86 protein-coding genes and 1 tRNA gene (1 of these 87 running past the window's edge) are annotated in these 82,723 nt (G+C 69.0%); 45 read left to right on the top strand and 42 right to left on the bottom strand.

The features are described 5' to 3' along the window. Window positions 1-168: 168 nt before the first annotated feature. Both VGU03_RS12520 and VGU03_RS12515 read right to left on the bottom strand, forming a co-directional pair. On the bottom strand, window positions 169-522 hold the full coding sequence (locus VGU03_RS12520; protein ID WP_327480972.1) for a hypothetical protein: 354 nt from the start codon (window positions 520-522) through the stop codon (window positions 169-171). A gap of 98 nt (window positions 523-620) precedes the next feature. Then, the gene (locus tag VGU03_RS12515) at window positions 621-1,040 is read right to left on the bottom strand and encodes a hypothetical protein (protein WP_327480970.1); all 420 of its coding nucleotides are present in this window, start codon (window positions 1,038-1,040) and stop codon (window positions 621-623) included. 250 nt (window positions 1,041-1,290) lie between these two features. Here VGU03_RS12515 and VGU03_RS12510 point away from each other — a divergent pair, with 250 nt between their 5' ends. Beyond that, complete coding sequence (locus VGU03_RS12510) at window positions 1,291-2,238, top strand: integron integrase (protein WP_327480968.1); 948 nt, start codon at window positions 1,291-1,293, stop codon at window positions 2,236-2,238. 64 nt (window positions 2,239-2,302) lie between these two features. On the opposite strand, the gene mfd is transcribed toward VGU03_RS12510, so the two are convergent. From mfd to VGU03_RS12485, 5 genes are all read right to left on the bottom strand, one after another. Next, a complete protein-coding gene (gene mfd, locus VGU03_RS12505; protein WP_327480966.1) occupies window positions 2,303-5,947 on the bottom strand; it encodes a transcription-repair coupling factor in 3,645 nt (1,214 codons plus the stop codon). Between the two features lie 207 nt (window positions 5,948-6,154). Further along, window positions 6,155-6,757: a GNAT family N-acetyltransferase gene (locus VGU03_RS12500; protein ID WP_327481000.1), complete on the bottom strand. Its 603-nt coding sequence runs from the start codon at window positions 6,755-6,757 to the stop codon at window positions 6,155-6,157. A gap of 253 nt (window positions 6,758-7,010) precedes the next feature. Continuing rightward, window positions 7,011-8,393: a PhoH family protein gene (locus tag VGU03_RS12495; protein WP_327480964.1), complete on the bottom strand. Its 1,383-nt coding sequence runs from the start codon at window positions 8,391-8,393 to the stop codon at window positions 7,011-7,013. A 120-nt stretch (window positions 8,394-8,513) separates the two neighbouring features. Continuing rightward, entirely contained in the window at window positions 8,514-8,975 is a 462-nt protein-coding gene (locus VGU03_RS12490) for a peroxiredoxin (protein WP_327480962.1), read from the bottom strand. A 130-nt stretch (window positions 8,976-9,105) separates the two neighbouring features. Then, window positions 9,106-9,693 carry a glycine cleavage system protein R gene (locus VGU03_RS12485; protein ID WP_327480998.1) on the bottom strand — a complete coding sequence of 196 codons (588 nt, stop codon included), beginning with the start codon at window positions 9,691-9,693 and terminating at the stop codon, window positions 9,106-9,108. 146 nt (window positions 9,694-9,839) lie between these two features. Here VGU03_RS12485 and dapA point away from each other — a divergent pair, with 146 nt between their 5' ends. Beyond that, window positions 9,840-10,733 carry a 4-hydroxy-tetrahydrodipicolinate synthase gene (dapA, locus tag VGU03_RS12480; protein WP_327480960.1) on the top strand — a complete coding sequence of 298 codons (894 nt, stop codon included), beginning with the start codon at window positions 9,840-9,842 and terminating at the stop codon, window positions 10,731-10,733. 41 nt (window positions 10,734-10,774) lie between these two features. Then, window positions 10,775-11,350, top strand: a complete 576-nt coding sequence (locus VGU03_RS12475; RefSeq protein WP_327480958.1) for a hypothetical protein — start codon at window positions 10,775-10,777, stop codon at window positions 11,348-11,350. Between the two features lie 104 nt (window positions 11,351-11,454). Here VGU03_RS12475 and fdxA read toward each other — a convergent pair whose 3' ends face one another. Both fdxA and VGU03_RS12465 read right to left on the bottom strand, forming a co-directional pair. Continuing rightward, window positions 11,455-11,778 (bottom strand): ferredoxin FdxA, encoded by a 324-nt coding sequence (gene fdxA / locus VGU03_RS12470; RefSeq protein ID WP_327480956.1) that lies wholly within the window; start codon window positions 11,776-11,778, stop codon window positions 11,455-11,457. 187 nt (window positions 11,779-11,965) lie between these two features. Further along, window positions 11,966-12,041, bottom strand: a tRNA-Glu gene (locus VGU03_RS12465). 178 nt (window positions 12,042-12,219) lie between these two features. Between VGU03_RS12465 and pcnB the strand changes: the two genes are divergently transcribed. The 4 genes from pcnB (at window position 12,220) to panC (ending at window position 15,842) form a co-directional block, all read left to right on the top strand. Next, window positions 12,220-13,560: a polynucleotide adenylyltransferase PcnB gene (gene pcnB / locus VGU03_RS12460; protein WP_327480954.1), complete on the top strand. Its 1,341-nt coding sequence runs from the start codon at window positions 12,220-12,222 to the stop codon at window positions 13,558-13,560. Window positions 13,561-13,564: 4 nt separating this feature from the next. Further along, window positions 13,565-14,047 carry a 2-amino-4-hydroxy-6-hydroxymethyldihydropteridine diphosphokinase gene (folK, locus tag VGU03_RS12455; protein ID WP_327480953.1) on the top strand — a complete coding sequence of 161 codons (483 nt, stop codon included), beginning with the start codon at window positions 13,565-13,567 and terminating at the stop codon, window positions 14,045-14,047. Between the two features lie 89 nt (window positions 14,048-14,136). Continuing rightward, window positions 14,137-14,985 carry a 3-methyl-2-oxobutanoate hydroxymethyltransferase gene (gene panB / locus VGU03_RS12450; RefSeq protein WP_327480952.1) on the top strand — a complete coding sequence of 283 codons (849 nt, stop codon included), beginning with the start codon at window positions 14,137-14,139 and terminating at the stop codon, window positions 14,983-14,985. Window positions 14,986-14,996: 11 nt separating this feature from the next. Next, complete coding sequence (gene panC / locus VGU03_RS12445; protein WP_327480951.1) at window positions 14,997-15,842, top strand: pantoate--beta-alanine ligase; 846 nt, start codon at window positions 14,997-14,999, stop codon at window positions 15,840-15,842. 43 nt (window positions 15,843-15,885) lie between these two features. Here the strand turns inward: panC and VGU03_RS12440 are convergent, their stop codons facing one another. Further along, entirely contained in the window at window positions 15,886-16,329 is a 444-nt protein-coding gene (locus VGU03_RS12440) for a DUF2147 domain-containing protein (protein WP_327480949.1), read from the bottom strand. A gap of 156 nt (window positions 16,330-16,485) precedes the next feature. Here VGU03_RS12440 and apbC point away from each other — a divergent pair, with 156 nt between their 5' ends. From apbC to VGU03_RS12420, 4 genes are all read left to right on the top strand, one after another. After that, a complete protein-coding gene (gene apbC, locus VGU03_RS12435) occupies window positions 16,486-17,580 on the top strand; it encodes an iron-sulfur cluster carrier protein ApbC (RefSeq protein ID WP_327480948.1) in 1,095 nt (364 codons plus the stop codon). Beyond that, complete coding sequence (locus VGU03_RS12430) at window positions 17,577-18,119, top strand: NADPH-dependent FMN reductase (RefSeq protein ID WP_327480944.1); 543 nt, start codon at window positions 17,577-17,579, stop codon at window positions 18,117-18,119. Before apbC ends, VGU03_RS12430 begins: the two co-directional genes overlap by 4 nt. Before the next feature lie 155 nt (window positions 18,120-18,274). Then, entirely contained in the window at window positions 18,275-18,841 is a 567-nt protein-coding gene (gene dcd, locus VGU03_RS12425; RefSeq protein ID WP_327474548.1) for a dCTP deaminase, read from the top strand. A 98-nt stretch (window positions 18,842-18,939) separates the two neighbouring features. After that, the gene (locus VGU03_RS12420) at window positions 18,940-19,431 is read left to right on the top strand and encodes a hypothetical protein (protein ID WP_327480943.1); all 492 of its coding nucleotides are present in this window, start codon (window positions 18,940-18,942) and stop codon (window positions 19,429-19,431) included. A 62-nt stretch (window positions 19,432-19,493) separates the two neighbouring features. Here the strand turns inward: VGU03_RS12420 and VGU03_RS12415 are convergent, their stop codons facing one another. Together VGU03_RS12415 and VGU03_RS12410 are read right to left on the bottom strand one after the other, a co-directional pair. Continuing rightward, the gene (locus VGU03_RS12415; RefSeq protein ID WP_327480941.1) at window positions 19,494-19,913 is read right to left on the bottom strand and encodes an HIT family protein; all 420 of its coding nucleotides are present in this window, start codon (window positions 19,911-19,913) and stop codon (window positions 19,494-19,496) included. Then, on the bottom strand, window positions 19,910-20,578 hold the full coding sequence (locus VGU03_RS12410; protein ID WP_327480939.1) for a dienelactone hydrolase family protein: 669 nt from the start codon (window positions 20,576-20,578) through the stop codon (window positions 19,910-19,912). The genes VGU03_RS12415 and VGU03_RS12410 overlap by 4 nt, the downstream gene beginning before the upstream one ends. Window positions 20,579-20,747: 169 nt before the next feature. Here VGU03_RS12410 and rimO point away from each other — a divergent pair, with 169 nt between their 5' ends. The 3 genes from rimO (at window position 20,748) to VGU03_RS12395 (ending at window position 23,411) form a co-directional block, all read left to right on the top strand. Continuing rightward, entirely contained in the window at window positions 20,748-22,085 is a 1,338-nt protein-coding gene (rimO, locus tag VGU03_RS12405; RefSeq protein WP_327480937.1) for a 30S ribosomal protein S12 methylthiotransferase RimO, read from the top strand. A 6-nt stretch (window positions 22,086-22,091) separates the two neighbouring features. Next, window positions 22,092-22,889, top strand: a complete 798-nt coding sequence (locus VGU03_RS12400; RefSeq protein ID WP_327480935.1) for a DUF3025 domain-containing protein — start codon at window positions 22,092-22,094, stop codon at window positions 22,887-22,889. A gap of 117 nt (window positions 22,890-23,006) precedes the next feature. Beyond that, on the top strand, window positions 23,007-23,411 hold the full coding sequence (locus VGU03_RS12395; protein WP_327480934.1) for a YidH family protein: 405 nt from the start codon (window positions 23,007-23,009) through the stop codon (window positions 23,409-23,411). Here VGU03_RS12395 and greB read toward each other — a convergent pair. From greB to VGU03_RS12380, 3 genes are all read right to left on the bottom strand, one after another. Further along, window positions 23,396-23,902: a transcription elongation factor GreB gene (greB, locus tag VGU03_RS12390; protein ID WP_327480932.1), complete on the bottom strand. Its 507-nt coding sequence runs from the start codon at window positions 23,900-23,902 to the stop codon at window positions 23,396-23,398. The genes VGU03_RS12395 and greB overlap by 16 nt on opposite strands. Continuing rightward, window positions 23,899-25,158, bottom strand: a complete 1,260-nt coding sequence (locus tag VGU03_RS12385; protein ID WP_327480930.1) for a hypothetical protein — start codon at window positions 25,156-25,158, stop codon at window positions 23,899-23,901. The genes greB and VGU03_RS12385 overlap by 4 nt, the downstream gene beginning before the upstream one ends. 104 nt (window positions 25,159-25,262) lie before the next feature. After that, complete coding sequence (locus VGU03_RS12380) at window positions 25,263-25,670, bottom strand: helicase HerA-like domain-containing protein (RefSeq protein ID WP_327480929.1); 408 nt, start codon at window positions 25,668-25,670, stop codon at window positions 25,263-25,265. A 139-nt stretch (window positions 25,671-25,809) separates the two neighbouring features. Between VGU03_RS12380 and VGU03_RS12375 the strand changes: the two genes are divergently transcribed. Then, window positions 25,810-27,297: a transglycosylase SLT domain-containing protein gene (locus tag VGU03_RS12375; RefSeq protein WP_327480927.1), complete on the top strand. Its 1,488-nt coding sequence runs from the start codon at window positions 25,810-25,812 to the stop codon at window positions 27,295-27,297. 412 nt (window positions 27,298-27,709) lie between these two features. On the opposite strand, the gene asd is transcribed toward VGU03_RS12375, so the two are convergent. Continuing rightward, the gene (gene asd / locus VGU03_RS12370) at window positions 27,710-28,561 is read right to left on the bottom strand and encodes an archaetidylserine decarboxylase (RefSeq protein ID WP_327480925.1); all 852 of its coding nucleotides are present in this window, start codon (window positions 28,559-28,561) and stop codon (window positions 27,710-27,712) included. 99 nt (window positions 28,562-28,660) lie between these two features. Here asd and prmB point away from each other — a divergent pair, with 99 nt between their 5' ends. The 9 genes from prmB (at window position 28,661) to VGU03_RS12325 (ending at window position 37,714) form a co-directional block, all read left to right on the top strand. Beyond that, window positions 28,661-29,581 (top strand): 50S ribosomal protein L3 N(5)-glutamine methyltransferase, encoded by a 921-nt coding sequence (gene prmB, locus VGU03_RS12365; RefSeq protein ID WP_327480923.1) that lies wholly within the window; start codon window positions 28,661-28,663, stop codon window positions 29,579-29,581. An 18-nt stretch (window positions 29,582-29,599) separates the two neighbouring features. Beyond that, window positions 29,600-30,136: a GNAT family protein gene (locus VGU03_RS12360; RefSeq protein WP_327480921.1), complete on the top strand. Its 537-nt coding sequence runs from the start codon at window positions 29,600-29,602 to the stop codon at window positions 30,134-30,136. Between the two features lie 63 nt (window positions 30,137-30,199). Next, window positions 30,200-31,288 carry a chorismate synthase gene (aroC, locus tag VGU03_RS12355; RefSeq protein ID WP_327480919.1) on the top strand — a complete coding sequence of 363 codons (1,089 nt, stop codon included), beginning with the start codon at window positions 30,200-30,202 and terminating at the stop codon, window positions 31,286-31,288. A 21-nt stretch (window positions 31,289-31,309) separates the two neighbouring features. After that, entirely contained in the window at window positions 31,310-32,317 is a 1,008-nt protein-coding gene (locus VGU03_RS12350) for a D-glycerate dehydrogenase (RefSeq protein ID WP_327480917.1), read from the top strand. A gap of 29 nt (window positions 32,318-32,346) precedes the next feature. Beyond that, window positions 32,347-33,378: an aspartate-semialdehyde dehydrogenase gene (locus VGU03_RS12345; protein WP_327480915.1), complete on the top strand. Its 1,032-nt coding sequence runs from the start codon at window positions 32,347-32,349 to the stop codon at window positions 33,376-33,378. Window positions 33,379-33,380: 2 nt separating this feature from the next. Beyond that, window positions 33,381-33,677, top strand: coding sequence for a hypothetical protein (locus tag VGU03_RS12340; RefSeq protein WP_327480913.1), 297 nt, complete (start codon window positions 33,381-33,383; stop codon window positions 33,675-33,677). 160 nt (window positions 33,678-33,837) lie between these two features. Beyond that, entirely contained in the window at window positions 33,838-36,174 is a 2,337-nt protein-coding gene (locus VGU03_RS12335; RefSeq protein WP_327480911.1) for a FimV/HubP family polar landmark protein, read from the top strand. Window positions 36,175-36,332: 158 nt separating this feature from the next. Beyond that, window positions 36,333-37,100, top strand: a complete 768-nt coding sequence (truA, locus tag VGU03_RS12330) for a tRNA pseudouridine(38-40) synthase TruA (RefSeq protein ID WP_327480909.1) — start codon at window positions 36,333-36,335, stop codon at window positions 37,098-37,100. Next, the gene (locus VGU03_RS12325) at window positions 37,097-37,714 is read left to right on the top strand and encodes a phosphoribosylanthranilate isomerase (protein ID WP_327480907.1); all 618 of its coding nucleotides are present in this window, start codon (window positions 37,097-37,099) and stop codon (window positions 37,712-37,714) included. The genes truA and VGU03_RS12325 overlap by 4 nt, the downstream gene beginning before the upstream one ends. Here VGU03_RS12325 and VGU03_RS12320 read toward each other — a convergent pair. Next, window positions 37,711-38,601, bottom strand: coding sequence for a LysR family transcriptional regulator (locus VGU03_RS12320; protein WP_327480905.1), 891 nt, complete (start codon window positions 38,599-38,601; stop codon window positions 37,711-37,713). The genes VGU03_RS12325 and VGU03_RS12320 overlap by 4 nt on opposite strands. 125 nt (window positions 38,602-38,726) lie before the next feature. Here VGU03_RS12320 and trpB point away from each other — a divergent pair, with 125 nt between their 5' ends. The 3 genes from trpB (at window position 38,727) to accD (ending at window position 41,695) form a co-directional block, all read left to right on the top strand. Beyond that, entirely contained in the window at window positions 38,727-39,938 is a 1,212-nt protein-coding gene (gene trpB, locus VGU03_RS12315) for a tryptophan synthase subunit beta (RefSeq protein ID WP_327480903.1), read from the top strand. After that, the gene (gene trpA, locus VGU03_RS12310; protein ID WP_327480901.1) at window positions 39,935-40,735 is read left to right on the top strand and encodes a tryptophan synthase subunit alpha; all 801 of its coding nucleotides are present in this window, start codon (window positions 39,935-39,937) and stop codon (window positions 40,733-40,735) included. Before trpB ends, trpA begins: the two co-directional genes overlap by 4 nt. A gap of 90 nt (window positions 40,736-40,825) precedes the next feature. Further along, entirely contained in the window at window positions 40,826-41,695 is an 870-nt protein-coding gene (accD, locus tag VGU03_RS12305; protein WP_327480899.1) for an acetyl-CoA carboxylase, carboxyltransferase subunit beta, read from the top strand. A gap of 351 nt (window positions 41,696-42,046) precedes the next feature. Here the strand turns inward: accD and VGU03_RS12300 are convergent, their stop codons facing one another. Both VGU03_RS12300 and VGU03_RS12295 read right to left on the bottom strand, forming a co-directional pair. Beyond that, complete coding sequence (locus VGU03_RS12300; protein WP_327480897.1) at window positions 42,047-42,589, bottom strand: phosphatase PAP2 family protein; 543 nt, start codon at window positions 42,587-42,589, stop codon at window positions 42,047-42,049. Further along, window positions 42,567-43,724: a glycosyltransferase family 1 protein gene (locus tag VGU03_RS12295; protein WP_327480895.1), complete on the bottom strand. Its 1,158-nt coding sequence runs from the start codon at window positions 43,722-43,724 to the stop codon at window positions 42,567-42,569. The genes VGU03_RS12300 and VGU03_RS12295 overlap by 23 nt, the downstream gene beginning before the upstream one ends. A gap of 405 nt (window positions 43,725-44,129) precedes the next feature. On the opposite strand from VGU03_RS12295, the gene VGU03_RS12290 reads away from it, so the two are divergent. After that, complete coding sequence (locus VGU03_RS12290) at window positions 44,130-44,447, top strand: hypothetical protein (protein WP_327480893.1); 318 nt, start codon at window positions 44,130-44,132, stop codon at window positions 44,445-44,447. 41 nt (window positions 44,448-44,488) lie between these two features. Here VGU03_RS12290 and VGU03_RS12285 read toward each other — a convergent pair whose 3' ends face one another. Then, window positions 44,489-44,761 (bottom strand): hypothetical protein, encoded by a 273-nt coding sequence (locus VGU03_RS12285; protein WP_327480891.1) that lies wholly within the window; start codon window positions 44,759-44,761, stop codon window positions 44,489-44,491. A gap of 71 nt (window positions 44,762-44,832) precedes the next feature. On the opposite strand from VGU03_RS12285, the gene gltX reads away from it, so the two are divergent. From gltX to VGU03_RS12245, 8 genes are all read left to right on the top strand, one after another. Further along, entirely contained in the window at window positions 44,833-46,248 is a 1,416-nt protein-coding gene (gene gltX, locus VGU03_RS12280) for a glutamate--tRNA ligase (protein ID WP_327480889.1), read from the top strand. A gap of 15 nt (window positions 46,249-46,263) precedes the next feature. Then, window positions 46,264-46,536, top strand: coding sequence for a hypothetical protein (locus VGU03_RS12275; RefSeq protein WP_327480887.1), 273 nt, complete (start codon window positions 46,264-46,266; stop codon window positions 46,534-46,536). Window positions 46,537-46,639: 103 nt separating this feature from the next. Beyond that, window positions 46,640-47,092, top strand: coding sequence for a transcriptional repressor (locus tag VGU03_RS12270; protein ID WP_327480885.1), 453 nt, complete (start codon window positions 46,640-46,642; stop codon window positions 47,090-47,092). 240 nt (window positions 47,093-47,332) lie between these two features. Continuing rightward, window positions 47,333-47,755, top strand: a complete 423-nt coding sequence (locus VGU03_RS12265) for a MerC domain-containing protein (protein ID WP_327480883.1) — start codon at window positions 47,333-47,335, stop codon at window positions 47,753-47,755. Between the two features lie 47 nt (window positions 47,756-47,802). Then, window positions 47,803-48,786, top strand: a complete 984-nt coding sequence (locus tag VGU03_RS12260) for a cation diffusion facilitator family transporter (protein WP_327480881.1) — start codon at window positions 47,803-47,805, stop codon at window positions 48,784-48,786. Window positions 48,787-48,890: 104 nt separating this feature from the next. Further along, the gene (locus tag VGU03_RS12255; RefSeq protein ID WP_291195728.1) at window positions 48,891-49,052 is read left to right on the top strand and encodes a 30S ribosomal protein THX; all 162 of its coding nucleotides are present in this window, start codon (window positions 48,891-48,893) and stop codon (window positions 49,050-49,052) included. A 145-nt stretch (window positions 49,053-49,197) separates the two neighbouring features. After that, complete coding sequence (locus VGU03_RS12250; RefSeq protein ID WP_327480878.1) at window positions 49,198-49,665, top strand: hemerythrin domain-containing protein; 468 nt, start codon at window positions 49,198-49,200, stop codon at window positions 49,663-49,665. A gap of 8 nt (window positions 49,666-49,673) precedes the next feature. Next, entirely contained in the window at window positions 49,674-50,477 is an 804-nt protein-coding gene (locus VGU03_RS12245) for an isochorismatase family cysteine hydrolase (RefSeq protein WP_327480877.1), read from the top strand. Window positions 50,478-50,579: 102 nt separating this feature from the next. On the opposite strand, the gene hutI is transcribed toward VGU03_RS12245, so the two are convergent. The 3 genes from hutI to VGU03_RS12230 are packed head-to-tail and all read right to left on the bottom strand — an operon-like array spanning window position 50,580 to window position 54,844. Then, the gene (gene hutI, locus VGU03_RS12240; RefSeq protein ID WP_327480876.1) at window positions 50,580-51,809 is read right to left on the bottom strand and encodes an imidazolonepropionase; all 1,230 of its coding nucleotides are present in this window, start codon (window positions 51,807-51,809) and stop codon (window positions 50,580-50,582) included. Continuing rightward, entirely contained in the window at window positions 51,806-53,236 is a 1,431-nt protein-coding gene (locus VGU03_RS12235) for a chloride channel protein (protein ID WP_327480874.1), read from the bottom strand. Before VGU03_RS12235 ends, hutI begins: the two co-directional genes overlap by 4 nt. Before the next feature lie 42 nt (window positions 53,237-53,278). Further along, window positions 53,279-54,844, bottom strand: coding sequence for a bifunctional GNAT family N-acetyltransferase/carbon-nitrogen hydrolase family protein (locus VGU03_RS12230; protein ID WP_327480872.1), 1,566 nt, complete (start codon window positions 54,842-54,844; stop codon window positions 53,279-53,281). Between the two features lie 100 nt (window positions 54,845-54,944). Between VGU03_RS12230 and VGU03_RS12225 the strand changes: the two genes are divergently transcribed. The 3 genes from VGU03_RS12225 (at window position 54,945) to VGU03_RS12215 (ending at window position 58,063) form a co-directional block, all read left to right on the top strand. Next, entirely contained in the window at window positions 54,945-56,324 is a 1,380-nt protein-coding gene (locus VGU03_RS12225; RefSeq protein WP_327480870.1) for a formimidoylglutamate deiminase, read from the top strand. Between the two features lie 88 nt (window positions 56,325-56,412). Beyond that, window positions 56,413-56,574, top strand: a complete 162-nt coding sequence (locus VGU03_RS12220) for a hypothetical protein (RefSeq protein WP_327480868.1) — start codon at window positions 56,413-56,415, stop codon at window positions 56,572-56,574. Between the two features lie 229 nt (window positions 56,575-56,803). After that, the gene (locus tag VGU03_RS12215; RefSeq protein ID WP_327480866.1) at window positions 56,804-58,063 is read left to right on the top strand and encodes an MFS transporter; all 1,260 of its coding nucleotides are present in this window, start codon (window positions 56,804-56,806) and stop codon (window positions 58,061-58,063) included. 67 nt (window positions 58,064-58,130) lie between these two features. Here the strand turns inward: VGU03_RS12215 and VGU03_RS12210 are convergent, their stop codons facing one another. Both VGU03_RS12210 and VGU03_RS12205 read right to left on the bottom strand, forming a co-directional pair. Beyond that, window positions 58,131-59,372 (bottom strand): ectonucleotide pyrophosphatase/phosphodiesterase, encoded by a 1,242-nt coding sequence (locus tag VGU03_RS12210; protein WP_327480864.1) that lies wholly within the window; start codon window positions 59,370-59,372, stop codon window positions 58,131-58,133. A 98-nt stretch (window positions 59,373-59,470) separates the two neighbouring features. Then, window positions 59,471-60,715 (bottom strand): ectonucleotide pyrophosphatase/phosphodiesterase, encoded by a 1,245-nt coding sequence (locus VGU03_RS12205; RefSeq protein ID WP_327480862.1) that lies wholly within the window; start codon window positions 60,713-60,715, stop codon window positions 59,471-59,473. 46 nt (window positions 60,716-60,761) lie between these two features. Here VGU03_RS12205 and VGU03_RS12200 point away from each other — a divergent pair, with 46 nt between their 5' ends. Continuing rightward, window positions 60,762-61,181, top strand: a complete 420-nt coding sequence (locus tag VGU03_RS12200) for a hypothetical protein (RefSeq protein WP_327480859.1) — start codon at window positions 60,762-60,764, stop codon at window positions 61,179-61,181. Window positions 61,182-61,199: 18 nt separating this feature from the next. On the opposite strand, the gene VGU03_RS12195 is transcribed toward VGU03_RS12200, so the two are convergent. The 11 genes from VGU03_RS12195 to VGU03_RS12145 form a co-directional block, all read right to left on the bottom strand. Next, complete coding sequence (locus tag VGU03_RS12195; protein ID WP_327480857.1) at window positions 61,200-61,727, bottom strand: methylated-DNA--[protein]-cysteine S-methyltransferase; 528 nt, start codon at window positions 61,725-61,727, stop codon at window positions 61,200-61,202. Continuing rightward, entirely contained in the window at window positions 61,724-63,259 is a 1,536-nt protein-coding gene (locus tag VGU03_RS12190) for an AlkA N-terminal domain-containing protein (RefSeq protein WP_327480855.1), read from the bottom strand. Before VGU03_RS12190 ends, VGU03_RS12195 begins: the two co-directional genes overlap by 4 nt. A gap of 97 nt (window positions 63,260-63,356) precedes the next feature. Beyond that, a complete protein-coding gene (locus tag VGU03_RS12185; RefSeq protein WP_327480853.1) occupies window positions 63,357-63,773 on the bottom strand; it encodes a DUF6326 family protein in 417 nt (138 codons plus the stop codon). A 37-nt stretch (window positions 63,774-63,810) separates the two neighbouring features. Beyond that, window positions 63,811-64,536, bottom strand: a complete 726-nt coding sequence (locus VGU03_RS12180; protein WP_327480851.1) for a DUF4386 domain-containing protein — start codon at window positions 64,534-64,536, stop codon at window positions 63,811-63,813. A 9-nt stretch (window positions 64,537-64,545) separates the two neighbouring features. Further along, window positions 64,546-65,247 (bottom strand): hypothetical protein, encoded by a 702-nt coding sequence (locus VGU03_RS12175; protein WP_327480849.1) that lies wholly within the window; start codon window positions 65,245-65,247, stop codon window positions 64,546-64,548. 123 nt (window positions 65,248-65,370) lie between these two features. Then, window positions 65,371-66,354: a hypothetical protein gene (locus tag VGU03_RS12170; protein WP_327480847.1), complete on the bottom strand. Its 984-nt coding sequence runs from the start codon at window positions 66,352-66,354 to the stop codon at window positions 65,371-65,373. Continuing rightward, window positions 66,351-67,208 (bottom strand): ABC transporter ATP-binding protein, encoded by an 858-nt coding sequence (locus VGU03_RS12165; protein WP_327480845.1) that lies wholly within the window; start codon window positions 67,206-67,208, stop codon window positions 66,351-66,353. Before VGU03_RS12165 ends, VGU03_RS12170 begins: the two co-directional genes overlap by 4 nt. After that, complete coding sequence (locus tag VGU03_RS12160) at window positions 67,205-67,579, bottom strand: GntR family transcriptional regulator (protein ID WP_327480843.1); 375 nt, start codon at window positions 67,577-67,579, stop codon at window positions 67,205-67,207. The genes VGU03_RS12165 and VGU03_RS12160 overlap by 4 nt, the downstream gene beginning before the upstream one ends. Window positions 67,580-67,582: 3 nt before the next feature. Then, entirely contained in the window at window positions 67,583-67,903 is a 321-nt protein-coding gene (locus VGU03_RS12155) for a hypothetical protein (RefSeq protein WP_327480841.1), read from the bottom strand. A 408-nt stretch (window positions 67,904-68,311) separates the two neighbouring features. Then, the gene (locus VGU03_RS12150) at window positions 68,312-69,973 is read right to left on the bottom strand and encodes an amidohydrolase (protein ID WP_327480839.1); all 1,662 of its coding nucleotides are present in this window, start codon (window positions 69,971-69,973) and stop codon (window positions 68,312-68,314) included. A 149-nt stretch (window positions 69,974-70,122) separates the two neighbouring features. Then, complete coding sequence (locus VGU03_RS12145) at window positions 70,123-70,707, bottom strand: FMN-dependent NADH-azoreductase (protein ID WP_327480837.1); 585 nt, start codon at window positions 70,705-70,707, stop codon at window positions 70,123-70,125. 117 nt (window positions 70,708-70,824) lie between these two features. Between VGU03_RS12145 and VGU03_RS12140 the strand changes: the two genes are divergently transcribed. From VGU03_RS12140 to VGU03_RS12130, 3 genes are read left to right on the top strand one after another with little or no spacing between them, the layout of a single operon-like run. After that, complete coding sequence (locus VGU03_RS12140) at window positions 70,825-71,802, top strand: LysR substrate-binding domain-containing protein (RefSeq protein WP_327480835.1); 978 nt, start codon at window positions 70,825-70,827, stop codon at window positions 71,800-71,802. A gap of 43 nt (window positions 71,803-71,845) precedes the next feature. Continuing rightward, window positions 71,846-72,991: a pyridoxal phosphate-dependent aminotransferase gene (locus tag VGU03_RS12135; RefSeq protein ID WP_327480833.1), complete on the top strand. Its 1,146-nt coding sequence runs from the start codon at window positions 71,846-71,848 to the stop codon at window positions 72,989-72,991. Further along, window positions 72,979-73,794, top strand: a complete 816-nt coding sequence (locus VGU03_RS12130; RefSeq protein WP_327480831.1) for an amidohydrolase — start codon at window positions 72,979-72,981, stop codon at window positions 73,792-73,794. Before VGU03_RS12135 ends, VGU03_RS12130 begins: the two co-directional genes overlap by 13 nt. A 99-nt stretch (window positions 73,795-73,893) precedes the next feature. Here VGU03_RS12130 and arsC read toward each other — a convergent pair whose 3' ends face one another. The 4 genes from arsC to VGU03_RS12110 are packed head-to-tail and all read right to left on the bottom strand — an operon-like array spanning window position 73,894 to window position 77,475. Next, window positions 73,894-74,244: an arsenate reductase (glutaredoxin) gene (gene arsC / locus VGU03_RS12125; protein ID WP_327480829.1), complete on the bottom strand. Its 351-nt coding sequence runs from the start codon at window positions 74,242-74,244 to the stop codon at window positions 73,894-73,896. 12 nt (window positions 74,245-74,256) lie between these two features. After that, window positions 74,257-75,684 (bottom strand): pseudouridine synthase, encoded by a 1,428-nt coding sequence (locus VGU03_RS12120; RefSeq protein ID WP_327480827.1) that lies wholly within the window; start codon window positions 75,682-75,684, stop codon window positions 74,257-74,259. Further along, window positions 75,681-76,541: an SMC-Scp complex subunit ScpB gene (scpB, locus tag VGU03_RS12115; protein WP_327480825.1), complete on the bottom strand. Its 861-nt coding sequence runs from the start codon at window positions 76,539-76,541 to the stop codon at window positions 75,681-75,683. Before scpB ends, VGU03_RS12120 begins: the two co-directional genes overlap by 4 nt. A 31-nt stretch (window positions 76,542-76,572) precedes the next feature. Further along, entirely contained in the window at window positions 76,573-77,475 is a 903-nt protein-coding gene (locus tag VGU03_RS12110) for a ScpA family protein (RefSeq protein WP_327480823.1), read from the bottom strand. 775 nt (window positions 77,476-78,250) lie between these two features. On the opposite strand from VGU03_RS12110, the gene VGU03_RS12105 reads away from it, so the two are divergent. Continuing rightward, window positions 78,251-78,619 (top strand): PilZ domain-containing protein, encoded by a 369-nt coding sequence (locus VGU03_RS12105; protein ID WP_327480821.1) that lies wholly within the window; start codon window positions 78,251-78,253, stop codon window positions 78,617-78,619. A gap of 56 nt (window positions 78,620-78,675) precedes the next feature. Here the strand turns inward: VGU03_RS12105 and VGU03_RS12100 are convergent, their stop codons facing one another. Continuing rightward, window positions 78,676-80,361 carry an AMP-binding protein gene (locus VGU03_RS12100; protein ID WP_327480820.1) on the bottom strand — a complete coding sequence of 562 codons (1,686 nt, stop codon included), beginning with the start codon at window positions 80,359-80,361 and terminating at the stop codon, window positions 78,676-78,678. A gap of 186 nt (window positions 80,362-80,547) precedes the next feature. Here VGU03_RS12100 and VGU03_RS12095 point away from each other — a divergent pair, with 186 nt between their 5' ends. Continuing rightward, window positions 80,548-80,898 carry a hypothetical protein gene (locus VGU03_RS12095; RefSeq protein ID WP_327480819.1) on the top strand — a complete coding sequence of 117 codons (351 nt, stop codon included), beginning with the start codon at window positions 80,548-80,550 and terminating at the stop codon, window positions 80,896-80,898. 129 nt (window positions 80,899-81,027) lie between these two features. Here VGU03_RS12095 and acnA read toward each other — a convergent pair whose 3' ends face one another. Continuing rightward, window positions 81,028-82,723 carry the 3' portion of an aconitate hydratase AcnA gene (gene acnA / locus VGU03_RS12090; protein WP_327480817.1) on the bottom strand. Its footprint extends 983 nt past the window's final position, so the window shows 1,696 of its 2,679 coding nt (coding positions 984-2,679); the start codon falls outside the window, past its right edge; its stop codon occupies window positions 81,028-81,030.

The raw sequence follows: 82,723 nt of genomic DNA, 5'->3' as shown, positions 1-82,723 counted from the left end.
TAGGAATGCCACGAGATGCAAGCATGACGTAGGCGATGAAGTTGCCGAGAACCGCGTAAACGCCAACGATTGCAAATAGTAGAAGGTAGGCAATCATGCAGACTCTGATGCTCTGACGTCTAACGCTGGAGTTAAGCGGCGGCGAAGCCGTCCGCCTTGAATGACGGGTTAGGCTTGGTTGGATTGGCGATACCAAGCCAGTTGCTCTCGATTGATGTGGTCGCCGCCATCGGGGTAAACAATGATGATTTCGATGCCAGGCGGCAAGGCCGAAAGCAGCTGTGCGCCAGAAAGCTTGACTTTGGGCCATCGAATTCTTTCCAGGCTGGACTCATCCTCAGAAACGGTGACGCAGTAGCGGCCTTCTGTGGGTGACTTGGTAAGGAACCATTCGGGTCCTTCACCCGGATGGCGGTCCGATCTAACCACTAGGTAAAGAGCAGCTGCTCTGAGAACTGGTAGCACCAAGTCAATGTTGCGTTCGGCTCGAGACTGCTGAAAGGCAACTTTTAGAGGTGACATTCTGGTGTCCATCCCATAAGCCCGAGCTGCTGCGGATTGAAGCCTAACGCTGGAGTTAAGCGGCGCGCGGCCTTTCGCGCGTCCGCTTGGACGAATTGTTAGGCCGCTGCCAAGCGAGGCAGGCCAAGCATGAAAAGCAGCCATGCCACCAGCGCCCATGCGGCGAAGGTGGCAGCGCCGGCGACCTTGTGGCGCGCGACGTGCTCGGGCCCGGCCTCGCGCTGCTGCGCTGCCTGCGCGAGCCTAAGCTGCCACGCGATGGCCCCGAAGACTAGGAGCGCTACGACGGCGGCGGCGAGCCCAAGCGGGTGAGCGCTGGGCAGGAAGCCACGCAGATACCCCCCATGATTGGGGAGGGCAGCTTCCCAGTTGGCCGGGATCGAGGCACCACTCTCCCGCACTGCTTCAGCAGGCCTTGATGCCAAGAACGCTATGACCAGGTAGAAACTCGCGAACAGCGGAACCGCGAGCAGCGGCTCCAGCACGTAAGCCCATGGAAATGGAAGACGCTTGAACATGGTGCGGCGGACTCTCCTTAGCGGCCTAACTCAAAGTAGGTTTCGGATTGGGGTGTAATCGCGCAGCCTAACCGCTGATTGCCTACATCCCGCTTCTGTTCGAGCCTACAACAATCAACGACTTCCACATCTACCCGCAGCCTAATCCGGCAACTTAATCTCACCGCCTTTGACGGGCGGGAGATGAGCGTTGGCATCCTTTCACGCGGTGGACGGCGCTGCAAGCACGTTGCCCACGCAGCAACCGCGCTTGCTGGATCGGGTCCGGCAGCGGGTTCGGCGGCTCGGCTTGGCCCGCAGGACGGAAGAGGCCTACATCGGTTGGGTCCGGCGGTTCATTCTTGCCAATGACAAGCGGCATCCGGCCGAATTGGGGGCGCCGGAAATCGAGCGGTTCCTCACCAGCCTGGCGGTGGAGGGCAGCGTTTCGGCGTCCACCCAGAACCAGGCACTGTCGGCCTTGTTGTTCCTTTACAAGCAGGTGCTTGGGGTCGAGCTGCCCTGGCTGGATGGGATCGAGCGGGCGAAGAAGCCACAGCGGCTGCCGGTGGTGCTGACGCGGAAAGAGGTCGCCGCGTTGTTGGGCGAGCTCGCGGGAACGCCATGGCTGATGGCGAGCCTGCTCTACGGCTCGGGTTTGCGCCTGATGGAATGCGTGCGCCTGCGCGTGAAGGACGTGGACTTCGCCAAGACCGAACTGATCGTAAGGCAGGGCAAGGGCGGCAAGGATCGGCGCACTATGCTGCCCACCGCGCTGATCGCGCCGTTGCAGGCGCAGGTGGAGGAAGCCCGGCGCATCCACCTGCGTGACCTGGACGCGGGATTCGGGCGCGTCTGGCTGCCGGATGCCCTGGCGCGCAAGTATCCGCAGGCCAATGTCGAGTGGGGCTGGCAGTACGTGTTCCCGGCGTCGGTGCGCAGCCACGATCCGCGGGACGGGCAGGAGCGGCGGCACCACCTGGATGAGTCGCGCCTGCAGCGGGCGGTCAAGCAGGCGCGCGTGCGGGCGGGGCTGGCCAAACCTGCGACGTGCCATACGTTGCGGCATTCCTTTGCCACGCACCTGCTGGAAGACGGGTATGACCTGCGCACGATCCAGGAGCTGCTCGGGCATGCCGACGTGTCCACGACGCAGATCTACACGCATGTGCTCAATCGCGGCGGGCGCGGGGTGGTGAGCCCGCTGGATCGGGGGTAGGAGCCTCCCGAGCGCTGCCCCTCCCTCGGCCCTCTCTCCGTAGGGGAGAGGGAGCAGGGCGTGATCAAGCGGGGCGGCGGGCGCCGAGCTGTACCAGCACTTCCTGCGCGGCGCGGATGCGCTCGGTGGCGCCAGGGAGGTCGAGGGCGATCTTGAGCTTGTCCTGGCCGTCCAGCTTGTAGACGCGCGGCTGGCCCTGGATCAGGCGGATGAGCGCCATCGGGTCGATGTCGGGCTTGTCGCGGAAGGTGATGCGGCCGCCGCTGGCGCCCAGGTCGAGCTTGCGTATGCCCAGCGGCGTGGCCATCAACTTCAGGCTGGACAGGGCGAACAAGGTCTTGGTCGGCTCGGGCAGCAGGCCGAAGCGGTCGATCATCTCCACCTGCAGGTCGCGCAGCTGGTCCTCGTTCCTCGCGCTGGCGATGCGCTTGTAGAGGGTCAGGCGGGTGTGCACGTCGGGCAGGTAGTCGTCCGGGATCAGCGCGGGCAGGTGCAGCTCGACCTCGGTCTCGTGCTCGGAAGACAGGTCGAAGTCGGGGACCTTGCCGCTCTTCAGGGCGCGTACGGCGCGGTCGAGCAGCTCGGTGTAGAGGCCGAAGCCGATCTCCTGGATCTGGCCGGACTGCTCCTCGCCCAGCAGCTCGCCGGCGCCGCGGATTTCCAGGTCGTGCGTGGCCAGGGTGAAGCCGGCGCCCAGTTCCTCCAGCGAGGCCAGCGCTTCCAGACGTTTCTCGGCATCGGCGGTGATCGCCTTGCGGTCGGGCACGATCAGGTAGGCGTAGGCGCGGTGGTGCGAACGGCCGACGCGGCCGCGCAACTGGTGCAGCTGGGCCAGGCCGAAGCGGTCGGCGCGGTCGATGATGATGGTGTTGGCCGTGGGAATATCGATGCCGGTTTCGATGATCGTCGTGCACACCAGCACGTTGAAGCGCTGGCGATGGAAGTCGGCCATCACGCGTTCGAGTTCGCGCTCGGGCATCTGGCCGTGGGCGATGCCGATGCGCGCCTCGGGGATGAGTTCCTCCAGCTCGCGCGCGGTGCGCTCGATCGAGTCGACCTCGTTGTGCAGGAAGTACACCTGGCCGCCGCGCGAAAGCTCGCGCTGGAACGCTTCGCGGATGGTCGCCGGATCCCACGCGCTGATGAAGGTGCGCACCGCCATGCGGTGCGCGGGCGGGGTGGTGATCAGCGAGAGGTCGCGCAGGCCGGCCATCGCCATGTTGAGCGTGCGCGGGATCGGCGTGGCGGTCATGGTCAGCAGGTCCACCTCGGCGCGCAGCTTCTTCAGTTGCTCCTTCTGGCGCACGCCGAAGCGCTGCTCCTCGTCGACCACGACCAGGCCGAGGTTCTTGAACTTGATGTCCGACTGCAGCAGCTTGTGGGTGCCGACGATCACGTCGATCTGCCCATCGGCCAGGCGCTTGAGCGCTTCGTTCACCTCTTTGGTGGACTTGAAGCGCGAGAGCACGTCCACCTTCACCGGCCAGTCGGCGAAGCGGTCGGCGAAGTTTCGATAATGCTGTTGCGCTAGGAGCGTGGTCGGCACCAGCACCGCCACCTGCTTGCCCGCGGTGGCGGCGGCGAAGGCGGCGCGCAGGGCGACCTCGGTCTTGCCGAAGCCCACGTCGCCGCAGATCACGCGGTCCATGGCGCGCGGCGCGGCCAGGTCCTGGAGCACCGCGTCGATGGCCTGGCTCTGGTCGGGCGTTTCCTCGAACGGGAAGCTGGCGCCGAATTCCTCCACCATGCCGCGGTCGATGCTGATCGACTCGCCGCCGCGCGCCTCGCGCTGGGCGTAGATGGCGAGCAGTTCGGCAGCCACGTCGCGCACCTTCTCGGCGGCCTTCTTGCGCGCGCGCTCCCAGGCGTCGCCGCCGAGCGAATGCAGCGGCGCGAGTTCCGGCGCGGTGCCGGAGTAGCGGCTGACCAGGCCCAATTGCGCCACCGGCACGTAGAGCTTGTCGCCCTTGGCGTATTCGATGACCAGGAACTCGCCTTGCATGCCGCCGAGCTCCATCGACACCAGGCCCTGGTAGCGGCCCACGCCGTGGTCGACGTGCACGATCGGCGCGCCGACCGAGAGCTCGGTGAGGTCGCGGATGATCGCGTCCGGATCGCGCGCGGCGCCGCGGCGGCGCTTGCGCTCGGTGCGCACGCGCTCGCCGTAGAGCTCGCGCTCGGTGAGCACGGTGAGCGCCGGTTGCTTGAGGGCAAAGCCCTGTTCCAGCGGCGCGACGGTGATGGCGAAGCGCAATGTTGCTCCCTCTCCCCCGGCAACGCCGGGGGAGAGGGTTGGGGTGAGGGGGAGGCTTTTGGTTCCAGGCGAGACCGGAGCCCCCCTCTCCCCAGCCCTCTCCCCCGGCGGGGCCGGGGGAGAGGGAGCAGGTTCTGCGGCACCTTGATGGTCGCCGAGGAAGGCGGACCAGCCGTCGACGTTCTGCGGCCTGAGCCCGGCGGCGGCGAGCGTCTCGGACAGCGCTTCGCGCCGGCCCGCCGAATCGGCGGCGATCAGCACGCGGCCGGGGTAGCTCCCCAGGAAATGCCGCAGCGAGGTGCCCGGTTCCTCGCCCTTGCGGTTGAGCGGCAGCTCGGGCGCGGGCAGGGTGCCGGAGTCGACGGCGTGTTCGTGTCCCGCAGGCACCACTTCCACGCGCAAGCGCTTGTTCAGCTGCTCGCGCAGCTGCTCGGGCGAAAGATAGATCTCGGCCGGCGGCAGCACCGGGCGTTCGATATCGTGCGCGCGCTGTTCGTAGCGCTCGGCGGTGTTCGCCCAGAAGGCCTCGGACGCCTCGCCGGCGCCTTCGCCCAGCACGAACAGCGCGCCGTCGCCCAGGTAGTCGAACAGCGTGGCGGTGCCTGTACGCGGATCCTCCGCAACACCCCGCACATCCAGGTGCGGACTTTTCACAGGGAAAAACAGCGGCAGGTAGTACTCGATGCCGCCGGGGGTCACACCTTCCTTCATGTCCTGGTAGAGCGGGCAGCGGCGGACGTCGATCGGGAAGCGCTCGCGCAGGTTGTTGCGGAAGTCCCGGGCGGCGTCCTCGGTGAGCGGGAACTCGCGCGCAGGCAGCAGTTCGACCTTGTCCACCGGCTGCTGCGAGCGCTGGGTCTCCGGATCGAAACTGCGGATCGAGTCCACCTCATCGTCGAACAGCTCGATGCGGTAGGGCTCGGCCGTGCCCATCGGGAAGATGTCGATCAGCGCGCCGCGCACGGCGTAGTCGCCCGGCTCGGCCACCTGCGGCACGTGGCGGTAGCCGGCCGCTTCCAGCCGGCGCTGCTCGGCGGCCAGGTCCAGCTTCTGGCCCTTGGCCAGCACCAGCCCGGAGCCGGTGATGTGCGAGCGCGGCGCGATGCGCTGCATCAGCGTCGCCACCGGCACCACCAGCACGCCGCGCTGCACCGACGGCAGCCGATAGAGCGTGGCGATGCGCTGGGAGACGATCTCCGGATGCGGGCTGAAGATGTCGTAGGGCAGCGTTTCCCAGTCCGGGAAATGCAGCACCGGAAGATCGCCGGCGAACAGGCGCAGCTCGTCTTCCAGTGCCGAGGCGCGCTGGGTGTCGCGCGTGACCGCCACCAACAGGCCGGCGTGGTCGCGGGCCGCTTCGGCGATCAGCAGGGCGCGCGAGGAGCCGTGCGGCGGCGTCCAGAAGCGGCGTTGCCTGGGGCTGGTGGGCAGGGGCGGGTGGGGGACTCGGGGCATGGGCACGCACGTCGCGCGGGGGATGCCGCGGCGGTGAAACGGGGGAGTTTAGCGCGTGCGATAAGCGAGGGCGGGAGACCGCGCCCATCCGCCCCTCCCGTGCACCTTCCGCCGCAAGCGAGGGAAGAGCCGATGGGCGTCGCGCGGAAGCTCGATGGATGCCCGGCAGGGCGGATGGGCCGCCTTCGTCTCGGCCCGCCGCTCGGGTCAGAGCCGCAAGGTGATCTGCGCCGTCCCGGGCTCGTCCGGAATCATGCGCGAGGTGAAACCCAGCTCGCTGCACAGGCGAAGCATCGGGCGGTTCTCCACCAGCACGTAGCCCCAGAGTTCGGCGAGGCCGCGCTGGCGGCAGGCATCGACCAGACGGTGCATGAGCAAGGCGCCCAGGCCGACGCGCGCCCAGTCGCGTTCGACCAGCACGGAGAATTCGGCGCTGTCGCTCGATTCGTCGATGAAGATCCGGCCCACGCCGCGCACCTCGGCGGGCGTCACCGTGTCGTCGACCAGCACGTAGGCCACCTCGGTCGCCGGATCCAGGCGGCACAGACGCTGCGCCATCGGCTCGGGCAACTCGGTGAGCATGTGCATGAAACGGCGGCGGATGTCCTGCGCGGGCAGGCGTTTGAAGCAGCGGCGCAGGGCTTCGGCGTCACTTGGCTCGATCGGGCGCAGGCGCAGCGCGCGTCCGTCGCGGGTGGTCACCGGCTCGCCGGCGGGCGGCGCGGCTTCGTCGCGGGCGAAGCGACGATGGCTCGGTGGCGGGAGCGCCGCATTGCGGATGGGCGTGGCGAAGTCGACGACGGGCTGGATGCTCATGTCCATACTCTAGCGTATTTGTTGCGCTGCGGCATGAGAGTCGCGCCGCAAGGGGTCCGGTTTATCCCCCAGGCGGCGCGCAATTGGCGTGAACAGGCAGGCGGGTGTCTGTGGTGCGGCTTGCGGCAGTGCGGCAGGCGCGGCGGCGGGCCCACGCCGCCGGTAGGCGCGGGCGGCGGATAGGCCACCCGCGGGATCGTCGATTCGAGACCCGGGGCGGGCCGCTGGCGGCCCGCCCACGGTGGCCTCAGAGTGCCTCGGAGGCGAAGTCGGCCAGCCGCGAACGCTCGCCGCGGCGCAACGTGATGTGCGCCGAATGCTCCCAATCCTTGAAGCGGTCTACCGCGTAGGTGAGGCCGGAGGTCGTCTCGGTGAGGTAGGGCGTGTCGATCTGCTCCACGTTGCCCAGGCAGACGATCTTGGTGCCGGGGCCGGCGCGGGTGATCAGCGTCTTCATCTGCTTGGGCGTGAGGTTCTGCGCCTCGTCGATGATCAGGTAGCGGCTGAGGAAGGTGCGCCCGCGCATGAAGTTGAGCGAGCGGATCTTGATGCGCGAGGCGAGCAGATCGTTGGTGGCCTGGCGCCCCCACGAGCCGCCTTCCTCGGGATTGGCGAGCACCTCCAGATTGTCGGTGAGCGCGCCCATCCACGGCGTCATCTTTTCCTCCTCGGTGCCGGGCAGGAAGCCGATGTCCTCGCCGACCGAGACCGTGGCGCGGGTCATGATGATCTCGCGGTAGCGCTGCTGGTCCATCACCTGCGCCAGGCCCGCGGCGAGCGCGAGCAGCGTCTTGCCGGTGCCGGCGGTGCCGAGCAGGGTGACGAAATCCACGTCCGGATCCATCAGCACGTTGAGCGCGAAGTTCTGTTCGCGGTTGCGCGCGGCAATGCCCCACACGCTGTGGTTGGGATGGCTGTGGTCGTCCAGCAGCACCAGCGTCGTCTGCCGCTCGTCCAGGTGCAGCACGCGCAGCTCGACGCTGTTGTCGCCGGGCAGGAACAGGCACTGGTTGGGATGCCAGTCCTCGTCTTCATGGCGTTCGAGCTTGTAGAAGGTGCGGCCCCGCTCGGTCCAGGACTGCACTTCCGGATGGCGGTCCCAGAAGTTCTCGGACAGCTCGGTCGAACCGGTGTAGAGCAGCGCGAAATCGTCCAGTGCGCGGTCGTTCTCGTAGTCCTCCGCATCGATGCCGTAGATCTTGGCCTTGATGCGCAGGTTGATGTCCTTGGTGACCAGGATCACCGCGCGGTCGGGATTCTGGTCGCGCAGCTCGATCACCGCCGCGAGGATCAGGTTGTCCGCCTTGCTGTGCCCGTTGGCCGTGGTGCGCTGCTGGAAGTACAGGCGGCCCACCGCGCCGCCGCGCTTGAGGTTGACGCCCTTGGGGTTGGACAGCTCCAGCCCGTTGCTGATGCCGTGGCCGTTGCCGCGCTCGATCAGTTCGTTGAGGAAACGGCTGACCTGACGGCCGTTGCGCGAGACCTCCGAACCGCCTTTCTTCTTCTCGTCCAGTTCCTCCAGCACGGTCATCGGGATGAAGACGTCGTGTTCCTCGAAACGGAACAGCGAAGTCGGGTCATGCAGCAGCACATTGGTGTCGAGCGCGTAGATACGCTTGCTTCCGGTCATGCGGAAGAGGCCTCGCTTGGGTCGGACAAACGAAAAGCGGCCCCGACCGTAAGGTCGTGGGCCGCCGGAGGGCATGGCTGCACGCCATGCGAAGGGAATGCTCGGATGCGCCGGAGGGCTTCACTTGGCGGGGATGGCGTCCAGTACGGCCTGGGCATGGCCCGGGACTTTCACGCCGCGCCACTCCTGCGCGAGATGGCCCTTGGGATCGATCAGGAAGGTGCTGCGCACGATGCCCATGTGCTTCTTGCCGTAGAGCACCTTCTCGTGGATCACGTCGAAGGCCTTGCACCAGGCCTCGTCGGTGTCGGCGATCAGCGGGAAGGGCAGGGCCTGCTTGTCGGCGAAGCTGGCGTGCGAGTTCACCGAATCGCGCGAGACGCCGACGATCTCGGCGTTGCGCTTCCTGAAATCGTCGTAGAGGTCGCGGAAATCCTGCGCCTCGGTGGTGCAGCCCGGGGTGGCGTCCTTCGGGTAGAAGTACACCACCACCCAGCGGCCCTTGAGGCCGGAAAGCTCCAGTTCGGTGTCGTCGCCGGTGGTGCCGATCAGGTGGGGAAGCGGTTTGCCGAGTTCGGGCATGGGGTCTCCGCGAGGTCGATCAGGAATCGATTGGCGAAGCGCGCGTCGCGCGCCTCGGCCCTCGGGGAAAGACTAGCGCGCTCCAGGTGACAAGCAAAAGGCTTGTCGCCCGGCACGCGACGCGCGATGCTCAGAACTTCACCGGATCCATGATCGCGTCGAGGTTCAGCCCGTCGCACAGCTCCAGGAAGTCGTCGCGCAGAGTCGCCAGATGAATCTGCGCGGGGATGCCGATGGTGATCTGCGCCTGGAACATCTGTGCGCCGGTCTGCATGGCCTGGTAGCGCATCGAGCTCAGCTGCTCCACGCGGATGTCGTGGCGGCTGAAGAACTCCACCACCTTCACCAGGATGCCGGGGCGGTCGGCCGCCACCACTTCGACCAGGTAGGGCAGCAGCGTGCCGTTCTGTTCGCGCGGGCCGGTGCGGTAGTGCGACAGGCGCAGTTCCTCGTCGCGGCCGAGCTTGGCCAGCGCCGTCTCCAGCTTGGCGATCGCGTCCCAGGCGCCTGCGGCGAGCATCACCAGCGAGGTGTCGTTGCCGATGGTCGAGACGCGCGCATCGGCCAGGCTGCAGCCGGCGTCGGCGATGCGCTTGGTCAGCGTGAGCAGCGGCGCGCGCGACGCGGGGGTGAGCGTGTGGATCAACAACTGGTTGTCGGTGCCGGCGCGCGCGGAGGAACGGTTCAAGGGAAGGCTACCTTCGGGAAGTCCCGCGATGCGGGAACCGGTTGAGCTTACCCGGGATGCTCCGGGCAAGTCACGCAGGCCGCCCGGTGCGCGCGGCCGGTTCGGAGCCGCGTCCCTTCCCCTGCGCACGGGGCGCCAGTAACATCCTTCGCTTGCCTTCAGGCCGGAATCGCGTCTTGGACATTCGTGGAAGCATCTGCGCTCTGGCGACGCCGTTCGGCGACGACGGCGCGCTCGACCTGCCCTCGTTCGGCCGTCTGCTCGACCATCAGCTCGCTGGTGGCACGCAGGCGGTGGTGGTGGCCGGCTCCACCGGCGAGGCGCACATGCTCGAGCACGACGAATTCGAGCGCCTGCTCGCCTTCGCGGTCGAGCGCGTGGCCGGCCGCGTGCCGGTGATCGCCGGCACCGGCGAAGCGGGCACGGCGCGCACCGTGGCGCAGACCCGCCGCGCCGCGGCGCTCGGCGCCGATGCCGCGCTGGTGGTCGCGCCCTATTACGTGCGCCCGACCCAGGAAGGCCTGCGCCGGCATTTCCTCGAAGTAGCCGAACATGGCGGCCTGCCGGTGGTGCTCTACAACGTGCCCACGCGCACGGCCTGCGATCTGCTGCCGGAGACGGTGCGGCCGCTGCGCGACCACCCGGCGATCGTCGGCATCAAGGAGGCCGTCGCCACCGACGAGCGCATCCAGGCGCTTGCGGAACTTGCGCGCGCGGATTTCGTCTACCTGTCCGGCGACGACGGCACGGCAGGCAAGGCCATGCTGGCCGGCGCTGCAGGCACGGTCTCGGTGGTGGCGAACCTGGTGCCGCAGGCGTTCCGTGCGTTGTGCGACGCGGCCACCTCGGGCGACCGGGAGGCCACGGCTAGAGCGCACGAACGGCTCGATCCGCTGGTGCAGGCGCTCAACTGCGCGCCCAACCCGATCGCGGTGAAAGCCATGTTGCCCGCACTGCGGCTGGGTTCGGCACAGTTGCGCTTGCCGTTGCTCGAACTTGCGGACGGTCCCGACCGCGCGCGCCTGCACGAAGCACTGGCCGCTCTGGCATCCTTGGCGGCCGTCGCCTGATCTCCTGGCTGCCGCTTGATCCCTCTTTGGAAATCCACTCCATGAAGAAATCCTCGCTCGTCGTCGCCCTGCCGGCCCTGGTCCTGAGCGGCCTGCTGCTGTCCGGCTGCGGCATGTTCCGCTCGCACAAGTCCTGGGATACGGCCAAACAGGAATCGCCGCTGGAAATCCCGCCGGGCCTGGATACGCCCGCCGCCAGCGACGCACTGGTGATCCCGCCGCCGGGCGCCAACAACCCGACTTCCAGCGGCGCCACCGCCAGCGTCGGCGGCGCAAGCGGCGTGATCGCCGACGGCTTCGTGCTGTCCGACAGCGTCGACAACGCCTATCGGCGCGTGGGCCAGGCGCTCGATGGCGGCGACGTCGGCAAGGTGACCGCCCATGACGACGCCGCGCATACCTACACGCTGAGCGTGGTTGCCGCGCCGGCCAGGAAGCGCGGTTTCTTCAGCCGCCTGTTCCATCGCGGCGGCAACGCGGACGAGGCCGGCACGGCCGCGCGCGAAGTGCAGGTCACGGTCAGCAGCAGCGGGAGCGCCAGCGAAGTGCGCGCGCAGGGCCCGGCCGCCGCGGTCGCCAAGGTGGTCGATACGCTCAAGTCCAAGCTCGGAAGCTGACCGCACGCGCGGATCGCATGCGACGCCGCCTTCGGGCGGCGTTCTTGTCTGTACGCCTGCGAGCTCCGCAGACGAAAACGCCGCCCGGAGGCGGCGCATGGTGCTCAGCGCTCGAGCAGCCCGAGCTTGTCCGGCTTTCCTTCCCACGCCTTGGCGTCGGGCAGGCCGTCCTTGCGCTCGGTGATCACCGGCCAGGCCTTGGACAGCTCGGCATTGATGGCGACGAACGCCTCCTGTCCGGCCGGCACGTCGTCCTCCGGGTAGATCGCGTTGATCGGACACTCCGGCTCGCACAGCGTGCAATCGATGCACTCGTCCGGATTGATCACCAGGAAATTCGGACCTTCATGGAAAGCGTCGACCGGGCAGACCTCGACGCAGTCGGTGTACTTGCACTTGATGCAGTTGTCGGTGACGACAAAGGTCATGGGCGGCTCGGGCTCGGCTGTAGAGGAGGATGCTCGGCGGTCTGCTCTGAAAGCGCCGGCCGGAGCGCTGCTCTTTGTGAAGAGGGCGGCCATGGATGGCCGCTTCTAGTGTAGCCGACGGCCAACAACCATGGGGTCAGCGAGGCCCTTCCAGACAGCGGCAATCATGGACGATTGCAAAAGCAAATGGCGCTCCCTACGAGGTTCGAACTCGTGTTCCCGCCTTGAGAGGGCGGTGTCCTAGGCCACTAGACGAAGGGAGCGCAGAGCTGCGAGGCGCGCTAGTATAGCGAAATTGTTTCGCCCGGCAATGCCTGCGCGAGGTGTCGCGTGCCGCCGTCCGGAACAGATCCGGCGGCCGCCATGCCGCCCGGACGGACCGCAGCGCACAGCGCGGCGTTTGTTGCACCGGCGCCGTGCGCCGCCAAGGACCCAGACCGCTTGAATCCAGAAGCAAGGACTTCCGTCACGCCCGTGCCCGCGGTCATTCCGCGCGAGCAGCACGTGATCTCCCGCAAGAACATCAGCAAGGCCGCGCTGCGCGTGCTCTACCGCCTGCACGACGCCGGCTACGCCGCCTTCCTGGTCGGCGGCGCCGTGCGCGACCTTTTGCTCGGTGGCCATCCCAAGGACTTCGACGTGGCCACCAACGCCACGCCCGACGAAGTCAAGAAGCTGTTCCGCAACTGCCGCCTGATCGGCCGGCGCTTCCGCCTGGCGCACGTGGTATTCGGGCCGGAAATCATCGAGGTGGCCACCTTCCGCGGCACCGGTGAGGAGGACGGCAGCGAGGGCGACCGCCACATCGTCGACGGCCTGATCGTGCGCGACAACGTGTGGGGCTCGATCGAAGAGGACGCGGTGCGCCGCGACTTCCGCGTCAACGCGCTGTACTACGACATCAGCGACTTTTCGGTGCGCGACTACGTCGGCGGCATGCCCGACCTGGAGAACCGCGTGCTCCGGCTGATCGGCGACCCGGCCACGCGCTACCGCGAAGATCCGGTGCGCATGCTTCGCGCCGCGCGGCTGGCGGCCAAGCTCGGCTTCACCATCGATCCGCAAGCGGCCGCCCCGTTCGAGGAGCTCGGGCCGCTGCTGGCCGACGCCGCGCCCGCCCGCCTGTTCGACGAGTCGCTGAAGATGTTCCTGGCCGGCAACGGCCTGAAGAGCTTCCGCATGCTCGAGCAGTGCGGCCTGCTCCGGTTCCTGTTCCCGGCCACGGCGCGCGCGCTCAAGCGCGGCGACGAGGCCTTGCGCTCGCTGATCGAGCAGGGCCTGGCCAATACCGACCAGCGGATCGCCGAGGGCAAGTCGGTCACCCCTGCGTTCCTGTTCGCGGTGCTGCTGTGGGGCGAGGTGCGCGACCTGGCACGCGGCTGGATGGCCAAGGGCGTGGACGGCAACGAAGCCTGGGCGCGCGCCGCTGCGCACGTGGTCGGCGAGCAGTGCCAGCGCGTGGCGATCCCGCGGCGCTTCACCCTCACCATGGAAGAAATCTGGTCGTTGCAGCCGCGCTTCGAGCAGATCCAGCGCAAGCGGGTGTTCCGCCTGATGGCGCATCCGCGCTTCCGGGCGGCGTTCGATTTCCTGTTGCTGCGCGCCGCCGAATCGCCGGCCATCCGCGAGCTCGGCCAGTGGTGGGCGCATGCCCAGCAATTGCCGCAGGACGTGCTGGCCGCCGCGTTGCCGGCCAGCATGGCGGCCGCGGCGGAGTCGGCCACCGATGCGCCGCGCAAGCGCCGGCGCCGCCGGCCTTCGGGCAAATCCGGATTGGGCTGACCGCATGGCGCGGGCTTTCGTCGCGCTGGGCGGCAACCTGGGCGACACGCACGCGATCCTGCGCCAGGCGCTCGTGGCGCTGTCCGCGCTGCCGCAGACCCGGCTGCTGGCGCACTCGCGCTTCTATCGCACGCCGCCCTGGGGCCTGCGCGAACAGCCGCCGTTCCTCAACGGCGCGGCCGTGCTGGATACCGCGCTGGCGCCTCACGAACTGCTCGACGCGCTGCTCGGCATCGAGCGCGCGGCCGGCCGCGTGCGCGAGGGCGAGCGCTGGGGGCCGCGCACGCTGGATCTGGATCTGCTGCACATCGATGGCGTGCGACTGCACGACGATCGCCTGACGCTGCCGCATCCGCGCATCGCCGCGCGGGCCTTCGTGCTGCTGCCGCTGGCCGAACTGGCCCCGGAGCTCGATCTGCCCGGGGAAGGCCAGGTGGACGAGCTGCTGGATGCGCTGGACACTTCCGGTTGCGTCCCCGAACCGTAGCGGCCGCGCTGGACTGAAGCCCACCCTACCGCCGCCCGTGCGCGTGCTTGGCCTGGCGGTCGGCGCGCCGGATAATCGGCCGCTCGCCCATGCCCCAAGGAACCGCCGTGTACGTGGACAACGCCAGCGTTCCCGCCCGCAAGCCGATCACCGTGCCCGGCCTGCGGGCCATGAAGGCGCAAGGGCGCAAGATCGTCATGCTGACCGCCTACGACGCGAGCTTCGCCGCGCAGGTGGAGGCGGCGGGCGTCGACGTGGCGCTGGCCGGCGATTCGCTCGGCATGGTGGTGCAGGGACAGCGCAGCACGCTGCCGGTGACGCTGGAGGACATGGTCTACCACACTCGCATCGTCGCGCGCGGACTGCGCGCCACGCTGCTGATCGCCGACCTGCCGTTCCTGGCCGACCGCGACGTTGCGCATACGCTGGAGGCGGCCGCGCGGCTGGTCGGCGAAGCCGGCGCGGCGGCGGTGAAGATCGAGGGCGCGGCTCCGCACATTCTCGAAGCGATCGGCGCGCTCACCGCGCGCGCAGTGCCGGTGTGCGCGCACCTGGGCCTCACGCCGCAGTCCGTGCACAAGTTCGGCGGTTTCCGCATCCAGGGCCGCGAGCAGGAAGCGGCCGACCGCATGCTGGCCGAAGCGCTCGCCGTGCAGGCCGCCGGCGCGGACCTGCTGGTGCTCGAGGGCGTGCCCAGCGCGCTCGGTGAGCGCATCACCCGCGCCGTGGAGATTCCGGTCATCGGTATCGGCGCCGGGCCCCAGTGCGACGGCCAGGTGCTGGTGATCTACGACATGCTGGGCATCACGCCCGGGCGGCGGCCGAAATTCAGCAAGGACTTCCTGGCCGGCCGCGGATCCGTCGCCCAGGCCATCGCCGCCTTCGCCGAAGACGTGCGCAGCGGCGCCTTTCCGGCGCCGGAACATGGTTTCGACTGAAGAGCCCGCCCATGCAGACAGTTCATGACGCCGCCAGCTTGCGCGCGACCATCCGCGGGTGGCGCGGCCAGGGCCAGACGGTGGGTTTCGTGCCCACCATGGGCAACCTGCACGAAGGCCACCATTCGCTGGTGAAACTCGCGCGTGCGCGCGCCGACCGGGTGGTGGCGAGCGTGTTCGTCAACCCGACCCAGTTCGGCCCCGGCGAGGATTTCGAACGCTATCCGCGCACCCTGGCGCAGGACCAGGCAGGCCTGGCCGAAATGGATTGCGACCTGCTGTTCGCCCCGGACGTGACGACGATCTATCCCTTCGGTCCGGCGCAGAGCGTCAGCGTGCACGTGCCGGGCATCACCGACACGTTGGAGGGCGCGCACCGGCCCGGCCATTTCGACGGCGTCGCCACCGTGGTGTGCAAGCTGTTCAACCTGGTGCAGCCGGACTTGGCGGTTTTCGGCCAGAAGGACTTCCAGCAGCTCAAGGTGATCGAGCGGATGGTGCGCGACCTGTCGCTGCCGGTGAAGGTGCTGCCGGGGCCGACCCTGCGCGCCGCCGACGGCCTGGCGCTGAGCTCGCGCAACCAGTACCTGTCCGAGGCCGAGCGCGCGATCGCGCCGCAGATCCATCAGACCCTGCTGAAGATGCGCCAGCTGCTGGAGAAGGGGCACGCGCGGCGGGTGATCGAGCAGGTGGCCGCCTCGACGCTGGAGCGCGCGGGCTTCCGGCCGGATTACGCGGTGATCCGCCGCGCCGAGGACCTGGCCGAACCGGCCGACGACGAGCGCGCGGGCCTGGTCGCGCTGATCGCCGCGCGGCTGGGCGCCACGCGGCTGATCGACAACCTGGCGTTCGACTGAGGCGCGTCCGCGGCGGGCACGGGCCCGCGCGCGGAGCGGCGCATCACTGCTGCCGTTCCCACACCTGGCTGCGGCCGAGCAGGGCAAAGCCGATGTAGCCGTGTACGTCGAGCTTGTTGCCGTTGGCCAGCATGCTCAGCTTGACCTTGTAGGTCTTGCCGTTGTGCGGGTCGAGGATCTTGCCGCCGTCCCACACCTCGCCGTCGCGGGTGACGCCCCACATGATGGTCATGCCTTCCACCGGCTGGTCCTTGCGCTCGCCTTCGCACTTGCGGCAGACCGGGTGCGGACCCTCGTCCGACTGCAGCACCTTGAGCACCTTGCCCTGCAGCTGGCCGTCCTGCTCGGTGATCTGCACGATGGACTTGGGCTTGCCGGTGGTGTCGTCGATGGTCTTCCAGGTGCCGACCGGGGTGTCGTTGGCGGCATGGGCGGCGGTGCCGAACAGCAGGCCGGCGGCAAGCGCCAGGCAGAACAGTGGCTTCATGTTGTCCCTCCCGTACGAAAGCGTACGCGGGAGCCTGACGAGCGGCCACGGGGCCGTCAAGCTGCGTTGCGCAACCTCCCGCGCCGACCTGCATCAGGTCCGGCATGGGCCGCCGCTGGCATAATCGGCGGCCCACGAGTCCAAGTGTCTTCCCCCATGACCGAAGTGAACGAAGCGCGCGTGCGCCAGCTGCTCGGCGCGCTGTCCGATCCCCACACCGGCGCGCCGGTGGCCGATGCCGTGCGCGCGGTGGGCGTCGACGGCGCGCGGGTGTCGGTCGACATCCAGCTCGGCTACCCGGCCGCGACGGTGATCGAGCCGCTGACCGCGCGCGTGCGCCAGGCGCTGGAAGCCGATCCGGCGATCGAGGCGGCCAGCGTGTCGGTGTCCAGCCGCATCCAGCCGCACAAGGTGCAGGGCGTACTGGCGCCGCTGCCCAACGTCAAGAACATCATCGTGGTCGCCTCCGGCAAGGGCGGCGTGGGCAAGTCCACCGTTTCGGCGAACCTGGCGCTGGCGCTCCAGGCCGAGGGCGCGCGCGTCGGCGTGCTGGACGCGGACATCTACGGCCCCAGCCAGCCGCGCATGCTGGGCATCGAGGGCAGGCCGCAATCACCGGACGGCAAGAGCATCATCCCGATGCAGGCCCACGGCCTGCAGGCGATGTCCATCGGTTTCCTGGTCGACCCGGAGACGCCGATGATCTGGCGCGGCCCGATGGTCACCCAGGCGATGATGCAACTGCTGACCGACAGCCGCTGGGACGCGCTGGACTACCTCGTCATCGACCTGCCGCCGGGCACCGGCGACATCCAGCTCACGCTCTCGCAGAAGGTGCCGGTGGCCGGCGCGGTGATCGTCACCACGCCGCAGGACATCGCCCTGCTCGACGCGATCAAGGCGCTGAAGATGTTCGAGAAGGTCGAGGTGCCGGTGCTGGGCCTGGTCGAGAACATGTCCACCCACGTGTGCACCCACTGCGGCCACGAGGAACACGTGTTCGGCGCCGGCGGCGGCGAGCGGATGGCGGAGAAGTACGCGGTGCCGTACCTGGGCTCGCTGCCGCTGGACATCCGCATCCGCGAGCAGGCGGACGGCGGCACGCCCACGGTGGCGGCGATGCCCGATTCGGACCTGGCCGCGCGCTACCGCCAGATCGCCCGCAACGCCGCGGGGCGCCTCTCGCGCCAGCCGCGCAACAAGTCGCTGGGCCTGGGCAAGATCGTGGTGCAGAACGCGCCTTCCGAATGAATGGCCCACGCCGGCGGGTGCTGTGCCTTTCCGGCAGCCTGCGCCGGCGTTCGGCCAACACCGCGGCCTTGCAGGCAGCGCAGGCGCTGGCGCCATCGACGCTCGAACTGGTGCTCTACGACGGCCTGGGCGACCTGCCGCCGTTCAACCCGGATGTGGAGGCCATCGCCGTGCCGCCGGCGGTGCTCGCGCTGCGCGAGGCGGTGGGGCGGGCCGACGCGCTGCTGATCGCCTGCCCGGAATACGCCCACGGCGTGCCTGGCGTCTTCAAGAACCTGCTGGACTGGCTGGTCGGCAGCCTGGAATTCCCGGGCAAGCCGGTGGCGCTGTTCAACGCTTCCGGTCGCGGCTCGCATCACGCGCAGGAGGCGCTGGTGGAAATCCTTCGAACCATGTCGGCGCGCGTGCTGGGCGGCGCGTCGGGCGCCGTGGCGCTGCCGGGCGCCGGCTGCAGCCGCGAGGAGGTGCTCGCCAGTGCCGAGCGCTGCGCTGAACTGCGCGCCTTGCTGGCGGCGCTGGAACACGCTCTCGCCGCCTAGACCGTTGGATGGCCCCCCTGCAGGTGGCCGCCCCGGCCGGCTGAAACCTGCCCTGCGGTTCCGCGTTGCAGCCCGGCGGCTGGCGCCGTTACCGCCGGACCGTGTATTTTTCCCGCTTTGCGCCCGGCGACCCGGGCCATCGATGGAGCGCAAGCGTGAGCATCAAGTCCGACAAGTGGATCCGCCGCATGGCCGAGCAGCAGGGCATGATCGAGCCGTTCGAGCCGGGCCAGGTGAAGCTGCGCGAGGGCAACAAGCTGGTGTCCTACGGCACCTCCAGCTACGGCTACGACGTGCGCTGCGCGCGCGAGTTCAAGATCTTCACCAACATCAACTCGACCATCGTCGATCCGAAGGCGTTCGACCCGACCAGCTTCGTCGACGTCGAGGCGGACGTTTGCATCATCCCGCCCAACTCCTTCGCGCTGGCGCGCACGGTCGAGTACTTCCGCATCCCGCGCAAGGTGCTCACCATCTGCCTGGGCAAGAGCACCTACGCGCGCTGCGGCATCATCGTCAACGTCACGCCGCTGGAGCCCGAATGGGAAGGCCACGTGACGCTGGAGTTCTCCAACACCACGCCGCTGCCGGCCAAGATCTACGCCAACGAGGGCGTGGCGCAGATGCTCTTCCTCGAATCCGACGAGGAATGCGAGACCAGCTACAAGGACCGCGGCGGCAAGTACCAGGGCCAGCAGGGCGTGACCCTGCCGCGTACCTGAGCGCGCGACTGAACGGCCGTTCCTCCCGATCGGCCGCCACCTTCCGGCCCGGCGCTACACTGCGCGGGCCCACCATGAACCACCTGCAGGAGACCCGCATGATCCGCTTTTCGACCCTGATGCAACGCACCGGCGCGGCGGTTCTGCTCGGCAGCCTGCTGGTGGTGGCCGGCTGCCACCGCGAAAGCGTCAAGGACGAGGCCGCCATCGAGCAGTCGCAGAACCAGTACGACGTGACCCTGAAGGCCTACAAGAGCGGCCAGTTCCTGGTCGACGGCGCGGTGCTCTCCGCACTGGATACCGGCAGCCACTTCGCCTATCTCAAGGACGTGGGCAAGCTGCCCAAGACCGTGCTGCTGCTGCCCAGCGACGACTCCAAGATCCGCAAGGCTCACCTGCAATTCATGGCGCGCATGCAGCTCGACTACGGCTTCGCCGTGTACTACGACGACGGCGGCACGCTCAAGAAGATCAACCCGGTGGAGACCAAGGCGCGCGCGCTGGAGGACTACCACGCCCCGGTCAAAATGACCGACGAGCAGAAGGGCAAGGACGCGGCCAGCGGCGGCTTCGACCCGCAGCAGCAGTAACCGGCAAGGCCGGGCCTCGCTCGCAGGCCCGGTCGGTGCGCTGCGGCGCGCCAACGAGCCGCTCAGCGCGCGCCCTGCAACGCCTCCCGCAAGCGCTGCACCAGCGCTTCCCGGTCGGCCTGGCCGTACGGCACGGCGGCGCCGCTGCCCCACACCGGGCCGGGCCAGGCCGCATCGCCTTCGCGGCGCGCGACCACGTGCACGTGCAGCTGCCGCACGATATTGCCCAGCGCGCCGAGGTTGAGCTTGTCGCAGGGCACGGTCGCCTGCAGCGCCGCGCCGGCGCGGTCGACTTCGTGCCACAGCAGGGTGCGTTCCGAGGGCGTCAGGTCGGCGATCTCGACCAGGCCCGCGCGCTGCGGCACCAGCACCAGCCAGGCGAAGCGCGCATCGTCCATCAGGCGCGCCTCGCACAGGTCCAGCCGCGCGATCGGCCGGGTATCGGCCGCCAGGCGCGGATCGAGCAGGAAGCCGGCGCTCATGCGCCTGCCAGCTCCCGGTCGAAGAAGGCCAGCGTGCGCTGCCAGGCGAGCTTGGCGCTGGCCTCGTCGTAGTGCGGATCGTGGTCGCGGTTGAAGGCGTGGCCGGTCGGGTAGGTATAGACGTCCATCTGCGGCAGCAGCTCGCGGTGTTTGGCGACCGCCTCGGGCGGGATGCTGGGATCCTTCTCGCCGAAGTGGAACATCACCGGCGCCTTCGGCTTCTCGCCCAGGAACGGCACGTTGCGCGCGCCGTAGTAGCTCACCGAAGGCAGCCCCAGCCGCAGCGCCGACAACAGCGCGACGGTGCCGCCCCAGCAGAAGCCGACCGTGCCGATGCGGCCGGCCGAGGCGATCGCCTCGGCCGCGCTGGCCACGTCCTCCACCGCGCGGTCCAGGCCCAGTTCGGTGACCAGCGCCTTGCCGCGCTCCATGCCGGCCTGGTCGTAGCCCAGTTCCAGGCCGCTTTCCAGGTGATCGAAGAAGGCCGGCGCCAGCGCGGTGTAGCCGGCCGCGGCGAAACGGTCGGCCACGTCGCGGATGTGCGCGGTGACCCCGAAGATCTCCTGGATCACGACCACGCCGCCCTTTGGTTTTCCCTGTGCCTTGGCGAGGTAGCCGCCGATGCATTGCGTGCGGGTGGTGGGAATGTTGATCGTCTGGCCCATGGGGCGGCTCCTGCGGGTCGGTGTCGCGCGATTGTAAGTGGGGCAGGGAACAGGGAACGGGGAACAGGGAACGTGAAGGGCCTGTCCGGGCATGCTTCCCCGTTCCCCGTTCCCCGTTCCCCGTTCCCCTATAATCAGCCGTTTACCCGTACGCCCCGGTAGCAGTCCCATGTCGCAGGCTTCCCCCAAGATCGGTTTCGTCAGCCTCGGCTGCCCCAAGGCGCTGGTCGATTCGGAGCGCATCCTCACCCAGCTGAAGGTGGAGGGCTACGAGATCGTGCCCAGCTACCAGGCGGCCGACGCGGTGGTGGTCAACACTTGCGGCTTCATCGACGCGGCGGTGCAGGAATCGCTCGACGCCATCGGCGAGGCGCTGCACGAGAACGGCAAGGTGATCGTGACCGGCTGCCTGGGCAAGCGCTCGGAACTGATCCGCGAGGCCTACCCGGAGGTGCTCTCGATCAGCGGCCCGCAGGACTACGCGAGCGTGATGAGCGCGGTGCACACGGCGCTGCCGCCGCAGCGCAACCCGCTGCTGGACATCATTCCGGACACCGGCGTCAAGCTCACGCCCAAGCACTACGCCTACCTGAAGATTTCCGAGGGCTGCAATCACCGCTGCAGCTTCTGCATCATCCCCTCGATGCGCGGCGACCTGGTCTCGCGGCCGGTCGACCAGGTGCTGCTCGAGGCCGAGCGGCTGGTCAAGGGCGGCGTGAAGGAGCTGCTGGTGATCTCGCAGGACACCAGCGCCTACGGCGTGGACCTCAAGTACGCCGAGCGCGAATGGCGGGGCAAGGCCTGGCGCACGCGCATGACCGAGCTGTGCCAGGGCCTGTCGGAGCTTGGCGTGTGGACGCGCCTGCACTACGTCTACCCTTATCCGCACGTGGATGAGGTGATGCCGCTGATGGCGGAAGGAAAGATCCTTCCCTATCTGGACATCCCGTTCCAGCACGCCAGCCCGCGCATCCTCAAGCTGATGAAGCGGCCGGGCAACATCGACAGGACGCTCGAGCGCATCAGGAGCTGGCGCGCGGCAGTGCCGGAGCTGACCTTGCGCAGCACCTTCATCGTCGGCTTCCCTGGCGAGACGGACGCGGAGTTCGAGGAACTGCTCGACTTCCTGCGCGAGGCGCAGCTGGACCGCGTGGGCGCGTTCGCCTACTCGCCGGTCGAGGGCGCCAAGGCCAACGAGCTGCCCGGCGCGGTGCCCGAGGAGCTTAAGGAAGACCGGCTCGAGCGTTTCATGGAAGTGCAGGCGGAGATTTCCGCGGCCAGGCTGCAACGCAAGATCGGCCGCACGCTCACCGTGCTGGTCGACGCGGCAAGCGAAGAGGGTGCGGTCGCGCGCTCCTCGGCCGATGCGCCGGAGATCGACGGCCTCGTGCACATCGCCGACGGGCAGGGCCTCAAGCCCGGCCAGTTCGTGCAGGTGACGGTCGAGCGCGCCGACGAGCACGACCTGCACGCGCGCCTGGCGCCGTCGCTGCTCAAGGTCGTCTAGCCGCCCATGCGCTACGTCGCGCCGGCGCGCGGGGCGGTCGATCCGGCCGTGTTCGGGCGGCCGCCGCTGGCCGGATGGAGCGAGTACGCGGACCTGCTGCACGGGCCGGACTGGCCCGCGCTGGACGCACTCAATGCGCGTTGGCCCACGGGCGCGCGCGAGCGGTTCGTGGCGCAGACGCCTGCGCTGCTGGCCGATGGCCTGCACTACGAGCAGCGCATCGCCGGCAGCGGCGCCATCGCCACTCGCGAGGGCAACTGGCACGACCTGTTCAACGCGCTGGTGTGGCTGCGCCATGCGCCGCTCAAGCGAGCCCTCAATGCGCAGCAGGTGGCCGGTATCGGCCAGGCCGGGCCGAAGCAGCGCACGCGCCCGCAGTGCGCGCTCACGCATTTCGACGAGGCGGGCGTGATCCTGGCGTTGCGCGATCCGGCCCTGCTCGCGCTGTGGGACGCGCACGACTGGTACGGCCTGTTCTGGCGCCACCGGGAGGCATGGCTGGATGGCTCGCTGGAACTGGTGGTGTTCGGGCACGCGCTGCTCGAGCACGCGCTGGAGCCCGGACGGCTGCTGGTGGGCAAGGCCATCGCGGTGATCGGCCACGCGCCTGCGGCTTGTGAGCGGGTGGCTTGTGCGGTCGCGCAAGGGCGCGTGCTGCGCGATCCGCAGGAGCTGCGGCCGCTGCCGCTATCGGGTATCCCCGGATGGCATGGAGCCAACGCGAGCGAGGTCTTTCACCAGGAGGCCGCTTGTTACCAGCCGCTGCGTGCGGGACGGGCGTATCCGGAGCCGATGAGGGCGTAGCGAGCCCTTCCGCTCCTGGCGGGCGGGTGGAGAAGGCCGAAGCGCAAAACCGCCAACCCACGGGCCCTTGACGCCCCGGCCGGCACAGTGGCCCTCCCACGCCGCGGAGTCCCCTGCGTGATCCCCCACTTCAGCGACCATGCCGCCAACGAGCGTACCTACCTGGCCTGGGTGCGCACGGCGATCGCGGTCATGGCGTTCGGCTTCCTGATCGAGCGTTTCGACCTGTTCATCGCCTACGCCTCGACCAGCGCTTCGCACGCGGCGCGCAAGCTGCACCTGCACCTGCGCACCACCGAATGGATCGGCCTGCTGCTGATCGTGTTCGGCGCGCTGATCATCCTGCTCGCCTCGGCGCGCTTCCTGCGCAACCGCCGCGACATCGCGCTGGCGCGCACCGAGGCCTACGCCGGCCCGGTGGGCGAGAAACTGCTGGCGGCCATCCTGGTGCTGCTGGGCCTGTTCCTGGTGGTGTACGTGGGACAGGAACTGGCGGCGCTCGGCACTCAACCCGAAACGTAGTCCACCGCCAGGATGGCGAAGCGCACCCGCCCGCCCGGCAGCTCGGCTTCGAACTCGTCGTCGACGCGCTTCTTGAGCAGCGCGCGGGCCAATGGGGAATCGATGCTGATCCAGCCACGCCGCGCGTCGGTCTCGTCCGGGCCGACCACGCGGTAGCGCACCACCTCGCCGGTGGCCGTGTCTTCCAGCTCCACCTGCGCGCCGAAGAACACCGCCTCGCGATCCGCCGGCACGCCCTCGGCCACCTTGAGCAGGGGGATGCGCTTGCTGAGGTAGCGCACGCGCCGGTCGATCTCGCCCAGCTGCTTCTTGCGATAGGTGTACTCGGCGTTCTCCGAGCGGTCGCCCTCGGCCGCGGCGGCCGCGAGCGCCCTGACCACTTCCGGGCGCAAGGTGTGCCACAGGTGGTCCAGCTCCGCCTTCAGTTTCTCGAAGCCCTCGCGCGTGACGATCGCGGTGGAGGAGGGCGCCGGTGGCCGCCAGCGGCTCATGCCGCACCCGCCGGTTGCCGCAGCTGCGCGGCCAGGGCCTCGAAGTCGCTGCGCAAGGGGTGGTCGGCGGGCAGCGTTCCCATCCGGCCGAGCAGCACCAGCGCCTCGGCCGGTTGGCCGAGCGGGCCGCCGAGCAGGCGGGCGCCGAGCAGCGCGCATTGAGGCGAGCGCGCATCCCGCGGCCAGGCTTTGACGAAGCCGCGGCACAGCCGCGCGGCCATGCGGTTCATGCCTTGCCGGGCGGCCAGTTCCGCCAGCGTGGCGGCGTTGCCCGGATCGTCCGGCAGGAAGGCCGGATCCAGTTCGCTGCACTCCTGCACCAGGCGCAGCGCTTTGGCCGTCTCGTTGCCCGCGACGAGCGCGGCGATCCAGATCTGGCCGTGCACCAGCAGGCCCTCGCGCAGGCCTTGCCGGCGCAGCAGCGCGCGATAGGTTTCGTGCAGCAGCGGCGGCGCGGCGCGGTCCTGCAGGCGGCCGGCGAGCAGGCGGAGCGCGGCTTGCGGATCCTCGGCCGCCAGCTCGCTGGCCTGGGCGGCGAGGCGGCTGTCGGCGTCCTGCCCGGCGGCGTTGGCCAGCGCTTCGGCCTGTGCCTCGATACCGAAATGCTCGCGGCGTTGCTGCAGCATGCCACCCATCAGGTGGAAGGCGAGGATGACCAGGTAAGTGTAGGCGAAGGCGAACAGCGGCACCGCCAGCAACCGCGGCAGCGCGGCGGTGGCGACCGAGGCCAGCACCACCAGCGCGCCCAGCAGCAGGTTGATCGCCACCGGCACCAGATAGGCGCCACCAAAGCCGGCCATGACGCGGGCCAGGTGCATCGGGTTGAGCGCCAGGGCGAGGTTGGCGTCGAACGCCAGCGTCATGTCCACCGCCGGCAGGATCAGCGCGAACAGCACGATCACCGGCCACAGCAGGGCAGGGAAGAACACGATGGCGAGCACGCCGCTGGCGGCCGCGAGGAGGTGGATGGCGGTCAGCGCCCAGCCGGCTGCGTCGTTGCCGTCGACGCCAACGTCCGGCGGCTCGGCGTAGCCATGCGCGGTGTGCCGCATGCAATCGGCGGCGTAGCGCCAGGTCGCCGTCCACACCAGCGCGCCGCCGAGCAGGCCGACGAACGCCGGCAGCAGCGCGACGTAGTGGGCAAGGGCAAGCGCCGCGCAGGTGGCCAGCGCGCCGCCGCGCAACGGGTAGCCGAAGCCCTCGCGCAGGCGCTCGCGAAAGGGCGTATCGGCATCGACGACGGCCACGCGCGGCATGGATCAGCGCCGTCCGCCGAAGATGCCGCCGAGCACGCCGCGCAGGATCTGCCGGCTGATCTGGTTGCCCATCGTGTGCATCACCTGCTTGCCGTTCGTCTCGCTCATGCCGCAAATGTCTCGGCCGCCGCGCGCACGGCGTTCTGGTCACGCGAGGTGCAGCCTCGCCAGGCGTGCCGGATGCGGTTGCCGAGCAGGTGGAGGATCTCCTCCGGCATGTCGTCGGGATAGATCGCCGGGTTGGCCTGCGGCTGCCAGTCGGCGAGACGGAGTTTTGACGGCCGCGCCTTGAGCTTGTCGCCGGGCTCGCTTGCCGGCAGCGCCAGGCACGCCAGGTCGCCCTTCACGTCGGCCATCATGCAGGGCATGCCCTGCCGCGAGAAGCCCTCGACCGGCAGCATCAGCGACACCGGTCTGCCGGTGTCGGTGGCGACCCTGCCGCGGCGGTTGGTGTAGCGCGCTTCCAGGCAGGCGTCGGTATCGCCGTCGCGGCCGATCGGGCTGTCGGACATCTAAGCGCTCCGTGCTGGGAAGGGCCGATTGTAGCCAGGCCGATGCGCATCGCGGCCTGCACCGTCGCACGGGCTCGCGGCTTTGGCATCGCGGCTGCATGCGCTATGGTGAATGTATTCCCGCCGTCAAGCTTTCGTCATGCCGTTGTCTACCCTTGCTCATCGTTTTCGTCTGGCGCCGCTGGCTGCCGGGCTGGTTCTCCTGGCAGCCTGCGCCACGGGCGGAGGCAACCGCGCGCCCGCCGCGGTCAACACGCTCTACGCGCAGCTGGATGCGTCCAGCAAGGGCTACGAGACCGCCTTGCAACAGGCGCGCGAGGGCAACGGGCAGGCCTCGGAGCAAAGCCTCAAGGATGCGCTGGACGGCCTCAAGCAGGCTGCCGCGCGGTGCGGCAACACGCCCGGTTGTGATCCGCAGCGCTTCTTCTCGGTGTTCGACCACCTGTTGCGCATGAAGGACGGCAGCTTCTTCGCCGGCGCCGACCTGGACGCCCTGGGCGAGGAGGGTTCCGAGGATGCGGCCGCCGCCGCGCCAGGGGGCGCCGCCGCCCTGCCGCAGGCCCAGCGCAGCGTGACCCTGCTGCGCGGGCAGAAACTGTCCGAACTGATCGCGATGAATGGTCCGGTCAAGGCGGCGCTGGAGATGTGGTTGACGCAGTGGCGCTCCAACCTGATCGACACCTGGATCAACTACCAGTACATGCGCTACGAAATGTGGCCGCAGTACCAGAAGGCCGACCTGCCAGAAGCCTTGCTGTTCGGCATCATGGCCAAGGAGTCCGGCGGCAAGGTGCACGCGGTGTCGCGTTCGGGCGCGGCCGGGCCGCTGCAGTTCATGTATGCCACGGGTCTGCGTTTCGGCCTGAGCAGCGACAGCGGCTTCGACACCCGCTTCGATCCGGCGCAATCGGCGCGCGCCAACGCGGCCTATATGGACGAGCAGCTGCGGGTGTTCAACAACAACCTGGAGCTGGCGCTGGCCGCCTACAACGGCGGCGAGGGCCGCATGCGGCGGATGATCGGCGGCGACACCGGCCTGAGCTTCTACGACCCGAAGATCTACGACCAGCTCTCGGAAGAGACCCGCGGTTACGTCCCGGCGGTGCTCGCGGCGGCGTGGCTGTTCCTGCATCCGGACAGCTACAACCTGCATTTCCCCAAGATCAACGGCGCGCCCGGACACATCACGCTCAAGCGGCCGGCTTCGCTGTCCGAATTGACGATCTGCCTGGGCTCGGCGCAAGGCATGGACGAGGGCTGGTTCCGCACCCTGCGCAACTTGAACCCCCGGCTGGACCCGCAAGTGGCCCAGCCGGCCGGCAGCGACCTGCAGGTGCCCAAGCAGCTGGAAGCCGCGTATGCCTCGCGCTGCGTCGATGGCCCGTGGCCGATCCTGGCCAGCGACCTGCATTCGGCCGTGGTGCCGCAGGTGGCCAAGTCCGATCCGCCGCCGCCCAGCCGTACCGCCAGCCCGCATACGCGCTATGTCGTGCGCCACGGCGACACGCTGGCCGGCATCGTGCGCAAGCTCGGTTGCTCGGACGTGGGCGAGGTGTCGGACATGAACGACCTCAAGCACCAGCGCATCAAGGCGGGGCAGGTGCTGCGGCTGCCGTCCTGCCGCTGACCGGCAGGGCGCCGTCTACCGCGTGCTCAGGCCGCGGCGCTGGGCTGCATCCAGCGGTCGACCGGGTCCTCGCGTTCGCGCGAGGCACGATGGCCGTGCACGTCCCTCGGCGGCGCACCACGCGCAGCAGGCGGCGATGACGGGCGCGCACAAGGGGTAGGGCGAATCCTTGGTCTCGTGCCAGGCCACCGCCAGCCCGAGCGCAATGCCGCGCGGGGCGATCTCGGGATGGCCGAGCCGGCGCGGGCATAGCCAGTGTCGGTGCCCGCGACCCCGGGACAGATAGCGGTCCTGCGGAGGCGTGCCGCAGAGATGGGATATTCGCTGCGCGCGGCCTGGCCGATCTCCGCCCGGTAAGCAGGCTCAACCGGGCACGGCAGCGGAGGACAGGATGTCCAGGCGCCGGCAGACGTCAGTCGGTCGGCAGCGGACGCCGGCCCAGGCGCTGGCCCAGTTTCACCGTCTGCTGGGACTGCAGCGCATCGAGCTCGATCATGCCTGGCGGCAGCAGCAGGATCACCGTCGAGCCCATGTTGAAGCGCGCCATCTCGGCGAAGCGCGCCAGGGTGATGCCCTGGCCGGCGAAGGATTTGCGCCGGATGTCCGAGGCATAGGGCGGGATCACCAAGCCGTCCCATACGGTGGCGACCGAGGACACCAGCACCGCGCCCACCATCACCGCCACGAACGGCCCGTGCGGGCTGTCGAAGTGGCACACCAGCCGCTCGTTGCGGGCGAACAGGCGCGGGATCGCTTCCACGGCAAAGGGCGCCACGCTGAAGATGCGCCCGGGCACGTGCACCGTCTCGCGCAGCGTGCCGCCCAGCGGCATGTGCACGCGGTGGTAGTCGCGCGGCGACAGGTAGATCGTGACGAAGTCGCCGTCGCGATAGGGCGCGGCGGCCGCTTCGTCGCCGAGCAGCTCGGCGGCGGTGTACTCCTGCCCCTTGGCCTGGAAGATGCGCCCTTCGACGATGCGCCCGGCCTGGCTGATGCGACCATCCGCCGGCGAGATCAAGGCGGTGGGATCGGCATCCTCGCGGCGCGCGTTCGGCTTGAGCTTGCGGGTGAAGAAGGCATTGAAGTGCTGATAGGCGAACGGATCGCTCTGCACCGCCTCGGCCATGTCGACCTTGTAGCGGCGCACGATCTGGCCGATCAGGAAGTTCTTCCACGGCCGCCAGGTCCAGCGCGTGGCCCAGTAGACCACGCGCGACAGCGCGCGATGGGGGAGGATGTATTGCAGCAGGACGGCGAAAGTCATCCGGCCAGTATAGGCGATGCCGTACATCGAGCCCCCGCTCTGCGGAGGATGAGGTGGGGAAGCCCTATACTTGCCGACCCTTCAAGCTGGCCACCCGCCGTGACCGCCGAACTGTCCTCCATCATCGACTTCATCCGCTACGGCGCCAGCCGGTTTTCGGCGGCCGGGCTCACCTTCGGGCACAGCCACGACAACCCGATCGACGAGGCCACGCACCTGGTGCTGGCGAGCCTCCACCTGCCGCCGGACATCCCGCCGGCCTATGGCGCCGGCCGGCTCACCGCCGAAGAGAAGGCGCGCGTGCTCGAGCTGATCGAGCGGCGCGTGAACGAGCGGTTGCCGGTGGCCTACCTGGTCGGCGAGACCTGGTTCGCCGGCATGAAGTTCAAGAGCGACCGCCGCGCGCTGGTGCCGCGTTCGCCGATCGCCGAGCTGATCGAGTCGGGTTTCGCGCCCTGGCTGGACGGCCGTCAGGTCGAGCGCGCGCTCGACCTTTGCACGGGCTCCGGCTGCATCGGCATCGCCATGGCCGAGTACCACCCGCATTGGCAGGTGGACATCGTGGACATCAGCGAGGAGGCGCTGTCGCTGGCGCGAGAGAACATCGCCTTCCACCACCTGGACGGGCGCGTCGAGGCCATCCGCTCGGACCTTTTCGGCGCCCTGGCCGGCCGCCGCTACGACCTGATCGTCTCCAACCCGCCCTACGTCACCGAGGACGAATACGCCGCGCTGCCCGGCGAGTACGGCCACGAGCCCAAGCTGGGTCTGACCTCCGGCGCGGACGGCCTGGACATCTGCCTGCGCATCCTGGACCAGGCGGCCGACCACCTGAGCGAGGACGGGTTGCTGATCATCGAGGTGGGCGAGAGCGAGCACGCGCTGGCCGCCTTGTTGCCGCAGGTGCCGTTCGTGTGGATCGAGTTCAAGGTCGGGCCGATGGGTGTGTTCGCGCTGGAGCGGCGCGAGCTGGTCGAGCACGCCGCGGCGATCCGCACGGCGGCCGCGGCGCGCCGCTGAACGGCAGTCGGGCCGGCCGTGGAGCTTGAGTCGCCGCGCCTGCGGATCGATCGCCTGCTGCCGCAGGACGCACAGGCGCTGTACACCTACCGCGGCGATCCGGCCGTCGCGCGCTTCCAGGGCTGGCGGCCGGCGGATGCCGGCGCGGCGCGCGCGTTCATCGACGGGCAGCCCGCCGATCCGGCGACCGGCTGGTTCCAGCGCGCCATCCGCCTGCGCGAAGAGCGCACGCTGGTCGGTGATCTCGGCATCTGCCTGCCGGCCGAGCCGGACGGCTCGGTGGAGTTCGGCATCACCCTCGCACCCGCGCACCAGGGCCGGGGATATGCGCGCGAGGCCCTGCAGACGCTCCTCGGACACGGCTTCGGCACGCTGGGCTGGCGCCGCGTGCATGCTTCGGTCGATCCGCGCAATCTGGCCTGCATGGCCTTGCTGCGCGCGCTCCGCATGCGCCAGGAGGCGCACCTGCGCGAGAGCCTGTGGCTGCACGGCGAGTGGGTCGACGACGCGGTGTTCGCCATCCTGGCGCGGGAATGGCAGGCCGCGGGTCCGTAGGCGCCTCCACGGAAGGCGGAGCGAGCGGCTATGCTTCGACCGATCTGAAACCGGCCGCGGCGCATGTCCAGCAACTCCTTCGGCAAGCTCTTTACCGTCACCACCTTCGGCGAAAGCCACGGGCCGGCCATCGGCTGCGTGATCGACGGCTGCCCGCCCGGCCTGTCGATCGCGCCGGAAGAGTTCCGCCATGACCTCGACCGGCGCGCGACCGGCCGCAGCCGCCACACCTCGCAGCGGCACGAGGCGGACGAGGTCGAGATCCTTTCCGGCGTGTACGAGGGCCGCACCACCGGGACGCCGATCGCTCTGCTGATCCGCAACGCCGACCAGCGCAGCAAGGACTACCGCGACATCGCGCAGACCTTCCGACCCGGCCACGCGGACTACACCTACTGGCAGAAATACGGCATCCGCGACCCGCGCGGCGGCGGGCGCGCGTCGGCGCGCGAAACCACCATGCGCGTGGCCGCCGCGGTGATCGCCAAGAAATGGCTGGCCGAGCGCCATGGCGTGCGCGTGCGCGGCCACCTGGCGCAGCTGGGCGAGATCGCGCCGCGCGGCCTCGACTGGGATGCGGTGGAGGGCAATCCGTTCTTCTGGCCGGATGCCGCACAGGTGCCGGAGCTGGAGAGCGCCATGGACGCGCTGCGCAAATCCGGAGACTCGGTCGGCGCGCGCGTCAATGCCGTAGCCGAAGGCGTGCCGCCGGGCTGGGGCGAGCCGGTGTACGGCAAGCTCGACGGCGACCTGGCCGCCGCCATGATGTCGATCAACGCGGTCAAGGGCGTGGAGATCGGCGCCGGCTTCGCCGCGATCGCCCAGCGCGGCAGCCAGCATCGCGATGGAATGCATTTGGACGGCTTTACGTCCAATCATGCAGGTGGCATCCTTGGCGGAATCAGCACCGGCCAGCCGGTGACGGTGTCGGTGGCGTTCAAGCCCACCTCCAGCATCCTGGTTCCCGGTGACAGCGTCGATCTGGCCGGGCAGCCGGTGCAGGTGGTCACCAAGGGGCGGCACGATCCCTGCGTGGGCATCCGCGCCACGCCCATCGTCGAGGCCATGCTGGCGCTGGTGCTGATGGATCACGCGCTGCGGCATCGGGCGCAATGCGGCGACGTGGGGCCGGTGGCTCCGCGCATCGCCTGACCTCCACCGTTCGGACCGCTCATGACCGGCAAGCCGCGGGTGTGGATCTCGCGCCCCACCTTTCCCGACGTCGTCGCCCGCCTGGAGCCGCACTTCGAGGTGGCGGCCGAGCCGCAGGAAACCGTATTCACCGCTGCCGAACTGACGGCGAGGCTGGCCGCCTGCGACGCGGCCATCGTCGGCCTGAAGGAGCGCATCGGTGCCGCCGAAGTCGCGGAAGCCGCGCGCCTGCGCATCATCGCCAACCTGGCAGTCGGCTTCGACAACCTCGACCTGCCGGCGTTGACCGCCGCGGGCATCCTTGCCTCCAACACGGCCGACGTGCTCAACGAAAGCGTGGCCGACTACACCTGGGCCTTGCTGCTGGGCTCGGCGCGACGCATGGGAGCGGCCGAGCGCTGGCTCAGGGCGGGGCATTGGCACGGCACCGGGTTCAAGGCCTGGCTGGGGCTGGATACGCGCGGCCGCACGCTGGGCATCCTCGGCATGGGCCGCATCGGCCAGGCGATCGCGCGGCGGGCGGTGGGCTTCGGCATGCAGGTGGTCTACCACAACCGTTCGGCGCTGCCGCGGACGATCGAGGACGAGTGCGCCGCGCGCTACGTCGACAAGCCCGCGCTGCTGGCGCAGTCGGACTTCCTGGTGCTCGCCCTGCCGCTCAGCGACGAAACCCGCCATGCGATCTGCGCCGCGGAGCTGGCCCGCATGAAACCGACCGCCGTGCTGGTCAACATCGCCCGCGGCGGCATCGTGGACGACGCAGCCCTGGCCGCCGCCCTCGCCGAGGGCCGGCTGGCCGCGGCGGCGCTGGATGTCTTCGAGGGCGAGCCGGACGTGCGCCCGGCCCTGCGCGAGCTCGACAATGTCATCCTCAGCCCGCACATCGCCAGCGCTACCTGGGACACTCGCCGGGCGATGACCGCGATGGCGGTGGACAACGTGCTGGCCTCGTTCGGGCACGGTCCGCACGCGGGCCGGCCGCCGTCCCTCCTCAACCCCGAGGCGCTGGCCATGCGGCCGGCGCCTTAGATTCCACAAGACATAGGCATTGAACACCCATGAGCAAGAAGAGCAGCTACAAGGTCGCCATGGTCGGCGCTACCGGCGCGGTCGGCGAAACCCTGCTGGCGATCCTGGCCGAGCGTGATTTCCCGGTCGGCGAGCTGGTGCCCTTAGCGAGCGAGCGCTCGGCCGGCGAGAAGATCTCCTTCGGCGGCAAGCAGGTCACCGTGCGCAACCTGGCCGACTACGACTTTGGCGGCGTGGACATCGCGTTCTTTTCCGCCGGTGGCTCGGTCAGCAAGGCGCACGCGCCGCGGGCCGCGGCGGCCGGTGCGGTGGTGATCGACAACACCTCCGAGTTCCGCTACCAGGACGACATCCCGCTGGTGGTCAGCGAGGTCAACCCGCACGCCATCGCCGACTACACCGCGCGCGGCATCATCGCCAACCCCAACTGCTCGACCATGCAGATGCTGGTGGCGCTGGCGCCGATCCACCGGGCCGTGGGCATCGAGCGGATCAACGTGGCGACCTACCAGTCGGTTTCCGGCGCCGGGCGCAGCGGAATGGAGGAGCTCGGCCGCGAGACGGCGGCGCTGTTGAACTTCCAGGATGTGGAACCGGGCAAGAAATTCCCCAAGCAGATCGCTTTCAATGTGATCCCGCACATCGACGAGTTCCAGCCCAACGGCTACACCAAGGAAGAAATGAAGATGGTGTGGGAGACGCGCAAGATCCTGGAGGACGACTCCATTGCGGTGAACCCGACGGCGGTTCGCGTGCCGGTGTTCTACGGCCACGCCGAAGCGGTGCACGTGGAGACCCGCGACAAGATCAGCGCCGAACAGGCGAGGGCGCTGCTGGAGCAGGCCGATGGCGTGGTGGTGATGGACGAACGCAAGGCCGGCGGCTATCCGACCCCGGTGGGCGATGCGGCCGGCAAGGACCCGGTGTTCGTGGGCCGCATCCGCGAGGACATCTCGCACGAGCGCGGCCTGGATCTGTGGATCGTGGCCGACAACATCCGCAAGGGTGCCGCCCTCAATGCGGTGCAGATCGCCGAGCGGTTGATCGAGGACTATCTATAAAGATGCCAAGAATCTGGTTCCCCTCTTGCCTGCTGTTGCTGGCCGCGCTGGCGGCCCACGCCGATGGCGCGCCCGAGCAGGCCGCGGTTGCCCACGTGCCTGCTGCGGCGCGCCTCAAGCAGCAGTTGAAGGCGCACGGAACCGAGGTCGCCCGGCTGGAACTGCAGGTCGACAAGCAGGAATCGAGCAGCCACCAGGCCAGCCGCCAGTTGGAGGAAAAGGACCGGCTGATCGCCGAGCTCCAGCGCCAGTTGGAGGAAGCGGCCCGATCCCAGACGGCTTCGGCGGCGGGCCAATGACCGCCCGCACAGCGAGAATATGGCGCAGCAATATGCGCTAAGCATTCGTCGCAGCTATTGTTGATTGGCCGGCATATAACTAAAGTGACGCGCGTTCCGGTGTCGCCGCGGCCTGCGGCGATGGCATGAAGCGTCTCGGGGTCGTCTTGGGGGAATCACGATGAATCGTTCGTTGAAACTGTCGATGCTGCTGGCGCTCGCGCTGGGCAGCACCCAGGCGGCGGCACTCGACCTGGGCCAGGTCCAGGTCAAGTCGGCACTCGGCCAGCCGCTGCTCGCGGAGATTCCGCTCACGTCCGACAGCCCCGCGGAGCTGCGCAACCTCAGTGCGCGCCTGGCTTCGCCGGAAGACTTCGCCCATGCGGGCCTGTCCGGTGCGCGGCCCGACGTCCCGTTGCAGTTCGCCGTCGTCGACGTGGGCGGGCGCAAGGTGATCCGCATCACCAGCGCGGTGTCGATCAACGACCCCTACCTGGACCTGCTGGTCGAAGTGGACAACGCCAGCGGCCGCAGCCTGCGCGAATTCCCGATCCTGCTCGATCCGCCGGGCACCCAGCCAGCGCCCGTCGTGAGCGCGCCGCGCAGTGCGTCGCACGGCATGTCGCGCGCCGCGCCCCGTTCGGCCGCGGCGCCCGCCGGGTCGGCACCCACTCGGCCTGCCGCAAGCCAGGAGGCCGCGGGCGGCCAGTACGGTCCGGTCGAGCGGGGCCAGACGCTGTCGAGCATCGCGCGCAAGCTCGCGCCCGCCGGGGTCGATGCGAGCCAGATGATGATGGCGCTCAAGCAGGCCAACCCCGGCGCCTTCTACCAGGACAATATCAACGCGTTGAAGAGCGGTGCGGTGCTGCGCGTGCCGACCAGCCAGGACGCGCAGGCCATGAACGTGGCTGCCGCGATGGCCGAGATTCGCCGGCAGAACAGCGACTGGCGCGCCGGTGCCGTGCGTTCGACCACCACCGTGGCCGATGCGGCCACCCGCGCGCAGACCTCCAGCGCCCCCGCCGGCACCTCTGCGGCCGACCGGCTCGCACTGGTGCCTGCGAAGGAAGGCGGCAAGGGTGCCGGCGCAAAGGGCGGCAGCGGCAAGGGTGACGCCGCCCTGCGGCAGGACCTGCTGCGCAGCCAGGAGTCCCTGACCACCCTGCAGCAGCAGAGCGCCGAGCTGAAGTCGCGCCTGAAGGACCTGCAGGAGATCAACGACAAGAACACCCGCCTGCTGGCGCTCAAGGACAACGAGATCGCCGAGCTGCAGCAGAAGCTGGCGGATGCACGCAAGAAGGCCGGCTTGCCGGCGGCGGCAACACCCCCCGCCGCTGCCGCCGTATCGTCCGTCCCGGCGGCGGCCAGCCGGCCACCGGTTGCTGCCGCCGCACACAGCGCCGCGCCGGCCACGCCCGCCAGCGTCGGCTCTGCCGCACGCGTAGCGGGCGCGGCCAGTGCCACGGCAGCGCATGGCGCCGCGACCGCGGGCACCTCTGCCAAGCCGGCGGTCGCGCCGGCCAGCAAGCCGGTCGCCAAGCCCGGGCCGGCACCGCTGCGGGCCCCGGCCGAGGAACCCTGGTACATGCAGCAGTGGGCCTGGGCTGCGGCGGGTGGTGCGGTCCTGTTGCTGATCCTGCTCGCCCTGCTTGGGCGCCGGCGCAAGCCGGCCGAGCCGAGCCGGGTCACGCCGGTGGCGCCCTCGCTGGCCGACCGCTTCGGCAGCATGCCGGCCGCGCCGGCGGCCAGCGCCGACCCGGATCAGGACGAGCTGCTCGATCAGCTGGCCGAGCATCCGGACGACATCGGCCTGCACCTGGAGCTGGTAAGCCTTTACTACTCGCGCCGCGACGTCGAGCACTTCGAGGCCGCCGCCGAGGCGATGCATGCGCACATCGCCGACCCGCAGCAGGACGAATGGCAGGACGTGCTCGCCATGGGCGAGGACCTGGTGCCAGGCCATCCGCTGTTCGCGGGCGCCGGCTACAAGGCGCCGGAGGCCTTCGCCGAAGAGCCTGATCACCACGCCACAGAAGCCTTGCACTCGTTCGACCTCGGCAGCTACCCGTCGGACGAGGAGACGAACGGGACGCCGTCGATCCGCGAGCCCGCGAGCGCGAAACCGAAGGTCAGCGAATACCACTTCGACTTCGACCTGACCCCGCCGCGTCCCAACCCGGCGGCGCCATCGGAGGCGGCGGACACGCACATGGCGGTCGACGACGACCGTACCGTGGTCCGCAATTTCGAATCGGTTTCGGAGGACGAAGAACCCGCGCATTCTTCCTGGGCCTTCGAAGAGCCGGTCGAGGAGGCCGCGGGAGCGGCGCATGCGGCCACGCCGCACGAACCGGCCGAATTCAGCGACGACCCGATCGACACCAAGCTCGATCTCGCCCGCGCCTACATGGACATGGGCGATGCGGACGGCGCCCGCGCCATGCTCGAGGAAGTGATGAACGAGGGTAGCCGGACGCAGAAGGATGCGGCGCAGCGCCTGCTCGATTCGCTGGCCTGAGTGCCCTTCGCACGCTTGCACGACGGGCCGGCCATGCCGGCCCGTCGCGTTTTCAGGCCCGCGCCCGTGGTCCGGCCGGTCTTGGGCTTCGTGGACGGGCGCCCTGCAGGAAGGGCGGCAGCTGCTAAGCTTTCCGGCTGTTCTGCAGGATTCCACCCATGCGCATCGCCCTGGGCGTCGAATACGACGGCACCGATTTCCTCGGCTGGCAGCGCCTGACCCACGGCGCCACCGTGCAGGGTGCGCTCGAGCAGGCGCTGTCGCGGGTGGCGGCCCATCCCATCGAGGTGACTTGCGCCGGGCGCACCGATGCCGGCGTGCATGGGCGTTGCCAGGTGGTGCACTTCGATGCGCCGGTCGAGCGCGACATGCGCGGCTGGGTGCTGGGAGCGTGTTCGAACCTGCCGGCAAGCGTGGCGGTGTTGTGGGCGCAAGCCGTGCCTGAGGCGTTCCATGCGCGCTTCGCGGCGCGCAGCCGGCGCTATCGCTACGCCATCCTCAATCGCCCGGTGCGGGCCGCGCTGGATGCCCGCTACGTGACCTGGGAACGGCTGCCGCTGGATGCCGGGGCGATGCATGCGGCGGCGCAGGCCTTGCTCGGCGAACACGACTTCTCCGCTTTCCGCGCCGTGTCCTGCCAGGCAGCGCATGCGCGCCGCTGCGTGCTCGGGCTGCAGGTGCGCCGCGAGGGCGCGCAGGTGATCATCGACATCGAAGCCAACGCCTTCTTGCACCACATGGTGCGAAACATCGTGGGTTCGCTGCTGCCGGTCGGGCGGGGCCAGCGGCCGGTCGCGTGGCCGGGCGAACTGCTCGCCGGCCGCAACCGCGAAGCGGCGGGCCCGACCGCGCCGGCTTCGGGCCTTACCTTCCTCGGGCCACGTTACGAGAATCATTGGCAACTGCCGGCCGAGGTGAGCGCATGACCCGCATCAAGTGCTGCGGCATGGTCCGCATCGAGGACGCCGTGCTCGCCGCCGAACTGGGCGCCGACGCCATCGGCCTGGTCTTCACTGCGCGCAGCCGCCGGCAGGTGGGCATCGGGCAGGCGCGCGCCATCGCCCGCGCGCTGCCGCCGATGGTCGCTACCGTGGCGTTGTTCATGGACGACGAGGCCGTGTTCGTCGACGAGGTGATCGACGCCGTGCAGCCGCAGCTCCTGCAGTTCCACGGCTCCGAGACCGATGCCTGGTGCGCCCAGTTCGGGCGGCCTTACCTCAAGGCCATCGCCATGGCCGAGCCCAACGCGGCCCTGCCGCTCCTGCGCGCCTTTCCGGGCGCCGCGGGCCTGCTGCTCGATGGCCACGGCCTGGGCGAGGCCGGCGGCGCAGGCCGCAGCTTCGACTGGTCGCTGATGCCGCGCGACCTGGCGCAGCCATTGATCCTGGCCGGCGGCCTGGACCCGGGCAACGTGGCCCGGGCCATCCGCATCGCCAGGCCATGGGGCGTGGACGTGTCCAGCGGGATCGAGTCGGCGCCCGGGATCAAGGACCCGCAAAGGATGCGCGCCTTCATCCAGGCGGTGCGCGAGGCTTCCTAGCCGAGTGCTTCGCGCAGCCACGCTGCCAGTGCGTCGATGCGCTCGTCCTGGCTGCGGCGGGAGGCGGCGAGAATCCAGCGGCCCTGTGTCGGGGCGAATCCCCAGGGCGCGATCAGGCGGCCCGAGGAAAGGTCATCGGCCACCAGCTGCATCGGCGCGATGGCGACTCCCAGCCCGGCCACTGCCGCTTCCAGCAGGTAGTACAGGTGCTCGAAGCCCTGGCCATGAACCAGCTCCTGCGGTGCGATGCCGTTGGCGGTTGCCCATTGCGGCCATGCTTGCGGGCGCGAGCTGGTGTGCAGCAGCGGCTCGCCGACGAGCGCGCGCGCGGGCTGGCCGCTCAGGCGGCCGGCGAGCGGGCAGCGTGGGCTCAGCACCGGCCCGATGTGCTCGGTTGCCAGCTCGCGTACCCGCCAATCCTGTGGCCAGGGCGGCTCGGCGAGCAGCAGCGCGGCATCCAGGCCCGGCAGTGCCGGTTCGAAGGGCGTTTCCTGAGCGCTCAGGTGCAGCTTCAGCGAGGGCAGGTCACGGCCGAGCGGGTCCAGCCGCGGAATGACCCAGCGGGCCAGCAGGCTGCCTGGACAGCCCAGCACGAATGGCCGTTCCTGCTCGGCGCCGGCCAGGCGCTGCCAGGTGTCGCGCAATTGCTCGAACGCCGCGCCCGCGCCGTCGCGCAGCCGCTGGCCCGGCGCGGTCAGCGCGAGGCCACGGCCCTGACGGGCGAACAGCGGCTGGCCCAGGGCTTCCTCCAGGACACGGATCTGCCGGCTGACGGCACCGTGGGTGACGTGCAGTTCCCTGGCGGCGCGGCTGACGCTGGCCAGCCGGGCGGTGGCCTCGAAGGCGCGCAGGGCGTTGAGTGGCGGCAGGTCGCGCGGGGCGGGCATCGTGTGAGTTTTGCTGACAGATGGGAGCGATCTTATCGCTTTTTCCTTCAGCCACCCTGCGGTAGCGTGTGGGATCCGCCGTTCCGGACTGCCGGGCGGCCGCGGGTACTGCACGGGAACCTCACATGTCATCGATCCAGGATTTCCATCGTTGGCCGGACCAACAAGGTCGCTTCGGCGCTTATGGCGGCAGCTACGTCGCCGAAACGCTGATGGCGCCGCTGGCCGAGCTGACCGCGACCTATGAGCGCCTGCGCCAGGACCCGCGCTTCCTGGCCGAGCTCGATCGCGACCTCAGGCACTACGTGGGCCGACCGAGCCCGGTCTACCACGCCGAGCGGCTGTCCCGGCACGTCGGCGGCGCGCAGATCCTGCTCAAGCGCGAGGACCTCAACCACACCGGCGCGCACAAGATCAACAACACGGTCGGCCAGGCGCTGGTCGCCCGCCACATGGGCAAACCGCGGGTGATCGCCGAGACCGGCGCCGGCCAGCATGGCGTGGCCACCGCCACCGTGGCCGCCCGTTTCGGGCTCGAGTGCGTGGTCTACATGGGCGCGCTGGACATCGAGCGACAGAAGATCAACGTCTACCGCATGAAGTTGCTGGGCGCCGAAGTGGTGCCCGTGACCTCCGGCTCCAAGACGCTCAAGGACGCGCTCAACGAGGCGATGCGCGACTGGGTGACCAACGTGGCCGACACCTTCTACATCATCGGCACGGTGGCCGGTCCGCATCCCTATCCGCAGATGGTGCGCGACTTCAACGCCATCGTCGGGCGCGAAGCGCGCGCGCAGGTGCTGGAGCAATACGGCCGGCTGCCCGAGGTGATCACCGCTTGCGTCGGTGGCGGCTCCAACGCGATCGGCCTGTTCCACGCCTTCCTCAATGACGCCGGCGTGCGCATCGTCGGCGCCGAGGCGGCAGGCCTGGGCCTGGCCAGCGGCCATCACGCCGCCTCGCTCGCGGCCGGCCGGCCCGGCGTGCTGCATGGCAATCGCACCTACGTGCTGTGCGACGACGACGGACAGATCACCGAGACGCACTCGGTGTCGGCGGGCCTGGACTACCCGGGCGTGGGCCCCGAACACGCCTTCCTCAAGGACGCCGGCCGCGCCCAGTACGTGGGCGTCACCGACGACGAGGCGCTGGAAGCATTCCACCTGCTGGCGCGCACCGAGGGCATCCTGGCCGCGCTGGAGTCCAGCCACGCCGTGGCTCAGGCGATGAAGCTGGCCCGCGAGTACCCGAAGGACGCTCTGGTGCTGTGCAATCTTTCCGGCCGCGGCGACAAGGACGTACACACCATCGCCGCACGGGAGGGAGTGCAGGTATGAACCGCATCGACCGCCGCTTCGCCGCGCTCAGGGAGGCCGGCCGCACTGGCCTCATTCCGTTCGTCACCGCGGGCGACCCCTCGCCGGAACACACGGTCGCGTTGATGCACGCGCTGGTCGAGGCCGGCGCGGACCTGATCGAGCTGGGCGTGCCGTTCTCCGATCCGATGGCCGACGGCCCGGTGATCCAGCACGCCAGCGAGCGGGCGATCGCCAGGGGCGTGGGCCTGTCCGACGTGCTCGGCTGGGTGGGCCAGTTCCGCCAGCACGATGCCGATACCCCGGTGGTACTGATGGGCTACCTCAACCCGATCGAGATGTACGGCTACGCGCGCTTCGCCCAGGCGGCGGTGCAGGCGGGCGTCGATGGCGTACTGCTGGTGGATTGCCCGATGGAGGAATCGGCCGTGGTGCAGCCGCTGCGCGAGGCAGGGCTGCGGCAGATCCTGCTGGCCGCACCCACCACCGCGCCCGAACGCCTGGCGCGCCTGTGCGGCGCCGCCGAGGGCTTCCTCTACTACGTGTCCTTCGCCGGCATCACCGGCGCCGCGCGGCTGAGCACGTCAGACATCGCCTCGCGCGTGGCGGGTCTGCGCGAGCACGCCGCCGCGCCCGTGGCGGTGGGCTTCGGCGTGCGCGACGCGGCCAGCGCCAAGGCCATCGCTGGTTTCGCCGACGCGGTGGTGATCGGCAGCGCGCTGGTGGAGAGCCTGGCCGGCGCGGCTTCCGGGCCGGAGACCGCCGGTCGCGCCCGGACGTTCCTGCAGCCGATCCGCGCGGCGCTCGACGCGGCCTGAGCCCGCACGGCGCCCGCGTGGGCGGGGCGCCGCGGCGCTGGGGCGACCGGCGTTCTCGGTTAGAATGGGCGCTTCACCAGAGGCGTCACTATGAACTGGCTGCAGAAAATCATGACTCCGCGTGCGCGCACGCACAGCGCGCCGGCCGGCAAGGGCAAGGTGCCCGAGGGCGTGTGGGAGAAGTGCGGCGGCTGCGGTACCGTCCTGTACCGGCCGGAGCTCGAGCGCAACCTGATGGTCTGTCCCAAGTGCGGCCACCATCATCCGATCGGCGCACGCGAGCGCTTGTTCTCGCTGCTGGACGAGGGCTCCACGCAGGAGCTGTGGGCGAACCTCGAGCCGACCGACCCGTTGAAGTTCCGCGACTCCAAGAAGTACCGCGACCGCATCCTCGCCTCGCAGAAGTCCACCGGCGAGAAGGATGCGCTGGTGACCATGAGCGGCCGTCTCAAGGGCCGCCCGCTGGTCGCGGCGGCGTTCGAGTTCTCCTACATGGGCGGCTCGATGGGTTCGGTGGTGGGCGAGAAGTTCACCCGCGCCGCCGAGCGCGCGCTGGCCGACAAGAGCGCGCTGGTGTGCTTCTCCGCCACCGGCGGCGCGCGCATGCAGGAGGCGCTGTTCTCGCTGATGCAGATGGCCAAGACCTCCGCCGCGCTGGCGCGCATGCGCGACGCCGGCGTGCCCTACATCAGCGTGATGACCAACCCGACCACCGGCGGCGTGTCCGCCAGCCTGGCCATGCTCGGCGACATCAACATCGGCGAGCCCAAGGCGCTGATCGGTTTCGCCGGCCCGCGCGTGATCGAGCAGACCGTGCGCGAGACGCTGCCGGAGGGCTTCCAGCGTTCGGAGTTCCTGCTCGAGCACGGCGCGATCGACCTCATCGTCGACCGCCGCGAGATGCGCGACAAGCTCGCCGAGCTGTTCGGCCTGCTGATGAAGGCGCCGCGCGCGGCGTGATCGCCGCCCATGCGATGACGATGCCGCCCTCGGGCGGCATCGTCGTTTCGGCGGACGGCTTTTCCACAGCTCGTGTGGATGCCTTACGGATAAGCCTGTGGACAAACCGCGCAGCCCGCTTTGCCGACAGGCACTTGGCACATCCTGGCGAAGTTTTGCGCATCGGCGCTGCGCGCTGCGCGCCGTCGATCGGTGACTTTTCCACAATGGCTGTGGAGCCGGCTGGGGCAAGCCTGTGGATAGATTGCCTATCCTGCTGATCGGCAAGCGTGAAGCGACGGCGTGGGCAAGAACTGACCAGCGTTGCGGTATCGCTGTCGACGGATTCCGGGCCGGGTTGCGGCGCTTGCGCTAGATGAGGCCGGCGAGCCGCAGCGAGACGCCGCCGAGCACGCTGCCCAGACCGATCGCCGCCAGCACGTCGCTCGGGTAGTGCAAGCCGAGCACCACGCGCGACATCGCCACCAGCGAGGTGAAGCCGAGCAGCAGCGGCGCCAGCGCCGGATACCAGGCCAGCGCCACGATCGTGAAGCCCACGGCCTGCAGGGTGTGTCCGGAGGGAAAGCTGAATTCGTCCAGCGGCGCCACGTGCGCGACCACGCCCGGGCAGGCGTGGAATGGCCGTGGCCGGCGCGTCCAGCGCTTGAGCACGCGATAGAGCAGCAGCGCGACCAGCCCGGTCGCCGCCATGTGGGCCGCGGCGCTGACGCCGCGTCTGCCGTCGGCCAACGCGAGCGCCAGCATCAGTGCGTACCAGAACATGCCGTCGCCCAGGCGGCTGACGATGCCGAACGCCGCCCCGACCGCGCGCCGCGTACCCCAGCGATTGGCGAGCACGCAGACCTTCAGGTCCAGCGCGAAGCGCGGCAACTCAGGCGTGGGCGCAGATGCCATGGACCGGACTCTCCCCGCGTGCAAGCCCGTACAGCAGTGTTTCGAATTCGCGCAATACGGCATCGGGCGACAGCCGCTCGACGCTGGCCCGTGCGGCACGTCCCATGTGCCTTATCAGACCCGGGTTGCATGCCAGCGTTGCAGCGGCGGCAATGAAACCCTCCGTGTCGCCCGGTGCGATGCCGTAGCCGTTGTGCCCGTGGCGCAGGTGATCGTGCGCGGCGCCCTGGTCGAACGCCACCACCGGCAGCCCTGCGGCAAGCGCCTCGAGGATCACGTTGCCGAAGGTTTCGCTCAGGCTGGGAAAGAGGAACGCGTCCGCGCTGGCGTAGTGACGCGCCAGCGATTCGCCGCGCTGCGCGCCGGCGAAGATGAAATCGGGATTCGCTGCCGCCAGCGCGGTGCGTTCGGGTCCGTCGCCCACCCACACGTAGCGCGCCGCGGGCATGCGCTGCTGGATGGCCCGAAAGGCTTCGACGGCCAGCGCCAGGTTCTTCTCCGCCGCGATGCGTCCTACGTACAGCACCACCGGCGTGCTTCCGTCGGCGCCCCAGCCGGCGCGCAGCGCCGGGTCGCGCCAGGCCGGATGGAACTGCGCGGTATCCACCGCGCGGCGCAGCAACTGCACATTGCCGAGGCCAAGGCCGCGCAGCTCCGCGGCCAGCGCGTCGGTGGGCACCAGCGTGGCGTCGGCCCGGCGATGGAAGCCAAGCAGGTAGCGCCGCACGGCCGGCCCGAGCACGCCCAGGCCATAGTGCGCGGCATAGGTGTCGAAGCGGGTGTGGAAGCCGGTGGCCACGGGAATGTCCAGCCGCAGCGCCGCGCGCAGGGCGGAGTGGCCGAGCGGGCCTTCGGTGGCGATGTACAACGCATCCGGCCGCAGGCGACGCCAGCGCTCGCGCAGCAGGCGGCCCGCGGGCAGCCCCATGCGCAGGCCGGGATAGCGCGGGAGCGCCATGCCGTGTACTTCCTGGACCAGGATGCCCGGCTCATCCTCGAACGCATCGCGCTGGCGCGGGCGCACCAGTTCGATGCTGTGCCCGCGCGCGGCCAGTCCGGCCGCGAGCCCATGCACGGTCAGCGCGACGCCGTTGATCTGTGGCGGATAGGTTTCGCTGACGATGCCGATGCGCATTGCAAGTCCCCATCGCGGTTGGGGACAGCTTCGGACCGGCGCGTTGCGCGCCGGTGGCGGGCCGGTGACCACGGCATGACGCAAGCCCGCGCCGCACGGCATGCTGGCCCGCCCGAGGCGGAGCCGCGCCATGAAACGGATGGCGCCACCGTTGGGCGCGAGGTCACGGTCCGCTTCGGATTCATGGACGTGGCGCCGGCTGGGGTGGACAAGCAGCACACTGGCCACCACCACCTGCTGGTCGACATATCCGACCTTCCGCCGGCCGGCCAGAAACCGTGCTCAAGCTCGTGCCCGGATCCAGTACGCTGGAGCTGGAAGGTGCCGATCACGTGCCGATGCGCGCCGGTAGTCTCCCGCAGGATTACCATCCACGTGAAATAGGCAGGTCGCCCGGAGGTCCCAATGAAAGCCAGACTCATTGCCGCCGCCATGCTGGCGTTACCGAGCGCCGCGATCGCCACCGTGGCGATGGAACCGGTGCAGGCCACGGCGCCGCTGCACGAAGCGCCTTCCTCACATCACCAGCTCTTCGTGGTGAAGTTCGTTCTGCGTCAGGCACCGCCAGACAACGCGCCACCGCAGATAGAGATCGACCAGACCACGCCGGAGATCATGCCGCCTTCGGCAGGCAGCGTTTCGGCGATGTTGCTCGGAGCGTTCCATCGCGACCCGAACATGCTCATCTGCTCCGGCTGGGGCTGCGAGAACGGCATGCGCTGATCGGGCGAACGGGTGCGGTCAGCGACCGAAGTACCGTTGCTCTAGTCGCCGCTGCGCAGGCGGTCGTAGGGCACGACGCCGGGCCGCAGTTCGAGCGGGCCTTCCAGCCCCAAGCGCAGCAAGGTGTCGATGCTGGCCTGGCGGGAAGCGACGCCGTCGACGCGGTCGAGGCTCCAGTCGGGCAGACCCTGTTCCCAGGTGCCTGACCTGCGCCGAGCACCGCAGGGGTGAAGCCGATACCCAAGGCGGTCGTAGCCGGGGTTGTCCGCATGCGGCCCTGCGACGGCTCCGAGCCATCCGGCGGCCGCCATCACGCGCCGCAGGTCGGCTGGACGCCGGGTATCGGCTAAAATCCCGCGTTTGGCCTCGCACCAGAAGACTCCCCATGACCGTCCGCACCCGTTTCGCTCCCAGTCCCACCGGTTTCCTGCATATCGGCGGCGCGCGCACCGCGCTGTACTGCTGGCTGGAAGCGCGCCGCCGCGGCGGACAGTTCCTGCTGCGCATCGAGGATACCGACCGCGAGCGCTCCACGGACGAGGCGGTGCAGGCGATCCTCGACGCGATGGCGTGGCTGGATCTTTCCGCCGACGCGCCGGCGGTCTACCAGACCCACCGCCTGGCCCGCTACAAGGAAGTGGCCGAGCGCCTGCTCGCCGAAGGCAAGGCCTACTACGCCTACGAGAGCAAGGAAGAGATCGAAGCCATGCGCGAGGCCGCCATGGCCAAGGGCGAGAAGCCCCGCTACAACGGCTATTACCGCGATCGCAACGAGCCCGGCTTTCATGAAGCGCGCCGCGACGACCCCAACCGCGTGATCCGTTTCCGGAACCCGACCGAGGGTTCGGTGGTGTTCGAGGACAAGGTCAAGGGCCGGGTGGAATGGGCCAACGCCGAACTCGACGACCTGGTGATCTTCCGCTCCGACGGCTGGCCGACCTACAACTTCGCCGTGGTCGTGGACGACATCGACATGGGCATCACCGAGGTCATCCGCGGCGACGACCACGTCAACAACACGCCGCGCCAGATCAACATCTACAAGGCGCTGGGTGCGCCGGTGCCGGAGTTCGCGCACCTGCCGATGATCCTGGACAAGGAAGGCAAGAAGCTGTCCAAGCGCACCGGCTCGGTCAGCGTGATGGAGTATCGCGACGCGGGCTACCTGCCTCACGCCATCCTCAACTACCTGGTGCGGCTGGGCTGGTCGCACGGCGACCAGGAGATCTTCTCGCGCGAGGAGATGGTCCGCTTGTTCGATATTTCCGACGTGAACAAGGCTGCGTCGCGCTTCGATACCGAGAAGCTCGCCTGGCTCAACCAGCACTACCTCAAGACCGACGATCCGCAGGCGATCGCACCGGAGTTCGCTTGGCACCTCGAGCGTGCGGGAATCGATGCCGGACGGGGGCCCGCGCCCGCCGATGTCATCGTGGCGCTGCGCGACCGCGTGCACACGCTCAAGGAAATGGCCGAGCGCGCCAGGATCTGGTACGCGCCGATCAGCGAATGGGACGACAAGGCGGTCGCCAAGCACCTGCGGAACGAAAGCGCCGTGGCCGTGCTGGAGGAAGCCCGGGTCCTGCTGGCCGAGGTCGAATGGAAGCCCGAGTCGATTCACCAGGCGATCGAGCGGATCGCCGCGAAACTGGAGCTGGGCATGGGCAAGATCGCCCAGCCGCTGCGCGTGGCGATGACCGGCACCCAGGTATCGCCGTCGATCGACCACACCATCTATCTGGCCGGCCGTTCGGTAGCGCTCGAGCGCATCGCCGACGCGCTGGCGCGCGCGCAGGGCTGAGGCGCGGCGCCCCGCGTGGACGAGCTGCTCGCCCGGGCCATGCAGGGCGTCGATCCGCAAGCGCCGGGCGCGTTCTGGCGGGTCTTTCTGAACCTGATGGCGCTGGTGCCGTGGGGCGCGCTGTTCTGGTGGAACCTCCTTTTCATTGCCGTCGGCGCCGCCCTGGGCCGGTGGCGGGGGCGGACCGCCGAAGGCATCGCCTGGTCGTTCGTGCTGGGTCCGATCGGCTGGCTGGTCATCCTGCGCCGACCCCGCCGCGGAGCGCCACCACCGCTGCCGCGGCGCTAGCGGCCGTTGGGATCGCGCGCCGCCGTCCCAACCTACGGGCTGGCGCGCGGGTCTATCATCTGCCCAGGCTTACGGGGAACACGACGTGTCAGGCAAGACGCATATGCACCATCATCACGACGACGCCCACGGGTTCGTGGCGGCGGTCGAGCATGCCAGCGAGGCGCGTGGACTGCGCCTGACGCCGCTGCGCAAGGAAGTGCTCGAGCTGATCGCTGCGGCCGGCAAGCCGATCAAGGCGTACGACCTTCTCGACCAGCTGCGCGAGCGCCACGGCAACGCCGCCCCGCCCACGGTCTACCGGTCGCTGGATTTCCTGCTCGAACAGGGTTTCATCCACAAGCTCGAATCGATCAACGCCTACGTCTCCTGCCACCATCCGGACGAGGCGCATCAGGTGCCGTTCCTGATCTGCGACAACTGCGCGAGTGCGCAGGAAGTGTGCGACGCGCGGGTGGCCGAGCTGATCGAGGCCCAGGCCCGCGCCTTCGGTTTCCGCCCGCAGGCGCAGACGCTGGAGGTGCACGGCCTGTGCAAGCAGTGCCGCAAGAGCTGAGCGGCGGAAAAGGTGCGGGGCGCGATACATCCCGTATCGCGCCCCGCGGTTTTCCCGGTGTTGGCGGGGAGGGAACGTTGCCGCACCGGAAAATCGTCGACCCGATGGCAGGCAGCGGGTCCGGTGTCCGATCAGGCTAGAACGCCGCCATGGCCGCCCGGTTGACCGGCGGTTGCGGGACGATGACAGTCGGTCGCGTTATAAAGTAACATGGTCGGCGTTCCTCCATGGACGCCATCGATGGCCCAGCCGCCACCCTCACGCGCATGGCAGACCGCCGATCGCTTCGGCGCCGTCGCTTCGTTTCTCTGCGCAGTCCATTGTGCGGTGCTTCCGTTCGTGCTGGCGCTGCTGCCGCTGCTGGGGCTGCAGTTCCTCGCCGACGTTCGTTTCGAGCGGGCTTTCGTGGTGTTCGCCTGTGCGCTGGCGCTGCTGACGCTGGTCAACGGCTATCGCCGGCATCACCGGCCGGTACCGTTGATGCTGGCGTTTCCGGGGTTGTCCCTGCTGTTGTTGGGCGTGACGGTGGCCGAGCAGTACCAGCTCGCTTTGCACGCCACGTTGGTGACTTGTGGCGGCGTGCTGCTGGCGAGCGCGCATTTCGTCAACCTGCGCATCGACCGGCGGCAACCGCACGTGCACGGGCCTGGCTGCGTGCACTGAGCACGCGGTGATTGTGTAACGCGGTGAGGCGTTCCTAGGATGGCGCGATGACTCACGCTCTCCCGCAACATTCTCACGATCACGATCACGATCACGATCACGATCACGATCACGGTCACGGTCACGGTCACGGTCACGACGATCAGGACGGCCATCTGCGCGGTCGCAAGCTGCTGCTCGCTTTCCTGCTGACCCTGCTGATGCTGCTGGCCGAGGCGGTCGGCGGCTTCTGGTCGGGCTCGCTCGCGCTGCTCGCCGATGCCGGCCACATGATGGTCGACGCACTCGCGCTCGCGCTGGCTTTCGCCGGCGCACGGCTGGCCCTGCGCCCGGCCGATGCCCGCCGCAGCTATGGCTATGGACGGCTGGAGGTGCTCGCCGGCTTCGTCAACGCGCTGACCCAGTTCGTACTGGTCGGTTTCATCGCCTACGAGGCGGCGGTGCGCCTGATGCATCCGGGCGCGATCCTCTCCGGCGTGATGCTGGCGGTGGCGGTGGTCGGCCTGCTGGTGAACCTGCTGGTGCTGCGCATCCTGCACGGCCATGCGCACGACGACGTCAACATGGCCAGCGCCAGCCTGCACGTGCTGGGCGACCTGCTCGGCTCGGTCGGCGCGGTGCTGGCGGCACTGGCCGTGCGCTGGCTGCACTGGAACTGGGCCGACCCGGTGCTTTCGCTGCTGGTGTCGCTGTTGATACTGGGCAACGCCTGGCGGCTGCTGCGCAAATCGGCGCACATCCTGCTCGAAGGCGTGCCCGAGGATCTCGATGTCGGCGAGGTCGAGCAGGCGCTGCGGCAGGCCGATGGCTCGATCCTCGACATCCACCACCTGCACGTCTGGCAGCTCGCCTCCGGCTCGCGCATGGCCACGCTGCACGCGCAGGTGGACGATGGCGACGGCGGGGCGGCCGTGACGGCGATCCATGCATTGCTGCGCCAGCGCTTCGGCATCCTGCACGTGACCGTTCAGGTCGATGCCGGTCCGTGCACCGACCGGGTGCGCGACTGCCTGGGGCACGGGCACCGTTGACCGCATGCCGCGGGGTGCCGGAGGGCATTGGCGAAGCTCTTGCGCTTTACCCGGCCGCTGCTACGATGTCCGGCCATTCACGCATTACGAATCAAGGAGTTCCCATGGGTAAGGGCGATCGCAAGACCCGTCGCGGCAAGACCTACCGCGGCAGCTACGGCAACACCCGCGCGCATGACGCGCAGCCGGCCGTGGTCGGCGCCAAGGCGACCGTGACCAAGCCGGCCGCCGCCAAGAAGGCCGCGCCGAGGAAGAAGTCCGCCTGAGCGGCTCTTCCTGCTTGCCGATTGCAGAACCCCCGCTCGCGCGGGGGTTTTTGTTTTTGCGGTTCGGCATGCATTCAAGCCCGGAAGACACGCGCTTCACCGCAGCCATGGAAGTGTTCCCGAGCAGGGGCACGACGGAGCGCACATGAACGCAATCGAGCTTTTGACGCAGGACCACAAGAACATGCGTGCGCTGCTGGAGGAGCTCTCTGGCACCACCACCCGTGCCGTGAAGAAGCGGAAGGAGCTGCTCGAGAAGATCCAGACCAACCTCACGGTGCACAACACCATCGAGGAGGAAATCTTCTATCCGGCCTTCAAGAATTCGGGCGACGGCAAGGACGACGCCCAGATGTATTTCGAGGCCCTCGAGGAACATCGCGCCGCCGGTGACCTGGTGCTGCCGGACCTGCTCAAGACCGACGCCGACAGCGAGAAATTCTCCGGTCGCGCCAAGGTGCTGAAGGAGCTGTTCGAGCACCACGCCAACGAGGAAGAGAAGGAGATGTTCAAGCGCGCCAAGGCGCTGATGAGCAAGAAGACGCTGGAGGAACTCGGCGAGCAGATGGCGCAGCGCAAGCTGGAACTCAAGAAAAGGGCGCAGGCGGGCTGATGGCGGCCATGGGCAACAGCACCGTCCTGACCGACAACGATGCGCGGTTTGAACCCTCGCGCAGCGCCTTGCTGATCGTGGACATGCTCAACGACCTCGAGTTCGACGGCGGCGAAGCGCTACTGGAGCAGGCGATGCCGGCGGCCAGCGCCATCGCCCACCTACGGGACTGGTACCACACGCGCGGATTGCCGGTGATCTATGCCAACGACAACTTCGGGCGCTGGCATGCCGACCTGGCCAAGATCATCGAACATTGCCGGCGCGTCGGTTCGCGGGGCGCGGCATTGAGCGACGGCCTGCTGCCTGGCGTCGATGACTATTTCGTGCTCAAGCCGCGGCATTCGGCGTTCTACGAGACGCCGCTGTCCACGCTGATCGAAAAGCTCGGCGTGCAGGCGCTGGCCGTGGTCGGCATCGCCGGCGACGATTGCGTGCTACGCACCGCGCTGGATGCGCAGATGCGCGGTTTTCCCCTGTGGGCGCCGGCCGACGGCATCGCATCGCAGACGCCCTTGCGCAACCAGCGCGCCCTCGCTTGCATGCAGGAGGTTGCCAAGGCCGACATCACACGCATCGACGCGCGCCTGCCGGAATGGAACAACACCCAGCGGAGCCACACCATGAGCAGCCACGACCGCAAAGACATCAGGCACCCCGACCATGTCGCGCCGCAACGGCCGGAGACGGAGAACGAGCGGAAAGGCCGCAAGGCCCACGAGAGCGATCTCACCGACGAGGCGGTGGAAGAGACCTTCCCCGCCAGCGATCCGGTATCGCCGTTCATCCCCGCCAAGACGCCGGAACCGTAGCCGTCGGCGCGGGACGGCATGTTTTGCTGCATCGCTCCGGCACCTGATTAGGCCGGGCGGCCCTGTCACGGACTTGGCGCGAAGGTGGGTTCCGGTTCGCCTCTAGGTGACGATCCGGACGCCACCGGCCCAGGCGCTGCGCAGTAGCGCGCCACCGATCCAGTAGCACAGTTGCGCCGGCTGCCGTGCGTGCCATACCGCCAGATCCGCGCGCTGGCCCACGGCGAGCGTGCCGCGATCGGCCAGGCCCAGCGCACGGGCGGCATTGATGGTGATGCCGCGCAGCGCCTCCTCCGGCGTGAGCCGGAACAGCGTGCATGCCATGTTGGCCGCCAGCCGCAGCGAGAGCAGCGGCGAGGTGCCGGGATTGCAGTCGGTGGCGATGGCGATCGGGACGCCGTGCGCGCGCAGCGCGCCGATCGGCGGCAGACGGGTTTCGCGCAGCGCGTAGAAGGCCCCGGGCAGCAGCACGGCCACGGTCCCGGCGGCCGCCATGGCGCGCACTCCCGAGTCGCTCAGGTGTTCCAGATGGTCAGCCGACAGCCCCTGGTAATGGGCGACCAGCGCGGCGCCGTCGAGATCGGAAAGCTGTTCCGCGTGCAGCTTGACCGGCAGGCCCAGCGCCTGCGCGCGTTCGAACACGCGCGCGGTTTCCTCGCGGCTGAAACCGATGCCCTCGCAGAAGGCGTCCACCGCATCGACCAGGCCCTCGGCGGCCAATGCGGGCAGCATCGACTCGCTCACCTGCGCCACATAGTCCGCGCGGCGCTCGCGGTACTCCGGCGGCAGCGCATGCAGGCCCAGGAAACTGGTGCGGACGGTGATGCCGAGCGTCTCGCCGAGGTGCCTTGCGGCGCGCAGCATGCGCCGCTCGGTGGGCAGGTCCAGTCCGTAGCCCGACTTGATCTCCAGCGTGGTCACGCCATCGCGCAGCAGGGCCTGCGCACGCGGCAGGCTCTGGCGCAGGAGCTCGTCCTCGTCGGCCTCGCGGGTGGCGCGCACGGTGGAGGCGATGCCGCCGCCGGCTTTGGCGATCTCTTCGTAGCTGGCGCCGTTAAGGCGCAGGTCGAACTCGTGCGCGCGATCGCCGCCGAAGACCAGGTGCGTGTGGCAGTCGATCAGCCCAGGGGTGACCAGCGCGCCGTCCAGCCGTTCGACGGATGCGGCCAATGCCTCAGGTGCGCCCGGCAGGTCGCCCACCGAACCCAACCAGGCGATGCGGCCATCCTTGATCGCCAGCGCGGCGGACTCGATCAGCCCGAAAGGGCGCTCGCCGGCGAACGTCGCCAGCGTAGCGTCGAGCAACAAGTGGTCCCAGCGGGAAAGACTCATGGCTTGGCCACCGGGGGCGGCTCGTCCGGAGGAGCCGCCGGTTCGTCGAAGGCGCTGCTCGGGCCGACGTGCTCGACCGGCTTCCCCGACCCGGCCCGGTGCGCCGCCTGCTGGCGCTCGAACTCCTGCACCAGCCGTTCGGCGAAATCTTTGTAGACCGGCGTGGGACTGAGCAGCGACGCGGCCGCGCGGGCCAGCAGGCAGGCGGCCATGACCGGAATGATCATCGCCTGGTTGGCGGTCAGCTCCATGGCGATCACCGCCGACGTGAGCGGCGCACCGGTGACGCCCGACAGGTAGGCGCTCATGCCCAGCAGCACCACCGCCGCGGCCGGCACGCCGGGAAGGAAATGCGCGATGTTCTGGCCCAGCCCGGCGCCTACGGCCAACGCCGGGGAAAAGATGCCGCCGGGAATGCCGGCCCAGTACGAGACCACGTTGGCGGCGAGCTTGGCCAGGCCGAAGCTTTCGCCCGGCGTCACCGCGGCCTGCTGCACGATCGCACGCGCCTGGTCGTAGCCGGTGCCGTAGACCGAGCCGTGGAACAGCACGCCCAGCACCGCCAGCACCAGCCCGCACCCGGTGGCGAAGGCGACCGGCCAGCGGGCACGCAGCGCGCCGACCTGCGCCAGCGGCCCACGCTTGCTGAGCAGGATCAGCCGCGCGAACAGGCCGCCGAGCAGGCCGCAGACGATGCCGCACAGCAGTACCGCCAGCCAGGCATGGCCCAGCGGCAGGCTCGCCTGCACCGTGCCGAAATAGGCGTAGTTGCCCATGATGCCCAGCGACACCACGCCGCCGACGATCACGGCGGTGAGCAGCAGGCCACTGAAGCGATGCTCGAAGGTGCCGGCCAGTTCCTCGATGGCGAATACCACGCCGGCCAGCGGCGTATTGAAGGCCGCGGCGATGCCCGCCGCGCCGCCGGCAAGGATGAAGCGCGAAGCCGCCTTCGGGTCGCTGAAGCCGAAGCGCCGCGCGAAGCTGTAGAACAACCCCGCACCCACGTGCACCGTCGGGCCCTCGCGCCCGATCGAGGCCCCGGCCGCCAGCGCGATCAGGGTGAGCAGCATCTTGCCGGCGGCGACCGGCAGCGCCAGCATCGTCTGCCGGAAGCGCTCGTCTTCCACGTGCAGCGTGGCGATCGCCTGCGGGATGCCGCTGCCGCGGGTGGCACGCATGCGTCCGGCGGTGACCCATGACAGCAGGCCGAACACCGCCGGCGTCAGGATCAGCGGGATCCACGCGCCATACGTCAGTATGTGCAGGAACAGGTGGTAAGCCCATGTGCTCGCCTTGGCGAACAGGATCGCGGCCAGGGCCACCAGCACGGCGCCGCTCCACAGCGCGATGCGCCGCTTCCACTGGTGGGGGGCGAAGAACTCGTGGCCGAGCAGGGCCTGCAGGCGCGGGTTGGATGAGAGCATCGGCCGATTATCGCCGAAAGTAGGCGCGCACTTCGCGGGGCGTCACAGCGGCAAAGGCCGCCAGCGCATCTCGTACAGATCGAAGCGCCGGTCCTTCAGGTTGGTCACCGCGCCGGCGTTGCGTGCGCGGGCCAGGCTCTCCAGACGCAGATCGGCGAACAGCACGGTTTCGATGTTGGGGGTGGAATCGGCCGCCACGCCGTCGCGCGCGAACGGAAAGTCGCTGGGCGTGAGGATGCAGCTCTGCCCGTACTGGATGTCGAAGTTGTTCACGCCCGGCAGGTTGCCCACGTTGCCCGAGAGCACCACGTAGCACTGGTTCTCGATCGCCCGTGCCTGCGAGCAGTAGCGCACGCGCAGGTAGCCTTCGCGCACGTCGGTGCAGAAGGGCACGAACAGGATCAGCGCGCCCTGGTCGGTGAGGTGCCTGGCCACCTCGGGGAACTCGGAGTCGTAGCAGATCATCACCCCGATCGGGCCGCAGTCGGTCTGGATGGTCGCGGCGCCCTCGCCGCCGGTGATGTTCCAGACATTGCGCTCGCTGGGCGTGGGGTGCAGCTTCTCGCGCTCGTGCAGCGAGCCGTCGCGCAGGCACACGTAGCAGACGTTGTGGATGTCGCCGTTGGGCTGTTCGGTCGGGTGCGAGCCGGCGATGATGTTGATGTTGTAGCGCACGGCCAGGCGGCCGAAGAGCTCCTTCACCTGCGGCGTGTATTGGCTGAGCTTGCGGATCGTCTCCACCGGCGAGAGTTCCTCGTTCTCGATGGACAGCAGCTGCAGCGTGATCAGCTCGGGGAAAGTGACGAAGTCGGCGTTGTAGTCGGCCGCGATATCCGTGAAATATTCCACCTGCGTGGCGAATTCCTCGAACGAGCGGATCCGCCGCTGCAGGTACTGCACCGACGCCACGCGGACCAGGTCCGGCAGGTGCCGCGGCGAGGGGATCGGCGGGATGTCCGGGTGGTCGAGCAGCGCCGGGTTGCGCCACACCAGGTGCACCGCCCAGCCGAGCGATTCGTGGTCCGAGGGCACGTAGGCGCGCAGCAGCCCGATCACCTCGAAGCCGTTGGCCAGTTGGAAGCTGAGCGTGGCGTCGCGCCGTTCGCCGCTGATGACCGCCCGTACGTAGGCCTCGGCGCTGCCGTAGCGGCCGATGTGCTTTGCCAGTCCGGGAACGCGCCCGCCGAACACGATGCCGCGCAGCTTCAGGTCCATGCAAAGCCGCTTGCGCGCGTGGTAAAGCCGCTGGCCGATGCGCATGCCGCGGTAGTCCGGATGCACTACCACCTCCATGCCGTAGAGCCAGTCGCCGTCGGCCTTGTGCCGTGAGCCCATGCCGCTGCCGGTGATCTGCATCCAGGTGTGCGGCTTGAGCGCCGTGGCCTCGTCCATGCGGAAGGTGGCGCAGTAGCCGACTATTTTGCCGGCGTACTCCACTATGAACTGGCCTTCGGGAAAATGCGTCTGCTGCGAGCGCAGCATCTCGACCGAGTGGCCCCACTCGGGCGAATAGACGCGGGCGGTCAGGTCCACCAGCGCCGGCACGTCCTCGGGGCGGGCCAGGCGCAGCAGGAGCTTGGCGGTTTGCTCGGGGGGCTTTTTGGGCATGGGCGCAGTATCCGGCGGCGTTTGTGGTGGAAGCGTCGGTTGCCGGTCCGCGGGGGAGGGAACAAGCCCGCTACACTGGCCGCCTTGCGAGGAGCCTCCGATGACCCAGTCCACCCGCCTGCGCCGTTGCCATGCCGGTCACCTGTGGCAGGACGAGGGCTGGGCGCGCGAAGGCATCTTCGGCATCGACGCCGAGGGCATGGTGCAGGCGGTGGATGACGGTCCGGCCGAGACGCTCGGTACCTGGGTGGTTCCCGGCATGCCCAACCTGCATTCGCACGCTTTCCAGCGGGCCATGGCGGGCCTGGCCGAGCGCCGGGGCAGGGCGGATGATAGCTTTTGGAGCTGGCGCGAAACGATGTATGCGTTCGCCGCCTCGGTGGGCCCGGACGAACTGAAGGCGATCGCCGCCCAGCTCTACGTGGAGATGCTCAAGGCCGGCTACACGCAGGTGTGCGAGTTCCACTACCTGCATCACCGCCCCGACGGCCTGCCCTACGCCCTACCGGAGGCGATGTCGCTGGCGCTGGTCGAAGCGGCGCGCGAGGCGGGCATCGGCCTGACCCTGCTGCCCGTGCTCTACATGCGCGGCGGCTTCGACGGCCGGCCGCTGGGTGCGCGGCAGCGCCGCTTCGGCCACGAGGTGGACGGCTATCTGCGCCTGCTCGATACCTTGCGCGGCTATCAGGATGCCGACCTGCGCGTGGGCATCGCCCTGCATTCCCTGCGCGCGGTGACCGAAGATGCGCTGCAGGCCGTGCTCGCCAGCGACCTGGCGCAGGACGGCCCGATCCATATCCACGTCGCCGAGCAGATCGGCGAGGTGCAGGATTGCCTGTCCATCCGCGGCGCGCGGCCGGTCGAGTGGCTGCTGGACCACGCGGACGTCGGCGCACGCTGGTGCCTGGTGCACGCCACCCACCTCAGCGAAGACGAAACCACGCGCCTGGCCCGCAGCGGCGCGGTTGCCGGGTTGTGCCCGACCACCGAAGCGAACCTGGGCGACGGCCTGTTTCCGCTGGCCGCCTATCTCGACGCCGGCGGCACGCTGGGCATCGGCTCCGATTCGCACATCTCCATCTCGCCGGTCGAGGAACTGCGCTGGCTGGAGTACGGCCAGCGGCTGGCCAGCCGCCATCGCAACATCGCCGCCCGCCGCGAGGGCGCAAGCGTGGGCCAGACGCTGTGGCGCGCGGCGTTGCGCGGTGGCGCGCAGGCGGCCGCCGTGCCGGTCGGCGCGGTGCGCCCCGGAAACCGCGCCGACCTGCTCGTGCTCGACGACGGCTCGCCGCTGCTCGCCGCGCGCGACGAGGACTCGCTGCTGGACAGCTTCATCTTCGCCGGCAACACGCCGCTGGTCCGCGACGTGATGTGCGGCGGGCGCTGGGTGGTGCGCGAGTTCCGCCACCACGACGAGGAGCGCATCGCCCAGCGCTACCGCGCGACGGTGCGGCGCCTGGCGGATCGCACTGCCGCCTGAACGGCGGTCGGGCCGGCGTCATCGGCCGCGTCATCACCGCCCCTGCAACGGCGTTCCTGCGCTTGCCATCCAAGCCAAGGAGTTGCCCATGCGTCGCGTCCTGTCGTTGTTCACCACCGCCGTGTTGCTGGCCGGCAGCCTCGCGCTTTCCGGGTGCGTGGTCGTGCCTGCGCATCGCGCCCGCGTGTGGGTCCCGGGCTACTGGGCACCGGCCCACGTCTGGGTCGGGGGGTATTGGCGGTATCGCTGAACGGGCGTGCGCGACCGGGCGGCCAAGCCCGCCCGGCCGTCAGACGTGCGCATCCAGCCTTGGGCTGCCGCGTGTGATTCACGTGACGTCCCAGGCGATTTGCCGTGGTGCGGAGTTTCGGGGCCTTCGTTACCGCCACCCGAGCAGGTGACGTGATGCGTGCGCTGGCCTGGCCTGCCGGCGAAGAGGAGAATGCGCCCGCTCACCACAATGCAAGGCAGCTGCGCCGATGAAGGAAACCTCCATGCCGGTCGTCGGCAGCGACGACGGCCTGATCCGCCACGGCACACCCTTGTTCCGCCAGGCGAACCTGGCCCTGTTCGCCGCGGGTATCGCCACCTTCGGGCTGCTCTACTGCGTGCAGCCCTTGATGCCCGAATTCAGCAAGGACTTCGGCGTGAGCGCGGCCACCAGCGCGCTGTCGCTCTCGCTGACCACCGGCGTGCTGGCGTTCGCGATGCTGTTCGCCGGCGCCGTGTCCGACGCCTGCGGGCGCAAGCTGGTGATGACGGTGTCGCTGCTCTCCTCCGCGCTGCTGGTGCTGCTGAGCGCGCTGGTGCCCGGCTGGGCCAGCCTGCTGGTGCTGCGCACTCTGCTGGGGCTCAGCCTGAGCGGCCTGCCGGCAGTGGCGATGACCTGGCTGAGCGAGGAGATGCACCCGGACTCGATCGGCCTGGGGATGGGCCTGTACATCAGCGGGAACGCCATCGGCGGCATGGGCGGGCGGCTGGTCACCGGCGTGCTGGCCGATTTCTTCGACTGGCGCGTGGGCGTGCTGGTGGTGGCCGGAATCGGGCTGGCGTCGGCCCTGATGTTCTGGCGCCTGCTGCCGCCGTCGCGGCATTTCCAGCGGCAGCCGCTCGAACTGCGCGCGCTCCTGTTGCGCTTCGCCGGCGTGTTCCGCGATGCCGGCCTGCCGTGGATGTTCGTCGAGGGCTTCCTGCTGCTGGGCGCCTTCGTCACCGTCTACAACTACATCGGCTATCGGCTGCTCGCTGCCCCTTACAACCTGAGCCAGGCGGTGGTCGGACTGATCTTCAGCGTGTACCTGATCGGCACCTTCAGCTCGGCCTGGATGGGCCACCTGGCCGGCCGGCTGGGCCGGCGTCGGGTGCTGTGGACCACTTTCGCGCTGATGCTCGCGGGCGTGGGCATGACCGCGCTGCACCCGCTCGTGCTGGTGGTCGGCGGGGTGGTGGCGGTGACCTTCGGCTTCTTCGGCGGCCACTCGATCGTCAGCAGCTGGGTCGGACGCCGTGCCGGCGCGGCCAAGGCGCAGGCGTCCTCGTTGTACCTGTTCGCCTACTACATGGGCTCGAGCCTGGCCGGCGCGGGCGGTGGCCTGTTCTATGCGGCGCGCGGCTGGAATGGCGTAGCAACGTTCATCGGCGCCATGGTGCTGGCGGGACTGCTGGTCGCGTGGCGGCTGTATTTCCTGCAGCCGTTGCCCGGTCCGCCCTCGCCGGGCACCGAGCCGCCGCTGCCCTAGCTGGCGCCAGCTGCGAGGCCCTCGTCCGCTCCGCGGTGAAGGCCCCGGATGCCGGAGAGACCGTCCCTCAGCGCGCGGCTGGCTCGAGCATGCCCTCGACCGCGCGGTAGTCGCCGTCGTTGGGCTGTGCGGGGATGCCCAGCAGGTGCGTCATGAGCGGATAGACGTCCACGTTCGGGAACACCGGCATCCAGGTGCGAGGGCGGAACGCCGGGCCGTGTGCCACGAACAGGGCGCGCATCGTCGGGTCCGCATTGTCGAAACCGTGCTCGCCGCGCAACGGCTTGCCGTGATGCAGCGCGGTAGCTTGGTTATGGGTGATCAGCCAGCCCACCTGCGCCAGGCAGAACAGCGGCGGCACGCGCGCGTTGCCGCCGTAGTGCAGGCGGGCCGGGATGTCGGCCTTGCGCCAGCACTGCATGTGCGGCTGTGGCTTGAGCAGTGCGCCGGCGATCTCCGCCTCGTGGCCGGGCGCCGGGATGATGCCGGCGATCGCGCCGGTGGAGACCACCTGAGCGTGTGCCGGATCGATCAGGTCGTCGAGGAAGATGCGCTGCGCCGGCGGCGTGGCCGCCATGCCGTGGTCGGCCAGCACGATCAGGTTCAACCGGTCGTACAGCCCGCGCCGCTTCAGTCCGGCGATCAGGCGCGCCAGCGCATGGTCGACCTGGGCGATTGCCGCGTCGGTCTGCGGCGCGTCCGGCCCCTCGTAGTGGCCTGCCGAATCGACCGCCTCGAAGTACAGCGTGACGAAGCCTGGGCGCTGCGCCGGCGGCAGGTCCAGCCACTGCAGCACGTGGTCGACCCGCGCGTCGTAGCCCATGTCGCCGTCGTAGGGCAACCAGTAGTCCGGGCGGCGGCCGTGGATGCTCGCCTCCGAACCGGGCCAGAACATCGTCGCCGTCTTCAGGCCGTCGCGCTGGGCGGTGACCCAGATCGGCTCGGCCTGATCCCACCAGCGCCCGTCGCTCACCGCGGCGCGGTTGCCCAGCGTGAATCGGCCCAGCGCCGGCACGGACATCGCGTTGTCGACGATGCCGTGGTGGTCCGGGTAGCGGCCGGTGACCAGGCTGTAGTGGTTGGGGAAGGTCAGCGACGGGAACGAGGGCTGCAATCCCGCGCCTTGCACGCCCTCGGTGGCGAGTGAGCGCAGCGCGGGACTGTAGCCGCGGTCGAGGTAGTCGGCGCGGAAGCCGTCGATGGAGACCAGCAGTAGCGGCGTGCGTGCCAGCGGCCGCGCCGCCGGGGTCGCGCAGCCCGCGGCCAGCGCGGCCAGGCACAGGCAGGCGAGGCGAAGGAGGTTGCTCATGCAAGGGGACGTGAGGGGAGGGAGCCGTCGATCATCCGCAGCTTCCTCCCACGTCGCACCTGCCGTTACGGCTATTGCAGCGAGAGCGGACTCATGCGTCAGCGTGCCGCTGGCACGAGCATGCCCTCGACCGCGCGGTAGTCGCCATCGTTGGGCTGTGCGGGTATGCCCAGCAGATGGGTCATCAGCGGGTAGACGTCCACGTTGGGGAAGGCGGGCACCGTCACGCCATCGCGGAAGGCTGGCCCATGGGCGACAAACAAGGCCCGCATCTGCGGTGCGGCATTGTCGTAGCCGTGCTCGCCCAGGCTGACGTGGCCCGCGTGCGAGGCGAGGTAATCCGCCGTCGTGATGCGCCAGCCCACGTCGGCCAGGCACAGCAGCTGCGGCACGCGCGGGTTGCGGCCATAGAGCAGGCGGGCCGGGACACGGGTCTTGTCCCAGCACCACATGTGCGGCTGCGGCCGTTCCAGCCTGGCCTCGACTGCGGCGAAGTCATGGCCAGGCCTGGGGTTGAAGCCCGCCAGCACGCCGAGGCTCACGACCTGCACGTCATCCAGATCGACCTGCCGTTCGATCAGCACGCTGTGCTCCAGCGGCACCGAGGCCATGCCGTGGTCGGCCAGCACGAGCAGGTTGATGCGGTCGAACAGGCCGCGTGCTTTCAGGCCCTGCACCAGCCGGGCGAGTGCCTGGTCGGTCTCGCGCAGGGCTGCATCCACCTGCGGCGCGTCGGGGCCATAGCTGTGGCCGGCGTGGTCGACCGCATCGAAATACAGAGTGAGAAAGCTGGGGCGCTGCTCCGGTGGCAGGTCGAGCCAGGCCAGGATCTGGTCGACGCGCTCATCCGGCGTCACCGCGCCGTCGTAGGGCTTCCAGTAATCCGGATGACCGCCATGGATGTCGGCTTCGGAACCCGGCCAGAACATCGTCGCCGTGCGCAGGCCCTGCCGATCGGCCGTTTCCCACAGTGGCGTTCCCTGTGCCCACCACCGTCCGTCGCTCACCGCCTTGCGGTTGCCGAGCGAGAACTTGCCCAACTGCGCGTCGTACATGGTGTTGTCGACGATGCCGTGGCGGTCCGGACGCAGGCCGGTCACCAGGGTGTAGTGGTTGGGAAAGGTCAGCGAGGGAAACGAGGGCTGCATCGCCTCGGCCCGCACGCCATGGCGCGCCAATGTGTCCAGCGTGGGCGACAGGCCGCGCTCGAGATAGTCCGCACGGTAGCCGTCGATGGAAATCAGCAGCAGCGGCGTGGGCCGCTTCGCGCTGCGCGGCGCCGTCGCGCAACCGGCGCTGAATGCCAAGGCCAGGCAGCACAGCAGGCGAAACAGGATTTTCATAGGAGGACTCTTACGATGAATCAATCGCGCATCATCGCATCGCCACATGACGCTAAAGACCCATCCATCGTTCTGCCTCTGGGCCATCGCGCTCGCCGCGCTGCCGATGGTCGCCAGCGCGTGGCAAGCCAAGCCCAACCAGCCAGTCCCGCCACCGCGGCCGGTGGTCATCGTGCAGCCGCCGGCGAACGCGCGGTTCCAGCAGGTGATGCGTGAGCAGCAGGTGCGCGACCAGTTGCAGCAGAATCAGGTCGAGGAACAGCTGCGCGAGCGCCAGATGCAGGCGCTGCGCCAGCCGTACGCTGCCGACCCGGCGCGTGCCGCCAGGCTCGACCAGGCCGACCAGGCGCAGCGCGAGCTCTATCGCGTGCGCCAGCAGGACGTACTGGACCGCTACCAGAGCACCGTGGCGCCGCCGGTGGTTCATTCCGCCAGCGAGCCGGCCACGCCACGCAGCGGCGGTTGATCCGCCGGCGGCGCGTCGCTAGACCGGGCGGGGCGCGTGCACGGCCAACCCGAACAGGTCGCCGCGCGCCACGCCTTCCTCCATCGCCAGCAGGAAGCGCTTGGTCGGCAGGCCGCCGCCGAAGCCGGTGAGGCTGCCGTCGGCGCCGATCACCCGGTGGCAGGGCAGCACGATGGGCAACGGATTGCGTCCGTTCGCCGCGCCCACGGCACGTACCGCCTGCGGCTGGCCGATGCGACGCGCCATTTCGCCGTAGCTGATGGTGGCGCCATAGGGAATGCGGCCCAGTTCCTGCCACACCGCCAGCTGGAACGGCGTGCCGATCGGATGCAGCGGCAGTTCGAACGCCTGCCGCGTTCCGGCGAAGTATTCCTCCAGTTGCACGCGGGCGAAGGCGAGCGCGGTGGCCGAGCGCACCCAGGCGGGATCGGGTTCGCGCCGGTGCCGGCCGGTCTCGAACCAGACTTCGCGCAGCCCCAGCGCGTCGGCGACCAGGCGCAGGCGGCCGATCGGGGTGGGCAGGTCGTCGTAGTGGATCGCACTCATCGGCGCTTTCCTCGCTTGGCCGCATGGTCCGGCTGGGTGTCATCGGCCTTGGCGGCTTCGGCGCGGTCGGCCGTGCTGCGCCACAGGTGGATCACTGCGTAGGCTCGCCACGGCCGCCATGCCTGCGCCATCTTGGTGAGCGTCCGCGTGCTGAGTTCGCCCGTGCCGCCGGTGGCAGCGCGGCGCAGGATCAGGTCGGCGGCGGGAAAGGCGTCCGGATGGCCGAGCGCGCGCATCGCCATGTAGTGCGCGGTCCATTCGCCGATGCCGTGCAGCGCGGTCCAGCGTTCCACGAATTCCTCCAGCGGCTGCTCGGGGCGGAAATCGGCGCGTCCGTCCAGCAGTGCCTGCGCGATGCCGCGGATGGTCTGCGCCCTGGCGCGCACGACCCCGATCTGCGAGAGATCCGCGTCGGCCAGTTGAGCCGGCGTCGGGAACAGCCGCTCCAGTCCGGGCAGCACGGGCGTGGCCAGCGGCGTGCCAAAGCGTTGCACGGTGCGCGAAGCCAGCGTGCGTGCGGCGGCCACGCTCACCTGCTGGCCGAGCACGGCGCGCACCGCGATCTCGAAGCCGTCCCAGCCACTGGGCAGGCGCAGGCCAGGACGCTTGCGCAGCAGCGGGGCGAGCACGCCGCCGGCGCCCAGCGTGGCGGCGATCGCGCGCGGTTCGGCGTCCAGGTCGAACATGCGCCGCAGGCGCGTCACCAGTGGCAACAGTTGCGCGGATTGCGGGCCGTGCAGCTCCAGCTTGAGCGCGTGCTCGCCGTCAGGCCAGGCCGACAGGCGCAGCCAGCCGGGCGCCTCGGCCGGGCCGAATACGCGTGTATAGGCGTTCGCGTCGACCTGCTCGATGCCGGGAAGGGCGCGCGAGCGCAAAAAATCCAGCACGCCGTCGAAGTCGTACGGCGGCCGGTAGCCCAGCCGCAGCACCAGCGCATCGCCGTCCTGGCCGGCGTGCGGCCGGCGGCGCAGTTCGCGCGGCGCGATGCGGTTGGCCTGGGTGAACGCGGCATTGAAACGGCGCAGGCTGCCGAAGCCGGAAGCGAGCGCGACCTCGGTCACCGGCAGCGCCGTCTCGGTCAGCAGCTGCTTGGCGAACAGCAGCCGGCGCGTGGTGTGCACGCGCAGCGGCGGCGCGCCCAGATGTTCGACGAACAGGCGGCGCAACTGCCGCGCACCCACGCCTACGCGGCCGGCCAGGCCCTCGAGCGAACCCTCGGCGAGCGCGCCGCCGTCGATCAGCTTCAGCGCGCGCGCCACCACGTGCTCGCCCGGGTGCCAGGCCGGGTGTCCGGGCGCGAGTTCCGGCCGGCAGCGCAGGCACGGCCGGAAACCATCCGCCTCGGCGGCCGCGGCGTTCGCGTAGTAGCGCACGTTGGCGGCCTTCGGCGATGGCGCGGGGCAGACCGGGCGGCAATAGATGCGCGTGCTGGTCACCGCGGTGAAGAAGAGCCCATCGAAACGCGCATCGCGGCTCAGGCGCGCCTGTTCGCAGGCGTGGTGGTCGGGCAGGGTGCTTGATGGCGCGGACATGCGATGCAGGCTAGCACCATGCCTGCGGCACGACTCGCCGTTTTCGGACATGGATGACGCCGGCGCCGCGCGGCCGAAAAAGGCGCCTGTGGGGAAATCAGGCCATCGCCTGCCGCGGCCAGCGCCAGGCGTACCAGAGCACGCAAAACTGCAGTGCGATCTCCACTGTGCTCATGAACACGTAGAACGCCCACGCGCCCGGCAGGGTTGCGAGGATGATCGCGGTGAGAGCGGCACTGATGACGAGGTTGAGCCAGCGCGACCAAGCCGCAGGCAATGCGAGCGACAGGAAGATCATGGCCGCAGGAATGGCCACGAGCACGGACACCGCCACGAGCGAACCCTGGCTGGTGGGGCCCAGCGGGCCACCGCCTTCGAGGATGTCCTTCAGGTTGCCCGGGCGATACAGGCCCCAGAAATCGCCATAGATGTAGCACGACATGATCGCCGCCCACGCCGCGGACAGCTTGAACCTCACGTGGATCTTCTGGTCTTCCAGGCGTATCGGAGTCATGGTTCGGCCTTTGTCGTCGGAGCGCAGCGGGGCGTGGTCAGGCGGGGCTGGTGTCCGCAAGCCGCGCCAAAGGGCGTGCGCCGACCACCAGCAACCAGAGGCAGGTACCGATCTCGCCCAGGGACGCCGGAAACATGATGCAGCCGGCCACGGCCGATGCCGGATAGGACGGCAGCAGCAGGGTGCCCAGGAAATCCACCAGGTAGCCCAGGCCCCCCAGCACCAGCAGCGCACCCAGCAGCCGGGGCAGCAAGCCGCACTTGAACACCAGGTAGCCGAACGGCAGCAGCCAGGCGCCCCAGAAGACCTCCAGCACGAGCAGGCCGTGCCGGTAGGCGTCAAGCTGCAGCATGGCCTGGGCGTGCAGCTGCGTGGCCGTGAAAGCCTGCAGGTAACCCGCATCGCCGAGCAACGAGAGAACCTCGAAACGGTGCACGACGTTGGCGCAGGCGACCGGCACGCTGGCGGTGGCGAAGGCGACCATCAGCACGGCGGCCTTCCTGCCGGCGCCCTCCAGCAATCGGTACAGCGCCAGCGGCAACAGCAGGAAGGCGGCGTTGCACACGAGTTCGGCCGCGATGCCCAGGCGGAACAAGGCCTGCGACTGGAGAATGCGTGCGACCGTCGCTGCGGCGTCAGCGTGCACCGAGAACCGGGAGGGCACGTAGCCCAGGTAGAACATGCCGGTGACCACCGTCACCAGGTAGAGCAGGCCGGCGGTGCGGGCCAGCCTGTTCGCGTTTGCGGGTTCGCTCGTGGGCATCGTGGCGAATCAGTCGGAAAACACCGCGTCGCCCTTCTTGCCGTTCTTGTCGGTCATGTCCTTGCCGCAGTCGTCGACGTCCTTCTGCGTCATCGTGGCGTAGGGCCGGAACTCGGCCATGGCGGCGGCCAGCTTCTGCTGCGAGGCCAGCAGACCGGGCATGCGCAGGCAGAGGCGGGCGGCGGCGGCCTGGATCTTGTCCGTCTGCGGCTGGATGGCGGCCTCGATCTCCTTGTCGCTCTTCCCGCTGAGCGCACCCCAGATCGCCTCCCTGGCTGCACTGGCGCCCAGGCTGGCGCCGTGTTCGCCGATCTCCATGCCGGCCTCGGCGATGCCGATGATCTGCTGGCGGTAATCCTGCAGCAGGGCATGCTGCTGCGGCGTGGCCTCCACTTTCTTGCCCGCGATCACCAGCTCGCCGAGAGGCGTGATCACGGCCCTGGGGCGCGAGTCGTCGTGGCGCTGGGACCCTTCGCCGACGTGGACGCTGTCCACGTCGATGTCCTTGGTGGCCAGCTCCTGCTTGGCCTGCTCGATTCCCTTATGGATTTCGGCCGATATGGCCGACGGCGAGGTCTGTTCCTGGACTTCCTTCATGGCCTGGGCCACGCCGTGTCCGTTGTCCGAGCCGGCGGTGCCGGATTGGCTGCAGGCGACCAGCGGCAGCAGCAGGGCCAGCGCAAGTCCGCTGGTGATCGCTTTGGATTTCATCGGATTCTCGCTCCATGGCGGTCTGTTGAATTCGGCGCGCCGATCGTTGTGGCCGAGGGACGGAAGGCCGTCGTACATCCACGTGGAAACCGGGCGGTCACGGGCCCTGCGGGCCTTGCGCGATCAGGTGTCGTCGCGCCAGCGGCGGAACCAGATGGCTGCGGCGATCAGGCCGAGGCCGACCAGCACGCCGATCCACAGGTTGGCCGAGCCGAGCAGGTGGTAGGTGTTGCTCAGGTTCATGAAGTCGAGGTTGTCCTTGCCGGTACGGACCAGGTCGTCGCCGGCGACCAGGCTGGCGCCGGGGAAGGCGCTGAACAGGGCGCGGGCCACGATGTTCTGCCAGAACCATCCGGCGGACAGGTTGAATAGCCCCATGATGCCGAACCAGGTGACCAGCAGACCGGTGGCAACCGGCAGGGCGATGGCCCACAGGAACGGCTTGGTGCGGGCCCAGGCCGAGCACGCCATCAGCCAGCCGACCGAGGGCAGGGCCCACAGCAGGTACAGCGGGATGTGGCCGATCATGTTGAGCATGACCCGCAGCGGATGGGCGAGCAGCAGCAACTGCCACACGTTGACGCCGTGGAAGGACAGCGTGACCGCCACCATCATCAACTGCAGGATGCCCGCGGCAATGCCAGCCAGCGTCGCGATGATCGGCGCCACGAGGGTGGCGCTGGCGACCTTGGAGAGCACGGTCTGCGAATCCGACAGCGGCAGCGATTTCCAGAACAGGATGCTGCGGTCGCGGCGTTCGTCATAGATCGCGCCCAGACAGTAGAAGAACACCACGAAGCCCATCACCACGAAGATCAGCGCCATCGAAGAGTACATGGCGATATCCAGCGCCATGCCGACGTGGCTCATGTCGCCGGCGTCCATCTGCGAAATCACGTGCTGCATCTCGCCGCTCGCGCCGAAATGGATGCCGTGCCGGGCGCCCACCACCTCGGCGGTGACGATGCCCATCAGGTTCAGCACCAGGAAGACGGCGCCGGTGATCAGCGGCGCCCACAGGAAGCCGCCGCGGTGTTCCCAGAACTCGCGTTTGACGAGCCAGTACATGTTGCTTCCGAGCGGGTTGTTGCCGACAAGGGTTTTCATGCGTAGGTCCCTTTCATGGTGGCGACGAACAGATCACTGACGGAGGGCCGGCGGATCTCGCCAAGGCTCTCGAGCGTCGTGCGGTCGGCGCCGTCGAACAGAAAGATGCTCTTGCCGAACACCTGGCGCTCGTCCAGCGGGTTCAGCGTGCGTGCCGCGGGAGCCTTCTCGGCATTGACCATCACCTCGGCGAAGCGCTCGCCGACGGCGTCCATGTCGGTGTCCAGCACGATCTTGCCGTCGCGGATGAACATCAGGTCGGTGAGGATGTGTTCGATCTCCTCCACCTGATGGGTGGTGACGATGATCGTCTTGTTCTCGTCGAAATAGTCCTCCAGCAGGCTCTGGTAGAACTGCTTGCGGTAGAGGATGTCCAGGCCGAGCGTGGGTTCGTCCAGCACCAGCAGGCGGGCGTCGATGGCCATCACCAGGGCCAGGTGCAACTGCACGATCATGCCCTTGGACATCTGCCGCACGCGCTGGTCGGGCGTGAGCTTGGTGCGCTTGAGAAAGGCCTCGCACTTGGCGCGGTCGAAGCGCGGGTGCACGTGGGCGACGAAGTCGATCGCCTCGCGCACGCGGATCCACCGCGGCAGCACCGCCACGTCGGCGATGAAGCAGACCTGTTCCATCAGCTTGTCGCGCTGCGTGCGCGGGTCGAAGCCGAGCACGTCGAGTTCGCCCTCGAAGGAGGTGAGACCCAGGATCGCCTTGAGCGCCGTGGTCTTGCCGGCCCCGTTGGGGCCGATCAGGCCGACGATGCGGCCGGATTGGATCTGGAAGTTCACCCCGTCCAGCGCGGTGGTGTTCTTGTAGCGCTTGCTTAAGTTGCGAGCGGTGACGATGGCGCTCATGGCTTCAGTTCCGTGGTGGCCGGCGCTTCGCGCATCAGCGTTTTGAGATCCAGCCCAAGGCGCTGCAAACGCGCGAACAAGGCCGGCCATTCCTCGCGCAGGAATCGCTCGCGCTCGGATTTCAACAAGGCCTCGCGGGCCCCCTCGGTGACGAACATGCCCAGCCCCCTCCTTTTTTCGACCAGTTGATCGTCGACCAGCTCCTGGTACGCCTTGGACACGGTCAGCGGATTGATCTGGAAATCCGCCGCCACCTGGCGCACCGACGGCAGCGGGTCGCCTTCGTTCAAGGCGCCATCCAGGATCATCGCCACCACGCGTTCGCGTAGCTGGCGGTAGATCGGGACGCTGTCGTTCCAGGTGATGGTCATACGTTATTCCTTGCTGGCACGGGCGAACTTGGTGCCAAACGAATAGTAGGGCATGGCCAGCTGCGCCCCGAGCAGGGTGGCGCTCGCTTCGGCGTGCGCGTCCAGTGCCGGCGCCAGCACGGCGCTGGAAAGGTCCGCCTCGCCCAGCAGCGCCGCGCGCATCTCGCTCGCGCTGGGGCGCACCTCGACCGGGGCCAGGTCGACCACGCGGATGCCGTTGATCTCGGAAACCGGCGCGGTGCGTACGGGAGTGTTCAGGGCGGCCAGGCCCGTCGCGGTAAACAGCGTGGCGGCGGCCAGGGCGATCAGGTTCTGCGCTTTCATGGCGGGTCTCCTTAGTGACCTCGTGGACCGGTGTTGTAGTGAACTATAACACCATCCTCGAAGATGTCAACAAGCCATGGGCCATGACTCATGGCCTATTTAGAAAATGCTTTTGCTTTCAGTTGACTAAGGCGGTTATTTGAAGGATTGACCGCAAGCCTGGAGGCCGGCTTGGCCGTTGGGCGCCGGCTTTTCCACGCGGCCTCCCCAGGCGATGCGAGGAGTCCAGGCCGCCTGGATGGGCAACGAACCAGGATTACCGCCTTTGTGGCGGGTCAGGACGATGCGGCACGGACGGGCTGCCGGTGCCTGCGTTCGCGCTCCTGTTTCCGTCCGCATGCGCGACTTTGGCCCACGGGCGGGCTAACCGCAGGCGCGCATGGAGGTGGAAGAGACGCTCCTTGAGCCTTACTCGCCGGCCTGGTACACCTGCTTGCCGCCGACCCAGGTGCCCAGCACCTTGGTTTTCCACAGATCCTGCGGGTCGATGGCGAAGATGTCCCGGTCGACCAAGATGAAGTCCGCGTACTTGCCGGGTTCCAGCGAGCCCTGGGTCTTTTCCGCATGCCCGGCATAGGCGGCGCTCAGGGTGAAGGCGCGCAAGGCTTCGACGAGGCTGAGCTTCTGGCTGGGATACCAGCCGCCGGGAGGCTGGTTCTGGTGGTCCTGGCGGGTGACCGCGGCATGCAGGCCGAAGAAGGGGTTGGGCGATTCGACCGGAAAATCCGAACCGAAGGCGACCACCGTGCCCTGCTCGAGGAAGCGCCGCCATGCATAGGCGCCCTCCAGTCGTTCGCGCCCCACGCGATCCTGGGCCATGTTCATGTCTGAAGTGGCATGGGTCGGCTGCATCGAGGCGATCAGCCCGAGCGGCACGAAGCGCGGAATGTCCTCCAGCGAGACGATCTGCGCGTGTTCGACGCGGTTGCGGAAGGCCTTGGCTTCCGGGTGCGTCTTGTAGGCCGCCGTGAAACTGTAGAGCACTTCATGGTTGGCCGCGTCGCCGATCGCGTGGATGTTGACCTGGTAACCCTTGGCGAAGGCTTTCTCGATCTTCGAAACCATCGTGCCCGGGCTCATGAACAACAGCCCACGGTTGTGCGGATCGTCGGAGTAGGGCTTGAGCAGGGCGGCGCCGCGGCTGCCCAGCGCGCCGTCGGCGAACAGTTTGACCGAGTGCACGGTGAGGAAGCCGCCGCCGTAGCCGTCGAGCGGGCCTTCGGCAGTGATCGTGTCGAACGCCTCGCCGGTGTCCCTCACCATGGCGTAGATGCGCGCGGTGAGCTTGTGCTCGTCGGCGTAGCGCCTGTAGAGGCGGTAGTTCGCCAGGTCGATGCCGGCGTCGTCCACGCCGGTCAGGCCGACCCTGGCCATCTCGGCCAACGCGGTATCGAGCGCGGCGGCGCGTTCCTGGTCGGTGGGCTCGGGCGCATTGATGAGCGCCGTGGCGCCGTCGACGAAGACGCCGGTCGGGTTGCCCTGGGCGTCGCGTTCGATTCGTCCGCCGGGCGGGTCCTTGGTGTCGCGGGTGATGCCGGCCAGTTTTATGGCGGCGCTGTTGGCCCAGGCGGCATGGCCATCGACGCGGCTCAGCCACACCGGGCGGTCGGAGACCACGGCGTCCAGTTCCTTGGCGGTGGGGAAGCGGCCCAGCTTCCAGATCACCTGATTCCAGCCGCCGCCGGTGATCCAGCGTGCGTCCGGGTGGGCGGCGGCGTAGGCCTTGACGCGCTCCAGCGCTGCGTCGAGCGATTGCGTGCCCGTGAGGTCGGCCTGGGTGAGGGCATAGCCCAGATCGAGCACGTGGCCGTGTGCATCGATCAGGCCCGGCAGCAGCGTCTTGCCGTGGCCGTCGACGACCTTTGCGTTGCCTGCGCGCTTGGCCAGCACCGCATCCGGACCGGTGGCCACGACCTTGCCCTCGTCGACCAGCAGCGCGTCGAAGCGCTGCAGCTTGCCCTGGCTGTCGAGCGTGTAGCCCTTGACGTTGTGCACGTACAGATCGGCAGCCTGCAGCGCCGGCGCGATGGCCAGCAGGGCGAGCAGGGACAGACGCAGGGTGCGGTTCATGCGCGCGGCTTCCTTTGCGGGAAACCATGAGTGTGTCGGGCCGTGTCCGGTTTTTCCACCCGCCGGGATACGAAGAGCCCCCTCCGATGGAGGGGGCTCGTCCGGCTCGGATGCATCGTTTCGCGCGAATCCCCGCGGGGAACGGAGGACTATGCCGCCTTCGGCAGCAAAGTCCCGATGGCCTCCCTGGCCGCCGCCAGCGCCTGGTCCTTGTGCTCGGCGCTGACCGCCACGCCCTCGGCGCGCACGAACTCGACGTCGGTGATACCGAGGAAACCCAGCACCGCGCGCAGATAGTTTTCCTGGAAATCCATCGCCGCGCCGGCGCTGCCCTGGCCGTAGAAGCCGCCGCGGCTGGAGGCGACGATGACACGCTTGGCGCCGGCCAGGCCCTCCGGGCCGCTGGCGGTGTAGCGGAAGGTCTTGCCGGCTACCGCGACGCGGTCGATCCAGGCCTTGAGCTGGCTGGGAATGCCGAAGTTGTACATCGGCGCACCGAGCACGATCACGTCGGCGGCGAGGAACTCCTCCATCACCTCGTTGCCCGGCAGCGCGGCCGGATCGCTGGCGTCGGCCACCGGCGACCAGTGCGGCAGCGGCTGCGCCGCCAGGTCACGGTAGCGGTAGCTCGTTTCCGGGCGGTTGCGCCTGAACCGGGCCACGATGTCGGCGGTCAGTGCGCGGGAGACCGAATGGTTGCCCAGGGCGCTCGAATCGATGTGCAGCAGGTTCATGGCATGACTCCCGATCTAAAGCCGGCAGGCCGGCGACGGAAGCCAAGATAGTTTTGCGACAATGATCTGATAAGTCCGCTAATATCGAACTTGTCGTTCTTCAAAGGAAACGATGCCGTGACCCTTGATGGGACCTTGCAGGACCTCAACGACCTCTACTACTTCGCGATGGTGGTCGAGCACCACGGCTTCTCCGCCGCCGGCCGCGCGCTGGGCGTGCCCAAGTCCAAGCTGAGCAAGCGTGTTGCGCAGCTGGAGGATCGGCTCGGCGTGCGCCTGCTGCAGCGGACCACGCGACGCTTCGTGATCACCGAAGTGGGGGAACGCTTCTATGCGCATTGCCGGGCCGTGCTGGAGGAGGCACGGGCCGCACAGGAGGCGGTCGACGAATTGCGCGCCGAGCCGCGCGGCGTGGTGCGGCTGAGCTGTCCGGTGTCGCTGGCGCAGACGGTGGTCGCGCACGTGCTGCCGGATTTCCTCGCGCAATACCCTAAGATGCAAGTGCGCGTGCTCTCCAGCGACCGCCGCGTGGACGTGGTGGGCGAGGGCTACGACATCGCCATCCGCGTGCGCAGCAGGCTCGACAGCGACGCCAACCTGGTCATGCGCACCTTCGGCCTGTCGCGCGTGCTGGCGGTGGCCAGCCCCGCGCTGCTGGACCGCGTGGGACGGCCCAGGGTGCCCGCCGAGCTTCCCTCGCTGCCGGCCTTGTCGATGCAGGAGCACGAAGGCGCGCAGGTCTGGGAATTGATCGACGCGCACGGCGAGCGCGTGCCGGTCGAGATGAGCGCCCGGCTCATCACCGGGGAATTCGCCCTGCTGCTGGAAGCCGCGCGCCGCGGACTCGGCGTGGCGCTGCTGCCGGAGTTCGTCTGTGCGCCGGCCGTCACGCGCGGGGAACTGGAGGTGGTGCTGCCGGACTGGAGCGTGCCCGAAGGCACCATGCACTTCGTCTATCCCAGCCGGCGCGGCATGCTGCCGGGCGTGCGTGCGCTGGTGGACTTCCTTGCCGAGCGCCTGCCCGAGGCGACCCGGCAGAAGCACGAGCAATGCAAGGTGCGCCCGCTGGCTCCGCTCGGCGGGCCGCCGGCGTGAGCCGTGCTAGGCTTGCCGTTTGGCCTTCCAGACATCCGGACGCATGAACATCGATACCAAGCTTCCCAAGGTCGGCACCACCATCTTCAGCGTGATGAGCCAGCTCGCGCTGGATCACCGGGCGGTGAACCTGGGTCAGGGCTTTCCCGATTTCGAGCCGCCGCAGTCCTTGCGCGACGCGCTGGCGCGCGCGATGGCCGAAGGCAGGAACCAGTACGCGCCGGGCATCGGCACGGCGCCGCTGCGCGAACAGATCGCGTTGAAGACGCAGCGCCTGTACGGGCGGTCCATCGACCCGGCGACGGAAGTCACCGTGACCTCGGGCGCGACCGAAGCGCTGTTCGCGGCGATCGCCGCGACCGTGCGGGCGGGCGAGGAAGTGATCGTGTTCGACCCGGCCTACGATTCCTACGAGCCGGCGATCGAGTTGCAGGGCGCGCGTGCCGTGCACATCCCGCTGACGCTGCCGGACTTCGCGATCGACTGGCAACGCGTGCGCGACGCCATCACGCCGAAGACGCGGATGATCCTGATCAACAGCCCGCACAACCCTTCCGGTGCCGTGCTGTCGGCGGACGACCTGGACACGCTGGCCGAGATCGTCCGCGACACCGGCATCGTAGTGCTCTCCGACGAGGTCTACGAGCACATCGTCTACGACGGTGCGCGGCACGAGAGCGTGCTGCGCCATGCCGAGCTGGCCGCGCGCAGCATCGTGGTTTCCAGCTTCGGCAAGACCTACCACTGCACCGGCTGGAAGGTCGGCTATGCGGTGGCGCCGGCGGCGCTGTCGGCCGAGTTCCGCAAGGTGCACCAGTACCTCACCTTCTGCACCTTCCATCCGGCGCAGGCGGCGTTTGCGGAGATCCTCGCCAGCGATCCGGCCCACTACCTCGAGCTGCCCGATTTCTACCAGGCCAAGCGCGACCGCTTCCGCGCGCTGCTCGCGCCCTCGCGCCTGAAACTGCTGGATGTGCCCGGAGGCTATTTCCAGCTGGTCGACTATTCGGCGATCCGCGACGAGGACGACCTCGCCTTTTCGCGCTGGCTGGTCGAGCACGGCGGCGTGGCGGGCATACCGCTCACGCCCTTCTATGCCGAGCCGGCGGGCACGCGGTTGCTGCGCCTTTGCTTCGCCAAGAGCGACGCGACCATGGCGGCCGCCGCGGAGCGCCTATGCCGCCTGTGACCATGCAGCCGTTGATCGTCGGCCTGGTGCAGGGCGCCACGCGCTGGCACGACGCGCCGGCCAACCGCGACTACTACGGGGCACTGGTGCGCCAGGCCAGGGGCAGCGACCTCATCGTGTTGCCGGAGACCTTCCTGTCCGGCTTCAGCAACGACACCCAGGCCAGCGCAGGCACGATGGACGGCGAGGGCGTCGCCTGGCTGCGTGCGCTGGCCGCCGAGGTGGGTGCGGTCATCTGCGGCAGCCTGGCGATCAACGAGAACGGCACGGTCTACAACCGCCTGTTCTGGATGCGGCCCGACGGCACCCACGCGCAGTACGACAAGCGCCACCTGTTCCGCATGGCCGGCGAACACACCCGCTACGGCGGCGGCCGCGAGCGGCTGGTGGTCGAGCTGAAAGGCTGGCGCATCCTGCCGCAGGTCTGCTACGACCTGCGCTTTCCGGTTTGGCTGCGCAACCGCCGGCTGGAAAGCGCCGCCGGCGGGATGGACTACGACCTGGCGCTGTTCGTGGCCAACTGGCCGGCGCCGCGCCGCCAGCCCTGGCGCACCTTGCTGCGCGCGCGGGCGATCGAAAACCTGGCCTACGTGGTGGGAGTCAACCGCGTGGGCGTGGACGGCAACGACTTGCCTTATGCGGGCGACAGCGCCCTCATCGATCCGGTGGGCGAAACGGTGATCGAGCTGGGCGCGCAGGAACAGGTGGCGGCGGTGCGGTTGGACCCGGCGCCGCTGCTTGCCCACCGCGAGCGGTTTCCCGCCTGGATGGACGCCGACGCGTTCACGCTGGGACCCGATTGACGGCGCACCGCATCGAGAAGCCATGCCTTGCGATGGCCTCTCGGTGCCCGGTCTTGCCCGTGGAAGCCCCTGGCCAGGCCAGCGGCGGTTAGCGCCGGGTCAGGGAAGGATCGCCAGCGCCGCCTCCGGCGGCCGGCCGATGGCGGCCTTGCCATCGGTGACCACGATGGGCCGTTCGATCAGCTTCGGATGGGTGGTCATCGCCTGAAGGATGGCTTCGTCGTCCACCGTCGGATCAGCCAGGCCCAACTGCGCATACTCCGCCTCGCCGGTACGCAGCAGTTGCCGGGGCGTCAGGCCGAGCAGGCGGAGCAAGGCCTTGAGTTCGCCTACGCTGGGTGGCGTGTCGAGGTAGTTGACGACTTCCGGCTCGATGCCACGCGCCTGCAGCAGCTCCAGCGTGCCGCGCGACTTGGAGCAGCGGCTGTTGTGGTAGATGCGTACGCTCATCGGGGCGGCGTATCAGCGGTTGCCTTGCCGGTTGCCGCCACGGCCCCCCGGCGGGCGACCGCCACCATGGCCCGGCGGGCGGCTGCCACGGTTCTGCGGGCGACCACCCCGGCCCGGCGTGGCGCCTTGCCGGTTGCCTTGGTTGCCTTGGTTACCCCGGTTGCCGCCACCGCCGCCGAAGCCCGCGTAGGGGCTGCCGGCGCCGCGCGCTTCGCCGCCATGGCGGGCGCCGGCCGGCTTGCCGCCGCGCCGGTTGCCACCCGCCGGATTGCTTCCAGCGCCGTGACCGCGGCCGCTGCCGCTGCCCTCGCGGCTTTCGCCGGCAAACCACGTGCGCACCGAGGGCAGCTCCTGGCCCGGGGCCACGCCGCGCTTGTTCTTGCGCCGGCCGGGGTTGGCCGGGCGTTCGGGACGGGCCACGTTGCCGTTGACTTCCTTGCCCGGCCGGCGGCGTTGCTGCTTGCCGCGCACGGGCTCCTCACGGATGCGGTCGAACGCCCGGATTTCGCGCGCCTCATCCTGATAGGCGCCGCTCCAGCCGCCGGTGGCGCCGCGTTCGGGACGGTACTCGGTGACACTGCGGTTGGCACGGCGCTGGTGCAGTACCGGGCTGAGCGTGAGCGCCGGCTGGGCCGGGCCCAGGCCGCAGCCCTTGCGCAGATCCTTGACCGCCTCTTCGGAAAGCGTCTCGCATTCGCCGCGCCGCAGCGTGCGCGGCAATTCCACCGTGCCGTAGCGGATGCGCTTGAGACGGCTGACCAGGAAGCCCTGGGAATCCCACAGGCGGCGCACCTCACGGTTGCGCCCTTCGCGGATCACCACGCGGAACCAGCTGTGGCTGCCGCCACGGCTGATGATGGCGATTTCATCGAAGCGGGCGGGGCCGTCTTCCAGCTCGACGCCGGCCTTCAGCTTCTCGATCACCTCGTCGGGCACCTCGCCATGCACCCGGCAGAGGTATTCGCGTTCCAGCCCGCTCTTGGGGTGCATCAACGCATTGGCCAGCTCGCCGTCGGTGGTGAGCAGCAAGAGGCCCGTGGTGTTGATGTCCAGGCGGCCCACGGCGACCCAGCGGGCGCCCTTCAGGCGCGGCAGCTGTTCGAACACGGTCGGGCGGCCTTCGGGGTCGTCGCGGGTGGTCAGCACGCCTTCCGGCTTGTGGTAGAGCAGCACCTCGGTGTCGTCGCGATTGTCGGTGGCGACGACGAATTGCTTGCCGTCGAGCACGACGCGGTCGCCGGCGTGCACGCTGGCGCCGATCTCGGCCGGGGCGCCATTGAGTTCGACCTCGCCGGCCTGGATGCGTTGCTCCAGCATGCGGCGGGAGCCGAGGCCGGCGTTGGCCAGCACCTTGTGCAGGCGTTCTTCCAGGGCGGGGGCGGTGGCCTCGGCGCGGGTCTCGCGCTTGAGGGTCAAGACGGATTTCTGCGGCGCAGTCATGCGCGGTACTCCTCGGTGTCCTGCTCGGCGGCGTCTTCGTCGACGCCTGCCTGGGCTGCTGCCTCGTCGGCAGTGGCGGATGGGGTGGGCGCCGGGTCATCCGACGCGGCGGCGGTGGTTTCGGTGGCGTCGGCCGGTTCGGCCTCGGCTTCGGTTGGCATGGGTGCCTCGTCGACGGACGCGTCGCGGTCGGCCTCGGCCATGGTGGGGGAGGGCGCGCCGGACGCTTCGGCTGCGACCGCCTCGGCGCTCGCTTCGTCCGGGTCGATCGGCAGGTCCTTGATGACCCGCGGCGGGAGCGGCTCCTGATCCAGCCGCAGTTGCGGGTCTTCCATGTCGCGGATCTCGGACAGCGGCGGCAGCTCGTCCAGCGATTTGAGGTTGAAGTAGTCCAGGAAGGCGCGGGTGGTGCCGAACAGCGCCGGCCGGCCCGGCACGTCGCGGTGGCCGACCACGCGGATCCACTCGCGCTCCTCCAGCGTCTTGATGATGTTGGAGGACACCACCACGCCGCGGATCTGCTCGATCTCCGGGCGGGTGATCGGCTGGCGGTAGGCGATCAGCGCCAGCGTCTCGAGCAGTGCGCGCGAGTAGCGGCTGGGCTTCTCGGTCCACATGCGCGACACCCACGGATGCACGTCCTGGCGCACCTGATAGCGGAAGCCGGAGGCGACTTCCCTCAATTCGACGCCGCGGCCGGCGCAGTCATCGGCCAGCGCTTCCAGCGCACGGGCGATCGCCTCGCGGTCGACCTGTTCCTCTTCGACGAACAGCTCGCCCAGCTGCGCCACGGTGAGCGGCTGGCTGGCGGCGAGCAGGGCCGCTTCGATGATCGGTTTGAGTTGCTCGATCTGCATGGCCTGAGGGGTTTTCGGGTGGGCCGGCGCCTTATTCGGCGGCGGCGGAAACCGGCATGTCGTCCGGCAGTTCGGCGCTTTCCTCGGCCAGCGAGGCCTTCGCCTTGAGGTAGATCGGGGCCAGCGGCGCTTCCTGCACGATCTCCACCAGCATTTCCTTGGCCAGTTCCAGCACGGACAGGAAGGTCACCACCACGCCCAGGCGCCCTTCGCTGACGTCGAACAGGCTCTCGAAGCGGTGGAACACGCCGTCTTCGAGCCGGCTCAGCAGTTCGCCCATGCGCTGGCGCACGCTGAGCGCCTCGCGCTTGATCGCGTGGTGGCCGAACAGCTCGGCGCGATGCATCACGTCCTTGAGCGCCAGCAGCATTTCCTTCAGGTCCAGCGGCGGCGGCAGCCGGACCACGTTGCGCTCGCCGACTTCCGCGTGGACCGCCACGGTGTCGCGCTCGACGCGGGGCAGGGTGTCGATGTCCTCGGCGGCCTTCTTGAAGCGCTCGTATTCCTGCAGGCGGCGCACCAGTTCGGCGCGCGGATCGTCCTCGAGGCCTTCCTCGGCAGGCGGGCGCGGCAGCAGCAGGCGCGACTTGATCTCGCCCAGGATCGCGGCCATCAGCAGGTACTCGGCCGCCAGCTCCAGCCGCATCACGTCCCGCATCATGTCGATGTATTCCATGTATTGCCGCGTGATCTCGGCAATCGGAATGTCCAGGATGTCCAGATTCTGCCGGCGGATCAGGTAAAGCAGCAGGTCCAGCGGGCCTTCGAATGCCTCGAGAAAAACTTCCAAGGCGTCCGGCGGTATGTACAGGTCCTGCGGCATCTGCAGCAGCGGTTCGCCACGCACGATCGCCAGCGGCATTTCCTGCTGCTGCGGGATCGACGCGAAGGCGTCCTGCGGTGGTGGGACCGGCTGCTGCGGATCTGTGCTCATCAATGCATGTCGTGAGGCCGCTCACGCGGCCGGCAATGCGTCAAAACTGCGGTCGTCCCGGGTGGCGCCCTGCGGACGGATATCCCCCTCGTGACCGCGGCCTGGGGCCGGCAGTCGTTCAAGCTGGTTCGCCGCTTCCCTGGCCGGAACCGTCGCCGCGATATCGCATGACGAGGCCGCTAGGCTAGCGGTTCGGTCAGGCGGGCGGCCATCGAGTTCAGGCCGGAACTCACGAGTTCCCGGCATGCACCCGCGACAGGATGGCGTCGTTGCGCCAGGGACGGTTCAAATCGGTCTGCCGGATGCCTGGGATACGTGTCGCAGTGGCCGGAACGGCTGGCACGGCGCACGCTGGAATCCGCGCATGGCGACAGGTTAGCGGCAGCGTTGCGGCAAGTCCAGTGTGCGCCAGGCCCGCGCCAGTGTGCGCCAGGCCCGCGGGCGAGTTGGCTGGCGCGGATGGGCCGCGTGGCTTGGGCAGCTTGTGACACGACGCGTCCCGCCTGAGGCCGAGCACGGCACCTCGAGGGCATGCTTCCCCGATTACGGGATGGTGTCGTGGGGCTCCCGCGATGGCACGGCACTTGCTTCGTAGTGCCCGGAAGGACGCCGGCCGGCTCGCCGCCCATGTTCGGGCGGAGCGGCGCAGGCTGCGTGCTCTGGCCGCAAGCAGATCGCGGTCGGGCGCCAGCAGCCCTGTCGATCAGTGCCGGATGCGTCGTACGATCGCAGGGACGTCGCAGGGGGCGCAGGCGCGCCTCGCTTGGGGAGTTAGATGACGATCGAAGACAACGTGTCGGACGAGTCGGGCCCGAAATTCCTGCGGCCTGCGCGCATGCGCATCGAGACGACCGTGCTGATGAGCCACGGCGTGCAGTCGCACCCGACCGAACTGGTGGACATCTCGGCCACCGGCGCGCTGCTGCGCCGGCCGCTGGGCTGGCAGGGCGAACTGGGGCAGAACTGGGTGCTGGACATGATCTTCGGCCGCGACCTGCACATCCATCTGGAGGCAGCGGTGGCGCGCATTTCCGACCGCCACATCGGCTTTGCCTATTCGCGCATTCCGGAAGACAAGCAGGTGCCGCTGTGGAACCTGCTGGGCGGCTACGCGGACATCCTGGAGCACTGGCGGGAGGAGTGAGACGGGCAGTTGCCGCGCCGATCCCGAAGTGCGAATAGCCCGCTTGCCAGCTTCCCTCAGGCCGTAGCCTTCTTCTGTTCGTCGCGCAGCTCGCGGCGCAGGATCTTGCCCACGTTGGACTTGGGCAAGGCATCGCGGAACTCGATCAGCCTCGGACGCTTGTAGCCGGTCAGGTACTCGTGGCAGAACTGCTTGAGCGCCTCGGCGGTGAGCGAGGGATCCTTGCGCACCACGAACAGCTTGACCACCTCGCCCGAGTGTTCGTCAGGCACGCCCACGGCGGCCACTTCGGCCACGCCCGGGTGCTGCATGACCACGTCCTCGACTTCATTGGGATACACGTTGAAGCCGGACACCAGGATCATGTCCTTCTTGCGGTCGACGATGTAGACGTAGCCGTTCGCGTCCATGCGCGCGATATCGCCGGTGTGCAGCCAGCCGTCGGCACCGAGCACCTTGGCCGTTTCCTCCGGGCGCTGCCAGTAGCCTTTCATCACCTGCGGGCCGCGCACCATCAGCTCGCCCACTTCGCCGATCGGCAGCGGCTGGTCGCTTTCCGACCAGATCGCCACATCCGTGGAAGGCACCGGCAGGCCGATCGAACCGTTGTAGTCCGCAAGGTTCAGGGGGTTGATGCACACCGCCGGCGAGGTCTCGGTCAGGCCGTAGGCCTCGGCGAGCGTGCAGCCGGTGGTCTTCTTCCAGCGCTCGGCCACCGCGCGCTGAACGGCCATGCCGCCGCCCAGGGTCAGGTGCAGGCGGGAGAAGTCCAGCTCGGCGAAGCCGGGCGTGTTGAGCAGGCCGTTGAACAGCGTGTTGACCCCGGTGATCGCGGTGAAGCCGGATTTCTTCAGTTCCTTGACGAAGCCGGGCATGTCGCGCGGGTTGGTGATCAGCCAGTTGAGGCCGCCCAGGCGCATGAACACCAGGCCGTTCGCGCACAGCGAGAAGATGTGGTACAGCGGCAACGCGGTGATGATGATCTCTTCGCCGGGCTTGGCCAGGTCGCCGATCCAGGCGCTGGCCTGCAGCATGTTGGCCACCATGTTGCCGTGGCTGAGCATCGCGCCCTTGGCCACGCCGGTGGTGCCGCCGGTGTACTGCAGGAAGGCGAGGTCGTCGTGGTTGAGCGCGACCGGCAGCATCGGATGGGCCGCGCCGTGCGCCAGCGCATCGCGGAAACGCACCGCTTCGGGCAGGGAATAGGCCGGCACCATCTTCTTGACGTGCTTGAGCACGAAGTTGACCAAGGCGCCCTTGGGGAAGCCGAGCAGGTCGCCGATGCCGGTGGTGACCACGTGCTCCACCTGGGTCTGCGCCAGCACCTCCTGCAGGGTCGCGGCGAAGTTGTCCAGCACCACGATCGCCTTGGCGCCCGAATCCTCCAGCTGGTGCCGGAGCTCGCGTGCGGTATAGAGCGGGTTGGTGTTGACCACCACCAGCCCTGCCCGCAGCGCGCCGAACAGCGCGATCGGGTACTGCAGTACGTTGGGGAGCATGATCGCCAGGCGATCGCCTTTCTTCAGGCCCAGCACGCCGGTGAGGTAGCCGGCGAACTGGCCACTCAGCGTATCGATCTCGCCATAGCTCAGGGCCTTGCCGAAGCTGGAGAAGGCGGGGCGCTCGCGGAACTTTCCGAAGGCTTCTTCCACTACCGCGGCGACGGACGCGTAGGCGTCGACGTCGATCTGTGCGGGTACGTCATGCGGATAGTGGGCCAGCCACGGACGCTCGTTGCTCATGTAGTGTTCCTGTTCCCCGTAGGCCTTGCGGCCAAGGCATTGGAGCATACGCCCGCGCACGGCGGCAAGCCGCGTCGCGGCGCGGTTCGAGGACATACGCGCATGCGAAAACGGTTTGGTTTGTGGATCTTGGCGAGCCTCCTGGCGGCTCTTGCGGCGTGCCACCGTGCGCCTGACGAAGAGCGCGTGCGCGAAGCCATCGCCTCCGCCCAGCACGCCGCGGAAGAGGCCGATGCGAGCGGCGTGGTCGAGCCGCTCGGCGAGGACTTCGGGGGTAACCAGGGCAGCCTGGGTCGCCAGGACATCGCCAACCTCGTCCGTCTCGCACGCCTGCGCGGCGAGCGCATCGGCGCGACGCTGGGGCCGATTTCGGTGGAGAGGCGCGGCGAGCGGCTGGTGGCTGATTTCACCGTGACGCTCACGCAAGGCAGCCGGCTGCTGCCGGACGCGGCGGGCATCTACCAGGTGACGTCGGCGTGGCGCCGGGAAGGGAGCGAGTGGCGCTGCTACAGCGCGACGTGGAAGCGCCAGCTGTAGCGCACCGAGATCCCCCTGCCGATCCTTCCCCGCAGGCGGGGGAAGGATCGGCCGCGTCCGGCCAGGAGCGGGAAGGACAAAAGAAAAGGCCGCCCGCAGGCGGCCTTTTCCTCGCAACCAGCCTAAGCCTCAGGCCGCCTTGCGGCCGGCCAGCTGGCGCAGCACGTACTGCAGGATGCCGCCGTGGCGGAAGAACTCGCGCTCCTTCGGCGTGAGCAGCATCACGTGCACGGCGAACTCCTTCTTCGTGCCATCGGCGGCGGTGGCGACGACCCTGGCTTCCTTCGACTCGCCGCCGGCCAGGCCGACGATCTCGATCGACTCCTTGCCGGTCAGCCCCAGCGACTGCGCGTTCTGCCCGTTCTTGAACTGCAGCGGCAGCACGCCCATGCCGACCAGGTTGGAGCGGTGGATGCGCTCGAAGCTCTCGGCGATCACCGCCTTGACGCCCAGCAACAGCGTGCCCTTGGCCGCCCAGTCGCGCGAGGAGCCGGTGCCGTATTCCTTGCCGGCGATGACGATGAGCGGCGTGCCCTCGGCTTTGTACTTCATGGCCGCATCGTAGATCGCCATCTGCTCGCCGGTCGGCACGTGCAGCGTGTAGCCGCCTTCGACCCCGTCCAGCATCTGGTTCTTGATGCGGATGTTGGCGAAGGTGCCGCGCACCATCACGTCGTCGTTGCCGCGGCGCGAGCCGTAGGAGTTGAAGTCCTTCGGCTCCACGCCCTTGGAGATCAGGAAGCGGCCCGCCGGGCTGTCCTTCTTGATCGAGCCGGCCGGCGAGATGTGGTCGGTGGTGATCGAGTCGCCGAACAGACCGAGCACGCGCGCGCCGTGGATGTCGCTCACCTGGCCGACTTCCATGGTCATGCCATCGAAGTAGGGCGGGTTCTTGATGTAGGTCGAATCCTCCCACTGGTACAGCGCGCCGTCGGGCGAGGCGATCTGGTTCCAGCGGCTGTCGCCCTTGAACACGTCGGCGTAGTTCTTCTCGAACATGGCCGGGCTGATGGCGCCGGCGATGGTGTCGGAGATTTCCTTGTTGGTCGGCCAGATGTCCTTCAGATAGACCGGCTGGCCGTCGCTGCCGGTGCCGATCGGGTCCTGGGTCAGGTCGATGTCCAGCGTGCCGGCCAGCGCATAGGCGACCACCAGCGGCGGCGAGGCCAGGTAGTTCATCTTCACTTCCGGATGCACGCGCCCCTCGAAGTTGCGGTTGCCCGAGAGCACCGAGGCCACGGCGAGGTCACCGGCGCCGATGCCCTGGCTGATCTCGGCCGGCAGCGGACCGGAGTTGCCGATGCAGGTGGTGCAGCCGTAGCCGACGATGTAGAAGCCGATCTTCTCCAGCTCCTTCAGCAGGCCGGTCTTCTCCAGATAGTCGGTGACCACCAGCGAGCCCGGGCCGATCGAGGTCTTCACCCACGGCTTGGCCTTCAGGCCCTTGGCGGCGGCCTTCTTGGCGACCAGGCCGGCGCCCAGCATCACCGCCGGGTTGGAGGTATTGGTGCAGGAAGTGATCGCGGCGATCACCACCGAGCCGTCCTTCAGCGTGAAGTTCTCGCCGTCCTTCTGCGCGCCGACGCTGCCGCCGCCGGCCTTGCGGTTGGCGGTGAGCGGGCCGACCACGTCGTGGAAGCTCTGCTTGACGCCTTCGAGCAGCACGCGGTCCTGCGGGCGCTTGGGGCCGGCCATGGACGGGCGCACGTCGGCCAGGTTCAGTTCCAGCGTGGTGGTGAACTCGGCGTGCGGGGTGGTCTCGTCGTGCCACAGGCCCTGCGCCTTGGCGTAGGCCTCGACCAGCGCGATCTGCGATTCCTCGCGG

It is taken from the genome of Frateuria sp. (assembly GCF_035944355.1).
Lineage (GTDB): Bacteria > Pseudomonadota > Gammaproteobacteria > Xanthomonadales > Rhodanobacteraceae > Frateuria_A.
Note: the sequence above shows the minus strand (reverse complement) of the source record. Positions and strands in the feature narration are given on the sequence as shown.

What these genes read in the sequence shown, in the direction of transcription:
- trpB (WP_327480903.1), top strand. Translation starts at nt 38,727, where the DNA reads ATGTCATCGATCCAGGATTTCCATCGTTGGCCGGACCAACAAGGTCGC.
- mfd (WP_327480966.1), bottom strand. Translation starts at nt 5,947, where the DNA reads ATGCCCCGAGTCCCCCACCCGCCCCTGCCCACCAGCCCCAGGCAACGC.
- VGU03_RS12375 (WP_327480927.1), top strand. Translation starts at nt 25,810, where the DNA reads ATGCCGTTGTCTACCCTTGCTCATCGTTTTCGTCTGGCGCCGCTGGCT.
- VGU03_RS12410 (WP_327480939.1), bottom strand. Translation starts at nt 20,578, where the DNA reads ATGGGCCAGACGATCAACATTCCCACCACCCGCACGCAATGCATCGGC.
- VGU03_RS12520 (WP_327480972.1), bottom strand. Translation starts at nt 522, where the DNA reads ATGTCACCTCTAAAAGTTGCCTTTCAGCAGTCTCGAGCCGAACGCAAC.
- VGU03_RS12205 (WP_327480862.1), bottom strand. Translation starts at nt 60,715, where the DNA reads ATGAAAATCCTGTTTCGCCTGCTGTGCTGCCTGGCCTTGGCATTCAGC.
- VGU03_RS12300 (WP_327480897.1), bottom strand. Translation starts at nt 42,589, where the DNA reads ATGGCATCTGCGCCCACGCCTGAGTTGCCGCGCTTCGCGCTGGACCTG.
- VGU03_RS12475 (WP_327480958.1), top strand. Translation starts at nt 10,775, where the DNA reads ATGAAGAAATCCTCGCTCGTCGTCGCCCTGCCGGCCCTGGTCCTGAGC.
- rimO (WP_327480937.1), top strand. Translation starts at nt 20,748, where the DNA reads ATGTCGCAGGCTTCCCCCAAGATCGGTTTCGTCAGCCTCGGCTGCCCC.
- VGU03_RS12215 (WP_327480866.1), top strand. Translation starts at nt 56,804, where the DNA reads ATGAAGGAAACCTCCATGCCGGTCGTCGGCAGCGACGACGGCCTGATC.
- arsC (WP_327480829.1), bottom strand. Translation starts at nt 74,244, where the DNA reads ATGAGCGTACGCATCTACCACAACAGCCGCTGCTCCAAGTCGCGCGGC.
- VGU03_RS12350 (WP_327480917.1), top strand. Translation starts at nt 31,310, where the DNA reads ATGACCGGCAAGCCGCGGGTGTGGATCTCGCGCCCCACCTTTCCCGAC.
- VGU03_RS12295 (WP_327480895.1), bottom strand. Translation starts at nt 43,724, where the DNA reads ATGCGCATCGGCATCGTCAGCGAAACCTATCCGCCACAGATCAACGGC.
- scpB (WP_327480825.1), bottom strand. Translation starts at nt 76,541, where the DNA reads ATGCAGATCGAGCAACTCAAACCGATCATCGAAGCGGCCCTGCTCGCC.
- VGU03_RS12430 (WP_327480944.1), top strand. Translation starts at nt 17,577, where the DNA reads ATGAATGGCCCACGCCGGCGGGTGCTGTGCCTTTCCGGCAGCCTGCGC.
- VGU03_RS12420 (WP_327480943.1), top strand. Translation starts at nt 18,940, where the DNA reads ATGATCCGCTTTTCGACCCTGATGCAACGCACCGGCGCGGCGGTTCTG.
- VGU03_RS12135 (WP_327480833.1), top strand. Translation starts at nt 71,846, where the DNA reads ATGAACATCGATACCAAGCTTCCCAAGGTCGGCACCACCATCTTCAGC.
- VGU03_RS12320 (WP_327480905.1), bottom strand. Translation starts at nt 38,601, where the DNA reads ATGCCCGCCCCGCGCGACCTGCCGCCACTCAACGCCCTGCGCGCCTTC.
- VGU03_RS12130 (WP_327480831.1), top strand. Translation starts at nt 72,979, where the DNA reads ATGCCGCCTGTGACCATGCAGCCGTTGATCGTCGGCCTGGTGCAGGGC.
- VGU03_RS12325 (WP_327480907.1), top strand. Translation starts at nt 37,097, where the DNA reads ATGACCCGCATCAAGTGCTGCGGCATGGTCCGCATCGAGGACGCCGTG.
- VGU03_RS12245 (WP_327480877.1), top strand. Translation starts at nt 49,674, where the DNA reads ATGGGCAACAGCACCGTCCTGACCGACAACGATGCGCGGTTTGAACCC.
- asd (WP_327480925.1), bottom strand. Translation starts at nt 28,561, where the DNA reads ATGACTTTCGCCGTCCTGCTGCAATACATCCTCCCCCATCGCGCGCTG.
- VGU03_RS12100 (WP_327480820.1), bottom strand. Translation starts at nt 80,361, where the DNA reads ATGAGCAACGAGCGTCCGTGGCTGGCCCACTATCCGCATGACGTACCC.
- VGU03_RS12175 (WP_327480849.1), bottom strand. Translation starts at nt 65,247, where the DNA reads ATGAAATCCAAAGCGATCACCAGCGGACTTGCGCTGGCCCTGCTGCTG.
- VGU03_RS12230 (WP_327480872.1), bottom strand. Translation starts at nt 54,844, where the DNA reads ATGCCCAAAAAGCCCCCCGAGCAAACCGCCAAGCTCCTGCTGCGCCTG.
- VGU03_RS12145 (WP_327480837.1), bottom strand. Translation starts at nt 70,707, where the DNA reads ATGAACCTGCTGCACATCGATTCGAGCGCCCTGGGCAACCATTCGGTC.
- VGU03_RS12120 (WP_327480827.1), bottom strand. Translation starts at nt 75,684, where the DNA reads ATGACTGCGCCGCAGAAATCCGTCTTGACCCTCAAGCGCGAGACCCGC.
- aroC (WP_327480919.1), top strand. Translation starts at nt 30,200, where the DNA reads ATGTCCAGCAACTCCTTCGGCAAGCTCTTTACCGTCACCACCTTCGGC.
- VGU03_RS12265 (WP_327480883.1), top strand. Translation starts at nt 47,333, where the DNA reads ATGGCCCAGCCGCCACCCTCACGCGCATGGCAGACCGCCGATCGCTTC.
- greB (WP_327480932.1), bottom strand. Translation starts at nt 23,902, where the DNA reads ATGAGCCGCTGGCGGCCACCGGCGCCCTCCTCCACCGCGATCGTCACG.
- VGU03_RS12495 (WP_327480964.1), bottom strand. Translation starts at nt 8,393, where the DNA reads ATGACCGGAAGCAAGCGTATCTACGCGCTCGACACCAATGTGCTGCTG.
- VGU03_RS12290 (WP_327480893.1), top strand. Translation starts at nt 44,130, where the DNA reads ATGAAAGCCAGACTCATTGCCGCCGCCATGCTGGCGTTACCGAGCGCC.
- VGU03_RS12260 (WP_327480881.1), top strand. Translation starts at nt 47,803, where the DNA reads ATGACTCACGCTCTCCCGCAACATTCTCACGATCACGATCACGATCAC.
- accD (WP_327480899.1), top strand. Translation starts at nt 40,826, where the DNA reads ATGAACTGGCTGCAGAAAATCATGACTCCGCGTGCGCGCACGCACAGC.
- VGU03_RS12155 (WP_327480841.1), bottom strand. Translation starts at nt 67,903, where the DNA reads ATGAAAGCGCAGAACCTGATCGCCCTGGCCGCCGCCACGCTGTTTACC.
- VGU03_RS12335 (WP_327480911.1), top strand. Translation starts at nt 33,838, where the DNA reads ATGAATCGTTCGTTGAAACTGTCGATGCTGCTGGCGCTCGCGCTGGGC.
- VGU03_RS12340 (WP_327480913.1), top strand. Translation starts at nt 33,381, where the DNA reads ATGCCAAGAATCTGGTTCCCCTCTTGCCTGCTGTTGCTGGCCGCGCTG.
- VGU03_RS12210 (WP_327480864.1), bottom strand. Translation starts at nt 59,372, where the DNA reads ATGAGCAACCTCCTTCGCCTCGCCTGCCTGTGCCTGGCCGCGCTGGCC.
- truA (WP_327480909.1), top strand. Translation starts at nt 36,333, where the DNA reads ATGCGCATCGCCCTGGGCGTCGAATACGACGGCACCGATTTCCTCGGC.
- VGU03_RS12270 (WP_327480885.1), top strand. Translation starts at nt 46,640, where the DNA reads ATGCACCATCATCACGACGACGCCCACGGGTTCGTGGCGGCGGTCGAG.
- VGU03_RS12150 (WP_327480839.1), bottom strand. Translation starts at nt 69,973, where the DNA reads ATGAACCGCACCCTGCGTCTGTCCCTGCTCGCCCTGCTGGCCATCGCG.
- VGU03_RS12415 (WP_327480941.1), bottom strand. Translation starts at nt 19,913, where the DNA reads ATGAGCGCCGGCTTCCTGCTCGATCCGCGCCTGGCGGCCGATACCCGG.
- folK (WP_327480953.1), top strand. Translation starts at nt 13,565, where the DNA reads ATGGCGCGGGCTTTCGTCGCGCTGGGCGGCAACCTGGGCGACACGCAC.
- hutI (WP_327480876.1), bottom strand. Translation starts at nt 51,809, where the DNA reads ATGAGTCTTTCCCGCTGGGACCACTTGTTGCTCGACGCTACGCTGGCG.
- VGU03_RS12105 (WP_327480821.1), top strand. Translation starts at nt 78,251, where the DNA reads ATGACGATCGAAGACAACGTGTCGGACGAGTCGGGCCCGAAATTCCTG.
- panC (WP_327480951.1), top strand. Translation starts at nt 14,997, where the DNA reads ATGCAGACAGTTCATGACGCCGCCAGCTTGCGCGCGACCATCCGCGGG.
- VGU03_RS12345 (WP_327480915.1), top strand. Translation starts at nt 32,347, where the DNA reads ATGAGCAAGAAGAGCAGCTACAAGGTCGCCATGGTCGGCGCTACCGGC.
- VGU03_RS12195 (WP_327480857.1), bottom strand. Translation starts at nt 61,727, where the DNA reads ATGAGTGCGATCCACTACGACGACCTGCCCACCCCGATCGGCCGCCTG.
- VGU03_RS12160 (WP_327480843.1), bottom strand. Translation starts at nt 67,579, where the DNA reads ATGACCATCACCTGGAACGACAGCGTCCCGATCTACCGCCAGCTACGC.
- VGU03_RS12490 (WP_327480962.1), bottom strand. Translation starts at nt 8,975, where the DNA reads ATGCCCGAACTCGGCAAACCGCTTCCCCACCTGATCGGCACCACCGGC.
- VGU03_RS12255 (WP_291195728.1), top strand. Translation starts at nt 48,891, where the DNA reads ATGGGTAAGGGCGATCGCAAGACCCGTCGCGGCAAGACCTACCGCGGC.
- gltX (WP_327480889.1), top strand. Translation starts at nt 44,833, where the DNA reads ATGACCGTCCGCACCCGTTTCGCTCCCAGTCCCACCGGTTTCCTGCAT.
- VGU03_RS12515 (WP_327480970.1), bottom strand. Translation starts at nt 1,040, where the DNA reads ATGTTCAAGCGTCTTCCATTTCCATGGGCTTACGTGCTGGAGCCGCTG.
- VGU03_RS12170 (WP_327480847.1), bottom strand. Translation starts at nt 66,354, where the DNA reads ATGAAAACCCTTGTCGGCAACAACCCGCTCGGAAGCAACATGTACTGG.
- VGU03_RS12190 (WP_327480855.1), bottom strand. Translation starts at nt 63,259, where the DNA reads ATGTCCGCGCCATCAAGCACCCTGCCCGACCACCACGCCTGCGAACAG.
- VGU03_RS12380 (WP_327480929.1), bottom strand. Translation starts at nt 25,670, where the DNA reads ATGTCCGACAGCCCGATCGGCCGCGACGGCGATACCGACGCCTGCCTG.
- VGU03_RS12400 (WP_327480935.1), top strand. Translation starts at nt 22,092, where the DNA reads ATGCGCTACGTCGCGCCGGCGCGCGGGGCGGTCGATCCGGCCGTGTTC.
- fdxA (WP_327480956.1), bottom strand. Translation starts at nt 11,778, where the DNA reads ATGACCTTTGTCGTCACCGACAACTGCATCAAGTGCAAGTACACCGAC.
- apbC (WP_327480948.1), top strand. Translation starts at nt 16,486, where the DNA reads ATGACCGAAGTGAACGAAGCGCGCGTGCGCCAGCTGCTCGGCGCGCTG.
- VGU03_RS12440 (WP_327480949.1), bottom strand. Translation starts at nt 16,329, where the DNA reads ATGAAGCCACTGTTCTGCCTGGCGCTTGCCGCCGGCCTGCTGTTCGGC.
- trpA (WP_327480901.1), top strand. Translation starts at nt 39,935, where the DNA reads ATGAACCGCATCGACCGCCGCTTCGCCGCGCTCAGGGAGGCCGGCCGC.
- VGU03_RS12200 (WP_327480859.1), top strand. Translation starts at nt 60,762, where the DNA reads ATGACGCTAAAGACCCATCCATCGTTCTGCCTCTGGGCCATCGCGCTC.
- panB (WP_327480952.1), top strand. Translation starts at nt 14,137, where the DNA reads ATGCCCCAAGGAACCGCCGTGTACGTGGACAACGCCAGCGTTCCCGCC.
- VGU03_RS12185 (WP_327480853.1), bottom strand. Translation starts at nt 63,773, where the DNA reads ATGACTCCGATACGCCTGGAAGACCAGAAGATCCACGTGAGGTTCAAG.
- VGU03_RS12165 (WP_327480845.1), bottom strand. Translation starts at nt 67,208, where the DNA reads ATGAGCGCCATCGTCACCGCTCGCAACTTAAGCAAGCGCTACAAGAAC.
- VGU03_RS12225 (WP_327480870.1), top strand. Translation starts at nt 54,945, where the DNA reads ATGACCCAGTCCACCCGCCTGCGCCGTTGCCATGCCGGTCACCTGTGG.
- VGU03_RS12250 (WP_327480878.1), top strand. Translation starts at nt 49,198, where the DNA reads ATGAACGCAATCGAGCTTTTGACGCAGGACCACAAGAACATGCGTGCG.
- VGU03_RS12110 (WP_327480823.1), bottom strand. Translation starts at nt 77,475, where the DNA reads ATGAGCACAGATCCGCAGCAGCCGGTCCCACCACCGCAGGACGCCTTC.
- VGU03_RS12235 (WP_327480874.1), bottom strand. Translation starts at nt 53,236, where the DNA reads ATGCTCTCATCCAACCCGCGCCTGCAGGCCCTGCTCGGCCACGAGTTC.
- VGU03_RS12180 (WP_327480851.1), bottom strand. Translation starts at nt 64,536, where the DNA reads ATGCCCACGAGCGAACCCGCAAACGCGAACAGGCTGGCCCGCACCGCC.
- VGU03_RS12385 (WP_327480930.1), bottom strand. Translation starts at nt 25,158, where the DNA reads ATGCCGCGCGTGGCCGTCGTCGATGCCGATACGCCCTTTCGCGAGCGC.
- VGU03_RS12220 (WP_327480868.1), top strand. Translation starts at nt 56,413, where the DNA reads ATGCGTCGCGTCCTGTCGTTGTTCACCACCGCCGTGTTGCTGGCCGGC.